Consider the following 115,343-nt stretch of genomic DNA (forward strand, 5'->3'; position numbering starts at 1 on the left):
ACCCGTCCGCCGCTAACCAACAGGAGCAAGCTCCTATTGATTCGCTCGACTTGCATGTATTAGGCACGCCGCCAGCGTTCGTCCTGAGCCAGGATCAAACTCTCCAAGAAAGTTGATTAGCTCATTTTGTTACGTTGGCTTAGCTTCTTAATTGAAGCTAAATTTTATTGTTTGTTTGCACGATTTTGTTTGTTTAGTTTTCAAAGAACAATTTCTCTGTCCCTCGTAAGCGACTTAATAAATATATCATCTGTATAAATGAAAGTCAACCATTTTTCTGCTTTTTTTTACTATGCCGATTATAAAAATATTTTATTCCTATAACATTCGTACTAACAGCGATTAGGAGTGAACAGAAAAGGGAACACACCACGTGTGCTCCCCCCATTATTTATTCTTCATCCTCAGCAGAAATCACATCAGAATCATGATCTTCTAAAGCATTTTCCTCCACATCGGATGAATGATTGTCGAGGTTTTCTTCTTCCTCTTCTTTTTCAACCTTAGCTACAGTAGCTACAAATTCATCTTCGCTTTCCTTCATGCTTATGAGTTTCACACCTTGTGTGTTTCGGCCCATTTTAGAAATACCGCCTACATCCATCCGAATTAGGACACCGCCCGTAGTAATAAGCATGAGATCTTCATTGCCTGTAACAGCACGCATCGAAACAAGTTTTCCATTTTTCTCAGTTACATGGCAGGTTTTGATCCCTTTTCCGCCTCTTCCTTGGATACGGTATTCAGATGCAGTTGTCCGTTTTCCATAACCATTTTTAGTAACAATGAGGACATCATTGTCCTCCTCTAAAACTTCCATTCCAACCACTTCATCATCACTATCTAACGAAATCCCTTTGACACCTGTGGCTGTTCGTCCCATTGATCGAACATCTGTTTCCGGGAAACGAATGAGCATACCTTTTTTGGTACCAATAATAATATCTTTGCTGCCATCCGTTAAGCGAGCAGAGATTAGTTCATCTCCCTCCCGCAAACTTAAAGCGATTAAACCATTGTTGCGGATATGGGCAAACGATGTTAATGGAGATCGTTTTGAGACTCCCTCTTTAGTTGTAAAGAACAAGAACCAGTCATCCACAAATTCCTCAACTGGAATAATGGCGTTGACCCATTCTCCTTTTTCAATACCAAGAAGGTTAATAATTGGAATCCCTTTCGCCGTCCGGCTGAATTCTGGAATTTCATATCCCTTTGAACGATAAACCTTACCTTTGTTGGTAAAGAATAGGATGGTATCGTGAGTTGAAGTCGTTATTAAGTGTTCAACAAAATCATCCTCATTTGTTCCCATTCCTTGGATTCCACGACCACCACGTCGTTGCGCACGATAAGTGGAAACTGGAAGTCTCTTAACATACCCATTGTGTGTCAAGGAAATGACAATATTTTCACGTGGGATTAGATCTTCATCTTCAATGTTTTCAATTCCGCCTGTCACAATTTCTGTCCGGCGTGTATCATTGAAGCGCTCTTTAATCTCCGTCAATTCTTCACGGATAATTTCAAGAACCTTTTCCTCATCAGCTAAAATGGCCTTTAATTCAGCAATCAACTTCACTAGATTTTGATATTCTTCTTCAATTTTTTCTCTTTCCAAACCTGTTAAACGCTGTAAACGCATATCGAGAATGGCTTGAGCTTGCTTTTCAGAAAGGCTAAAGGTAGTCATCAAGCCTTCACGGGCGATGTCAGTCGTTTGTGAACTACGAATTAAATTAATCACTTCATCCAGGTGGTCTAAAGCAATTCTTAAACCCTCTAAGATATGCGCACGAGCTTCTGCTTTACGGAGTTCAAACTCTGTTCTGCGGCGGATAACCACTTTTTGATGATCCAAGTAATGGACTAAACATTGTTTAAGGGTCAATACCTTTGGATGTCCATTAACTAGTGCAAGCGTGTTAATCCCGAAACTTGTTTGTAGCGCTGTATGTTTATATAAATTATTCAAAAGGACGTTGGCATTTGCATCTTTACGAACTTCAATAACAACCCGCATTCCTTTACGGTCGGATTCATCTCTTAAGTCGGTAATGCCTTCAACTTTTTTATCGCGAGCTAATTCAGCAATTTTTTCAACTAATTTTGCTTTATTTACTTGGTATGGTAATTCTTTAACAATGATCGTTTCTTTTCCATTGGCTTTTTGTTCTATTTTAACTTTCGCACGGACAGTGATTGATCCTCTGCCTGTTTCATATGCTTTACGAATACCGCTCCGGCCCAAGATGATTCCGCCGGTGGGGAAGTCTGGCCCAGGGATAATTTCCATGAGCTCTTGGGTAGAAATCTCAGGGTCACGACTTAGTGCTAACACTCCGTCAATGACTTCTCCCAATTGGTGGGGTGGGATATTCGTCGCCATTCCTACAGCAATTCCCGTTGTACCGTTTACTAAAAGGTTAGGGAATCGTGCCGGTAGAACGACTGGTTCCTTTTCCTCACCATCATAGTTATCTTGATAATCAATCGTATCTTTGTTTATATCTCGCAATAACTCCATCGAGATTTTCGACATTCGCGATTCTGTATAACGCATGGCAGCAGCTCCGTCACCATCGACAGAACCGAAATTCCCATGACCATCAACGAGCATATAACGATAATTAAAATCCTGCGCCATCCGTACCATTGTTTCATAAACAGCAGAATCCCCGTGCGGGTGATATTTACCGATTACATCTCCAACGATACGGGCTGATTTTTTATAGGGTTTGTCTGAATGCATTCCAAGATCATGCATAGCATATAGAATACGACGATGTACCGGTTTTAATCCATCTCGAACATCTGGAAGGGCACGAGAAACGATAACGCTCATCGCATAGTCAAGAAAGGAAGTTTTCATTTCCTTACTAATATTAATCTCTGTTATTTGAGAATTTGGGGTATCAGCCATACTTATTTCCTCCTTTCACCTTTTCTCTATATATCTAAATTCTTCACGTATTGAGCATTCGCCTCAATGAAATTACGGCGAGGTTCGACCTTTTCACCCATTAGCATTTCAAAGGTTTCATCTGCTTCGATAGCATCTTCAAGATTCACCTGAAGCATACTTCTATTCGCAGGGTCCATTGTTGTTTCCCATAACTGTTCAGGATTCATCTCTCCCAAACCTTTATAACGCTGAATATTCGGCTTAGGTGTACTTGGCAGTTCAGCAAAGATTCGGTCAAGTTCTTTGTCATCATAAGCATACTCCACTCGTTTGCCCTGCTGGACTTTATATAACGGCGGCTGAGCAATATAAATATAGCCCGCTTCTAATAGCTGCCTCATATAACGATAAAAGAACGTTAAAATAAGTGTTCGAATATGTGCACCATCGACGTCGGCATCTGTCATGATGACAACCTTATGATAACGAGCCTTAGATATATCAAATTCTTCGCCGATTCCAGTTCCAATTGCTGTAATCATTGCTCTAACTTCATTGTTAGAAAGAATTTTATCAAGACGGGCTTTCTCAACGTTTAGGATTTTCCCTTTTAACGGCAGAATTGCTTGGAAATGACGGTCGCGTCCTTGCTTCGCAGAACCGCCGGCAGAGTCACCCTCAACGATATAAATTTCACTTTCAGAAGGATCTTTAGAAGAACAGTCCGCTAATTTACCAGGTAAACTAGAAACCTCTAACGCACTTTTACGGCGTGTTAATTCCCTTGCTTTCTTAGCAGCCAGCCTTGCTCGTGCTGCCATCAAACCTTTATCGACTATTTTTCTAGCCACAGTCGGGTTTTCTAATAAAAACTTATCAAATGTACTGGCAAAAACGGTATCCGTGATCGCTCTGACTTCGGAATTTCCCAACTTTGTCTTCGTTTGCCCTTCAAATTGCGGATCAGGGTGTTTGATGGAGACGATTGCCGTGATACCTTCACGTACATCCTCACCAGATAGATTGGTATCATTCTCTTTAATTAGGCCATTTTTTCTAGCATAATCATTTATGACTCTTGTTAAAGCTGTTTTAAAGCCTGATTCGTGCGTTCCACCTTCATAGGTGTGGATATTATTTGCGAAAGAGTAAATGTTATCTGTATACCCTTCGTTATATTGGAGGGCAACTTCGACACTAATCCCGTCACGTTCACCCTCCATATAGATCGGTTCATCATGAATAACTTCTTTAGTGCGGTTTAAATGTTCGACATAAGATTTAATTCCGCCCTCGTAGTAGTATTCATTACGTTTATTTTCAACCCGCATATCTTCAATCGTGATTTTTATTCCTCTATTTAGGAAGGCGAGTTCCCGAAGACGAGTAGCCAGAATGTCAAATTCATAAACCAATGTTTCCGTGAAAATTTCACCATCGGGTTTAAAGTGTGTAACGGTACCCGTAACATCAGTTGTTCCAATGACCTCTAATTCTTGAACTACTGCACCACGTTCAAATTTAATCGAGTGAATTTTACCATCACGGTGGACATAGACCTCAAGTTCTGTGGACAGGGCATTTACGACTGATGCACCAACACCATGTAGTCCTCCAGAAACTTTATAGCCTCCGCCGCCGAATTTACCGCCGGCATGAAGAACTGTCATTATAACTTCAACAGCTGGTCTACCCATCTTTTCTTGAATATCAACCGGAATTCCACGTCCATTATCCTTAACGGTAATACTATTGTCTTCTTCAATAATGACATTGATTTCATTACAGAAACCTGCCAACGCCTCATCAATACTGTTATCAACTATCTCCCAAACAAGATGATGAAGCCCTTTACCACTAGTTGACCCAATATACATACCAGGTCTTTTTCGAACAGCTTCAAGTCCTTCTAGAACCTGTATTTGATCCGCGCCATATGTTTGTTCCACTGCTTTTTGTTCCAAAGTCATGCTTGTTCACCTGCACCTTCTGACAAAAATATATCTATAATCAATAAAACATGTAGTACTTTAAAATTCATGTATACTCATTTGATTTGAACGTTTCTTTAAAGTTCCAGAAGAAATCGGGGATAAGTAAACATTGTCATATGTAACAATGACTGATTTAAAGGGGTTTTTGGATAGATTAATTACTTTTTCCTTACGTGCCTCGAGGAATTCTTTGACTAGCGGCGAGTTTTTTACACTCTCCTTATCCAAGATAGAAATAATGTCTCTAGCTCTAATATTGATATCTTCCCCGATATGGATATACATGGGTTCACCTCAATTAACTTTCTTTATCCTTCCTGCTTCAACGATAAATGTTGAGGCTTCCCTTAATGTTTGATGATCAATACCTTCGACACTTGTGGTTGTCACAAAAGTCTGGACCTTCCCCTGGATTGTATTAAGCAAGTGAGACTGCCGGTAATCGTCTAATTCCGATAAAACATCGTCTAATAGTAAAATTGGATATTCTCCAATCTCAGCATAAATTAATTCAATTTCAGCAAGTTTCAAGGATAATGCGGTGGTCCGCTGCTGGCCTTGTGAACCAAATGTTTGCACATCTCGACCGTTGACAGTAAAAATGAGATCATCTCGATGGGGACCGAATAACGTAGTTCCTCGTTCAATTTCCCTCGTTCTAACCTTGCTGAACTTTTCTTCAAAGCATGCTATCATCTTCGACAAATCTTGCTCTTCTAATACCTCTACCGACGGTTTATAGGTAATTTCGAGTGTTTCCAAACCTCTAGAAATTCCTTGATGAATGGGTTTTGCCCAATTTTGAAGGAGACGCAGAAACTCAAATCGTTTTGTGACAATTTTCACAGCCATGGCTATAAATTGTTCTGTTAAAATCTCCAGCATCGTTTGATCGGTTTGTTTTTTTATCTGCAACATTTTTAAATAATGATTGCGCTGCTGTAGTATTTTTTGATATTGACTCATATCATGTAAATAAATTGGTGAAACCTGTCCAATCTCCATATCTATAAATCGTCTGCGGACTTGCGGGCTGCCTTTTACTAAATTAAGGTCCTCAGGAGCAAACATCACCACATTCATATTGCCTACATATTGACTTAGTTTTTGCTGCTCAATATGATTGCATTTCGCCTTTTTACCTTTTTTCGAAATAATTAATTGCAACGGAAGCGAACTGTGTTGTTTTTTTACCCTACCCTCTATTTTAGCATATTCTTGGTCCCAGCGAATAAGTTCTTTGTCACTAGAAGTACGATGTGATTTAGCCATTGCTAAAACATAGATGGATTCCATCACATTTGTTTTCCCTTGAGCATTTTCTCCCAAGATCACATTTACTTTATTTTCAAATTCTACGAACAATTCTTCGTAATTTCGATAATCGGTGAGCGCTAATTTTTCGATATACATAGGAAACGCATCCTTTAGCCTTGCTATTCGGTAATAACAAACTCTCCAAAGCCAGGAATTCTGATTTGGTCACCGGAGCGCAGCTTTCTTCCTCTTCTTTGATCTTGTTCGCCGTTAATAAATATCTCATGTTCACTCAAAAACCATTTCGCCATGCCGCCAGTTTGAATTACATCAGCTAGTTTTAGGAATTGGCCTAATGTAATAAATTCTGTATCAAGCTTAATTTTTTCAGGCAAATCGTCACCCTCGTTTCTAAAATGGTCTCAATACTTTATTTTACTAAATAATCGCCAGAGTTACAAAGGAAACTAAAAGAAAGCCACCTTTAGTTGGTGGCATTGAGTTTTTACTTGTATGAAATTAGTATGTTCGAACTGGTAAGATTAATTGCAAGATCGTTTCATCATGAAGCGGACGGATGACGAAAGGACGCATTGCCCCAGTAAAACTTACCCTGATATCTGTCCCTTCTAGTGCTTTTAGGGCATCCATCATAAATTTCGCACTAAAGGAAATCTTTAATTCTTCCCCTTCAATCGCTTCGCTTTGAATCTCTTCGACTACTTTCCCAACCTCTGGTGTATTAGAAGAAATTTCAATCAGCCCGCCTTCAATCGTTGAAAGCTTAACTACATTATTTCTCCCTTCTCTTGCTAATAGCGAGGCACGATCAATCGCATGTAAAAATTCCTTGGTATTAACGGTCACATCCGTCTTACTTTCACTTGGGATTAATCTCGATGTATCTGGATAATTTCCTTCTAACAATCTTGAGAAAAATAATAAGTGCTTCGCTTTAAATAAAATTTGATTTTCAGTGATAACAATATCAATGAGTTCATTGCTGTCATCTATAATTTTACTAAGCTCATTTAAGCTTTTTCCGGGAATGACCACATTATAATTTTCGTTATTAGTCGTTTCGATTTTCGCCTTTCTTAATGCAAGACGATGACTATCTGTTGCAATACAGTTTAATTCCCCATTTTCAACACGCCAGTTTACACCTGTCAAGATGGGGCGTGTTTCTGAGGTGGACACTGCAAAATGCGTTTGTCTAATCATCGCTTTTAATAAATCCGTGGCGATATGGAATTTATTATTTTCTTCTATCTGTGGCAGGTGAGGATATTCTTCTGCATCAAGACCGATTAAGTTAAATTCAGATTTTCCTGAGCGAATGACAGTTTGAAGTGAGCCTAATACTTCAATTTCTACTGAATCTGTCGGCAGTTTTTTGACAATTTCACTAAAGACTTTTGCTTGAAGGACAATGGATCCAGCTTGTTTGATTTCAATAATTTCATCCCCAGCATCCTCATTTGGAATAAACGATTCAATGGAAATATCTGAATCACTTCCCGTTAAGGTAACTCCTTCTGCTGTAGCTGTAATTTTGATTCCCGTTAAGATTGGAATGGTGGTTCTGCTTGTAACAGCCTTCATAACATCTTGAACACTCTGGACTAATCGATCTCGTTGGATGATAAATTTCATCGCATGTAATCCTCCGTTTTAAGCATATTTTTTATTGCAATAACATAATATATTTTTTTAAAAAAAATAGAAGAAGTACTAGTAGGGCCTGTTAGTATGTGGATAACTCATTTTTTCAACGGAAACACAGCCTATCCACATGTGGACAGACTGTGTGTAAATACAGAGAAGTTATTCACATAATTCATTTATGGTTAGACTTTCAAAAGTTCGTGTAGTTCTTTCATTTGTCTTTGCAGCTGGGCATCGGATTGAAGAAGTTTAGAAATCTTTTCATGGGCATGAATCACGGTCGTATGATCGCGGCCCCCAAACTCTTCTCCTATTTTTGGCAAAGAATAATCGGTTAATTCCCGTGATAAGTACATAGCAATTTGTCTAGGAAAGGCAAGTGACTTTGTCCGCTTTTTTGCCTTAAAATCCTCAAGTTTTATACTAAAGAGTTCCCCAACTGTCTTCTGAATATCCAAGATGGTGATCACCTTAGGCTTTGAACTAGGGATAATATCCTTTAATGCTTCAGCAGCCAAATCGGCATTAATATCTTTATTAATTAAAGAAGAGTAAGCAACCACGCGGATTAGCGCACCTTCGAGTTCACGGATGTTGGAGTCAATTTGATTGGCAATATAGAGCATGACTTCGTTAGGAATATCAAGACCTTCTGCCTTTGCCTTCTTTCTAAGGATGGCAATCCTTGTTTCTAAATCAGGTGGAGTAATATCAGTAATTAATCCCCATTCAAACCGCGAACGAAGCCTGTCCTCCAGCGTTGGAATTTCACGTGGCGGCCGGTCGCTCGAGATAATGATTTGTTTACTTTCCTCATGCAGTGCATTAAACGTATGAAAAAATTCTTCCTGGGTTGATTCTTTTCCAGCTAAGAACTGAATATCATCTATAAGTAAAATGTCGACATTTCGATATTTATTTCGGAAATTCTCTGCTTTATTGTCACGAATCGAATTAATGAATTCGTTTGTAAATTTTTCAGACGATAAATAAACGACCTTCGCCGCAGGATTATGATCTAAAACATAATGGCCAATCGCATGCATTAAGTGCGTTTTTCCTAATCCTACTCCTCCATAGATAAAGAGGGGATTGTATGCTTTTGCAGGTGCTTCAGCTACAGCGAGTGATGCTGCATGGGCAAACCGGTTGCCTGAGCCAATAACAAAGGTATCAAAGGTATATTTTTGATTTAAAATTCCTTGAGGAAATTCCCCATGGTCATCATCTTTTTTTACCTTTTTGGGAGGTAATTGCACTTCGTTTTCTGCATCTTTTTGATTTTGCGGAATAATAAACTTAACAGAAAGCTCTTCCCCGGTAATCTCATAAAGAATGCCGGAGATTAACTGCGAATACCGTTCTTCAAGCCAATCACGAGCAAACTCATTGGGAGCCGTTATGATCAGCAAATCACCTTGAAGGGAATGGGCCTTGGTTGACTTAAGCCATGTGTCAAAGCTTGGTTTGCTAATCTTTTTCTCTATATTGGCTAGTGCAGCATGCCAAAGATCCGCAATATTTTCCAAATAATATCCCTCCTTTTTTGCGTTAATAAAAACCATGTATGAAAACTAGCACACGTGCAGTAATACCTGTCTTACTCCAATAAATAGTTTAGGACGGAGTAATCCCATCCGACTGGGTCATTTTCCGTTGTGAAATGATGTTTATACTTGCAGTACAACCTATTAATTTATAAATATACGAATTAGTGAATGTGGATAATAAATAATAAGGAAGTAAAGTGGAGTTTCGACAATATCCACTTCTTGTGGACAACTTTTTACAACACCCTAGGATAAGCTATCCACATGATATCCACAATTTGTGGATAACGTATTTGTGTGGATAAAGTTATTCAGAGTGAAAACACAAATATAATATCAAATAATTGCTTGAGGCGCAATGCCTTTTCGTAGTTTATCCACAACGACAACAATATGTGCACAATATTTGTCCACAAGTAGATGTTTTGTGCAAAACCTGTCAATATCTTGTGTGGATAGCAAAAAAAATGTCGAAAAAATATCCACAACCAGGTGGCTGACGAGCTGTCCGCGTAAAGGGAGTGGATTTTGCAAAAATCACGACTGTCGATTTACAGTGCCTAGGGTAAAAAAATGAATTCTTTTCCTTTGCTATTGGAGCTGTTCCTATAAGAATAGAATTTCTGGAAATTAGCTAATTCATGTTCAATAAAAATTGGAAATGGGGACAATATCGAAGAACAGTTGACAATTTTATGGTGAGGTTATTATAATGAGTAAGACTGTCATTTAAACTTGATAGCATCCTTTAGGGAGGTGTCATATATGAAAAGAACATATCAACCAAATAAGCGTAAACACAGTAAAGTCCACGGTTTCCGTAGTCGTATGGCCTCAGCTAATGGCCGTAAGGTTCTAGCTCGTCGTCGTTTAAAGGGAAGAAAAGTATTATCAGCATAGACCACTGAAAAGTCAGTGGTCTTTTTTCTAATCCGACTGAGGGTGTTTTTTTATGAAAAAAGAGCTACGCATTAAAAAAAATAAAGAATTCCAAGCAGCATTTCAAAAAGGTCAGTCCTTTGCCAATCGGCAGTTTGTCGTCTATTCCTTAGCAAAAGAGGGACAAGATTATTTTCGGATCGGCCTGTCTGTTAGTAAGAAGATCGGAAATGCTGTCACAAGGAATAGGATCAAACGTTATGTAAGACAATCTATTTTTGAGCTGAACGAACAATTGGCGAAAGGGAATGACTATGTCATCATTGCCAGGAAACCTGCATCGGAAATGGATGTCTTTGAGGTGAAAAAAAGTTTGACCCATGTCTTTAAAGTCGGGAAAGTTTTAAAAAAGTGACGGTAAGGACATAAATGCGAAGGAATTCGCCTGAAAATTTCATCATATTGCAGACAATTCCTTTGCGTAAGTGTTAAAATACTTTTGAAATCTTATAAAAAGGCTCTTTTCGTAAACTTTGTTAATTTTGGAGTAATTTTACTAAGTTACAAGGGCATATTTGCCAATGTTCTATACGAAAAAATGCTGCGATGCATTTAGGAATACGGGTTGATGAACCTGTTCGAAAAACAACAATCTATACGAAAACAGTCTACAAAAAAATAATACATAGAGTGGTTTCACTATCTTTATTGTAGGGAGGAAATTTTGGTTGAAAAGACGAATATTACTAGTAGTTGGCTTACTTTCTGTCTTTATCCTGCTGACAGGATGTAGTGAAATAAAAAAACCAATTACTTCGGAGAGTACGGGCTTTTGGAATGAGTACATTGTTTATCCATTATCCTGGTTGATTAAAGAAGGGGCGCATATCCTTGGGGGCAGCTTTGGGTTATCGATTATTGTCGTAACCATTCTCATTCGCCTTGCGATTTTGCCGCTGATGATCAAGCAGACAAGAAGTTCGAAAGCGATGCAAGCCTTGCAGCCAGAAATGAAGGCACTTCGTGAAAAATATAGTTCGAAAGATCAAAAAACTCAGCAAAAATTGCAACAGGAAACAATGGCATTGTTTTCAAAGCATGGCGTCAATCCAATGGCTGGTTGTTTTCCGTTAATCGTGCAAATGCCAATTTTAATTGGTTTTTACCATGCAATCTCACGAACAAGGGAAATTGCATCAGATAATTTCCTCTGGTTTGACCTAGGAGATAAAGATCCATATTATATTTTGCCAATTATTGCTGGTATCACCACCTTTATTCAGCAAAAATTGATGATGGCTGGTCAAGAGCAGAACCCGCAAATGGCGATGATGCTTTGGATGATGCCAATCATGATCGTTGTGTTCGCCTTTAATTTCCCTGCTGCTCTTTCCTTGTATTGGGTAGTCGGAAATATTTTTATGATTGTGCAAACGTATTTTATTAAAGGACCGGATCTGAAAACGGCAAAATCATCCGGTAATGCGGGAGGAGCAAAAAAGTGAAACAGGTAACTGCTACAGGACAAACTGTCGAAGAAGCAGTAAAATCAGCTTTAGCTCAATTACAAATCAGCAAAGACCGCACAGATATTGATATTATTGATGAAGGTAAAAAAGGGATTTTCGGTATTTTTGGTTCCCGTCCCGCAGTGGTCAAAGTAACTGTCATCATTGACCCAATTGAGGAAGCAAAGAAATTTCTTACTCAGGTAAGTGAACAAATGGGTGCTCCAGCGGAAATAGAAATCAAACGTGAGGGGAAACATGTTCACTTCATTATGACCGGAGAAAAGATCGCCTTATTGATTGGAAAAAGAGGGCAAACGTTAAATTCACTCCAATATTTGACCCAATTAGTCGTTAATCGTTTTTCGAATCAGTATTTAACCGTGATTTTAGACGCTGAAGATTACCGGAAAAGAAGAAATGAAACGCTTGTTCAATTAGCACATCGACTTGCCCAAAAGGCGGTTAAGTCTGGAAAAGATGTAACGCTAGAACCAATGCCTTCTTATGAGCGTAAAGTTATTCATGCTGCTTTATCCGATAATAAACGTGTTAAGACATTTTCTGATGGATCGGAACCACATCGCTATATTGTGATTTCTCCAGCGAAAAGATAATGAGATCTGTATAAAAGACATCCTATCGAATGGTAGGATGTCTTTTTTTGTGCTCTCTCGCAAAAAATGTCGAAAAAAGAAGTTGTTGATAACATAAATCTTTTCTCGTTTTTCGTTTTATTGTTATTCACATGTGGATAAGTTAAAATAATAATGAGATAAAAGTGAACTGTGGATAGTTCGGTAGGAAGATGGTTTGCTTTTTAACAAGAACATGTTGTGGTATTCTAGTGTTTTGGAGAAAAAATCATTTTTTATATAGATGAACAGTTTTTAGTGTGAGGTGAAGGAAATGGAATATGATACGATTGCGGCCATATCGACTCCGATGGGAGAGGGTGCGATTGCGATTGTCCGATTGAGTGGTGATGAGGCAATTCCGATTGCAGACAAGCTATTTAGAAGTATCGGGGGGAAGAAGCTGACGGAAGCAGCAACCCATACGATTCACTATGGACATTTGCTTGATCCGAAATCACAGCAAGTGGTCGAAGAAGTAATGCTATCCGTGATGAAGGGGCCGAAAACTTTTACAAAAGAAGATGTTGTTGAAATAAACTGCCATGGCGGGATTGTTTCTGTAAATCGAGTGCTCCAGTTGGTACTGACGAATGGAGCGAGACTGGCGGAGCCAGGAGAATTTACAAAAAGAGCATTTTTAAATGGACGGATTGATTTATCGCAAGCGGAAGCGGTAATGGATTTAATCAGAGCAAAAACAGATCGTGCTATGAATGTAGCGTTAGGGCAAATGGAAGGGCGTTTATCAAAGTTGATTCAAAGACTTAGGCAGGAAATTTTAGAAATCCTTGCCCATGTCGAGGTCAATATTGATTATCCTGAATATGACGATGTCGAAGAAATGACGCATAAAATGTTGTCAGAAAAAGCCCATTTTGTTCGGGAAGAGATCAAAAAACTGTTACAAACGTCGGAACAAGGGAAAATTTTACGAGAAGGATTGTCGACAGCTATTGTTGGCCGCCCAAATGTAGGGAAATCTTCGCTTTTAAACAGCCTTGTTCATGAAAATAAAGCGATCGTAACCGATATTCCTGGCACAACAAGGGATGTTATTGAAGAATACGTGAATGTTCGCGGCGTGCCGCTTCGGCTCTTGGACACAGCGGGGATCCGAGAAACTGAGGATATTGTCGAACGAATTGGGGTTGAACGCTCCCGTCAAGTGTTACAAGAGGCAGATCTGATTTTGCTGGTTTTAAATTATGCAGAACATCTGAGCGCAGAAGATGAAAAGCTGTTTGAAGTGGTTAAAGACATGGATGTTATCGTTATCGTTAATAAAACAGACTTGGAGCAAAAAATTGAGTTTGACAAGGTAAAAGCGTTAGCGAAAGAGCATAAGGTTGTCACCACCTCCCTGCTTGAAGATCGTGGTGTCGATGAGTTAGAGGAAGCTATCGCCTCGTTATTTTTTGCAGGTTCGATTGATGCTGGTGATATGACGTATGTTTCAAACAGCCGCCATATCGGCTTATTGAGCCAAAGTCTACATTCGATTGAAGAAGCGATTGAGGGAGTAGAAATGGGTACTCCCATTGATATTATTCAAATCGATTTAACTCGAACGTGGGAATTACTTGGCGAAATCATTGGCGAAAGTGTCCATGAAAGCCTGATCGATCAATTATTCTCACAATTTTGTTTAGGGAAATAAATAGAAAAGCTAAAAGCGCCTTCGGAACCAGCACTGCTTGTTCCTGTGACGATTATTCGCTGGAGCTATCCAAAGCGCACAGGGGCTTATGCCCCCGAGCCCTTAAGCGCAGAAGCTAGACATTAATTAAAGTAAAACGCAATGTTTCCGTAGCATACGGAAAAGGAGGAACAACATGCAATACGAAGCAGGAAATTATGACGTTATTGTCATTGGGGCAGGACATGCCGGCTGTGAAGCAGGCCTTGCTGCCGCGAGAATTGGCGCAAAAACATTAATGATTACCATTAACCTCGATATGGTTGCCTTTATGCCATGTAATCCATCAGTTGGAGGTCCGGCTAAGGGAATTGTTGTCCGGGAAATAGATGCACTTGGCGGCGAAATGGGTCGAAATATTGATAAAACCTATATCCAGATGAGAATGCTGAACACCGGTAAAGGGCCGGCGGTGCGGGCGTTACGGGCACAGGCAGATAAATTTGCCTATCAGCATGAAATGAAAAAAACGATTGAAGAAGAAGAAAATATGACCTTAATCCAAGGGATGGTTGAACAATTAATCGTTGAGGATGGCGTATGTACGGGCGTTGTTACCAAAACGGGAGCGGTTTATCGTTCAAAAACCGTCGTTATTACTACGGGTACTTTCTTACGTGGTGAAATTATTATTGGTGACTTGAAGTATTCGAGTGGTCCGAATAATCAACAGCCATCCATCAAATTATCCGAACATCTTGAAGCACTAGGCTTTGACCTGGTTCGCTTTAAAACGGGAACACCGCCGCGTGTCAATAGTAATACGATTGATTACAGTAAAACAGAAATTCAACCTGGTGACGATACTCCGAGGGCGTTTTCTTATGAAACAACGAAATATATTACTGATCAGCTCCCATGCTGGTTAACTTATACAAACGAAGCAACCCATCAAATCATTGATGAAAACCTTCACCGCTCTCCGATGTTTTCTGGAATGATCAAAGGGACAGGTCCGCGTTATTGCCCTTCGATTGAGGATAAAGTGGTCCGCTTTAATGACAAGCCGCGTCATCAAATTTTCCTTGAGCCTGAAGGCAGGCATACGCAGGAAGTTTATGTGCAGGGGCTGTCAACCAGCTTACCAGAAGATGTGCAGCAGCGGATTCTAAAGTCTATTTCGGGACTAGAAAATGCTCAAATGATGCGTTCGGGCTATGCGATTGAATATGATGCAATTGTGCCTACACAGCTATGGCCTACACTTGAAACAAAGGTTGTTAAAAATTTATATACTGCCGGGCAAATTAATGGAACATCGGGCTATGAAGAAGCTGCAGGTCAAGGCTTAATGGCCGGGATTAATGCGGGTTTAAATGCACTTGGGCGTGACCAGTTAGTCTTAAGTCGTTCCGATGCCTATATTGGAGTGTTAATTGACGATTTGATTACAAAAGGGACGAATGAACCTTATCGTTTATTAACATCACGGGCAGAGTATCGTTTGCTATTACGTCATGATAATGCCGATTTACGCTTAACTGAAATTGGTCATCAAATCGGGTTGATTCGTGACGACCGTTATGCAAAGTTCTTGACTAAAAAAGAAGCGATTGAATCTGAAAAGCATCGCTTAGAGTCTACGTTCCTGAAACCGACGGAAGAGGTTCAAGAAATGATTAGAAGCATCGGCGGCAGTGAATTAAAGGATGGAATCCGTGCCTCCGATTTATTAAAAAGACCAGAGATGTCGTATCATCAGCTGGAAACCATTTTCCCTAGTGAGGTTGCTTTAGACGAAGAAGTGAAAGAACAGGTGGAAATTCAATTAAAATATGAGGGATATATTACAAAGTCCCTGCAGCAGGTCGAACGATTAAAGAAAATGGAAGATAAGAAAATCCCTGAGAATATTGATTATGATGCCGTCTCAGGACTGGCGACAGAAGCTAGACAGAAATTGAAGCTTGTTAAACCACTGTCCATTGCCCAGGCATCCAGGATATCGGGTGTAAATCCAGCCGATATTTCCATCTTGCTTGTGTACCTTGAACAGGGGAAAATCGCAAGGGTTTCGAATGAATAATTATGTGAGGAAGATTACGAAATGATCATCGAACAATTTGAAGCAAATTTACGGGAGAAAGGAATTTCCCTTTCAAGTGAACAGCTCGATCAATTTGAAAAGTATTTTGAGACATTGGTGGAGTGGAACGAAAAAATGAATCTGACAGCCATAACGGATAAGGCTGAAGTATATTTAAAACATTTTTATGATTCGATTACCGCTGCGTTCTATTTTGATTTTACAAAGCCTTTTCATCTTTGTGATGTCGGAGCGGGTGCAGGGTTTCCAAGTATCCCATTAAAAATTGTTTACCCTCATATTGAGGTGACGATTGTTGATTCATTAAACAAGCGCATTTCCTTTTTAAATCATCTTGCTAAGGTTTTAAAATTAGAAAATGTTCATTTTATTCATGATCGTGCGGAAACCTTTGGGGTAAATCCGCAGTATCGAGAGAACTTCGACGTCGTTACGGCAAGGGCAGTAGCAAGAATGTCTGTGTTAAGTGAGTTTTGTTTACCACTCGTGAAAGTGGGCGGTCACTTTATTGCCATGAAAGCTGCCCATGCAAAGGATGAGTTAGGGATGGGACAAAAGGCTATTACCACTCTTGGCGGAAAGGTAGAGGAAATGTTTACTTTTACGCTGCCAATGGAAGAAAGCGAACGAAGTATTCTCATCATTAAAAAGGAAAAACAAACACCAAAGAAATATCCGCGTAAGCCTGGGACACCAGGAAAGACACCGATTGAATAAGAAGGCTTTTTCATAAAGTTGATTGTTTTGGAGCATAATAATGGTCATTTATATAGGTAACTAGGACATTTTTGACCATGTACTTACGATAAGATGCCATGAAGCTTATAGGAATACGGAATGATGGACTATAACGAAAAACAACAATCTATGCGAAAACAGCCATAACAAAAACAGTTTAGGGAAACTAACAATTTTTCAACAAACATGTTATTCTAGGCAGGAAGAATTTATCTATGTAGAGAATTAGTAATAGGGAGTTTCGTAAAGGTGGTGTTGGGGATGAAACAATCATTTACACGCTTTTTTGGCCTCGGCGATAAGGGAGAACAAGAGGTTGCACTGGAAAAAGAGATAATTACGGAAAAAAACGAGGAAATTAATAAAATACCAATTGATCATATAGTTCCAAACCGCTTTCAGCCTCGGACAGTTTTTGATGATGAGAAAATCGAAGAATTAGCGCGAACGATTCACATACATGGTATTATTCAACCGATCGTTGTACGAGAATTTGCGACTGGACAATTTGAAATTATTGCAGGGGAACGCCGTTTTCGGGCGATGAAAAAGCTCGGTTGGACGGAAGCGCCGGCGATTATTAAAAATTTATCGGATACAGAAACGGCCTCTGTTGCTTTGATTGAGAATTTACAACGGGAAGAGCTGTCCCCAATTGAAGAAGCGATGGCCTATGGAAAATTGTTGGAATTGCATAACTTGACCCAAGAAGCACTAGCACAACGCCTTGGGAAAGGGCAGTCAACTGTGGCCAACAAACTTCGCCTTCTTAAATTACCGCAGCCGATTCAAGAGGCATTATTAACGAAAATTATTACAGAGCGCCATGCACGTGCACTTATCCCTCTAAAGGATCCGGAAAAACAAGTGGCCCTGTTAGCGGAGATTATTGAAAAGAACTTTAACGTCAAGCAAACCGAGGAACGTGTCGTCAAACTGCTTGAACAAAAAAATGAAAAGCCTAAACCGAAACGGAAAGCTTTCAGTAAAGATATGAGAATCGCAGTAAATACGATTCGCCAATCATTAACGATGGTAACGGATAGCGGAATTAATCTCGATGCTGAAGAAGAAGAATTTGACGAATTCTACCAATTTACAATCCGCATACCAAAGAAAAAGTAACAGATCAATAGACCAATAGATAAAAGAACCAAACATGTTGAATGTTTGGTTCTTTTTATTTGTGCTCTGTTAAAGCCTGTTGTTGATAGTGCCACTATATTGATTGGAGTGGAAACCAACAGTCACGTTCAAATGAACCTTTAGTTGATAAAGGTCAGATTAAAATGGTAATGTTTGGATAAGGTGTGCTTCTCTTGGCTTATTTAGAGACATTTCAGGAATAAGACAGTTGAATATTTTAAGAAAAAATCCAAAAACAGATCTGTTTCATGATAAAATAAAGGAATGGAAATTTTCATTCCCATCATTCAGATTAAATTAGCCAAATGAACATTATTTTTATAAAATTTAATAGAATAACAGAATAATACTTTGAGAGAATAAAAGGGTAGGTGACATCGTGGGCAAAATTCTTGCAATCGCGAATCAAAAAGGCGGAGTCGGTAAAACGACTACCTCTGTCAACCTAGGTGCCTGCTTAGCATATATTGGAAAACGTGTCCTGCTTGTAGACACGGATCCTCAGGGAAACGCAACCAGCGGGATTGGTATTGAAAAGGCAGAAGTTGACCAATGTATATATGATGTTTTAGTAGATGATGTGGAAGCAAAGAATGTGATTAAACCTACATCGGTGGAAAATTTGTATGCAATCCCGGCAACAATTCAGCTGGCTGGTGCAGAAATTGAATTGGTACCGACTATTTCAAGGGAAGTTCGTTTGAAACGAGCGCTCGAAGAAGTAAGAGAGCAATTTGATTATATTATTATTGATTGTCCGCCGTCATTAGGTTTATTAACCCTTAATGCCTTAACAGCTTCTGATTCTGTCTTAATCCCTGTTCAATGCGAATACTATGCGTTGGAAGGTTTAAGTCAACTACTAAGTACGGTCAGACTTGTCCAAAAGCATTTGAATCAGGATTTGAAAATTGAAGGCGTTTTATTAACCATGCTGGACGCACGAACCAATCTTGGTATTCAAGTAATTGAAGAAGTGAAAAAATATTTTCAAGATAAAGTTTATAAAACCATTATTCCAAGGAATGTGCGTCTTAGCGAAGCTCCAAGCCATGGAGAACCGATTATTACTTATGATGCAAAATCCCGTGGCGCTGAGGTGTATTTAGATTTAGCGAAGGAAGTGGTCTCGAATGGCTAAAGGTTTAGGAAAAGGCCTTAATGCATTTTTTGCGGATGCTAGTAAAGAGGAATTAGTTCAGGAAATCAAATTGAACCAATTGCGTCCCAATCCGTACCAGCCTCGTAAAACCTTCCAACAAGAGACAATCGATGAATTGAAAGAGTCCATCATCGAGCATGGCATCTTACAGCCGCTCGTGGTTAGACAAAGTATTCGTGGCTATGAAATTGTTGTAGGTGAACGGAGGTTCCGTGCGGCGAAAGCGGCAAAACTTGAAACAGTTCCCGCTGTAGTCCGTACACTATCAGAACAGCAAATGATGGAATTAGCAGTCCTTGAAAACCTGCAAAGGGAAGATTTAAATCCGATTGAAGAGGGACAAGCCTATCAATTGTTAATGGAAAAGTTAAAGCTGACCCAAGAAGAGGTTGCGAAGCGTCTTGGCAAAAGCCGGCCGCATATCGCAAACCATATCCGTCTGCTTTCCCTCCCTTCAAAAATTCAGGAATTAATTTCTGGCGGAAAAATATCGATGGGACATGGACGTGCCTTATTAGGTCTTCGTCAAAAAGAAAGTCTGCCAAGTTTAGTTGAGAAAGTAACCAAAGAAGGACTAAATGTTCGTCAATTAGAAAAACTGATTCAACAATTAAATGAAAGTGTTCCACGTGAAACAAAAAAGCTGGAACAGAAGAAAGATGTCTTTATCAAGGAACGGGAACATTTCTTGCGCGAACGGTTTGGGACAACGGTCAATATTAAACAGAACAAGAATAAAGGGAAAATTGAAATTGAGTTCTTCTCCAAAGAGGATCTAGAACGGATTTTGGAAATGCTCCATGAAGAAGATCCATCCTTATAAACCATCAAACGATGGTTTATTTTTTTATACTAATATGATAGTTTAAAAGGTATATATTTCGAAGGTCGTAAAAAAGGTGGATGTAAAATGTTTTTATTAGGAACACTTGTAAATGGGCTGTTAATTGTGGTCGGTACGCTTCTTGGAAAATGGTTAAACCGGATCCCAGAAGGAATGAAAGTCACCGTCATGTATGCCATTGGCCTGTCCGTCATGGTGTTAGGCTTACAAATGGGCTTGAAGAGTGAAAATTTCCTGATTGTGATTATAAGTCTGGTCGTTGGGGCTGTCGCTGGTGAGGCGCTGAAATTAGAGGATAAATTAAATGATCTAGGATTATGGCTGGAGAAGAAAGTCGGCTCTACGAATGGGAAAGGCAGTATCTCAGAAGGGTTTGTCACGGCTACCTTAATCTTTGTGATTGGAGCGATGGCGATTATTGGGGCTCTCGATAGCGGCATCCGCGGTGACCATGATGTGCTATATACCAAATCGTTAATCGATGGATTTACCGCGTTAATTTTAACGACAACCTTAGGGATTGGCGTTATCTTTTCGGCGATTCCGGTTGTCCTTTATGAAGGGGGCATTGCCCTATTTGCGACCCAGATTGACCGGTTTGTTCCACAAGCCTTAATGGATCAGTTTATTGTCGAAATGACAGCAACGGGTGGGATCATGATTTTTGCGATTGGCTTAAATTTAACTGGAATGGTGAAAATTAAAGTAGCCAATCTGCTCCCTGGTATTGTCATCACCGGATTAATCGTCACAATCCTCTATAATTACCATCTGAATATCCAATAAGGCTCTTTTCGTAAACTTCGTTGCCTTTGGAGCTTAATAAGGCTCATTTACTAAGTTTCTAGGCAATTTCCGCAAATGTTCTTACGAAAAGAAGCTAGTGATACGGATTGATGAACTTATACGAAAAAACACAATCTATGCGAAAATAGCCTTCAATCAAGACAGCAAAAAAAGAGCATCCGGTCTCATCCCGTTTGCTCTTTTAATTTGTCTTTTCTTCTTCCAGCCAATTTAAATTTAATTCTGTCCAATTTTGCTTAGGATAGAGCAGGCTTGCCTGGTAGATTCCATTGGCAATGGTTTTGGCCATTCTCATCACAAGATTTAAGCGGGTGTTTTGTAAAACAAAAAACTCCATAAACCCGCTGACATTGACAATGCCAGTGATATGTAAATCTCCGACTGCTGGCAGCTCCTTGTTTACGCCTGCCCCAGGTTTAACAGGACCATTCCCAACTTGAATGACTCCGACATTTTTAACCCTTCCCAAGCAGGCGTCGATGCCAATGATATAGGGGTCATCATGTTTTGCTTGGATTTCCTTTAATTTATCCGCAAGATTAACAGCATGAATCGGTTCATCTAGTGTCCCGTAGACATAGAACGACCGCAGGCCCTTTTCTTCCAGCAGTGTCCCGACAAGCGGCCCTAATGAATCTCCTGTGGAGCGATCGGTACCAATACATACAAAGACAATCGGGCGGCTTGTTACCTGTGGAATACTAGTCAGTAACTCTTCAGCAAGATGTTCAGCTGCATGTAATTCATCATGGCTGATCCGTGTCTTAGCCCTCCTGTCAAAAAAACTGCTCTTCAGATTCATTAAGTCACTCCCTAACACTAATAGTCTTACTAGTATACGGAAAATTCAGTAAATCTATACATGGAGCGGGTAAAAAAGGAAAATTCATTATGCTATTCACTGCGTAGAATAATTGCTAAAATAGAAATGGCAAAAGGTTTTAGAGGATGGTGTCTGGAATGACTCTTACACAAAAGGGAATGCAAAAATTACTTGATAAATTTCAAAATGAAGATACGTGGTTGAATTTGGGCGAAGCCCTCTTAAAAATTATTGCGATCTTAATCATTACCAATATCCTGATCCGAATTGGGAAATTGATGATCCATAACATTTTTAAAATTCGAAACCTCTCTCCGCTTAGTACGTCAGAACGGCGAGAAGAAACACTTTCGAAGCTACTTGATAATATCCTTTCATATGTGGTGTATTTTATTGCCTTTATGATGATTCTTTCTGTATTAGGAATTGATGTAAAAGCTCTAATCGCCGGCGCAGGGGTTGTTGGTTTAGCCGTTGGTTTTGGAGCGCAAAGTTTAGTGAAAGATGTAATTAGCGGCTTTTTTATCATTTTTGAAGATCAATTTTCCGTTGGGGACCATGTCCGCATAGGACAATTTGAAGGGAATGTCGAAGCAATAGGGTTAAGAACGACAAAAATTAAAAGCTGGACCGGGGAACTGCATATTTTACCAAATGGCAGTATCATCGAGATCACTAACTTCTCCCTTAATAATAGTATCGCTGTTGTCGATATTGCCATCGCCTATGGTGAAGACATTGCGAAGGCCGAAAAGGTAATTGAGGATGCGATTCAGTTTATGCCGGCTCAGTATGAAGATTTAGTGAAGCCACCTGAGTTATTGGGGATTCAAACCATGGGCGCGACAGAGATCGTTCTACGGGTTGTCGCAGAAACACAACCTATGAAGCAGGCGGGCGTTTCGCGGATGATTCGCAGGGATATTAAGCTTCAGTTAGACGAAAATGGCATTAAGGCTCCTGATCCAAAAGTGGTCATGTATGGCTCTAGTCAACCTAAATAAGGGGAGGATTTTGCATGGAAGAAAAGGAATTTGCTTTAAATGATGTGGTTGAGATGAAGAAGCAGCATCCATGCGGAACGAATCGCTGGAAAGTCATCCGCATGGGGATGGACGTTCGCATCAAGTGTGAGGGCTGCGGCCACAGTGTCCTCATTCCAAGGAGAGAATTTTCAAGGAAAATGAAGAAAATTTTGGTGAAGCATGAGGAATAACCTTATGCTTTTTTTAAAGGCTCTTTTTGTCAACCTTTATTGCGTTTAATACTAATTATCGAAACTAAATACGAATTAGCTATTAAATACACTGGAATTTTACGAAAAGATGCCCCGATATTTAGATACGTACGGGATTGGACATTAATACGAAAAACCACAATCCGTGCGAAAATAGATTTTTTTAATGGCAAACTATATTATTCTTAGTAAAAAAGTAGAAATAGAGTTTTACGCTAGGGGGTGGGAATATTGGCACTGAAACAAATACGTCAAGCAGCATGTCCGTTAAATTGTTGGGATAGCTGCGGGTTTCATGTAACTGTCGAGAATGATCGTGTCACAAAAGTGGAAGGAGATCCCTCCCATCCAATCACACAAGGGAAAATTTGTGGGCGGGGACGGATGCTTGAGACAAGAACAAACTCGACGCAGCGTTTGTTGCATCCTTTAAAAAAAATCAACGGCCAATTCGAGGAAATATCCTGGGAACAGGCATTGAATGAGATTGCCGATAAGCTCAAAACGATAAAAGAAACATACGGATCGACAGCTGTTTTACACAGCCATGACTATGCAAATAATGGGTTATTAAAAAACCTCGACCAGCGTTTTTTCAATTGTTATGGCGGGGTTACGGAACTTTATGGTTCGCTATGTTGGGGTGCTGGGATTGAAGCACAAAAGTGGGATTTTGGAGATGCTTATAGCCATGCACCTAATGATCTTTATAACAGCAAAAACATTATTATTTGGGGACGAAATGTTGCCCGCACCAACATGCACTTTTATGAGAAACTGTTAGAGGCAAAAAAACGCGGCGCGAAATTGTTCGTAATTGATCCAATCTTTAATGCCACGGCAAAAATTGCCGATGAATATATTTCGATAAAACCTGGAATGGATGGATTATTGGCAGCGGGAATAATCAAAGAGCTGCTGCGCTTAGGGTTAGAGGACCGAGTGTTTATTGAGCAATTTACCGTGGGCTTTGCGGATGTCGTCGAACTACTTACCAGCATTTCTTTACAAGAAATAGGTGAGATGACGGAGGTCCCTTGTGAAGTGATTACCCATTTAGCGCAAATGTATGCGGACAAACCAACATCAACGTTTATGGGGCTGGGCTTACAACGGTATAAAAATGGCGGCAATACGATTCGCCTGATCGATGCCCTTGTCGCATGCAGCGGAAATATCGGCATCGCGGGCGGCGGCGCTAATTATGCCAATCTTCAAGTGGGGCAAAGCTTTGTTTTTGACGAGTTAACCCTGCCACAGCGCCGGCAGAAACAGCGCCAGTTTTCGATTATGAAACAAGCTGAAGAAGTGTTAACCGCCAAAAATCCAGAAATTCAAATGATAGTGGTCACATGCGGGAACCCACTGACACAGGTGCCTGACACTCAAGTGGTTGAAAAGGCCTTCTCTTCTGTAGAAACACTAGTGGTCATTGATCAATTCATGACCGACACTGCTTTGCTTGCCGATTATGTTCTGCCGACAACTACTGCCTTTGAGGAAGAGGATCTTTATTATTCGTCAATGTATCATCATTATGTGAATTATGGTCCGAAGCTTGTCTCAGCACCTGGTGAAGCAAAGTCTGATTTATGGATCTGGGCGGAATTAGCGAAACGGCTTGGTTTTGGTGCTGATTTTGATTTTACAAGAAAGCAATTCCTGCAAATGGCCTTTCATGCATTGGAAAAAAAGGGTGTCTCCCTGGAAACGTTAATGGAAAAGCATACCCTTGAATTGCCGGTCGAAGCCATTCCTTGGGAGGACCGGAAGTTTACAACCCCTAGCGGTAAGTATGAATTTACAGCAAGGTTTGGCGAGGAACCGTTAACCTTAGCAGTACCAGAGGAGTCGAAATGGGCCAATCCACAGCTGGCTGAAAAATATCCGTACAGTCTGCTGACAATTCATCCGATGCGTTCCAATCACTCGCAGAACTATCATCTGTTAGGTGGGAATGTGAAACTTAAGGTTGAAGCGGCCCAAAATATTGCGGCACAGCTCGGTTTAGAAAAAGGGGATTATGTCAGAGTCTGGAATGGCCGCGGCGAAGTAAAAGGCTATCTTTCCATTTTGCCATCCGCCCATCCGAACACGATTAATATCGATGAAGGAATATGGAAGCAATTTGGCGGGTCTGTCAATAACCTAACGTCAAGCAGTGCATCCGATAACGGTTTAGGCAGCACATTATATGATTGTCTAGTCAATATCGAAAAAATAAACTAACTGCCGCTATGAAGCGGCAGTTGTCTTTTTTTCTATTAATGCCTATAATTGTGAAAGACTTGTCTTTTTATATATCCGAAACTATTTCTTAGTTCAAAATAGATCATAATTTCTTGAGGAGTGAAATAAATGGCATTAACAGCTGGTATCGTAGGATTGCCGAACGTTGGTAAGTCTACTTTATTTAACGCAATTACCCAGGCAGGGGCCGAATCAGCCAATTACCCTTTCTGTACGATTGACCCAAATGTCGGCATCGTTGAAGTACCTGACCACCGTCTCCAAAAATTAACCGAACTTGTCCAACCAAAAAAGACAGTTCCAACTGCTTTTGAATTTACCGATATTGCTGGGATTGTTAAAGGCGCAAGTAAAGGTGAAGGCCTTGGAAACAAGTTCCTTTCACACATCCGTCAAGTGGACGCGATTTGCCAAGTAGTCCGCTGTTTTGCAGACGATAATATTACGCATGTATCGGGTAAAGTGGATCCGATTGATGATATTGAAGTCATTAACCTAGAGCTAATCCTTGCCGACATGGAATCAGTCGAAAAGCGGATTAGCCGTGTCGAAAAATTAGCCAAGCAAAAAGATAAAGAAGCTGCGGCTGAATTCGAAGTCCTCTCTATGCTGCGTGATGCCTTTGAAGCAGAAAAACCTGCTCGTACGGTTGATTTTACAGAAGAGCAAATGAAACTTGTCAAAGGACTGCATCTTTTAACAATTAAACCTGTCCTTTATGTGGCCAATGTAAGTGAAGATGATATTGCCGATCCATCAGACAATGAATATGTTCAAAAAGTACGCGAATTTGCTGCTGCCGATAACGCAGAAGTAATCGTAATTTGTGCGAAAATTGAAGAGGAAATTGCTGAACTCGAAGGCGAAGAAAAGCAAATGTTCTTGTCGGAGTTAGGGATTGAAGAATCCGGTCTTGATCAATTAATCCGTGCTGCGTATCATTTGCTTGGACTAGCTACGTACTTTACCGCCGGTGTTCAAGAGGTTCGGGCTTGGACATTCAGAAAAGGAATGAAAGCTCCGCAATGTGCCGGGGTTATTCACTCTGATTTTGAACGAGGCTTTATCCGTGCCGAGACAGTTTCCTACGATGATCTATTAGCTGCCGGCAGTCATACAGCTGCCAAAGAAGCTGGCAAAGTCCGCCTAGAAGGAAAAGAATACGAAGTCAAAGACGGCGATGTCATCCATTTCCGTTTTAACGTCTAAAAGAGAGAGCTCTGCACATATTGCAGAGCTTTTTTAATTGGAAGGCTTTGTTTAAGATTGTATTGGCGCTATGTTGATTGGAGCGGAAGGCGCTCGACTCCTGCGGGAAAAGCGGGTCAAGGGAGACCCCGCAGGTGCTGAGTGTCTGGAGCGGAAATCAACATCCCCATTTTAACGCGGGCCAATTGGAAAAAATCTCAATCCTGTGAATGAGATTGCATTTGTTAAATAACTATGCTATAATTTCAACTTGTGAGTAATGAATAATTGCTCCTTGCCCAAACGGGCCGTTTAGACCAAAAGGAGGTGACTGTGATGAATAAGTACGAAATCATGTACATCATCCGCCCAAATATTGAAGATGAAGCTAAAAAAGCTCTTGTTGAGCGTTTTAATTCTATTCTTCTTGAAAATGGAGCGGAGACTGCGGAAACAAAGGATTGGGGTAAGCGTCGTTTAGCTTACGAAATCAATGACTTCCGTGACGGTTATTACGAAATCGTAAAAACTACTTCTTCAGCTGCTGCAGTTCAAGAATTTTCTCGTCTTGCAAAAATCAGCGAAGATATCATTCGCCACTTAGTAATTAGAGAAGACGCTTAATATATATTAGAAATTTATTGGTAAAAACGTTTCACGTGGAACATTTTTCCAAACAAAAAGGAGTTGATTCTGATGATGAATCGTGTCGTACTTGTTGGCCGTTTAACAAAAGATCCTGATTTGCGTTATACACCAAACGGGGTCCCTGTTGCTACCTTTACTTTAGCAGTTAACCGACCATTTTCTAGTCAGTCAGGTGATCGTGAAGCAGACTTTATTAACTGTGTTGTTTGGCGTAAACCTGCTGAAAATGTGGCGAACTTCTTAAAAAAAGGCAGCCTTGCAGGTGTTGATGGCCGCATTCAAACCCGCAACTATGAAGGACAAGATGGTAAACGTGTCTATGTTACCGAAGTCCAAGCAGAGAGTGTTCAGTTCTTAGAACCTAGAAACGCATCTGGTGGTGGCGGTGGTAGAAACGATAATGATTACTTCGGTGCTCCACCTAGGGAACCACAAAGTGCTCCTTATGGCGGCGGCAATCAGAATCAACGTCCAAACCAAAACGCAAATAAAGGTTATACAAGAATGGACGAGGATCCGTTTGCTGGCAATGGTCAAATTGACATTTCCGATGACGACCTTCCATTCTAAACAACCTTAAATGAACGATAATTTGAATAAGAAAAAAGGAGGGAATTTTCATGGCAGGAGGACGTAAAGGCGGTCGCGCGAAACGCCGTAAAGTATGTTACTTCACTTCAAATGCAATCACAAAGATTGACTATAAAGATGTGGATTTACTTAAAAAGTTTATCTCTGAGCGTGGAAAGATTTTACCACGTCGTGTAACTGGTACTAGCGCTAAATACCAACGTAAATTAACAGTTGCAATCAAACGTTCACGTCAAATGGCATTACTTCCATTTGTTGCAGGTGAATAATAAATAGATTTAAAAGGCAGTAAGGGTGCTCCCTGCTGCCTTTTTCTTATACTCATGAACTTGTGTCGAATCGATTTTCTCGGGTAAAATAAAGAATAACTTAGTAATAAATAGGGGTGAAGTAGTGAAAGATGTACGCAAGCTGACAGAGGGTGCTGTTTATTTGGCCGCCTTTGCTGCGCTATTATTATTAACGATTTATGTCCCCATCCTTGGGTCATTTCTAAATCTGGTCCTGCCGTTGCCATTTATTTTGTTTTCTTTTAAAAATAATCTGAAATTGATTGCCGCATACTTTTTAGCCGCCATTTTTATCTCGTTTATTGCAGGCTCATTAATGGGTGTTGGGCTTATGCTTGTTTACGGTTCCGTCGGTGTGGTTATTGGATATATGCTCCAAAAAGGCAAAAGCCGAACATTCATATTAATTGCAAGTTCGCTTACATTTATGGTGGGACTAGTTATTACCTACGCAGTCATGGTAGCCTTTTTAAATATGAATATAATCCATGAACTTACGGTGGCATTAAATGAATCCGTTAAAAATTCCGTGGAAATCCTAAGAACAATGGGCAAAGAAGACCAAATCAGTCAATTAAAAGAGCAGAATGCCAATGTGCTTAAGATGATCAAGACGCTGGCACCAAGTATTCTGATCCTGGCATCCATCCTTTCTGCCTTTGTTACGCAATGGCTTTGTTTTCCGATTGCCAAACGATTTGGTGTAAAAGTACAGCCATGGGGCAGTCTTAAGAATATATCCCTGCCGAAGAGTCTTTTATGGTACTATTTAATTGCAATAGGTGCGAACATCCTTATCCACCCGGATGAAGGAACCTACTTATATACTGTGCTAATTAACGCGAGATACATATTAGAAATGTTTTTGGTTTTGCAGGGCCTTTCCTTTTTATTTTATTTTTTCGATCAAAGGTCTGTTGCGAAAGCGATTCGTGTGCTTGTGGTAATTCTTGCTTTCATGATACCAATTTTTCATTATATAATAATGATATTAGGAATTACTGATATTGGGTTTGATTTTAGAAAGCGGTTCGAAAAGCAAGAGTAGACTTCCGTTTAGGAGCTGAAAATTTTGCCTGCATTTTTAGAAAAGCGGTCCATTCGTTACCCTTTTTATGGGTTAATTGCTGTCACAGTGGTACTGCTCATTGTCCTGTATCTATATAATAGGATATTAAGTGTAGCAGGGCTGTTATTAATGTTTTTCCCAATTTACTATATGTTTGTGGTCGATCGCCGCCAAAGAAAAGAAATGGAAGAGTATATCTCGACTCTTTCCTACCGAGTTAAACGAGTAGGCGAAGAGGCACTGATGGAAATGCCAATTGGGATTATGCTCATTAATGAGGAGTATTATATTGAATGGACAAATCCATTTCTTGCCTCTTGTTTTGATCAGGATACCTTGGTGGGAAGATCGCTTTATGATGTCGCAGATACCCTGATTCCGTTAATTAAACAGGAAGTTGAAACAGAGATTATTACCCTTCATCAACGAAAATTTCGCGTGATCCATAAACGTGAGGAACGTCTTTTATACTTTTTCGATGTAACCGAACAAAAAGAGATCGAGAAAATGTATCAAAATGACCGGACTGTTATTTCGATTATCTTTTTAGATAATTATGATGACCTTACCCAGGGAATGGATGACCAAATGCGTGGCAGCATTAATAATTTGGTGACGTCTATCCTAAATAAATGGGCACAGGATAATGGTATTTTTTTAAAAAGAATTTCCTCCGAACGATTTATGGCTGTGTTCAGTGAAGGCATACTTCAAAAGTTGGAAAATGGTAAATTTACGATTCTTGATGAAGTAAGAGAAATGACTTCCAAGCATAATGTGTCGTTTACCTTAAGTATTGGTGTTGGAACAGGAGTGACTTCCCTGCCAGAATTGGGAGTTTTAGCCCAATCAAGCTTGGACTTAGCCTTAGGCAGAGGCGGCGACCAAGTGGCAATAAAATTGCCAAGTGGCAAGGTGAAGTTCTATGGCGGCAAAACGAATCCAATCGAAAAGCGCACGAGGGTTAGAGCGCGAGTGATTTCACATGCACTAAGGGATTTAATCATGGCAAGTGATAAAGTGATCATCATGGGACATAAAAATCCGGACATGGATTCTATTGGTGCTAGCATTGGAATTTATAAAGTCGCACAAATGAATCAGAAGGATGCCTATATTGTTGTCAACTTGCAGGAAATCGACAATGCTGTTAAGCGGCTAATGACGGAAATTCGCCAGCAAGAACAATTGTCTTCCCGCTTTATTGGACCAGAAGAGGCGCTTGAAATCGCTACGGATAAAACCTTGCTTGTTGTGGTTGATACGCATAAACCATCCCTTGTCATCGAAGAACGGCTTCTTAATAAAATTGACAATAAGGTTGTCATTGATCATCATCGCCGCGGTGAAGATTTTATTGCCAATCCGCTCCTTGTTTACATGGAGCCTTATGCGTCGTCGACCTCAGAACTGGTGACTGAGTTTCTTGAATATCAGCCAAAACGAGGTAAAATTGAAATGATTGAAGCGACTGCCCTCTTAGCGGGAATCATCGTTGATACCAAAAGCTTTACACTAAGAACAGGCTCAAGGACGTTTGATGCCGCCTCCTATCTCAGAGCACATGGGGCAGATACCATCCTCGTTCAAAAGTTTTTGAAGGAAGATGTGGATACATATATTAAGAGGTCCAAGTTAATTGAGTCTGTTACCTTTTATCGCGATGGGATTGCTATTGCAAAAGGGTCGGAAAATGATTTTAATGATCAAGTCATTATTGCCCAAGCAGCTGATACCTTGTTAACGATGGACGGTGTGATGGCCTCCTTTGTAATCTCAGCGCGCAGCGAAGGGGTCATTGGCATCAGTGCAAGGTCGCTCGGAAACATCAATGTCCAAGTCATCATGGAGGCCTTAAAAGGCGGAGGGCACCTGACGAACGCCGCCACACAGCTAACTGGTTTATCGATCGCAGAAACGGAAAGTAAATTAAAGCTAGCAATTGATGAATATTTTGAAGGAGTGAAAAAAGAATGAAAGTAATTTTCTTAAAAGATGTGAAAGGTAAAGGGAAAAAGGGTGAAGTCAAGAATGTAGCTGACGGTTATGCCCATAATTTTTTACTTAAACAAGGTTTAGCGAAGGAAGCGAATAACGCTAATATCAGTACACTCGATGCCCAAAAAAAGAAGGAAGAAAAGGCAGCTGCGGAAGAATTAGCTGAAGCAAAAAAATTAAAAGAAGTATTGGATCAAATCACGGTCCAACTATCCGCTAAAGCTGGTGAAGGCGGCCGCTTATTTGGTTCCATTACGACCAAGCAAATTGCGGAAGAATTACAAAAGAAGCACGGCATCAAAATCGATAAACGTAAGATGGAATTAGCAGACGCAATTCGCACGCTTGGCCACACAAAAGTCCCAGTTAAACTCCATCACGATGTGGTTGCGACGTTAACTGTTTCTGTTGCTGAAGTAAAATAAACGGGTTTGTGATGGTAAGTACTTCTGTTACAGAAGTAAAATAAAAATTTGCCAGTGCGAAATGGTTCTGGAACATGATAGAATATAAAAAGTAATCAACGCCATGTGATCGGTCTAAAGCTGGTCACTTTTTTCTTTTGGATTTCATGATATGATAGTTTAGAACTTTGATAATAGATCATCCTCTTCATGATAGGAGGTTTTTTGATAGATGAATGACTTATTTGCAGATCGCATGCCACCACAAAATATTGAGGCCGAACAGGCTGTTTTAGGGGCTATTTTCTTAGAGCCTTCTTCCCTAGTATTAGCTTCAGAGATTTTAATCCCTGAGGATTTTTATCGTGCCGCCCACCAAAAAATATTTAACGTCATGCTTACTCTCAATGACCAAGGGAAAGCAGTTGACCTCGTTACGGTAACAGAGGAACTATCAGCAGCCAAATTGATCGAAGATACCGGCGGCGTTAGTTATTTAGGGGAATTAGCTGCCTCTGTTCCGACGGCTGCCAATATTGAGTATTATGCGAGAATAGTAGAAGAAAAGTCTTTACTTAGAAGATTAATACGCACCGCAACAAGCATTGCTTCCGATGGCTATTCCCGTGAAGATGAAGTAGAGGCTCTGTTAAGTGAAGCCGAGAAAAATATTATGGCGGTGGCCCAGCGCAAGAATGCTGGTGCCTTCCATAATATTAAAGACGTGCTTGTTCGTACGTATGACAATATTGAGGAAATGCATAACCGTGTCGGTGACATTACCGGGATTTCAACTGGATTTGCTGAACTAGACCGAATGACAGCTGGATTCCAGCGCAATGATTTAATCATTGTGGGTGCCCGTCCTTCCGTGGGTAAAACCGCGTTCGCCTTAAATATCGCTGCCAATGTAGCGACAAAAACGGGTGAAAATGTAGCGATTTTCAGTCTCGAGATGGGTGCCGAACAGTTGGTCATGCGTATGCTTTGTTCGGAAGGAAACATCGATGCCCAGCGGCTTCGTACTGGTTCCCTTACCGATGAGGACTGGGGCAAACTGACCATGGCAATGGGCAGTCTCTCCAGTTCCGGAATTTTTATCGACGATACTCCAGGGGTGCGCATCAGTGATATCCGCTCCAAATGCCGTCGTTTGCAGCAAGAGCATGGTTTAGGAATGATCCTCATTGATTACTTGCAGCTGATCTTAGGGAGCGGCCGTTCCGGCGAGAACCGTCAACAGGAAGTTTCAGAAATCTCACGTTCCCTAAAGCAATTAGCCCGTGAGCTGAAAGTCCCTGTTATTGCCCTTTCCCAGCTTTCCCGTGGAGTGGAACAACGTCAAGACAAGCGACCAATGATGTCTGATATCCGTGAATCAGGAAGTATCGAGCAGGATGCCGATATCGTAGCCTTCTTGTACCGTGATGACTACTACGACAAGGAATCCGAGAATAAGAATATTATCGAAATCATCATCGCCAAGCAGCGTAACGGTCCAACAGGAACGGTTTCGTTAGCCTTTGTAAAAGAATACAATAAATTCGTCAACCTCGAGACACGGTATAACGATGCTCCTGGGGCGTAGATTTTAAAGGTTAGCCAAATTTTATTTGGCTGGCCTTTTTTTGGTAGGTTTGAGAACTAATGAAGCGGTTGATGATACCTATAGAGGCAGAATAAAGCAGGCCAACGGTAACCATAGGAGTTGTATGATGCCCGTTAAGGTAGAAAAGCAGCCTAACGGTAACCAAAGGGGTCGTATGATGCCCATAGAGGCAGAAAAAAGCAGGCCAACGGTAACCATAGGAGTTGTATGATGCCCGTTAAGGTAGAAAAAGCAGCCTAACGGTAACCATAGATATTACAAAAGGGTAATTAAATGAACTTAATCATTTGGTATAACATAATTTGCAGACTTTCCGTGACCGATTTGTTTATAGTACTTTGAAAGAATCCTCCTAATAGTTTTCTCCGATTTAACAATCTTACACCAGTCCTGAACAACCTTTGTGGTAATTTTTTGCTCGGGAAAAAGAAGTATCAATTCAGCGACACTCCTTACCACAGCTGACTCCACTTCCTCTGTGCAGCCGCAATGGCCACACTTCAATTTCGATCCCTGAATCTCAGAATAGAAGAAGTAGCACTGTGGACAAAGAATTCCTTTTTCTAGTTTTTCATAATGGTACCCTGGTAAGTACGGATAAGGTGACTCTACTTTATGCAGAGCAACTAATTGTTCCGCCAACTTGTAGTGTTTTTTATTTAGATTAACTGGCCTCGCATTTAACTTTTTCAAAAAACGGTTCATTTGTGAGTGAAAGACGAGTGATGGATTGATGGAGGTTATATATAGGTGAAACTCGGGGTTAACGAAGATTAGATACGATTCAAGCGGATAATGATAGCCAAGGTCGCGGAGCAATGCTCGAAGTAAGGTCTCACAGCGTTCTAGTTGGTGGACCGGATTCTTTACATCTTTTCTAGCACTCGAATACCATTTATCACCTTCCACATAGTAGTCACCTTCGAAATTTTTGACGTCCAAAAGGTAAATCTTATCTTGGGATATAAGTAACGTATCAATTTGGAATTTAGAATTATTATACTCCAGTAATAAATCATGGATGATTAGCCATCCCTCTGAAAGTCCTTCTAACCATAGATCACTCTTTTTCTCCCCTTCATAGCCTTTTATAAGGACAGTATAATTACTTACTTCCTTATCTGACAAATGCATGCGCGCATTTAAAGATCTCAACAGGATAATTTTCAGTGGTTCCAAACGAGGCTTAATGAGCATAGTCCACATCCTATTCATTATTTTAAGAAACTATAATTCTATTTTATGGAAAAAGATCCAAACTTACAAGAGAGAGTCATAAATTAATATTTTACGAACATAATATAATGTTAATAAATAAACGTTCGTGTTTTGTTTGCTTTTAACTACAAAAGTTGGTAAACTTGTCTATGGAAAATAGAAAAACGTATATAATTTGGAGGTGCCTTATATGTCATCAGTAGTAGTTGTTGGGACGCAATGGGGAGACGAAGGTAAGGGGAAAATTACAGATTTCCTTTCTGAAAATGCCGAGACAATTGCCCGTTATCAGGGAGGAAATAATGCAGGCCACACCATACAGTTCAACGGAGAAACGTACAAATTGCACCTAATTCCATCTGGAATTTTTTATAAAGAAAAAATCTGTGTCATTGGAAACGGAATGGTTGTTGATCCAAAGGCACTTGTTACAGAACTTGCTTATTTACATGAAAAGGGCATTACAACGGATAATCTTCGCATTAGTAACCGTGCTCATGTGATTCTTCCGTATCACTTAAAACTTGATGCGGTCGAAGAAGAAAGTAAAGGCGCAAATAAAATCGGGACAACCAAAAAAGGAATTGGACCAGCTTACATGGATAAAGCAGCGCGTGTCGGGATTCGAATTTCTGATCTGCTTGAACGCGATGTGTTTGAAGAAAAGCTTGAACGTAATTTGGAAGAGAAAAACCGTTTGTTTGAACGTATTTATGAAACAACTGGATTTACGAAAGAAGAAATCCTCGACGAGTATTATGAATATGGTCAACAATTTAAGAAGTATGTTTGTGATACATCCGTTGTCTTAAATGATGCCTTAGATGAGGGCAAACGCGTTCTGTTTGAAGGGGCACAAGGGGTTATGCTTGATATTGACCAGGGTACCTATCCATTTGTAACTTCATCTAATCCAGTAGCTGGCGGCGTGACAATTGGTTCCGGGGTTGGACCATCAAAAATCACTCATGTGGTTGGAGTATGCAAGGCGTACACCTCTCGTGTTGGTGACGGGCCATTCCCAACAGAATTAAATGATGAAATTGGCAATCGCATCCGTGAAGTTGGCCGTGAATATGGCACAACCACAGGTCGTCCGCGTCGGGTTGGCTGGTTTGACAGTGTCGTTGTCCGCCATGCCCGTCGTGTCAGCGGTTTAACCGACCTGTCGCTCAATTCAATTGACGTTTTAACAGGGATTGAAACCTTAAAGATCTGTACAGCTTATAGTTACAAAGGTGAGCTAATTACGGAATATCCTGCAAGCTTGAAGGTATTAGCACAATGCGAACCTGTTTATGAAGAGCTTCCAGGCTGGACAGAAGATATTACGGGAGTGAAAACATTAGACGAATTGCCTGTCAATGCCCGCCATTATGTGGAACGTGTGACCCAGCTAACTGGTATTCCATTAACCACATTCTCAGTGGGGCCAGATCGCAATCAAACAAATGTTGTCCGCAGCCCGTGGAGACAAATTTAAAAGCGGTACCTCTTTGACGCATAATTAGTTAGACGTAATGAATGAAATGAAGCCCTCATTTTTGAGGGCTTCAAACTTTTTAAAAAGTTTTTTTAAAAAAGTATTGCGTTTAATAGATAATCCGTGCTATTATAAAAAGCGTCGTCACGATACGACAGAAGAAAAAACAAGTACGAGCCATTAGCTCAGTTGGTAGAGCATCTGACTTTTAATCAGAGGGTCGAAGGTTCGAGTCCTTCATGGCTCACCATAGTTTTTTGCGACAGCAAAATAACTTTCAATAATATGGCCCCTTGGTCAAGTGGTTAAGACACCTCCCTTTCACGGAGGTAACACGGGTTCGAATCCCGTAGGGGTCATGGCTTTTGGTTGTCAGGAAGAGACTGGCAAGGACGGTTTCCTTGCTGACAATCAATTAATTTTGGTCTGGTAGTTCAGTTGGTTAGAATGCCTGCCTGTCACGCAGGAGGTCGCGGGTTCGAGTCCCGTCCAGACCGCCATATAGTGGCTCAGTAGCTCAGTCGGTAGAGCAAAGGACTGAAAATCCTTGTGTCGGCGGTTCGATTCCGTCCTGAGCCATAAAAAAAGAAGCTTGCAAATGCAGGCTTCTTTTTTTGTTGTAATCTTATTGTAATAAACAAATCTATTTTTAGAAAAAAACGATCCGTTCCTGTCGAAATTTGTAATAATTGCTCCTCCTTCTTCGGAACTAGAAAAACCCTGATTTAATAGGATTTCCCCCCTATTCTTTAAAAAGATAAAGTAGCCGAATGTCAGTAATTATTCATTTTTGTTACATTATGTTGACTATTAATCTATTTACAAAAAATTATGGTAAAGTAAATTAGGTCTAAAATTCTGGAAAATTCATTAATGCTAGAAAACAATAGATTAATAGGGTTTTACCGTGGTTTAGGGAGGAAAAATGTTATTTTTAGATAAGTTATCTCATGCTAAAAAGTTATTACTCAAAACGACAATTGTGACCACCATGGCAACATCGCTGATTGCCTTTAGCAATGGTCCTGTCGCGTTTGCTGATGAATCGCAATCATCGAAGGATTATCATGTATATCTTGAAGGTACATATATAGGCAATGTAACGGATAAGAATGTGGTGAATAAAATCGTTGCTGAAAAAGTTAGTGAAACTGATCTTGCTCAGCAGGTGAAAAACATTCCGTATCAAGTATTCCCAAATGCTGAAAAAGAGTCTGAATCGGTTCCTACCATTCGAAATATCTTTCAGCTTCAAACAGAGGCTGCTGCCATCATGATTGATGGAAAACCTGTTGTTTATGTTGAAGATCAACCAACAGCGGAAGAAGTCATGAAGAAGCTGATCCATCAGTATGTGCCAGCAGATCAATTAGCAGAACTCCAAGCGAGAAAAGCTTCAGGCAATACGACATTACCGGCCTTAAAAGAAAATGAGTCTCGTTTATTAGACGTACGACTATCTAAAAATGTTTCATTTTCAAATGAAAATACGGCTCCAGAGAAAATTATCTCAGCCGACGAAGCAGTTACCTTTTTACAAAAAGGGACGCTAGAAGAAAAGAAATATGTGATTAAAGAAGGCGATGTACTTGAAATCATTGCTGATGATCACAACATGAAGCTGGCGGACATTTTAGACGTGAATCCTGGATTATCAAAAGATTCACTTTTGAAGATTGGCTCGCAAATTAATTTGACTGTTCCAAAACCGTTTATTGAAGTAATTGTTGAGAAAGAAGTAAACAAAAAGGAAGAAATTCCCTATAAACATACAGTGGTTGAGGACAAGTCGCTGTTAAAAGGGAAAAAGAAGGTTAAACAAGAAGGTAAAAGCGGCTCGCGCTCCGTTACCTATAAAATTTCTGAACAAAGTGGTGTAACCGTAAACAAGGCTGAGGTTAAGGAAACGATCCTGAAACAGCCTGTTGATGAGATTGTCATCAAAGGAACCAAAGTGATTCCATCACGCGGTGACGGTACCTTTGCCTGGCCAACAGTAGGTGGGTACATCTCCAGTAAGCAGGGTCCTAGATGGGGCAGAATGCATAAAGGGATTGATATTGCCAGACCAAGCAACAGAACCATCAAGGCAGCGGACAATGGCGTGGTTGTTTCTGCAGGCTGGGGCGGCGGTTATGGCAATAAAATTGTGATTGACCATCGTAATGGGTTCCGCACGCTATATGGCCATATGTCATCTCTTAAGGTAAGAGTAGGTCAAACGGTTTCCAAGGGTTCCGCCATTGGAATAATGGGGGCTACCGGAGATGCTACAGGTGTACACTTGCATTTTGAAGTATATAAAAACGGCAGCTTAGTAAATCCACTTTCTTATTTAAGATAAAAGGTGAGTCTCTAGTAAATGCTAGAGACTCTTCTTATTTTTAGGCTATGGTAAAGTCTATTGTTGATTTTGGCACTCTGTTGATTGGAGAGGAAGGCACGAAGACTCCTGCGGGAGAACGGGGCATGGGAGACCCCACAGGAGCGCAGCGACAAGGAGGCTCCCCGGATCGCCCGCGGAAAGCGAAGCGCCTGGAGCGGAAATCAACAGAAAGGTTTAACAGAGCTTATTTTTAAATAAGGCTTTATTAATGCAATAATTGCTACTATCGATTAATGCCATTCTTACCAAATGGTTATAGGTGAATTTATGCCAATAACATGATACAGTAAAATAGTATAGTTATGACTTCTAGTAAAATTTGATTAAATAGATTAAAACGACTAATTGAAAAGGAGCAATGGTATGGAAAAGAAAATTCTTGTGGTCGATGATGAAAAACCTATTGCTGATATTCTTCAGTTTAACTTAAAAAAAGAAGGATACATCGTTTATTGTGCTTATGATGGGAATGAAGCGCTTGAGTTGGTTGACGAAATACAACCGGACTTAATCCTTTTAGATATAATGCTTCCTTTACGGGACGGGATGGAAGTGTGCCGTGAAGTCCGTAAGAAATATGAAATGCCGATTATCATGCTGACGGCGAAGGATTCTGAAATTGATAAGGTTTTAGGACTTGAGCTCGGTGCAGATGATTATGTGACGAAACCGTTTAGTACGAGAGAACTAATTGCCCGCGTTAAGGCGAATTTGCGTCGTCACCAGCAAGTACTGTCACAGACCGATGCTGAAACTGAAACGAATGAAATTGAAATTGGCTCTCTGACGATTCATCCAGATGCCTATATCGTTTCAAAACGTGGTGAGTCAATTGAATTGACACATCGTGAATTTGAATTGCTTTACTATTTAGCCAAGCATATCGGCCAAGTGATGACAAGGGAACACCTCTTGCAAACCGTTTGGGGGTACGATTACTACGGTGATGTGCGGACAGTGGATGTAACGGTTAGAAGATTGCGGGAAAAAATTGAGGACAGTCCTAGCCATCCAACCTGGATTGTTACACGGCGCGGGGTAGGATACTATTTACGCAATCCTGAACAGGAGTAACAAAGAATGAAAAAGGTTGGTTTCTTTCGCTCTATACACGTAAAATTCGTTATCATCTATGTCCTCCTTATATTAGTGGCCATGCAAATTATTGGTGTTTATTTTGTCAAACAGCTCGAAGAAACATTACGGACAAACTTCCAAACATCGTTAAAACAACGGGTTGATTTGCTTGCCTATAATATTGTCGAGGAAATGGAGAAAGAAAGAACACCTGAAGATCCAACACTCGAAGAAGATATCAAGAAAATCCTACGAGACTTTGATGCAGGTGATATATCAGAAGTTCAGGTAATTGAAAACAGGTCCCTTAAAATTCTTGGTACCTCCCATCCTAGTAACCAAGGGGTGGTTGGCCAGCGGACCACTAAACTTCAAGTGAAGCAATCGATGGTTTTAGAAGAGGATCAAAGTGCAATTAATATAGATAAACCAACCGGACATCGGATTTGGGTCCTCTCTACCCCAATAAAGTCCGGAAAAAAGGTCATCGGTGCGATTTACTTGGTAGCCAAAATTGAGAATGTCTTTGAACAAATGAAAACAATCAATAAGATTTTTGCCACCGGTACAGCGATTGCCTTATCGATTACAGCGGTGTTGGGTATTTTGTTAGCTCAAACGATTACCAGGCCGATTGCCGATATGAAAAAGCAGGCTTTGGCAATGACCAAGGGTAATTTTTCACGGAAAGTTAAGGTCTATGGCAATGATGAAATTGGAACACTGGCGGTTACCTTTAATAATTTAACAAAGAAACTGCAGGAAGCGCAGGCGATGACCGAAGGGGAACGAAGGAAACTTTCCTCTGTTTTGTCTTATATGACAGATGGAGTGATTGCCACCGATCGGAAAGGCCGCGTCATATTGATCAATGAACCCGCGGCTGAAATGCTGAATGTTTCACGTGAAACAGTGCTGACACAGCCTATCGTGTCGTTACTTGATTTAGATGATACTAATTCCTTTGAAGACTTATTGGAAGAAAAGGATTCCATTATTTTAGATTATAGTACCAAGAAAGAGCGTTATTTCTTGCGTGCGAATTTCTCTGTTATTCAAAAAGAGACGGGATTTGTCAATGGATTAATTGCGGTCCTCCATGATATTACCGACCAAGAAAAAATTGATGCGGAACGGAGAGAGTTTGTCGCCAATGTATCCCATGAACTGCGGACACCACTGACAACGATGAGGAGTTACTTAGAGGCCCTTGCAGATGGAGCATGGCGAGATGAGGAGATTGCTCCGAACTTTTTAGAAGTGACGCGGACTGAAACGGAACGAATGATTCGTCTAGTGAATGACCTGCTCCAGCTTTCAAAAATGGATAGTACGGATTATCGGCTGACGATTGAGTGGGTTAACTTTGTTGATTTCTTTGACCGCATCATCGACAGGTTTGAAATGTCCAAGGAACAAAATGTTACGTTTAAACGAAAGCTTCCAAAGCATGCCATCTTTGTTGAAGTGGATGAAGATAAAATGACACAGGTTTTATACAATATTATTTCCAATGCCTTAAAGTACTCACCAGAAGGCGGCCAAGTCACTTTTTCGATTAAAGAAATGGACGATAAAATTATTGTGAGCATTTCAGACCAAGGGGTTGGAATTCCAAAAGAGAATATTAAAAATATTTTTGACCGTTTTTATCGTGTTGATAAAGCGAGAACGCGGAAATTAGGCGGTACAGGCCTAGGTTTGGCGATTGCAAAGGAAATGGTTAATGCTCATGGCGGGGCAATCTGGGCAACAAGTGAGGAAGGAAAGGGAACAAAAATCTCCTTTTCACTCCCATATGAACGTTCTGAAGAGGATGATTGGTCATGAGATACGAAAATATTAAATCAGGGATTCTAACTGTACTAGTTTTGGTCAGTATCTTGTTAACTTGGAACCTTTGGACGTACCAACCGAACTATGAAACGATGGAAAGCAGCGAAAATGTAAAAGAGGTCTCGTTAAGTGAAAAACAAGAGGTTCAAAAAATTGTTCGTCCTGATCAGCTGTTGTATCATGTGAAAGGCCAGCATTACGGGACGAACAACACAACCGAGATTGAAAAGGTCATTAAGGAAATGAGCGGTTGGGCCTTCTTTGATGTTAAAAAATATACGAATGAAGACAAAAACTTCAAAGAATTAATTCATGGCAGCGGCAATACAGAAATTAAATTCCCAGGGGAAGTTCCAATTGAATTATACCGGAGTGTATTAAACATCGAAGGGAAAAAAATCCCTTCTTTTAACTTCAATAGGATGATCATCAATGTGGAGAATTCAGTCAAGGAAAATGGGATTGTTTACTTTGTTTCCACCGTGAATCAGCAAGTTTATATTAGTCATATTTCAACGGCTAATTTAAATGAGTTTAAACATGATTTTTATCAGAAGGCGGCAAAGTTCCCAAAACATTTGGCATTTCAAGCATCTGATAAACGGACTATTTTCCTGCCAGAAACAGTCACGGAGATGACGACCTATAAATATTTGCCGGTTACGCTTGATTCTGAAGAGTTCAAAGAAGCCCTTTTTAGCGACCCTAGTTTTGTCCAAAAGAGTTTTGTCCCTACAGGAGAAGAGTACACGAGCGATTCTAGTAAAATGACCGTGAATTTTGAAAGTAATCTTCTACGTTATGTCAATCCGACCGTAGAGGAGAATTATATCAATACTTCCTATGATTTAGTGAAACGGAGCATTGATTTTGTCAATGAACATGGAGGGTGGACCGATCCTTATCGTTATGTTTATAAAAATGAATATACCCACTCTGTAACCTTTCGCTTGTATAGCAGGGACGGTTATCCTGTCTTCAGTGGAAATGGGATTTCGGAAATTAGTGAAGTGTGGGGCCGCGATGAGATCAATAAATATATTCGGCCTAACATTGCCTTAGAACTCCCATTAACAACGGAGATGGTAAAGGTGACCCGTCCTTCAGGACATGACGCCTTGAAATTTTTACAAAACAAAAAGAATTTTAAACCAGGGCTCCTAGAAGATATGGTCTTGGGCTATCGCATGGATCGGGATTCAAAGGAGAATAAGCTAATCGTCTTAGAACCTGCCTGGTTCTATCTCTATGATAAATCATGGGGAGAGATTACGATGGAAGAGCTAGGAGGAATGCAGCATGGATTGGAGTAAGATAAAAACTATTTTTATTATTACTTTCTTAATCTTAGATGTGTATCTCTTATACCAATTCATGAAAATCCGAGACGCTAATAAATATGAGGTGATAACCGAGGCCTCGTTTGAAGAAAAGCTAAAAGCGGATGAGATTAAGTATGTCGACCTTCCCAAGGACCCCATTCAGGCCCAGTATCTCAGTGCAAAGCCAAAGGTCTTTAGTCAGGTGGATGTTGATAAGCTGAAGGAAAAACCTGTGGCCATTAGGGGAACAGGAACGACAACGCTCCATGTTACATTAGAGAAGCCAATCAAGATTACGGCAAAGTTTGAACCTGCTGAATTATCTACTTTTATAAACGATAATGTCCTTTTTGGTGAAGATTATCAATTTGGAGAGAAAAGTGACAAGGAGCAATCAGTCACTTACTTTCAGACCTCTGGGAATGTCCCTTTATTTAAAAACATTAATGGGATGATTACTTTTAAAATTGGTAAAGGGAATCAAATTGTCTCCTACGATCAGACCTACCTGGTGGAGATGGAAAAGTTAACGGCCAAGGAAGAAATTTTGCCGCCGTTGAAGGCGATTGAAACCTTGCACCAGAAGGGGATGCTGAAGTCAAAGAGCAATATAACCGCAATTGAACTTGGTTATTCCACGCTGATTCAGCTGGCGGCGTCCCAAGTATTAGCGCCCACATGGCGCTTTGAAGTCGATGGCAAGGAGAGCCTATTTGTGAACGCATTTGAAGGCCAGATAATTCAATTTAGCAGCGATGAAAAAAGTAAAGTGGAGTGAAATCGTATGTCTTTAAGTTATAGCATTCTCGCAAGCGGGAGTACAGGAAACGCGCTATATGTGGAGTCTGATGAACATTCGTTTCTTGTAGATGCGGGGTTTAGCGGCAAGCAAATGGAAGCTCTGTTTGGACAAATTGATCGTGATATTAGTAAGCTTTCCGGAATATTTGTGACGCATGAGCACAGTGATCATATTAAAGGAATTGGTATTCTCGCGCGTAAATACAATCTGCCTGTGTATGCGAATGAAAAAACGTGGCGGGCAATGGAAGGTTCAGTGGGTGCCATTCCGACTGAGCAAAAGTTTGTCTTCAATATGGAAACCGTGAAGAGTTTTGGTTCGGTGGATATTGAGTCATTCGGGGTCTCCCATGATGCGGCCGAGCCAATGTTCTACGTGTTTCATCATGGTGGGAAAAAACTCGTCCTGATCACAGATACAGGCTATGTTAGTGACAGAATGAAGGGAACCATCTCGAATGCCGACGTGTATATTTTTGAATCCAACCATGATGTTCAAATGCTGCGGATGGGCCGATATCCTTGGAATATTAAGCGAAGAATTTTAAGTGACCTAGGCCATGTTTCCAATGAGGATGCGGCACTAGCGATGAGTGATGTAATTGGTGATCAGACCAAGCGAATCTATCTTGCACATTTAAGCATGGACAATAACATGAAGGACTTAGCAAAAATGGCGGTCACCCAAACCTTGCAGGAACGTGGCCTGATAGTGGGTGAACAATTCGGACTCTATGATACAGACCCAAAAATACCAACAGCCTTAACAGCTGTATAGCATTTTAAAAGAACGAAGAGCCTTTTTATAGGCACTTTGTTCTTTTTTTATTTATTAGGCTGTGTTTAATGTAACTCTGGATACTTAAACCGTTGATCTACGTTCCAGGCGCGAGATTCCTGTGGGAGTACGGGGGTAGGGAGACCTCGCACAGGCGCTATGCGCCGAGGAGGCTCCCCGCGCAACTCCCGCGAACCGCACGCGCCTAGAGCGTAAATCAACATTCCAACATAACACAGCCAGCCATTTATTAAAAATCTATGAACAAAGTGGTAAGTTTTTATTAACACAAGGTAATTATTTAGTAATTTACAGAATAGCGAGTATAATTGTAATTATAAGCCAAAATAAACGGTAGCAATCTTTTCGGAAAGTGAGGAATGTTGTAAGTGGGTTATTATGATGATCATTCACAAAACCGCTTCAGGGAACAGAAAGGAAATAGAGGTGGGGTGTTCCTTGCTAGCATCGTTGGTGCAATCATTGGGGCTATCTTAGTTTTCATTGCCATTCCTACCCTATCAAGCCGGGGGATTCTTCCCTATCAAATTGAAACAAATGAAAACAATGCAGTAGAATCCAATACCAATAATAATAATCAGAATTTCACCCAAAAGCAGATTTCTTATGATGTGAATACAAATACAACGAAAGCAGTTGAAAAGGCTGCAGATGCGGTGGTTGGAATTAATAATATCCAGTCATCCAACTTTTGGACCGACGAAGAAGGCGGGTCAGAAGAAGCAGCTGGAACGGGCTCAGGAGTCGTCTATAAAAAAGCAGGCGGCAAAGCCTATGTTGTCACGAATCACCATGTCGTTGAAGGAGCAACAAAGCTAGAGGTAAGTTTTAGTGATGGCACTAAGATACCAGCTAAGCTGCTCGGCAGTGATGTCTGGACTGATTTGGCTGTACTTGAAGTTGATGCGGCCAAGATTAAAAAGGTAGCAGAATTCGGTGATTCTGACAGCTTAAAAATGGGCGAACCAGTAATCGCCATCGGGAACCCACTGGGCGCAACCTTCTCAGGGTCTGTCACACAAGGTATTATCTCTGGACTGAAGCGAACAATTCCCGTGGATATTAATCAGGATGGGCTGATCGACTGGAATGCGGAAGTACTGCAAACCGATGCCGCGATCAATCCTGGTAACAGCGGCGGGGCGTTGATTAATATTGCTGGTCAGCTTATTGGTATAAACTCGATGAAGATTGCGGAAAATGCTGTAGAAGGAATTGGTTTATCGATTCCTATTAACTCTGCACGACCAATCATTGACGACCTTGAAAAGTTTGGCACGGTTAAGCGTCCATATATGGGTGTTGATTTAAAATCAGTCTCTGAAATTCCTGCCTACTATCAAGAAGAAGCACTTAAATTACCTCGTAGTATCAATTATGGGGTAGCCTTACGACAAGTCGTACCGAATTCGCCAGCAGCTCAAGCAGGATTACAAGAGTTGGATGTAATCGTAGAGATGGATGGAGAAAAAATTAATGATGTCATCGATCTTAGGAAGCATTTGTACCAGAAAAAGAAAATTGGCGAGCAATTGAAGATTAAATTTTACCGTGATGGGAAGCTAAAGCAAACGACTTTAACATTATCAGCAGATACAACCCAATAATGCTGCGAAAAAACAGGAAAGTGAACAAGTCACTTTCTTGTTTTTTTTATGTTATTATGTATAAGTTATTGAGGGATCTCGGATGATAGTGAGTTAAAACGTAAACAATAACGATAAAGTAGAAATGTAGGAAAGGTTGACGGTAAAAATGATTTATAGCTGTGAGGAACATGTGGATATTGCCTTAGATGAGATTGTGGATGAATTTGAGACATTTCCGGTTTTATCAAAAATAGATGGGGATAACTTATCAACACACTGTGAATATTGTCAAAATCCAGCTACATATGTTGTGGCGAACAAGTGATTCCATACAAGATGTGGATAAAAAATGTGAATATGTGGATAACTTCTGTGGATATCTTGTTTGTAAACTGTTTGTAATCAAGTTGTAAAGGGCTGTGGATTGTGAATATCTCCATTATTACGGTTGGCAAATTAAAAGAGAAATATTTAAAGCAAGGAATTGAGGAATATTTAAAACGACTAACTGCTTACGCGAAGGTCGATGTCATTGAAGTTGCCGATGAAAAGGCACCTGAGGAATTAAGTGAGTTAGAAATGGTGCAAGTGAAGCAAAAAGAAGGCGAACGAATTTTAGCAAAGATTAGCCAAGATACATATGTCATTGCCTTAGCTATCCAAGGAAAATTAGGATCCTCTGAAAATCTTGCAGAATCATTAGATAAACTTGCAACCTATGGAAAAAGTAAAATCGCCTTTGTGATAGGCGGATCGTTGGGTTTAAGTGAGGAAGTCATCAAAAGATCGAATGAGCAGCTGTCATTTTCGCGGATGACCTTCCCCCACCAGTTGATGAGGCTCATCCTGGTCGAGCAGATTTATCGGGCGTTTCGGATTAATCGGAATGAACCGTACCATAAGTAAATGAGATTTTTTTATTAAACAAAGGGCAAAAGCTCTTTGTTTTTTTATTGCTAATCTTAATTCAGCTCTATTATCACGATAGAAACTTTATTTAAAGAAATGAAGATAGTAGCTGCAAATAATTAAAGTTCATATTTTATTCAAATGTTATGTGAAAATAATCACAAACTAGATGATATACTACCGTTGTTACCGTGAGATTATTAAAAACTAATATTTTTAGTGAAAGTAAAATTATTGGTTTTTAATTTTATATAGTTCACAGTATGAATCAATGTTTTTTTATAATTGGTCAATAATAAAAGATGTACATCTAACAGGGGGTTGAACAGCATGAATGTATGGGAGCAAGTATATAATCCATTGAGTAACATTTGGTTGTCTGCTAGTATAGCTGCCATTCCTATATTCTTATTTATTGTAATGCTCACAGTTTTTAAATTAAAAGGGTATATGGCAGGACTCTACAGTATAATTGTTGCCGGAATTGTTGCAGTCTTTATCTATAAAATGCCTGCGATCTTAGTTTTAATGTCTGCAATATATGGAATATTAGCTGGTATATGGCCGGTGGCTTCTATTGTCTTTGCTGCTATTTTCCTTTATAAAATAACCGTAAAAACAGGCAAATTTACTATTATCGAAAATAGTATCTCTTTTATTACAGCCGATCAAAGATTACAAGTTTTAATTGTAGCATTCTCATTTGGAGCATTTTTGGAAGGAGCTGCAGGATTTGGAGCACCTGTTGCGATAACAGCGGCCATTTTAGTAGGACTTGGATTTAGTCCTATATATGCAGCAAGTCTTTGTTTGATTGCAAACATTGCAGGTGGTGCTTATGGAGCGATGGGTATCCCAGTAACTGTTCCTTCCCTGCTTACAGGGTTAGATGGTCTTGTTGTTGGAAGATATACGGCATTTGTCCTTCCAATCTTAAGTATAGTAGTAGCATTCTTACTAATTTTTATCATTGATGGGTTGAAAGGGATTAGACAAACCTTCCCAGCAGTACTAGTCAGCGGTGTTTCATTTGCACTTACACAGGCAATGGTTCTAACTTTCTTAGGTGCTGAACTTGCAGATATCTTTGCTGCCATTGTGAGCTTAGTGGCACTAGCATTGTTTTTGCAAGTATGGAAACCGAAAGAAATTTTCCGCATTAATAAAGAAAAGATGGTAGATAGACAGATTAAATACCCTTTTGGAAAAATTGCTTATGCTTGGCTGCCATTTATATTTTTAACCTTATGTGTTACTTTGTTTAACTTATCTTTTTTCAAAAATTTATTTATTCCAGGTGGTCCTTTAGAAAAGTTGGTATTATTACTGCCAATTCCAGGATTAAATAATTTAGTCATTAAGCATGCACCAATAGTTCCGCAAGATACACCATATGCGGCAGTATTTAAATTAGATTTATTTTCATCTACTACAACAGCAATTATCATTACAATCATTGTCGCAAGCATTCTCTTTCGCTGCAGCAGTAAGTTACTGTTGGACACTACAAAAGAAACGGCAAAAGAATTATTCTCACCAGTCCTAACAATTTGCAGTGTACTTGCTTTTGCATATATTTGTACTTACTCTGGTATGTCGTCAACACTCGGTTTAGCTTTTGCTTCAACCGGTGCGGTATTTCCGTTATTCTCACCCGTACTAGGATGGTTAGGAGTATTTTTAACAGGCAGTGTTGTAAACAGCGGTTCCTTATTTGCGCCACTTCAATCTGTCACTGCTTCACAAATTGGCATAGCACCTGAAACAATGGTTGCTGTCAATGTAATGGGGGGGACAATGGCCAAAATGATTTCACCTCAATCTATCGCTGTTGCAGCCGCAGCAGTTGGAATAGCAGGAAAAGAAAGTGAATTATTTAAAGTGACAATTAAATATAGTTTAGGCTTACTTGTTGTAATTGGAATAATTAGTTGGTTAATATTTTAAATTTTTTCATTCGAAGGGAGATTAATGATCATGAATAAAGAAAAAGTAAATCGCATTGTTCTAGTTGGAACAGGTGCTGTAGGTTGCAGTTATGCGTATTCATTGATTAACCAGGGAGTTGCTGAGGAATTAGTCCTCATTGATGTAAATGAAGCAAAATCTGAAGGAGAGGCGATGGATCTTAACCACGGAATGCCGTTTGCACCTTCACCAATAAACGTTTGGAGCGGTTCTTATCAAGATTGCAGCAGTGCGGACTTAGTTGTTATTACTGCTGGATTGGCACAAAAGCCAGGTGAAACCCGATTAGAATTAGTTGAAAAAAATACGAAAATATTTAAACAAATTGTAAAAAGCATTATGGAAAGTGGATTCAATGGAATCTTCTTAGTGGCAACAAATCCAGTAGATATCTTAACGTATGTAACCTGGAAAGAATCAGGACTACCAAAAGAACGTGTAATCGGTTCAGGGACGGTATTAGACTCTGCACGGCTAAGGTTTGCACTAGGGAAGTACTTCAATGTTGATACAAGAAATGTTCATGCAGCTATTATTGGTGAACATGGAGATACAGAGCTTCCTGTTTGGAGCCATTCCATGATAGGAATTGAGCATGTCGATAAGGTTCTGGAACGGAAGGGAGATTTAAAAAAAGAATGTCTAGATAACATTTTCGTTAACGTCCGTGATGCTGCTTATCAGATTATTGAACGTAAAGGGGCAACGTATTATGGAATAGGAATGTCCCTTGTTCGGATTACGAAAGCAATCCTTAATAATGAAAACAGTATCCTGACAGTATCTGCATATCTAAACGGAGAATATGGACAAAATGATGTATATATCGGAGTTCCAGCAAAAATTAATCGTGCTGGCATTCAAGAAATAGTTGAAATTGAGCTCAATGATAAGGAAAAAGAACAATTCAATCATTCTGTTTTAGTACTAAAAGAAACGATGAAACCGGTAATTTAAGAATTAGTACTGGCTACTTTAATCAATTTAATATAAATACAAATGATGTTAAAAATAACCTCATATAGATTGATCACGGTGAAACTTACCATAAATGGAGGCGGTGTATTAAGGAAACACTTTTTAATTATTACTAGTTTTTTAAATTTGAAAATAAAAAACGCACTGATTATTAGTGCGTTTTTTACGGTTTTGGTGTGCTATTTATAATTTTGTACTCCAAAACTATACGAATTATCGTTAAGAGTGCCCTGCTTCTTTTCAAAGGATCTGCTATAGTACATAATTACTCAGCTTGCCGATCTTTTCTACTTCCACAGATACGATGTCACCAGACTTCATTGGACAACTTCCAGCAGGTGAACCAGTAGCCAAAATATCACCCGGCTCCAATGTCATAATTTGTGAAACCCAGCTGATAAGGAAAGGGATCGACAACGACATCTGGTTAGTATTGCCATCCTGTACGACTTCTCCATTTAAAGTAGTAACGATTCGTAAATTAGTTGGATCAATACCTGTCACGATACACGGACCCAACGGCCCAAAAGTGTCAAATCCTTTGCCGCGGGTAAATTGGGGATCTTTTTTTGTAAGATCTCTTGCCGTTACATCGTTAAATATTGTACAGCCAAATACATAATCAAACGCTTCTTCTTCTTTTATATTCTTGCCTCTTTTCCCAATAACGAGTGCTACTTCCCCTTCTAGCTCGACCTGCTGGGTTAAATGATTTGGCGGAAGAGTAATTTCACCACGATCTGGAATCAAGGAAGTGGTAGGCTTTAAAAATAGAAAGGGTTCTTTGAGGTTGGCTGTTCCACCCGTTTCTTTTGCGTGTCCGGCATAGGTCCAGCCGAAATTAATTATTTTTGAGGGTATTACAGGCTCTACTATTTTCACATCATCATATTTAACTCGTACTCCATCAAATTTTAGTTCATTGTTTACAATTTCAGTAAAATTACTGGTCAATTGTAAAATTTCGTTATCCTCAACGATCCCGTAATATATTTCACCGTTACGATTCTGATAACGAACTATCGTTTGTGTTCGCTTCAGCAATTGTAATCCCATTTATGATCACTCCATCGAAATAATTGTTGTTCTTTCAGTCTAGATGTTTATCGTTACTAATGAGGAACTTGGTTCAAGGTAAACCATCTCATTCAGAATCTTATAACCTTGTCTATTCTTAAAAGCATCTTTAGCTTCATTTTCCATGTCTAATTCATACATTAGGGAATTCATTCAGAAAAATTTCAGTCCCGGGGTATCAGCTGATCTTCTGCAGTAACCATTATGTATGATCTTCTCTCCAAGCAGGCATAGCAGGAACTAGATGATAGTTCCTGCTTTTATCGTTCATAGAGAGTGTCATTTGATTTCTCTTTGCTTAATTATGTTCTCTAGAAAATTAGTTAATTGGCAACCTGGGATTTCAACCTTCTAACCTTCATTAGAATGCAAATATCTTAAGCTGCTTCCTGCTGATAACAAGGATCATTGAAGTATACAACTTCAGAAAGAATTTTACAGCCATTCATGTATTTGAGAGCCTCTCTTGCTTCTTCTTCAGTTTCAAATTCAAACATGGAAATATTTGAATCTAAGTAACGAGTGATAATCCACATAAAAATTCCTCCTATTTTAAAATCATTTCTGTCCTACAGACAGACTTCTATAATTTGGCTAAAGATAACTTAAGCTATGTTTAACCTCAAGGATGATTTAGCATGATGAAATCCGCACTCTAGGATTTAACGAAGTAACTATTTATTTCTTCATACCAATGATAATGCAAGAATGGAAATAAATAAAATGCTATAAAGTTATAGTAACAAATAAAAAAAATTTATATGGTAAATTTTAGGGGAATAAAGTGGATTGCCGTGATTGGGAAATACTGCAGGTATAATCGTTTATGCGAGCCGTATCACTTGTTAAAGAAAACAAAAAAGGAATGGAGAAAACCATTCCCTTCTTGACTACATGCTAAGTCCTGCTTGAAGTATTTATTACTTAGAGAATTTAAGTTTAATATCACCATCATAAGGTATATGCTCAACCGTTATGGTTATGTCTTTACCATCCTTATCTTTACCTTTTCTTTTATAGGTGAATTTATTTTCATTAAGCTCTGTTAGTTCAAGAACGGCACCATACTTCATCCCTAGGGAAACATGGGCTCTTATCTTATTTCCATGTACGACATCGAAATAGCCGTAATCACCGCGGCTTTCACCAGTCTTAGCATCAAAAAATTCATATTTATTTGTCTTATCATCATATTTGGCAAGACCTAAATAATTAGAATTATAACTGGATACATCGTTGCCATTTTCATCTAATGCCACGGTTCCTTGCCATAGGGTGCCTGCTAAAATTTTATCCCCATCAATGTTTGTCACAACTTCTCCTGTGGTTGTTTCCAACTTTTTGTCCGGATCAGTAAAGGAAAGTTCTGTTTCTTTATAAGGAATATGATCAACAAATACCTCTACATCGTTACCATTAGCATCTTTACCCATTCTTTTATAGGTAAACATATCTTTATTTAGCTCTGTTATTTTGACAACAGCTTGGTAACCCATCGATTCTGATATTAATACTCTAACCTTCCCATCGTTGGTGATAAAGAAAGTTCCTTTATCGCCACGACTTTCTTTGGTGGTTTTATCAAAAAATTCATATCTCGATGTTTCATCGTCATATTTCGCGAGACCAATAAAGTTTGCATTATATTTTGTTAAGTCATTATTATCTTTATCATATACTTTTGTTCCTTGCCAGTTTGTATTGCTTAGTATACTAGCCAATTCCTGCCCTTTGGTTACCTTATTATCTTTTTTACTGTCTTTAGCTTTTTGTTCTTGCTTCTGTTCACTTTGATTGGCTTGTGCAATGGTGTTACAACCTGTTAGTAATAATGTGAACCCGAGTAGTATTGATGATAATGTTTTTACTTTTTTGTTCATTTTGTAGTCTCCTTATTTCATTATTGTAGTGTAATTTATAGTAGTATCTACGATTTATAGTAGAAATACGGTTTGTTTTTACTTATTGAAGTTTATTCGATCTTGTTATTTCGCTCGTGCTTTTAACAAAATTTGTTCAATCTCTTTAAATCCTCTCTTGCGTGCGTGTTGTAAAGGTGTCACATTCTTATTATCAGGAATGTTGACATCTGCCCCATGATTTATTAGTAATTGCACTGTTTGCTGCTGTTTTTTGTCACCATTACCCAAAATAACCGCTTCTAGTAAAGCTGTCCAACCTAGATCATTTACATGATTAATATCAATATCTGTACTGGTAAGAAGTTCTTTAATAACATCCACATACCCATGTTCAGAAGCTGGGATTAAAGCCGTTCCTCCGTACCGGTTAGTTACAGATGGGTCGGCACCTGCTGAACTTGTGATGTGGAGGTGGCTGACAGTATTCATTGGATGTATTTTCATTCTTCAGGGATGTGCCTCTGAAAACGCTGGAGATCCGAATAAACAGCAAAATGAGAGAAAAGGAGAGATAGATGTGAATCAACAACTATTTCAAGCTGTAGAACACAAAGAAACGGACACCATAAGAAGATTAATTGAGGAAGGTATTGATATTAATTCACAGGACTCACAAGGGCGAACTGCCACGATGATTGCGACTTATAACAATGATGTAGAGATTGCAAAAATCCTAATTGACGCGGGGGCAGATGTCAACATCCAGGACAACATGGAAAATAGCCCCTTCCTGTATGCTGGTGCAGAAGGATATTTAGATATTCTTAAACTTACGATTGAAGCCAGCCAATCGTTAATTGTTACTTAAATTATGTTAATACTTAATCTTAAACTCCCTCTAAATAATTTCTTAAAAAAAAATAAACTTTTTAATAAAATTTCTTTATATCCATAAAAAATACCGCCACCTTTGTGACGGTTACTAAAACAGATTATTTAATTTACACATTAAATCGATACCCAGCTCCCCAAACAGTTTCCAAGAATTTCGGATGTGCAGGATCCCTTTCGATTTTCCCTCGTATTTTCCTGATATGAACGGTGACAGTTGAAACATCTGCTGCTGATTCTAACCTCCATATATTTTCATATAGCTGTTCTTTGCTTAATACTTGATTCGGATGCATCACAAGAAACACAAATAAATCGAATTCTTTTGTTGTAAACGGAATTTCTTCTCCGTTCATATGAACTTTGCGCGCTGACTTATCAATGGATATTCCATGAACGAAAATGGTATTTTTTTTAGCCTCATTTCCTGCTAAACGTTCAAAACGCTCTAAATGTGCTTTCACCCTAGCTACCAGTTCACTTGGACTAAAAGGTTTGGTAATATAATCGTCTGCCCCTAAACCGAGACCTCGAATTTTATCGATCTCGTCCTTTTTAGCGGATACAAACAAAATAGGAATATTTTTAACAGCGCGTATTTGTTTACATATCTCAAATCCATTTACACCTGGGAGCATGACATCCAAAATAATTAAATCATAATGATTTTGAAGAGCTAGTAGGAGCCCTGCATCACCATTATGTTGAATTTCGACATTAAAATGATTAATTTCTAGATAGTCTCTTTGTAGTTCTGAAATACTAACATCGTCTTCAATAAGCAATATCTTTTTCACAATACATTTCCTTTCTTCTTTAAGGAAAAGAAGATACTTGTACCTTTTCCTATCTTGCTTTTAGCCCACATTTCCCCTCCATGCTCTTGAATGATATGTTTTGTGATTGCAAGTCCTAAGCCACTTCCGCCTGTCTGAGAATTTCTAGATTGTTCTGCCCGGTAAAAACGATCAAAAATGTAAGGTAAAGCAGCCGGCTCTATCCCTTGTCCATTATCTTTTACTTGAACAGTTACATCATAAATTCCTTCATATAGAGAAATGGTAATGTTCTTTTGGTCCTTATTCATATATTTTACACAATTGCTAATTAGGTTGGCCATTACGCGTTTTAATTTCTCCCTATCTGCTAGTACACTTATCGGTTTGTCCATAAGATGAAGGTCAATTTGGATCCCTTGTTGGAGTAAATCAAGATGAAGGTCTTCTACGTAGTCGCTCATATATTTATCCAGTTCGACGGTTTCAAAAGTAAAGGGCTCTTTTTTTAAATCCAGCTTGGAAAATAAGAACAGTTCATCTATCAATGAATCCATATATCTTGCTTTTTGGTACACAGTTGATAAGTACTTGTCCATCTTCTGTGGAGTATTAGCTACACCGTCTTTTATCCCCTCAACATATCCAATAATTGAAGTAATAGGAGTCTTCAAATCATGCGAAATATTGGACAATAGTTCTTTTCGATTTTCCTCATACTGAATCTGGAGATTCACGGATTCTTTTAACTTTATTCTCATATCCTCAAACGCTTTATTTAATTGTCCGATTTCATCATTCGAAGAAGCTTTGATTTCAAAATTTAGATCTCCTGATTTTATTCTCTCAGCACCTTCTCTAAGAATTGAAATAGGCTTGATGATGCTTCGTGAAACTAGATAGTTCAAAAGTCCAATAATTATTATAAATAGAACTAGCAATAGACCGAATAAAATTGGAAACAACTCCCGAGTCAATTCAGCAAAGGAGCTTGCCTTTCTCAATACAAAAATACTTCCTTTACTTTTATCTGGAAAATAGAAGTCAAACTTCACATAAGTGAAAAAATAATCTTCAATTTTAATCGTATCTCGTGTATTAATGTTCGTTTCTTCAAACCCGGGAAGGGACTTAATCAATGTTTGCTTATTAAGAGTGGGAGAAGCGTACTCAATGTTTCTATTCTTTCTTACGACAATCTTAATATCTTGCCGTTCAATCTTTTTTAGTTCCTCTTGGTTAAGAAGTTGCTTAGGATTATGTTTAGCCAACAGCTTTAAGTCTAGAAACGCACTTTCCTCTACGGGTGTTAATGGTTTTTGAACATAAGATTTTTTGTAAAAATACTCGATAGAATTTACATCACCAGTTATCGCAAAAATAAGTAAGAAACCAGCTGCTAAAAATAAAATGATAGAAATAAGGATTACCCCAACGTAGGACAACAGAAACCTCATTTTAATTGACATTATATTCACTCCAGTGTCTATCTCTTGCTCATTCTTTAATGAAAGTTCACCATTTTCGGCTTATTCTTGAATGGGAGATACTGTTTGCAAATGTACCATATCACATAATCCTTAAAACTTTCTAAAATATATATGAAATGTTCATAAACATCTAACAATAAACGGCTTAAATAGTAATAGCGTAGAATAAGGAAGATTTGTTGTTATCTAGTTAGGAATATATAAATGAGCTTATTTTTAAATTTACCAAGAACATAAATTCTTATAAAAGAAAACTGCTTCTACATAGAAAAAGCTATCAATTCCTAAAATAAATAGGAACGATAGCTTTTTCTTAAATCAAATGAAGGTTTTATGGTTGTTGGCGAACCGTTAATTGTTGAGGTTCTGTTGTCGCTTTAAGGCCGCTTTTTGTAACTAGATCAGCCGACATGTAATACGTCCCATCTGGAAGATCAGATTTAGGTGCCCATTGGGTTCGAAGTGTGTGTTCATTTTTCACTTCAAAAGAATCGACTATCTTACCATTTCCATCTTTAATATTAATTGTCCAGTCTATTCTGTTTGAAGCGTAACTAATAATTTGTGCTGGATTATTTTTGTTAACATTTTCCGTCGGACTTACATAGAAAAAAGAAATGATCATGTCTTGATTAACATAGCTTGGATCTCCCCAAACTGCGTACGATTGATTATAGGCATAGTCGGCCGCTAAGACGACAACACTTTTTGGTTCATTATTTACAATTAAAGAAGTTTCCCCTGGAGCTATATCCTTATATTGTCCATCAACCCAAAGGACAGCTCCTAAAAAGTCACTTCCATTTTCATTATCCTTTGCCTTAAAGGAAATTTCATATTTTCCATCCTTTGGCGTTACTTGGATATCAGAAATCATTGGAGCAGTAGAGTCGACTTTAATGGGCATTTTCACTATCTGTGGTTTTGCATTTGTATAATCTAATGTCGTTTTAATCACATATTGATAAACACCATCCGGTACAAATTCTCCTGACTTATCTTTCATATCCCATAGATATCCGCCAATTCCAAAATCACCATATGCCATAATATTTTTTCCGAATTTCCATGATTTTCCTGTATACTCGCTAAAGTCACCTAAATATTGAATGATATTTCCTGATGGATCTTCGACATACATTTCGGTTTTTTGTAAATTACGTAAAGCTGTAAAGGTTGAATAGACACCATTAGCAAAGAAGTTTGGCGAGAAAGCAATATGATTAGGATTAAATCTTCCCGTAGCTGGGTCATATCCCATTGGATAACTTTCTGATATATCATCCCAAAGAGCGGTATAGCCTAAAAATGCATCTTTCTCCCATGCTGCAGGGTCAATATTTTGTGGCTCATCCCATTTTCCATAGAAGCCCATATAAGGAATGGATAAAGGTACGGCTTTATCTTGATCCTTTGCTACTGGAACTAGACGGACAAACCCTTCTACAAAACTATTTTTCTTTAATGAATCTGGTAAAGATACATTAACTGTTAGCATTTTTGTTTGACCAGGTTTTATTTTAATAGAGGCTCCGTCTGTTTGTGTTACTTTTTTATCATTCACAGTGACGCTTGCACCATTAATACGTTCACTTGTTAAGGTTAGATACTCTTTGGAGTCTAAAGTACCATCATTGTCTAAATCAAATTCTTTCATTTCAGTCTTATCTTTTAGCACATCAACATAAACCTGGTATTCAATATCATCTTTATTACCTTTAGGAGCATCAAATGCTTCAACATTTAATTTAAAACTTGTTTTTTGACCCATTTCTTTTAGAGCAACGAATCCCGCTTGTTTTAAAGGTGTATCTTTGCTTGTGATAATGACTGGTGTATGAATGGCATTTTGAATTTGCATTAATCCAGATCCTTGTACTCTTGGTGAATACGGTACAGCACCATTTGTTCGTGGATCCATAACAACCTTTGCAGTATTCATTAATGCTAGTTTTGCTTTTAAAACCGTACTTTCTGAATGTGGCAATCCTTTTTCATAAAGTGCCTGCAATAACAATGCTGAACCGCCTGCAACATGAGGCGTTGCCATGGATGTTCCGCTCATTACTTCATAGTCATTTCCTGGTACAGTGGAATAGATATTTCCACCAGGAGCAGAAATCTCTGGCTTAAAATCTAACGTATGCGGGGATCCAATGGATGAAAAATCGGACATCGAGTCTTTCTTTGTGTTTTCTAGCCAAGTACCGCCTGATAATTTCATCTGAACCGCTTGACCACTTGTCAGTTTATTGATCAATTCTTGACCAGCCGCTTTGCCGGTTGTAGCGGCGGGAATGGAATAAGAACTTAAGCCTAAGTATGGGTAGTCAGCCATATTATCTGGTGGAATAATAATAACGGCTATAGCTTCTCCATAACGTTCTGCATCAAATTGAAAATTAGAATAGAAAGAATATTGATCCTGTAGTTTTACCACAGCAATCTTACCTTTTACTTTTGGTTGACCACTTTGATCTAAATAATCAGCTTTTTTAAGTCCGTTACCTACATATACCAGGTCATAACTTTGATTTGGTGATAAAGATTTAGATAGTTTAAAGTTATATTGCGTTTGATCTTGGTAAGGAAGCTGATACCCATTTGCATCAACTAGAGTATTAAAATGAATTTTTGAATTTTCATATGAAGCAACAGATATAGCATATGGACTTACAGATGGTGAACCTACTACTCCAATATCGGGATTTTCTGCATATGGTTTTAAAGAAGAGAACAATAGATTATTTTTTGTACTGTATGATGCATTACCCGCTGCTGCGACAACAAGGGTGCCATTTTCTGTTGCCACCCGAACGGCTTTTTGAATAGGATCGTCTTCTTCACTTACAAAGCCTGCATCAACACCTAAACTCATGTTGATAACATCTGCACCCATTATAATGGCATGTTCGATTCCTGCGATAATATCATCCTCATAAGCTCCGCCGCCATTATCTGAAAATACCTTCTCAGCTAGCAATTGAACGCCTGGTGCAATTCCTTCTACACCACCTTTTGTTTCATCGCCGCTTGCGCCAACTGTACCAGCAACGTGCGTACCATGAGAACTTCCATCTGGACCAGGAATGACATTTGTATCGTTGTCTGCCCAATCATAACCAGTTGGTACTTTATCGCTATACCAAACTTCGTTTACATCTGTCTCTTGAAATTTAGTATTGATGCTTGCTTGAGTCCATTTCTCTTTTTCTTTTGCTTTATCAGGTAGTTTCATATCTTTGTGCATATAATCAATACCGGAATCAACTACCGCTACTAGTAAGCCTTCACCTTTATAACCATATTGGTTCCATACTTTTTGGGCTTGTACTAGTTCCTTACTTGCTCCCATAGTTGGCTGGAATGTGTTTGCAATATGTACATTCGTAACTCCTGGAATGGACTGGATATCTTTAATATTCTGAAACTCTGTTTGTAAACTAAATCCATTAAACCCTTCAAAAAAACGATGTTTCACTTTTGTAGGAGATTTTGATTTAGATTTATTTTTCTTTGAGATTTCATCAATTACTTTGTCTTGCTTTTGCCTATATAAAGTTTTTTTATTTTTGGAGTTTTTATCAACTTCTGTTGGTTGTTCGACTTCTACGATTAAACGAACCATATCATTTGGGTTATATGGTTTAGCCAGACCTTCCTTTTTAATGTCTTTAGAATACAAATCATCTTTACTGGTTTCTTCTATATCTTTATTAAAAAATAAAGGCCTTCCTTGCTCCACCATTTTTCCACCCGTTTGAGATGGGGGTGATGTATCATTGCTTTCTGCAAAAACAGTAAATGATGAAAAAATTAATGAGGTTAAAGCGGCAGTGGACATTACCTTAAATACCTTATTTTTACTTTTATTCATAAGCGTAGCCCCTTTTTTATATATTTAAATATAAAACTTGTGATCCTAGAATCTATAAGTTTTATATTTCTTTACTAAAATGATTAAGAGATTAGTGGTTTATAATTTTGGTTTAAATATAAACTGTTAGGTAGGATAATTGTCATTGATGTTAGTGGGTATTAGGGATGGAAGTCACAAATTCTATAAAATAGTGAGCTAATTTATGACTAATTCAAATAATAAAGCGGCTTAATAATAATGTAAATTGGGGGAATATTGAAGGAAGCGTTCGTTCAAATGACTTAATTTTTATTAAATAAAATGTCGTAAAAGCTAGATTAAAGTAGAACTATCACTTATTTGTTCGAAGGGTATTGTCGAAGATATTATTTTTAGAATTGAATGTAACAGTAAACTGGGGGAAAATAGTAAAAATGCATTCCATTTTTATGACTTTAGTAAAAAATAGAAAATATTACAGTTTTATTTCTGCCCAATTATCGTAACGGTGAACCGTATCATAAGTAAATGAGGTTTATTCTATACAAAGAAATAAATGACACCTAGACTGCACTATGTCTAGGTGTCATTTATTTTGTCATGAGATGTATCCAAGGCCTAAAGAAACGGTGTTAGGAAATTTTGTCCTTGCAAAGAGCTTCACTCAAGTTAGTTTCATTGTTTTGGTCACTTGATTCGGATTTATAAAAATCTTGTTTATCCAAGAATGCGGTGGCTAAGGTACCCCCAACCAGACCCCAGAATGGCGCTCCAATATGGAGAATAGAGATCCCAGAGATTGTGATTATAAAGGAAAAGAGGGCGCCTGATTTGAATGGACCAGAGAAACTCATTTTCAAAGAGTCAACCAGTACACTAATCATGGCGACGCCACCTAGTAATTGAATTAATGAGGCAGGAATGACATATGGAATTTGCGAAGCTATTGGAGAGAATAGAGCTAATAGACAGGATAATACTCCTAATACAATAGCAGCGACATACCTATGTTCAAGTTTGCCTGATTCTTTATTAACAAGTAAGCCCGTCATGGGACCTGCAATACAGGCTGGGTGGCCCCCAAAAAAAGCATTTATAATGGTACCGATTCCGCTCCAATTGGTCATGGCATTGATCGGTGGACGATAGCCATGGGTCTCTAACATAGCAATCCCTTGGGCATTTTGAATGGCAATAACCGTTAAGAGTAATGGAATGACAAGTTCCCCTACAACGGAAAAACTAAATGATGGAATGATAAAATGGGGAATGCCCATTGTTATATGGAGAGGCTGTACAGAAACGTTCGGCAAAAATTTAAGACAAAGAATTGCTGCAATGATCGCCCCTAATATAGGCGGAAACTTTTTTGAAAATCGTAAGAAAAAAGAAAGAGCAAGAAAGACAAGTAAAGGGATTCCGTTGAGTAAAGGATTTTTTACAACCGAGCCGATCATTTCAGTTCCGAAAGGGAGTAAGACGCCTGACACCATCCCCATCATAACTGGCATAGGCAAAACCTTCATCAATTTTGTAACAAGGCCAGATAATCCTAAAAGAAAAATAAGGATCCCGGTTATAATATAGGCACCAACCACTTGGTTGAAAGAATAATGGGTTAAGCTTGAGCCGACAAGAATGGCTCCAGGTATTGAAAAGGCATAGCCTATGGGTTGCCCATAATATAAGGAGACGATGAGCGTTAGGAGTCCACCCATTCCATAAATGGCGAAAATCCATGAGCTGGTTATGCTACCAGACAAATGACCTTTTGCAGCAGCTTGTAAAACAATTAATAATGGTCCTGCTGAACCAAAAAGCCAGGCCACAAATCCATTCGATATATTCCCAACCGATAAAAGCTTTGGAAATTGTATGGTATTTTTTTTGAACAACAAAGTCACTCTCCTTCAACTTATGAATTACACTACATCTTAGTGTATACTTAATTTATCAATACTTAAAATATCTGTTTTATCTTTTTACTATATCTTTTGGGTATGATGGAGGTTTCATCTTGGATATTCGACAGTTAAAATACTTTGTCACTATAGCAGAAGAAGGTAAGATCACGACAGCTGCAAAGAAATTAAATATTGCTCAACCTCCTTTGAGCAGACAACTCAAACAAATGGAAGAAGAGCTAGGCGTCATTTTATTTGATCGAGATAACAAAAGTCTTAATTTAACCTTGGAGGGGGAAAGATTACTTCTTCGAGCAAAAGAACTTTTAAATAAACTTGATGAAACAATGGTAGAAGTTCAAGAATTGAGGAAAGACGCCAGTGGGATTTTATCTGTTGGATCCAATCTTTATTGTGCATCTTTAATTCTTTCTAAGGTGGTAGATATTCGTGAGAAAAATCCTGGTCTTACTTTCAAAGTATGGGAAGGTGAAACGATTCATCTCATAAAAATGTTATCTAAACGTCAGATTGAGATTGCGATAACAAATAGTCCAATAACAGAAAAAAGTATCTCTCAAATGACATTGGAAGGTGACCCATATGTGCTTGTTTTGCCTGAAAAATGGACGTGGAGTGGATCAGAACAATGCAGGTTAGAGGAAATCATCGATTTGCCATTGATTCTTCTGCGACCAAACTATGGTTTAGGTGCGTATGGACAAATTGTCAATGAATTTCAACGGTTAGATTTAGAACCAAATATACTGTGCGAATGTCAGGATTTAATTATGTTACTTGGTCTCGTTTCATCGGGGTTTGGTGCAACGATCTTACCGCTCTCGTTATTATCCCTCCATTCATTGGGAGGATTGAGAGTCATTCAGCTAAAGGATCAGACCTTAATATCTGAACCCAAAGTAATTTGGAGGAAGAATAGTTATTTATCAAAAGCAGCAAAAGAATTTTTAAAACTTTTTTAGACACCAAAATTATTTACTCAAAAGTAAAAGACTTCAACGTTGAAAAATGGCAAATAAAATGAAACAGGTATTAGTTTTGACTGTGGTAAAGTAGATCTTTAAATGAAAAATAAAATATATTCATGGTTTTATAACCTCATTTAGATTCGTTACGGAGAACCGTATCATAAGTAAATGAGGTTTATTAAAACTATTTCTATTCAATATCGATAGAGTGGACTGTAGGAGTTGCTGAGGGAGCAAAACCTATGGCCACTCTTATTTAGTTTATTTAAAGTACTTTTACATTTCTTTAAACTTATTTACCTAATTCCTACATAAATTCCATTAATGCTTAATGTTTGCCATTTAAACTATCAATAGATAGAAAAACATAAATGAGGAGGAATATTTACTTTATGGAAAATCAAGTATCTAAAAATGGCATGAATCGACGAGATTTCTTAAAAGCGGGAGGAATGAGCACGCTTGCACTTACCCTTGGATCAACTGGAGTGTTAGCGCTCGGTTCAAAAGCATTTGCGGATACTACTAGTAATCCAACCAGCGGTTTTGGCGGGTATGGTCCTTTGGTTCCAGATCCTAAAGGAATTCTCGATCTTCCACAAGGTTTCCATTACAAAATTATCTCCGAAGAGGGCGGTCAGCTGACAAACGGCGGAAAAATCCCTGGCGCCTTTGATGGAATGGCAGCTTTTGAAGGACCCAATAATACGACCATTCTTGTTCGTAATCATGAATTAAGCAATGGTGCAGCAAATCCGGTGATTGGCACCAAGCCATATGATGCCGCATCTGCAGGGGGTACAACTGCTCTAGTTATTGGCCCAAATCGAAACGTCATCAAAGAATATGTAACCTCTTCAGGTACAATTCGAAATTGTGCAGGAGGAGCGACACCTTGGTGTACCTGGCTGACTTGTGAAGAAACACGTACTGCGACACACGGATATGTATTCGAAGTGGATCCGCAGCAACCGGAGAATGAAATGTCCAGAACCCCAATTAAGGATATGGGACGCTTTTCTCATGAAGCCTGTGCGATTGATCCGGCGACAGGATATGTTTACTTGACTGAGGATGCATCCCCAAGTTATTTCTACCGTTTTATCCCAAATGACACCACCCAACAGCCGGGTGCCCTGCAAAAAGGCGGCAAGCTTTATGCGGCGGCGATTGAAGAGGTAGCTGGCCCATCAGCAAGCACATTTAAAACAGGACAAACATTTAAGATTGTCTGGAAGGATTTAGATCCTCATTTATGCCGCGAGGATGCCAAGGCAAAAGGCTGTATTGAATTCAAAAAATTAGAGGGAGCGTTCTTCCAGGCGGGCGTCTTTTGGTTTGATGATAGCTCTGCCGGAGAAAAAAATCTTGGACGCATTTACCGCTATATTCCACACACTAATACCTTGGAGCTTTTCTATGAGGCAACTGATGCAAAAGACATGGAATCTCCGGATAATATCGCCATGACTCCCTGGGGCGACCTTTGGTTCGTAGAAGATGGAGCAGGCGACGACCGACTTATGGGGATTACACCTGAAGGCAAAACCTATCCTTTTGCACACAATCGTCTAAATGGATCTGAAATGACAGGCCCTACCTTCTCGCCTGACGGAAACACGCTTTTTGTCAATATTCAAAGCCCTGGCAAAACCTTTGCCATCTGGGGGCCATTCCACCGCAGTAACGCAGCCCGTGCAAGGGAAATGTCTTACGCAGCTCCTTCAAAGGATTTTGCACCACAGGTATCGGACAAACTAGTTAAGTTTGCCGAGAGCCAAGGAATGTCTGTTCTTGAGGCGGCAGCGTTTGAGCGCCACGGATTGAAGATTTAGTTTTAAATGAATCCAAAAAAAGATGTAAGCCATACATGTCTGGTTTACATCTTTTCCTTTTCACTTATGTTGTATAGATCGTTTGCTTGATTGTTTCATAAAAAAGAAGTCTTACCATGGACTAAGACTTCTTTTTTAATTTACACAGCTAGATTCATTTTTTGCTTTCGCCGATAAACCACCTTAGATAATAGAACACTGCATTCATATAGGAATATCAGAGGAATGACTACCAATATGTCTGATAGAAAATCCGGCGGGGTGATGAAAATAGCGATTAATATTAAAACAAAATAAGCGTATTTTCGAATCTTTTGCAATCGATATGGGTTCAGAACTCCGACACTGGTTAGGAACATGATAATCACTGGAAGTTCGAATAAAAATCCAAATGGCAGTGTCATATGAATTAAAAACATAAAGTACTTTTCTGTTGTAAAAAAGGTCATAAACATATCCTCTGACATGGATAGGAGGAATTGAAATACCGTAGGGAAAATGACAAAGTAGCCGAAGCAAATCCCGATAATAAATAGAAGGAATAAAGTTGGAATATATGCCAGTGTTACTTTACGTTCCGTTTCTCTCAATGCGGGACGGACAAACAGCCAAGTTTGATAGGCGGCCATTGGGATGGTTCCTGCAATGGCTGCGACACTTGATAGGATCATATAGACCCATAAAATATCGCTCGGTCCTAATATGGCCAGCTTCACTGCTAGGTCCTTCACCAGCCAGTGATAAATGTCTTGTACATAGATAAAGGACACAATGAAGAGCAGGATAAAGGTTCCTAATACGAAAATGAGACGTTTGCGTAATTCTTCAAAATGACCAATAAGGTCCATATCGTGGTTTTTCATGGGTCCTCCTTATAAAAAAGAAGATGCAAGCCTCTCACATCTTCCTAAAAAATGATATGAATTAAATTGCTTTTTCCTCTTTTGGGGGCTGTGTTTTTGCCGGCTCTTCATCGGAAACTAAATCTCTTGTTGATTTTTTGAACTCTTTTAATGTTGAGCCTACAGCTCTGCCTAATTCTGGTAATTTTGAAGGACCAAAAATGATTAAGGCGATTACAAGAATAAGAATCAAACCCGGAATCCCAATATTTTGTAGCATTTTAAATTCCTCCTCAAATAAAACTTCTTTTTGCTTTTTCTGTTGTTGGCTGTAATTAAAAAACCTGTATTAGCATTGCAATTGCATAAAAGACAACTCGAAGCTGCTACTTTCTTCCCCCTTTGAGTGGTTTCATTATCCTTAACTATTATTATAGGTAACCACCTTCACTATGTTAATTAAGGGAGTGTAAAGAATTGTTAATAAACTATTAATTTGTTTTAAGGCAAAATCAGCCCATATGTCAGGGAAATTGATAAAAGACTGGCTTGTGGCGTAAATCATAGTTTTGGCAATCAGTTAGTCCTAGTTTTAGCTCCTGGTCCGAAGGTGAGTCACCTAAGGAACCATTTACTATTACTAAAGAAAAATTTTCCAAAAAATTATTGACAGTAATTAACAACTGTATTATTATCATTATCAATAATGATAATAATACAGTTAATGGGATAAAAAAGGGGAGATTCGAATGGTAAGTACAGCAACGATTATTTCGATGTTTGTTCCGATTGTAGTTTCATTTGTTTTATTTGCGGGGTTGATTTTGGTTTATAGAAAGAAAACAGGTATTGCTGTTAAGCCGGTGGTAATTGGCGCTATTGGATTTGTCGTAACAACACAGGTTTTAGAAAAAGCATTGCACGTAGTTGTCGTAACAAACTTTCCGAATTATGCGGATCACCCATGGTTATTTGGTTTATACGGAGGCATGGCAGCAGGCTTATTTGAAGAGTTAGGCCGGTTTCTATTATTCACTTGGCTCCTGAAAAAATTCCATGATTACAAAGGTGGAATCTCCTTTGGAATCGGCTGGGGTGGTATTGAAGCTGTTGTGTTAGTGCTTATGACTGTTGTGCCAAACATCATCTTCGCTTTTATGATTAATTCCGGTACCTTTGAGTCATCCCTGGCGGCAAAACTTCCAGCGGATCAGTTGTCCGCGATGAAAGACTCGTTATTAAATCAAGGGGTTTCCTTTTATTTATTAGGATGTTTGGAACGACTCTTTGCGGTATTCATGCAAATCGCTTTTAGTTTATTTGTTTTAATAGGGGTAGTTAAAAAGAAATTTTCCTATGTCATCTATGTAATTCTCATTCACGCAGCAATTGATTTCCCACTCGTATTCTTCCAAACAGGCCATCTTAAAAACCTATTGGTCATTGAATTATACGTAGCAATTGTCGGGCTATTATCGTTTGTCTTCATTAAAAAGGCGAGGAATATGCTGCCTAATGCTACAAGATAATTTGATAGCATTATTTATTTAATAAATAGAAAAAATGCCCTGTAGCTTATAAAAGCTCAGGAAATGCGATAGCATTTTCGAGGATCTCGCGTCTGGAACGTAGATCAACAGGGTGCCAAAATCAACAATAAGTCTTACCATGGCCTAGATATAAAAAAAAGCCACGTACTACCTAACTGGTAGTACGTGACTTTAGTCATTAATTTCGGATTAGATAATCAAATGCACCTAATGCTGCTGTTGCACCTGAACCCATCGAAATAATGATTTGCTTATATGGGCTATTTGTGCAGTCTCCCGCCGCAAACACTCCTGGTATGTTGGTTGCTCCGTGGTTATCTACAATGATCTCACCGAATCGAGTACGCTCAATGGTTTCGCCTAACCAATCGGTATTTGGTACAAGACCAATCTGGACAAACACACCTTGTAATTCAACGTGATGCTCTTCTTTTGTATCGCGATCGATGTAAGAAATGCCGTTTACCTTGTCAGTACCGGTAATTTCTTTGGTTTGAGCGTTCTTTATAACCGTTACGTTAGGCAAGCTGTAAAGACGGTCCTGAAGGACAGAATCAGCTTTAAGCTCTGGCGCAAACTCAAGAACTGTAACATGGTTCACAATGCCTGCGAGATCAATGGCTGCTTCAATACCTGAATTACCTCCGCCAATAACGGCTACGTCTTTTCCTGCAAACAATGGACCGTCACAATGTGGGCAGTACGCTACACCTTTGTTTTTAAACTCTGCTTCGCCAGGAACACCAATATTACGCCAGCGGGCACCTGTTGAAAGAATAACAGTTTTACTTCGCAAAATAGCACCGTTTTCAAGTTCGATTGCAATAAGATCCTTCTTCACTAAACGCTTAGCACGCTGTAAATTCATAACATCAACATTGTACTCTTTGACATGTTCTTCAAGACTTGCTGCGAGTTTAGGACCTTCTGTATATTTTGTGCCGATAAAGTTCTCGATGCCCATTGTGTCCATAACCTGGCCGCCAAAGCGTTCAGCCACAATCCCCGTACGAATACCTTTGCGTGCCGCATAAATGGCTGCACTTGCACCGGCAGGGCCGCCTCCAACAACAAGCACATCAAATGGTTCCTTATCAGAAAGCTCTGATGCATCAGAACCACTGCCCATCTTGGCGAGGATTTCATCAAGTGTCATACGGCCGCTGCCGAAGGATTCACCATTTAGGAATACCGTTGGTACGGCCATGATGTTTTTGTTTTCAACCTCTTCTTTAAACGCTGCACCATCAATCATGGTATGCGTAATGCCAGGGTTAAGAGTGCTCATGATGTTTAGTGCTTGTACCACATCAGGACAGTTGTGGCAGGTTAGGCTGATGTAAGATTCAAAATGAAATTCACCTTTAATGTTTTTAACTTGATCAATAAGCTTTTGATCAACCTTAGGAGCTCTTCCGCTGACCTGCAGCAGAGCTAATACTAATGAAGTGAATTCGTGTCCAAGAGGAACACCTGCAAAAGTCACTCCAGTGTCTTCACCGATACGATTTACACTAAAGCTTGGAGTTCTTTCTAACTCGATTTTCTCAACTTTAATGTGAGAAGACATGTTGGCCAATTCATCTACTAATGCCAGCATGTCGCGAGAAACGTCATTGGATCCTGCACTTACTTTAAGAAGGACATCGCCCTCCATTAATTGTAGATACTGGGCTAACTGTGATTTTATATCTTTATCTAGCATTAATCTCACTCCTTAAATTTTTCCTGCGAGTCAGTTGATAATTCTGCAAACAATAATAATTCTAATTCAATAATTATTATCATATAAACTTCATTATCAGTCAAGTGAAAAATCCCACTATTATTAGGCTTTAAAAAAGTGATGCTGTAATATATAAAATAGCAGTTTTAATTATGTACTGAAAAAGGGAATTGGAAGCTTCCAATTCCCTTAGTATTTTAAACGTACCTCTTAGATTTTACCTACAAGGTCAAGGCTTGGCTTAAGTGTTTCTCCACCTTCTTGCCATTTAGCTGGGCAAACTTCACCTGGATTGTTACGAACGTATTGTGCCGCCTTAATCTTGTTCAAAATCGTGCTTGCGTCACGGCCAATGCCATCTGCATTGATTTCCATAGCTTGAACTTTACCGTCTGGATCGATGATGAAAGTACCGCGTTGTGCAAGACCTTCTTCTTCGTCTAGTACATCAAAGATACGAGAAATCTTTTGAGAAGGATCACCAACCATAATGTATTCAATTTTGCCAATAGCAGGTGAGTGATCGTGCCATGCCTTATGAGTAAAGTGAGTATCAGTTGATACAGAGTAAACTTCTACACCAAGATCTTTCAATGTTGCGTATTGGTTTTGCAGGTCTTCTAGTTCAGTTGGGCATACGAATGTAAAGTCTGCTGGGTAAAAGCAAACTACGCTCCATTTTCCTTTAAGATTTGCTTCAGAAACGGTAATAAAATCACCGTTATGGTAGGCTTGGGCTGTGAATGCTTGTACTTCTTTTCCGATTAAAGACATAATTTATTTCCTCCTAGAATGTTTTTTGAGATTTATTGTTAACTAGTTTTTGACATAAAGTCAAAACTATAAATAACCAATAACAATGATAACCTTTTAATTATTATTAGTTAAATAGAATAATTCTAATTACAAAGTTATTATCATATAAATCTTATTGGTTTGTCAAGCATGAAATCCGGATTTAGTATAAATGCAATAGAATCTATCTGATTCGTTATGATCTAGTAACTCTAAAAATTAATTTTCAATTACTATAAAAATTTCTCAATTACCACTTATGGTTACAGTTTTACTTAATAAAAAAAATCAGGAAATCGTTATCGATTTCCTGATTCATTGGTTAATAGATGACCACCGGCTCATATGTTTCGAGATTATTATAAACAGATTTCATAATACTAGATTGAGTGTTGACACAGCCACCTGATCCTGCATTAAGGTAGGCAGTGCTTGACCAGTTTGACCGCCAGCTGGCATCGTGGAACCCTTGCCCGCTGTTCGTAAATGGTGCCCAATAATTGACTTTCACTTCATAAGAACCACTGCCTACATGTGAGCCCTTGAGTACGGATGGTGTTCGCTTGAATAGGATATACCAGACTCCTTTTGATGTATCCTCACCGGTGCTGTGTTTGCCGGTCACGACATTTGTTGTGAGGACTAATTTCCCATTTTTATAAAGCCAAACACGCTGTTGTGCAATCGACACTTCGGCATACGTATGGCCTATGCCATTGTTCGTAGTCGTTTCATAACCGTAGCCCTCATTACTCCAGCCATGTCCGATAATATGAGAAGCAGTAATGGATTTCTCACCTTTTTCAAAAGCCGTCTTAATCTGTTTTGTTTCCTTTTTCACATCTAATGCCCAGCCATAGCCTTGTCCCTTAACCTTAATGACTTTACCTGAATGGGTCTTAAAGGTGAAATCTTTATCTAATGTAGCTTGAGAACTATTAATTTCATCAATTTTCTTGTCAATATCGCTTTGATCTATTTTAATCTTCATGTCAACTGACACAGAAGCAGTTTTAATTAACTCGCTGCCTTTTAAGGAATAAACTTTATCCTGGACCTTATAATCAACGGTTTGTTGAAGGAGTTCCTGCAGCTTTTTCCCTTCATTTTTTACAATCTGACTGTCTTCTTTGATTGGCTGTATGTATACAGGATTAAGACGAATTTCACTAGTATACTCCTGCTTTTCGTAGTCCTTTAATAAATTAGCGACATCAAATTGCTGGCCATTATTACTTTTTGAAATGATAATTTTACCCTGCTCCAAACGGGCCTGTGCATCTTTTGGCGCAGTTAAACTTTTATTCATGGATACAAGCTTGTCTTCCACTTGTTTTTTCAACTCTTGGCTGCGATAGTGATCGAGATTACTTGGAACTAATGAATAATTTTTAGCTTTGGAAGAAGGAAAAAGTGTATGCTGGTTTTTTAATAATTTTTTCACACCTGATAGATCTTGCTCCGTAAATCCCATTGTTGTATCTTTACCATCTATAATTTGCTGTTCTCCGACATAGACTTCGTTTTTTAAGACAGATGTTTTTAACGCTTTAAGTGCCTGTTCAGCATTCAGTCCCCCGACTGTTGTGCCGTTGATCTTGATATGAGAATTAAAGTGATTTGCCTGATAATAGCTGATTCCCGCAGTTATGAGTGCAATAATAATGATGATACTTGTTGTGATAAACTTCCAGCTTTTAAACCATTTAGCTGGTTTCGCTGATTTCCCCTGTTGTTTGGCCCTTCCCTCAACGGATTCTGATAAAGCATTTTCCATAAATAATCCCCCCGTACCTATACATCCAATTATCGACGTTCTTCGACTTAAACCATTTGGTTTTACATCCTTAAACAATCATCTTATTAGATTTTACTACTATTCTACTAAAAGTATAGTGTGAACTTTGTCACATTTTGTATCTGTGTGAAATTTTTATATTTATCACTTTTAATAGCAGCGAATCATTTTATAATAAATGTTTGCAATACTCAATATGATTTTGTTATTTCAGAGAAATTTATGGTTATGAATAGAGTTAATAGGCCATTTCTCATGCGATATCAGATCTTTTATAAGAAAAAGGTAGTGTTTTTGTTTGTTTTACAGAAGATCCATACTCTATCAATAGCGGATTTACAATTCTCCAATATTTTTTAGATAAATTAATAGGAGATGAATTGGAAGAAGGGAATTACTTCAACTTCGGTGACTTTAAGGTAGGTCCTGCAAATAAGCGGGCAACAGTGGAAATCCAGGATGAAAACGGAAAAACCATTTCACTTATACTTTCCAAATAGAAGATTAATTTAATAAAAGGGGGCAGTCTAAGGCTACAGGGTTCCGATATGGGGCGCAAAAAGGTAAATCACATTATATTTAAGGCATTAATTAACATAGGAATTTACGCCCTAATTTTTATTATTGTTACAACGATTTTTCTATTTCTGTTATGAAGGACAAAACCAATTAAGATTTCTGAAGAACTGTCCTTCATTACACTGATGAAGGACAAAACCAATTAAAAATTCTGAAGAACTGTCCTTCATAGCATCAATGAAGGACAAAACCAATTAAGATTTATGAAGAACTGTCCTTCATAACACTAATGAAGGACAAAACCAAATAAGATTTATGAAGAACTGTCCTTCATAACACCAATGAAGGACAAAACCAAATAAGATTTCTGAAGAACTGTCCTTCATAACACCAATGAAGGACAAAACCAAATAAGATTTTTGAAGAACTGTCCTTCATAACACTGATGAAGGACAAAACCAATTAAGATTTATGAAGAACTGTCCTTCATAGCATCAATGAAGGACAAAACCAATTAAGATTTTTGGAGAACTGTCCTTCATAACACCAATGAAGGACAAAACCAATTAAGATTTTTGGAGAACTGTCCTTCATTACACTGATGAAGGACAAAACCAATTAAGATTTATGAAGAACTGTCCTTCATAACACCAATGAAGGACAAAACCAAATAAGATTTATGAAGAACTGTCCTTCATTACACCAATGAAGGACAAAACCGATTAAGATCCCTGAAGAACTGTCCTTCATAACAATGATACATTCTTCGCCTTCTCATAGGTGGGTTTTCGGAATTATTTAAGTTAACATTAAAATATTGAGCAACAGCACTTGGTGAGATTAATCATAGGCCCAAAAAGCTTGCTGTTGTCGGAATGCGGGTCTGATTTGGACAACTAATCCAGGCCCCATTCAGACAAGAAAAACCCGTACGCTCAAAGGCACCGTACGGATTTTTACGTTAAGTGAAATTATTATCCCTAGTATTGGGGCATCTTAATTTAAAATGGTTACCTTTAATTGCTTCACACCAAAGTTAACGGCATCTTGCTCCTCAGGAATAAAGACATCAATTCGATTTCCTTTAATAGCTCCACCAGTATCTCCGGCGGTTGCTTCACCATAGCCTTCTACATAAACTTTACTGCCAAGCGGTATAACATTTGGGTCAACTGCGATGACTTTTGCATTTGGATTTGCTTTAAGGTTAATTCCAGTAGCAGTAGTACCAGAACATCCCTCGCAAGATGCCGTATAAGCTGTAGCCTTCACAGTAATTTCCCTTGAACTTGTATTACTAGTTGATGCAGCTTCTACCTTTGGTTCACTTTCCTTTGGTGCCTGCGCTACAGGCTTTGCAGATGCTGCTTGTGCAGCCTGCTTGATTGGTTTGTCTGTTACAACCTTAGTAGTAGTAGTATTTAAACCTTCATAGATTAATAGATTTAATCCAGGATGGATAAGATCGGTAGTTAGTTTGTTCCATTCTTTAAGTTGCGAAACAGTTACATGATAATCCATGGAAATGTTCCATAGTGTGTCACCTTTTTTAACAGTATAATGTTTTTCCGGTGCAATCGTTAGTACATCACCCGGGTGAATAAGGTCCGTAGTAAGATGATTCAATTTTTGAATATTTTCTAAAGAAGTATTATTTGCACGTGATAGATCCCAAAGGGTATCACCTTTTTGTACAGTAATAGTTGCAGCTTGTACATTAGCACTTACAGTTACTGAGAGTACAGCAACTGCTAAAATTGATAGAATTCTTTTAAGCATTCTTTTACCCTCCATGTTCTTTGGTTGCTAAGTTTTCTAAATAGTAACATAGAATTTTCTGAAACAAAGAACAGGGAGATGTTAAATCGTTTACATCCGTGGCATTTATATTGCAATAATATTTCTACAATTCTTTTGACTTTCGTTTTTGGGGCAGGATCAGTCTTTCCGTTTTTTCGAAAATAGCTAACAAATTATCTATAAAACGTAACGTAGGTACGACTCGGTAAACGATTAGGGCAGAAGAAATACTAATAGCGGCTCCCACAATCACATCTCCTGGATAGTGTACACCAACCCAAATCCGAGACAGACCAACAAGGCATGCTAATAAAATCCATAAAATACCTATTTTTCTTTTAAAAAGAAAGAAAACCATACAAAATGAGAAGAACAACATGGTGTGATCACTTGGAAAAGAATTATCCACTTCATGTCCGATGAGTTTATTCACGTGAGTCAGTTCAGAGAATGGCTGATTATTCGAATGGATGAGTCCGGCCATTTCTCCCATGATTTCCGCCACTAAAAAGGTAATCAATCCGCAAATAATCATCATTCTATTGGTTTTACGTCTTGTAAACCAAAAGATCAGGATACTTAAGGCTAAAAACAGCACCATATATTCAGCAATGAAAATCATTGCTGGGTTTAAATAAGTGAAATCCTTACCACTATCATTAATGATTCTAAACAATTCAATATTAAGTTCCGATATCCTCATCATCATTTTCCCCCTTATCCTTTTCTGAAGAAAATTATAATAAATTGGTCAAAAGTGGAAAATTTGTTTTTCTTACATCCGCCTTACACTTTTGTAAGTTATACTAGCCAATTAAAGCGCAACAAAAAACACTGCATCCACTTTATAAATAAAGGGAGTTGCAGTGTTTAGTCTGAATATAGTGATACATGTTTCTCCATCTTAGTTTAAGATGGTAACCTTTAATTTTTTCACACCAAAATCGATAGCATCCTGTTTAGATGGAATAAAGATATCAATTCGATTTCCTTTAATCGCTCCGCCTGTATCGGCAGCAATCGCTTCACCAAAACCTTCTACATAAACCTTACTTCCAAGCGGGATCACCGATGGGTCAACAGCGATTACCTTTTTATTGGGATTATCTTTGATATTAATCCCCGTTTTAGTAATACCTGAACACCCTTCACAGGAAGCTGTATAGGCGGTGGCTTTCACGGTAATTTCCTTGACGCTTGTACTTGTACTGCTTGCTAATTTCATCACGGGTGCACTTTTCTTTTTTGCTTCTGCAATAACGGGCTTTGCAGACACCGGAAATGGTTCAGTAACTGCAGGAGCCGCTGGATTCACAGGATTGTCTGTTTTAAGTGTATTCGATTCCTTTTGGATATTTTCTAGAGTTTGATTATATTGATCCCAACGGGTATTGTCTTGTTTTTCAGTAATAGTAGCAGCTTGTACATTCGCACTAACAGTTCCTGAGAGTATAGCAACTGCTATGAATGTTTTAAGTTTTTTTAGCATTCTTTTTACCCTCCCTGTTGTGTGACTGCTCATTGTTCCATATCGTAACATGGATTTTTCTGAGACAAATAACAGGGATATGTTAAATCTTTTACATCTATGGCAAGTATATTGCGATAGTATTTCTAAGTTAATTTAATAATCTGAAAAAGCGACTTTGCTCATGCTCATCTAGGTAAAAAGTCTAGTCGTGTCAACTGCTGAGCTCCATTTCGTTTTATTACAATTATGTTACAGAAAATCAAATAAAACATGTATTTACGATAGTAAGTGGAAATATTTACCCATTACTAACTAGTTGCTATAATTTAACTGTTTATTTCATATTTAGGGGGAGAGTATGTGAAATTCAGGAAGATAGCAAATATTTTTGTCTTACTAGTTTTGGTGATTAGTAGTTTGTTAATTTCAAATAATAATAGAGCCGAAGCTTCAGTATCTACATATGACTTAATGAAGAAATTTTCTAGTTTAGCTTATTTAGATGCTCGTTTAGAAGGTACGAAATTAAAAAAGGGAGTTCCAGCGGGTTGGGTATTTGTAGAACAAGTAGATGATAATTATAATCCATTACATCCTGCCTTTAAGCCATGGGGGGCGATTTCATCAAGCTTCCAAGCGACTGTTTTTGTCAATAATAAGGAAAAAAAGCTGGTGGTTGCCTTTAGAGGTTCTCAAACAGATTTAAAAGATCTTGCCTGGAAAGATTGGCAGAATAATTTTAGAGCGGTGACGAGTGACGATAATGTTCAGGCCAAGAATGGTCACCTATATTTAAACTATCTATACAACATGAAAAATAAAAAATATAAAAATTACAAGTGGTATTTCACTGGGCACTCATTAGGCGGCTGGTTATCCCAGAAACTTTATTTTGATGCAAAAACCGGTAAAGTATACAACAATGATAAAAAGAAATATAAGTATTATGGGAAAATTACAAAGAAAGATATCACAGCGATTGTAACATTTAATTCGTTACCATTAACGAAATATAATGTTAGTAAGTCAACGTGGGATACCATGAAAAAAGATACCAAAGTGACCAATTACGTAGTAAAAAATGAAGTACTGAATGAGTTAACGCTAATAAAGCCAAAGGATTTTAAGTACAGCGGAAAAGTAGTGTATAAAGATAAGAAAATTAGAAATTTATATGAAATGGGCTATAGCCGCCGTCAATTACAAGCTATGAAACCAAGTGAAACACTAAAATTTTTCTATACAAATCGCAAAAAAATTTCCTCCATTTTTAACGGTCATAAACTTTCAAATTTTTAACATAGTATATCATGAAGCTGACTCAATAGTTGTTAAGAGTCGGCTTTTTATTTTGTATAGGGGCTGGAATGGAGAAATGGTAATAATTAATATAAAATTTTGTTCAAACGTAACTTAACATTTGTTCATGGGCTATGCTATATTTATGGAGTTAAAAAACGTTTTTTTTATTGAAGGAGGGGATGTTGTGAAAAAGTACTTTTCACAACTATCTATATGAGTTTTGTTGGGTTATTTTTATCGGGAGCAGTATTATTTCTTAACAGTCTTATGCTGTTAGGAAAGGCTGAAGCAAAAAGTGTTGGGTTCTTTAATATATTTATCGGTATTATTCAAATCATCATCCCATCATACCTAATGGTTGCAGCAGGTCAAAATAATTGGGATCTTTATAATGTTGCAGCGATATTTTTATTTGGCTTGACGTATCTATATGTTGGTGTCACCTTATTGAAAGGACTTGATGGCAGCGGTCTTGGTTGGTTTAGCTTATGGGTCGCGATTATTGCAGTCGTTTATACAATTACCTCCATTATTCATTTCCATGATATCGTCAATGCATTAACATGGGGAATGTGGGCCTACCTTTGGTTTCTATTCTTTTTATCAAATAGCCTTAAAAAGAAAATTGATACTTACATTGGTCTAGTTGCATTCGTACAGTCCTGGGTAACCCTAACCATTCCAGCTTTACTTTATTTTTTAGGGGTCTCAAATACGCCAATCGTTTTGAAAGTCTGGACCTTCGTTTTGATGCTCGCGATTGTCTATTTTGTAGTAAGTCTTTTCAAAATGAAAATTTCCTTTAAAAAAGAAAACAGCGGTCAGGAAATACAAGTGATATAGGAAAAAAAGAGTATGGAATCATAACGATTCCATACTCTTTTTTTGTGAATACACAATTTGTTATGCCTTCTTTTTTTGGAGAGTAGATCAAAATAACAGTTACGGAAGAATATTCCCGGCAGCGCGATAAATGCGATACCATTCCTCACGTGTCAAATGAACGTCACTCGCCTGGCAGCAGTCCTTTAATCGGTCGATATTCATGGTTCCGATCACTGGCTGCATATGGGCTGGATGACGTAAAAGCCAGGCAACCGCAATGGTCGTATTGCTGACTGCATATTTAGCGGCAAGTTCATCAATCTGCTGATTCAGCTCTGGGAACTTGTCGCTGCCAAGGAATACCCCTTCAAAGAACCCGTATTGGAATGGTGACCATGGTTGGATGGTGATATCGTTCAAACGGCAATAATCAAGGATACTGCCATCCCGGTTTATGGCTGAATCATTCTCCATGTTGACATTCATTCCATTTGAAATCATGTTGGCGTTGGTGATACTTAACTGCAGTTGGTTAGCGACAAGCGGCTGCTTCACAAATTTTTTTAACAACTGGATCTGCATGGGATTCTGGTTAGAAACACCAAAATGGCGCACTTTTCCTGAACTCTCAAGGATATCAAAGGCTTCTGCAACCTCTTCGGGCTCGACAAGCGCATCAGGGCGGTGCAAAAGCAGCACATCGAGATATTCGGTTTTCAATCTCTTCAAAATTCCGTCAACCGATTCTAAAATATGTTCTTTTGAAAAATCAAACATTCCCTTACGAATTCCGCATTTAGATTGCAGAATGATTTTTTCACGGACGCTCGAATTCATATGGATGGCATCCGCAAAAATTTCTTCACAGGTGCCGCCGCCATAAATGTCAGCATGGTCGAAGAAGTTTGCTCCTTCTTCTAATGCCGATTGAACAAAGCGGTCCGCCTCTGTCTTTTCAAGTGAATTAATACGCATACAGCCCACTGCTACAACTGGCACATCTAATGAACTGCTTCCAAGTTTAATGGTTCTCATTGATTTAGTGTCCTCCAAGTTTTGAAATGGGATGATTTCATGAAAGGATAGCAGCTATAAAATTGATCCGATTGAATCCAACCTACTGATCCCTAGCACAAGCACATATACTTTAATAATCCTACCTATTTTCACATACAATCAGAATTTTGTAAAATATTAGTCAAACAAGATCATAGTAGTTCATTTTGTTTGTGAGATATAGGTCAAATCTAGTAAGTTAGCTAAAGTTTAAGGGTATTATCTAGACTGAAAAGTCGATTTTGAAGTATAACGTCGGTGATGTAATTAAATTACATGAGGCAGAATTTGTTCAACTTTCCGAGGCTTTTTTACTGAAATGGACAGAAAATTTGTAGAGGTATAAAAAATAAATCGAGGAACCGGCTTCTTGTCCCAAGCAAATTTATACACCATGCATATTTTATTGATAATCACTATCCAAGGATAGTTAATCAGTAATGTAGCATGGTTTTATTTTTGCATAAAGGGGCTGGTTTTTCTTGGCACGAACACCATTAGCAAGTATCCTGCTGAAATCCTATATGTCGGCAGGTACTGAAATGGAGAAACAATTAAATACCGGACAAGCAATTACACTAGATCTTCATCATATGCAAAATGTGGATTACACACCACAAAAGTCTTTAATCGGGAGTGGGCAACCTGCTCCAAGAATCGTCATTGTAGGAGCAGGTTTAGCGGGGCTTACGTGTGCTTATCGGCTTAGGCAGGCAGGAATCCTATCCACCATTTACGAAGCGTCGGATCGGGTCGGAGGACGTTGTTGGACGAGGAGAGGTTACTTCAAAGAAAATCAAATGGTCGAGCGGGGCGGGGAATTAATTGATACTTGCCATAAGGAGATTCAGAATCTTGCAAAAGAGCTGGGTTTAGAATTAGATAATTTAATCATGGCAGAGCCCGTCGAGACCAAACCATTTTATTTTTTTGGTCAACAGCCTTATACCTTTGATGAGGTAACCAATGATTTTATAAAAATCCTCCCTAAATTACAAAAGGATCTCGAAGAGGTAGGTGAAACTACTCTATATAATCGTTTTACTGAGCGAGGATTGGAGCTCGATCAAATGTCTATCGTCGATTATATCAATGAAACCATACCAGATGGCATCCATTCTCGATTTGGCAAATTATTAGCACTTGCCTATACTGTTGAATATGGTGCTGATGCTAACGAGCAAAGTGCATTAAATCTACTTTATATGTTGGTGTATGCTCAACAGGAATCTTTTCGAGTGTACGGTGATTCAGATGAATGCTTTCATATAAAGGGTGGGAATGACCAACTCCCAGCTTTATTAGCCAATAAACTTCAGGGACAAATAGAATTCAATTCCGAGTTGATAAAGATTGAACAAGTGGCTCAAAAACAGATAAGGCTCGTTTTTCGAAAAAAAGAAGAGGAATGGGAAGTTTTAGCCGACAAATTGATTCTAGCTCTCCCTTTTAGTATTTTAAGAACAATAGATTATGAGAATGCTGGATTTTGTCTGTTAAAACAAACAGCGATTGAAGAACTCGGAATGGGTGTTAACACAAAAATGCATGCTCAATTTGTTAACCGGTTCTGGAATGAGCTTGGCAATAATGGTGAATCATTTGCAGATACAGGATATCAGCAGACTTTCGAATCAACACGAGCACAACCCGGACATTCAGGGATTCTTGTTAATTTTACTGGTGGTGAAACAGCAGCCAACCAGTTTGCTTTTACTGACCATAAATTAGAAGAGACCACTAAGGAATTTTTGGACAAACTAGAGCCTGTATTGCCAGGAAGCATGAACAATTGGAATGGTTTAGCTACCGTAGACCACTGGCTTAGTAACCAATGGACCAAAGGGGCCTATTCGTATTGGAAGGTAGGTCAATATACGAAATTTGCTGGCATTTTAGGAGAGCGGGAAGGCAAAATATTTTTTGCTGGTGAACACACTTCTATCAAGTATCAAGGTTATTTAAATGGAGCTGTCGAGACTGGCGAGAGGGCTGCACAGGAAGTAATCAATGATATGATCATAAATTAGGAACAAATGAAAAGGCTGACATTAAGGGATCATACTGGTCCTGTTTGACAGCCTTTTTGATTGTTTACTATTTTGTTCATTCTTGCAAGGGGCTCTTGAGAGGTGAAGCCTAATAGTTAGGAGAAAAATTAGAAAATGTCTCTTAGTTCACTATTGGAATAAATTGAAATGAGTACCACGGCTTTACCCTCACCGATATTTTTAACAAAATGTGGTACACTCGCGTTCCAGCTGAACGAATCTCCTGCTTCAATAATCATTGAGTCTTCTCCCTGTTCGGCAAGGACTTTTCCCTCCAACACTAAATGGCACTCTTCACCTTCATGGGCATTTAATTCACCCATCGAAGCACCCATAGGAAATTCGACAAGCATCATTCGTAATCCCCCTTTAGAGGTTAAGTGTTCTATTTTCAAGTTGTTAAAAGTCGAATAAGTCCGTTCATTTTTTCTAACGACCCGCATGTGCTCCTTTTTTTCTAATAACAAATAGGGTAGCGGAACCCCGAGAAAGGTTGCGATGGTTTGCAACGTGCTAATCGAGGGAGAGGTGTTATTGTTTTCGACATTGCTGATAAACCCTTTTGATAGTCCAGTCCCCTCACACATTTGGGCAATGGTGATTTTTTTTCGGTTTCGTATTGCACGAATTTTTGATCCTATATCCAAATTAGCCACCTCTAATGTTTCCGAATAAAAAATATTTTCCTTACCATTCTTTAGGCTGATAGTTTAAGTCAGCAAATAATTGATTACGCTCTTTCTTTGATAAGTCACGCCATTGTCCAAGCGGCAGGTTGCCTAAGTGAATGTTCATGATTCTAGTCCGCTGCAAGCGGACCACCCCATAGCCAAGCGCTGAGCACATCCTGCGGATTTGGCGATTTAAACCCTGCGTTAAGATGATTTGGAAGACGTATTTAGATAGCTGCGTTACTTTACAGGGAAGCGTCTTTGTACCAAGAATCTCCACACCGGCTGCCATCTTCTTTAAAAATTCAGGGGTAATCGGTTTGTCGACTGTAACGATATATTCCTTTTCGTGCTTGTTTTCGGCACGCAAGATTTCATTCACAATATCGCCATCATTCGTTAAGAGGATGAGACCGTCTGAATCCTTATCTAATCGTCCAATATGAAAGATGCGTAAGGGATGGTTAACTAAATCGATGATATTTCCTTTTATATGGCGTTCTGTGGTGCTCGTAATCCCAACAGGTTTATTTAAAGCGATATAGACATAATTTTGGGCCACTCTAACCTGGCTGCCGTTTATCCTTACATCATCTCCGGGCTCCACCTGGCTGCCCATTACCGCCACTTTCCCATTAATCGTAACTTTTCCTTCACTAACTAATTTATCTGCGCCTCTTCGAGATGACTGTCCAGACTCACTTATAAATTTATTAATACGCATGATACACACCCTAAATGGAGAATTGTATTTTTACCATACCCAACTGCTCCCCTTTTTTCAAGTCCTTCAGTGCCTGATACCTGATAGGAGAAGCTCAATTTGGAACAAGGTTAGAAATATGTCGAAATGATAGAGATTTTCAAAGTAAATTTCTTTAAAAACAGGGAAGTATGCTTACTTTCTAACCTAATTTTTGACAAAATATTCTGATTTTATATGTTATTTTTAGTAATAACTATTAAATGAGGGGATTATTATGAAAAAACTATCAATCACTTTCGTTTTGCTATTCAGTCTATTCTTATTTACGAGCCAAGCTGATGCAAGCGGCGGTTTCCAGTTAATTATTATTAACAAGAAGACCAATACCCTTGCCTTTTATGACAGCGGGAAACTAGTTAAAAAATTTAGCGTGGCCACAGGGAGGACAAGATCGCTAACACCAGAAGGAACGTTTAGGATTGTTAGTAAAATCGTTAATCGGCCCTATTATAAATTGAAGATCCCAGGCGGAGATCCACGGAATCCATTAGGTAGCCGTTGGATGGGATTAGAAGCAAGAGGAACCTATGGGACAACCTATGCGATTCATGGGAATGCGAATGAAAATTCGATTGGAACCTATGCAAGTTCAGGATGTATCAGGATGCACAATTCAGAAGTACGCTGGCTATATAGCCACGTTAAAAAGTATACATTAGTTATCATCACCCATACGGATAGCAGCTTTAATTCAATTGCCAAAGCGAACGGATATGGCAGCGGCTGGGTCGAACTAAGCGGTAACACTTATTATTATGTTGATGGTGAAGTAAAAACAGGCTGGCAATCAATCAATGGAAAACGATATTTCTTTGATGACGCCGGAGTTATGCAGACCGGATGGCTTACCGAGAATGGTCAGAAATATTATCTCGATAAAAAAGGGGTAATGAGAACAGGGTGGCTAGAAAAAGGCGGCCAGAAATACTACTTTGATAATAGCGGTGCGATGAAGACGGGGTGGATCGCTGACAGTGGAAAGAAATACTATTTGGACAATAAAGGGGTACTGAAAACCGGATGGTTAGCGGTAGATGCAAAACGTTATTATCTTGATAACAGCGGTGCAATGAAAACAGGCTGGCTTGCTGATAGGGGAGAATGGTACTATTTTGATGATTTGGGCGTGATGAAAACCGGTTGGATCAACTCTGAAGGCAGATGGTATTTCCTTAATGACCGTGGTGTCATGAAAAATACCCAGGAGCTCGTCAACAATAGTCAGTGGGATTATCTCGACAAAGGTGAAGACACAAAGTCAGAGCCGGCGAATTTATTAGCGGATAAATACAAACTAAGCACTCATGAGTCGGTCGTGACAGGCTGGTTAAATTACAAGGAGAAATGGTATTACCTCTATGTTAGTGAAGATATGGTTGCCAGCTCTATGAATGAAGGGTAGGGGACTCGATTCAGCTCCTTTTTTAAGATCAGGAATAGTGAAAGCGCACCTTCAATAGGTGTGTTTTTTTTGTGCAAAGAAAGGGGGGATGAAATGGAATTTGTTGTAGCACATCAAGGAGGAAAATGGGGTTGTTTACATTTATGCATACATGTTTACATTTATGTGTACTTGTTTGCAAAAATGTATACTTGGTGTTTACAAATATGTTTGCATGTATACAAACTTGTGCACATAGCTTAATGACGCAATGTATACATGTTTGTTATTGTTGTTTGCAAAAATGTATACATTACGGTGTCATAAAAACAGGCAGGCCAGACGAACGATATGAATGGTATGATCTCGATACTTTGGTGTCATGAAAACTTGGTCAGAAGGTAGATGATACCTTCTTGTTGATAAGGGGGTCATGAAAAATACTCTAGCTCTAGCAACAACACAGTCAGTGGGGTTATTTCGACAAAGACGAGGCTGCCGATTCAAATAGTTCCAATTTGGTTAGAGGGAAAATACAAACTTAATAGGAAAGTGAAGAAGTGATAGGCTGACTAAATTACATGGAGAAATGGTATTACTTTTATGTAGAAATGAAGAGTTGTAAAAGATGAAGGACATAACCCGCCGCAAAAACAATAGATTAAGTCCATAATATGCTCGATGAAGAACATAACATCTGTCCTTATAAACGCCCTATCGAGGACAAATTTATCAAATTCAAATGAGTGAAGCATGGGGAGTATATCCTTCTTCCTTCCTTTTAATAACTTATTAGTTAATGAGCACCTTAGATGGCGTGCTTTTTTGCTAAGAATAGTTATTGTCAAAGTCGGTGGGATAGAAAAGGCAGGATTAGTCGAAAGTATACATTTTTGCATACATGTTTACGTTTTATGTATACTTGTTTGCAAAATTGTATACATCGTGTTTACGAAAATGTTTACATGTAAACAAACCCGTATACGTGTTATGATATCGGCATGTATACAGGTTTGTCATTGTTGTTTACAAAAAGTGTTTACAATTAACTGAAGTTTACATATTGTTTACATCTTTACAGTTATATTTTTTTTGTTTGGAAATCATTGAAGAATCTATTAATCTTCTATACCCTTAAAGAAGGAGCTAGAATTACATACTACTTTCAAAAATAAATCTATTAAATGAAAAGGAATGATGTTAATGAATAAATCCAGAGTTGCAGCAATTGATGTTGGGAACGACTCCATTAAGGCCATTTTCGGAGAATTAGAGTATGAATTAAATATTCCTAACATTATTGCTCGGGATACAGAAGACCGGCCTGTTATTGGGATTGAAGAACTTGATAATAAGAATCCATTAGATGGAATTCACATCAAAGTCCACTCCCCTGCTTTAAAAGAGAACAACGGAATTTATCGTATTGGTAATTTAGCTACTAAAAGTATTAATGCCACTGAGCTAGACCCTGGCAGCAGCAAGTCAGAGGAAGATCAAACGTTAATTATGCTTTTTGCAACATTAGCTTTAGATGCAGTAAAGGAAAATAACTCAAATGCTTTTCCGCGCACTAAAAATATAATTGATGCCAATTATACTTTAGGAACTGGTCTTCCCCTTCGCGAAGTAAAAGAAGGAAAAGATGCTGGCTACCGCTCTAAATTAGTTGGTTCCGTCCATCAAGTTGAATTCCTTGTCACTCCAAAGTACCAAGGGTTGAAAGTTAATATTAAATTTGATGAAGTAAAAGTATATCCTGAAGGATTCGCCGCATTTATTAATCTAGTTTTGGATAACAGCGGAAAAATCATTAATAAGGATCTTATTGATAAGCGCATCTTAATTCAAGATATCGGCGGATTATCAACGGATATTGCTGTCATCAAAAATCGTAATGTTGATGATGATAAAGCACAAGGGTTTAATCTAGGGGTTTCTGAATCATTAGAAGCCATTCGTGAAGAGATTAGAACAAAGCATGGAGTTGAACTCGATAGCCGTCGTGATGTGGTTGAGATTATCACTAAGAAAAGTGATCGTAATCATATTATGGTTAAAGGAAGCCGGACAAGTGTTCATGATATTACCGACCGAATCATGCTTGATTTAGCTAAAAAGCAATATCGTTTATTACGTAACGTTTGGCAGAGAAACTCGCAAACGGAAATTTGCTACTTTGTGGGTGGCGGAGCCAATGTCTTAAAGGAATATCTTAAGACGTTAAATAACAATTTAGACGGTTATAATATTGATTTCTTTGAAGATGAGAAAGAAAGTATTTGGATGATGGCCAATGCTTATTATAAACTCATCATCGACTTTGTTCGAAAGGCTGAGAGACAAACGGCGCCTAAAGTTGAACCTGTAAAAGCTAAATAAGGTGATTATATATGAAAAAACCAGCCTCAAATGAGGTTCAGCGGGGCCAGGCCATATCTTTTCGTATCCCCTCTGATACACCTGACCATATCTTAAAGCATTTACAAAAGTTGAAAGATACAGAAAGAAGGAATTTTTCCAGTAAAATTGCCGAGTTTGTCATGCAAGGTGTGAGTAGTTCTGTTTCGAGGGAAAAGGAGACCATTACGATCCCCCTCCCTCAGAAGTTAACGAAAGCCCAGAGAAACTGGTTAAAGCATGAGCATTCAGAAGCATTGCTGGGAAGTATTCTTTATCAACTGATTTCTGACCCAGTTCGTTCGACTTCACTACTTGCTTCTTTAAACAGTCATTCAATCGATATCGACGAAGCTTTGTACCTTCAGGAAGAAGTATTTCCCGAGGAACTTCTTAAAGATGACAGTTATCAGCAAATGGCTGCAGCTAAGGAAGATTCGCCCTCCCCTCTCGACATAAATGAGATGGAAGACGACCTCAGTGAGTTTGATTGGGAAAGTGCTAAAGAAAAGCAACCGGTCATGGAGGAAGATGAAATCGAAGAAGATATTGACGACTTACTTGGTGGTTTTCTTGCAAATATGAATAAGTAAAAGGGCCTGACCTCAGGTGCCGCAAGTTGCGGCTAAGAGGTTTGGCCCTTTTCGTAGTGTGTTAATGTTGATTATTCGGTAACCTTTGGCTTTTTTGACTATTAGCTTGACGTTCTTTATTTTTCTTGTCCTTTTCTTGCTTTTCATGCAGCTGTTCTACAAATTCGTGTGTGTTTCTGTTATCCATTCCACCTAACCTCCTTGAAAAATCGAACCAATGTTAGTTTGACCTCACGTACTTAAAATATTCCGGTAATGGGAGTTAAACTTCTCAATTGAACATAAGTATAGATAAGAAGTACTATGAAACTATGAATATGGAATAGGTGGTGAACCGATGCAACTGCCTAACAAAATTGTTCAGGCCAATGGTACATTGAATGATTCTGTCATCCTGAAAAGAGAAATTCTCTATAAAGGGATGAATGGAAGATTTGTTGAAAGGTTTTATTTGAATCCTGACACGAGCTATATTTTTAAACCTCTTACAAATAATGGTCAATTAGGCAAAGAAGTCTGGGTGTATGAACATATTCTCCCCCATTTTCCAGTCATTTTTCCAAAAATGATTTCTTACTCCATTCATGACTGTACCGAATGTAATTGGATGATTTTCGAGGACCTTGGTCCACTCTCTCATGACTTTAATGAGGAAATAGTGATGAGGGTCATTAAGTGGATGGCTTGGTGGCATTCTCTACCGGTAGAGAACCTGGGAAATGTGCCCCTGACAGGACTGAAACCAAAAATAGAGGACGTAATATCAGAAGTTTCCATAAAGAAAGATGGTGTATATCGATTATTGTCTTCGTTAAACATGGAACGCAAGTTGATTGATCGCATTTTCTCAGAACTTAGTCTATGGCAGTTTTCAGAAAGAAAAGTGTTATCTCATGGCGATTTACATACCGGAAATTTTGCGATGGTTGGCAATGAGTTGAAGATTTTGGATTGGGAGCACACTCATTTGAATTCGCCGTACTGGGATCTTTATCACTTGATTGATATGTCCCACCCCCTTTTTCCAAAAAAAATAACGAGTTCAATGCGGGAGAGAATTTTGGAAACGTATCTTAATCTGGTTACGTTTGAAGAGGACCGGTCTCGTTTTTTTAAAGAGTATTATTTAGTTGCGTCTGTGTTCTCGATTTGGATGATCTTACTTATTCAAAAAGACTTAGTGGAAAACGGCGGAAAATGGTCGACCGTGCAGCTGAATACACAACTAGCCGAAACGGCCGCAAGTCTTCAACAGTGTGCAGCAGCTCTTTGAAAACAGCCCTTATGAAAAAAAGCTCACTTCGAATTAGTCAAAGCGAGCTTTTTTAGTTAGGCCTTTTGTTCGGTTAATTTGATGATTTCAATGACGGTGTTCGTGGCTTTGATCATATTATCTACAGAAATAAACTCAAATTTGCCGTGGAAATTTTCCCCGCCGGTAAAAATATTTGGTGTCGGCAGACCCATATAGGAAAGCTGTGAACCATCGGTACCGCCGCGGATTGGTTTAACAATTGGCGTAATGTCTAGGCTTACCATGGCTTCATGGGCGATGTCAACGATTTCCATCACCGGCTTAATTTTTTCACCCATATTGTAATATTGATCGTTCAATTCTAGTTGGATGGTGTCGTTGCCGTATTTGGACTTGAGTTCATTGACGATGGTTTCGATCAACGCTTTGCGCGCCTTGAAGCTGTCCATGTCATGGTCTCTGATAATATAGTGGAGCTTAGTCAGTTCAACATCTCCGTTGAATGCAAGCAGATGGAAGAAGCCTTCGTATCCTTCAGTATGTTCTGGTGCTTCCTGTGCAGGCAGCTTGCTATGTAATTCCATCCCAATTTTCATCGAGTTGACCATTTTGTTTTTGGCTGAGCCAGGGTGAATGTTATTTCCTTTAATCGTGACCTTCGCTGCAGCGGCGTTGAAACTTTCGTACTCTAATTCCCCGAGTGGACCGCCATCCACAGTATAGGCATGCTTGGCATTGAAGGCCGCAACGTCAAACTTATGTGGTCCTCTGCCGATTTCTTCATCAGGAGTGAACGCAACGCGGACCTTACCGTGTTTAATTTCTGGATGGTTAAGCAAGTAAGCCATTGCAGTCATGATTTCCGTGATCCCGGCTTTGTTGTCAGCACCCAGCAGTGTCGTGCCATCGGTTGTGATTAACGTATGGCCTTTATATTCAGGAAGACTTGGGAAATCTTTCGGTGACATCACTACTTTAAGGGCCTCGTTTAAAACAATGTCATTGCCATCATAATTTTCCACAATTTGCGGATTCACATTTTTCCCAGTAAAGTCAGTAGCTGTATCCACATGGGCAAGGAAGCCGATAGTTGGGACTTCTTTATCAGTATTCGCAGGTAAGGTCGCCATCACGTAGCCATTTTCGTCAATCGTGACTTCCTGCATCCCGATCGATTCTAATTCTTGAACAAGCATCCGGGCTAATGTCCATTGCCCCTCAGTGGACGGACAAGTCTCGCTATTTTCATTGGACTGGGTATCCACTTTAACATAAGAAGTAAACCTTTCAATCAGTTCATTTTTCAATTCCACTACACTCCCCTTTTTGAGTTGAATTCATGAATATCATATCACTATGAGAGAGCGGTTACACGTTTTTCATAATTGGGTGTTGGATGGGATGGGTTACTGGCGGATAGGCTGGGTTACTGGCGGATAGGCTGACATAACTGGCGGATAGGTCCGCATAACTGGTTGATGGGCTGACATAACTGGCGGATAGGTCCGCATAACTGGCGGATAGGCCCGCATAACTGGCGGATAGGCATGCTTTACTGACGGATACCCTGACATTACTGGCGGATAAGCCCGCATAACTGGCGACAGCCCTTATCCTTTAACGAATAATAATGGTTTCACGGTTCTTAGCTTGGTTAATACAACTTAAATCCATAGAATAACACCGATTTCGAAAAGTCCCTTCGCTTTTCAAGTCCATGCTTACTAAAATGCGTTTTACTGTATGGATATCGTCAACCCCCAAAAACTCCCTGCACTCCCGATTTGTAATGCTCCGCTTAAATATTAAAAACCACTCGCGTATAGCCCTTTGTTGGGCAAGGTGATCATGGCCCCCGCATTGTGGGCAACACCACGTCCGGGGGAGTTTAATCATCCCGAACTCACCGCATGCCTCACACCTGATCCTAAATCGAAAATCACTGAACGGGATACCATAGGTCTCACATATTGTTTTTGGAATAAAGGGTTGATGACTTTTTAGGAGCTCAGCGGACAACCGCTGAAAGGTTTCATGATCCAACTTTTTGGCTTGGTGTGGGAGACTTTTTATGAAAGATGGAATCAATCTGGGGAATAAGATTTTTGTGTTCTTAGGGGGAACGGCTACAATTTGTTTAGGATACGCCAATACAACTGCACCGAATATCGGGAGATCTATATCTCGACTCCGTAGCCAATCACTAATTAGTTCGCGATTGCGTTCCAATTGGACAACTGGGCTTTCATATCCGTCCTGGTGCCGGTCCTCTCTTGTTCGAATTAACTGGGGTGGCTGGTCCCTGAACTCCAAGACTCCGCCAATATTCTTAACTTCTAAAACTGTACCAAACCAAGGAGTCAGTACAAATGAATCCATTTGAAATTGTTCACGCCAAGCAGGAGATAGATCGTGGAAAATATGATGGTCAGCTGAAAATGGATGCTTGCGGAACACCTCAACCACCCGCTCCTCTCCACCAATCCCTGCCTCAACGGATCCACGTTTCGCAGCCAAAACCGGCTGGAATTCATGGTTAGCTGATAACCGCTGCTCTGCGGCAATTAATCCTTCCAACGTCAACGACACATCTCTATTTTTTATTAAAATCGAAAATCACCTCCAAAAAAAATGTTTCATTTCTGTCCTTTATCAAAATTGTCCACAACCTCCATAAATAATCCATCTCTGGGCTTCGCCAATCACCCCCAAATTCCTACCTTCACCCTGCATCGTAGCACATCCTCAAAGACCATACTATACATCAACTGACCATTTCATATTTTTGTAAAAAATATAGCTTGACCACTATTGACCGGTTCGGTCAACGGGAGTACAATGTGATTGACTGATGTGGTCAACAACGAAAAAGGAGGGCCGCAACCATGTTTTCGAAGTTTCTCAACCTAGATAAGGAAAAACAAGATCGAATAATAAATGCAGCCATTAAGGAATTTGCTGAGAAAGGATATGACCGGGCATCGACCAATGAAATTGTCAAAGAAGCAGGTATTTCAAAGGGGTTGCTGTTTCATTACTTTCAGAACAAAAAGCAATTGTTCTTATTTGTCTTTGATTACTGCTACGAACTTGTAGTGGACGAATTTTACAAAAAAATTAATTTACAAGAGACCGACTTTTTTAAACGAATGCGTCAAGCCGTCATAGTCAAAATGGAGATGCTCACAACCTATCCAGAAATCTTTAAGTTCATCCAAGAGGTATTTATGGAGGAATCGGCTGAAATAAAGGTTGAATTTGATAAAAAGAAATCAGAACTGACACATATCAATATCGAAAAAGCGTATGAGGGAATTGATTTTTCGAAATTTAGGGAGGATGTAGACCTTACCAAAATCATAAAAATTATCAGTTGGACGTTTGAAAAAATGAGTGATGAAGCGATAGAAAAAGCAAAGTTGTCACCCACCCACGAGATCGATTATCAAAAGATTCAAGCCGAAGCAGAAGAGTATTTTGAGGTCATGATTAAGTGTTTTTATAAATAAAGACTTGAGGATAAGACCATTCAGGTATAACAACGAACATTAGGAGGCTGTCAAGATGAATGTAATTGAAATTAACAATCTGACCAAGACATATGGGAAGTCAAGAGGGATTACAGACATTAGCTTTCATGTGGAAGAAGGCGAGATTTTTGGTTTTATTGGGCCCAATGGTGCGGGTAAATCAACTACAATCCGGACCCTGTTGTCGCTGATTTACCCAACAAGCGGCAGTGCTACCATCTTTGGCAAAGATTCCGTTCAATTTGCGTCTGAAATTAAAAAGGAAATCGGTTATTTGCCTTCTGAAGTTTTTTACTATGACAATATGAAGGTTAAGGACCTTTTAAAATATTCAGCTAGTTTTTATAAAAAAGATTGCAGTAAGAGAATCAAAGAATTGGCCACGATTATGGACCTAGATCTCAATAAAAAAATTGATGACCTCTCTTTGGGGAACAAAAAGAAGGTTGGAATTGTTCAAGGGCTGCTCCATGAACCGAAGTTGATTATCCTGGACGAACCGACCAGCGGCCTTGATCCGCTCATGCAGCAGAAATTCTTTGAGCTTTTAGAAGAAGAGAATAAAAAAGGAGCAACCATTCTCTTTTCATCGCACATCCTCAGCGAAGTGCAGCGATTATGTAACAGGGTTGCCATTATTAAAGAAGGTAAAATTGTTACTGTTGAAAAGATTAGTACCTTACAAGAAAACAACTATAAGAAGTTCAAAATGGAAACGAAAGCACCACTGGATCCGACCTATTTTAACATTAGCGGCGTCAATAATTTAGAGGTTAAGGGTGCTCAGGCAAGCTTTTTGTTTAGAGGAAATATAAATGAAATCACGAAAAAAATCGCAGATATTGAGCTTGTGAATCTCTGGATAGAAGAGCCAGACCTTGAGGAGATCTTTATGCATTACTATGAAAAGGAGGCCTAAGAAGCTATGAATATATTTGTTCATGAGTTAAGGGCTTATCGGAAATCAACGATCATTTGGACAGTATCGTTAGTACTGATTATTGCGCTCTTTATGTCGTTTTATCCTGCCTTTGCAAAGGATGCAGATGGTTTTAAAAAGATCATGGAAGGATATCCAGAGGCGATCAGAAATGCAATCGGCTTTAACCTTGGCAACTTCTTTACGATTCTCGGCTTCTATTGCTTTCCGTTATCGTTCATTACTTTGTGCGGTGCCATTCAGGGGATGAATCTTGGCACAAGTATTATCAGCAAAGAAGTTCGAGAAAAAACAGCTGATTTTCTGTTAACAAAGCCAGTTACCAGGACAACGATCATGACTTCGAAACTGCTGGCCGCATTTGTCTCAATCGTGATGACCAATATCATTTACCTGATTGTAACGTTAATTTTGACCTTTCAAGTCAAGACAGATGATTTCAGCGTGAAAATATTAGTGCTGCTTTCACTCACGATGTTCTTTATTCAGCTGATTTTCCTTGCGATTGGAGTCATGATTTCGGTGATAGTCCCTAAGATTAAGTCCGTCCTATCGGTGTCACTTACTACCGTATTTGCGTTTTACTTTTTAGGGATGTTTAGCAGCTCGACCGGTGAAGAAGCAAAACGTTATATATCGCCATTTAAATATTTTGACACCGCCTATATCATTAAACATTCGGGCTATGAAGCATCCTTTCTAATTGTTAGTGCCGCGATTATTATTCTGGCCATCACAGCAAGTTATTTCGTGTATATAAAAAAGGATATCCATTCTGTGTAGCTGCGAAAAGGAGGGTTAAGTCGTGAACATATTTTTAAAAGAAATGAAGTCGTATCGAAAATCGCTGATTTTTTGGAGTATCGGTGTCTTCCTCATGGTCGCGTCAGGAATGGCGAAATATGCTGCCTATTCCTCATCGGGCCAATCCATCAATGATCTGATTGCGGATTTGCCCAAATCGTTAAAAGCAGTAATGGGTTTTGGTGTGGTCGATTTGTCAAAGATTAGCGGTTATTATTCATTACTGTATATATATTTGTTATTAATGGCAACGATCCACGCAGCGATGCTCGGAGCTTCCATTATTGCCAAAGAAGAGCGGGACAAAACAGCGGAATTTTTATTCACCAAACCCGTTTCTAGAACAGCCATTATTACCGCAAAACTAGTGGCAGCATGCATGAATATCGTCATTTTTAATCTCGTCACATTGGCATCAGTCGTAACTCTCATTGAGAAATACAACAATACTGGGGAAGCAGTAAATGGTGAGATTGTCCTCACTCAGGTGGGGATGTTTATTTTACAAGTCCTGTTCTTGGTCATTGGCAGTTCGCTAGCCGCCGTGAAAAAGAAACCGAAAACAGCTCCATCGCTGGCAACGGGCATCCTGTTGGTAACCTATATGTTATCGATTGCGATTGATTTGAACGAGAAGATGGAAGGCATGAAATATTTAACCCCTTTTAAATACTTTGAAGCGAAAAATGTGATGCTGGGAAGAGGGCTTGAACCGTTATATATTGTTATATCATTAATAGTAATCGCCCTATTGTTAGTGGTTACGTTCACCTTTTATAAAAGGAGAGATTTGAGTGCATAGTGGGAAAAGACCGATTTATTTCGGTCTTTTTTCGTGTGTCGAAAAAAAATGTAAAATTTTTAGAAAATATTATTTTATTTTGAATATTTTAATGATAAAATAAATTCCTGCAACTATTAATCTACAAATTTTTACAAAAAAGTAGATTAATAGTCAGAAAGTATTAATCTCTGAGGAGGGATTGACGGAAGAACGCTGGCTATCTACATAAACAAAAAAATTAGGAGGAAAAAACGATGGTAAATTGGAAGAATGTCCTTGGGACATCACTATTATCGACTGGACTTGTATTTAGTTCCTTCGCACCTGCAACATTTGCGAAGTCTACTAATGTTGCAAAAGTTCCATACTCAAATGTTTTACAAACTCCAGAAGGATCAACACTGCCATTCCTTGGCAAGCATACGGGTGGTCCTTTTGATATTGGTCTAGTAAATGAAGATAAAGTTCTTAAACTATTAATCGATCAAGGTATCGTGAACAAAGATGCCTCTCCTCAAGAGCAGCAAAAACAAATGAATGCTTACTTTGCAAAACGTGCGGCTAAAGCCAACGTTGCCGGGACAAACCAACAAGAAGTAAAGCAAATTCGTACTCAATTGCAAGAAAAGGCAAAATTAAAAATAAAAGATGCAGGAGTTCCAAAAGCGAACAAAGCTTCAAAAACAAATGTATCTAAGCCTGTTACTTCTTCTAAGGTAGATCCTATTCAAAAGGAAACATGGGCTGGTCCAGAAAGAAAAGATAAGGTACTTGTTTTATTAGTTGATTATCCAGATGCACCTCATAGTACGATTAAAGATGGTGACGGAGCCGTTCTTCAATATGAAGATTATACACAACAACATTACAAAGATATGATTTTTGGTGATGATGGATATGAAGGTCCAAATGGTGAGAACCTAGTATCTGTGAAACAATATTATGAAGAGCAGTCAGGTGGCAGTTATACCATCGATGGACAAGTTTCTAAATGGTATACAGCCAGCCAGCCTGCAGCTTATTATGGCGGTAACGTCCCAGCACCAGATGGAAATGATGCACATCCACGATCATTAGTTAAAGAAGCTTTAGCACAAGCGGCGCAAGATCCAGATATTAATCTACAAGATTATGATATTCAGGATGAATTCGACTTAGATGGCGATGGCAACTACTTTGAGCCAGATGGAATTATCGACCATTTGATGGTTGTTCACTCTGGAATCGGTGAAGAAGCTGGTGGCGGTCAACTTGGCGGCGATGCTATTTGGTCTCACAGCTCTGCGCTTACTGACTTACAAGGAATTCCTAACTCACAATCAACTGTTCCATATTGGAAAGGTCAGATGATTGCTTATGGATATACAATTGAACCTGAAGACGGTGCGGCTGGTGTATTTGCACACGAATTTGGCCATGACTTAGGTCTGCCTGATGAATACGATACAATGTACACACATAACTCTGTTGGTGCTCCTACTGAATATTGGACAATCATGTCAGCCGGTAGCTGGGCAGGTAAAATCAACGGAACAGAACCAACTGGTTTTAGTCCATACGATAAAGAATATTTGCAATCCACTATGCCAGGATCAAACTGGTTCAAAAATGAAGAATACGACCTTGCTGACCTAGCAAGTGGCAAAACGGTTAAATTAGACCAAGCAAGCGAAAAAGGTACAAACGCTGACGCTGTGAAAATTAACCTGCCAGACAAATCAACAACCATTAACACTCCTTCAAGCGGCCAATTTGAATACTTTAGCGGCAGTGAGGATGAATTAAATAACGCAATGACAGTGGATGTTGATTTAACAGGTAAAACGTCTGCAGAGTTATCATTTAAGACATGGTATAAAATTGAAGACGGTTTTGACTATGCATATGTTGAAGTAAAAGAAGAAGGCGCAGAAAAATACGTTTCTATTCCAGGGAATATCACAACAAATGATAATCCATATCAAGCTAATGCAGGCAATGGAATTACAGGCGACTCTAATGGCTGGAAAGATGCTTCCTTCGACCTTTCTACATTTGCAGGAAAAAAAGTGTCTCTAAAATTCCATTATGTGCAAGATGCTGGGGTTTCTCTTCCTGGTCTCTATGTTGACGATGTTAAGGTAACTGCCGATGGCGCTGATGTTTTAACAGACGATGCTGAAGGTGCAACTTCACCATTTTTATTCGATGGTTTTGAGAAAAATAATGGTATTAAATTATCAACTCAATACTATTTAGCTGAGTGGCGCTCTCATGCTGGGTCTGATAAAGGACTTGCAACTACTACTCGTGGAAAATCTCAATTAACTTATGATCCGGGTCTTGTTCTTTGGTATGTTGATAACAAATATACTGATAACTGGGTAGGCGATCATCCAGGCGATGGATTCTTAGGGGTTGTTGATGCCCACCAAGAAACTGCAATCTGGAAAGACAGTAACTTTAATGATGGTAGAGATGTTACGGGTCCAGTTGCGACAAGATACCAAATTCAAGATGCAGCTTTCTCTTTAAATAAAACAGATAAGTTGTTCTTGGATTATGGTTACGGATTTATGTCTTTAGGTGCACAACCAGCAGTAACCGCATTTGACGATTCAAGAGATTATAGCAATCCTGGTCAAATCTATTCAGGACGCAATGTACCGAAATATGGCTTAAAGATTCACGTAGTGGGCCAAGCTGATGATATGTCTGTTGGAGCAATTGAAATTCACACAGGAAGCGTTCACTCAGTAGATGTAAATCCATTAAGCAAAGCTGCTTATTCAAACCAAGCTGGACATAAAGAATTAACTGTTTCAGGTAAAGTTCATCATGACGGTTCTGGTGAGAGCGTAGCTCTTAAATATGAACTAGTTGATAAGAATGGCAAAGTTGTATTAACTGAGTCTGAAACATTAACTGGTACTGACAAATCGTTCGAGCGTACATTAACATTACCAACCAGTGCAACTGGTAATTATGTTGTGAAAGTAACGGCTACGGATGAAGATGGCAATGCTGTTTCTGGTCAAACTTCATTTGGAGTGGACAATGATGCACCAACAGCTTCTGTTGCTCCTAATGGCAGCACAACACCTGCTAAAGAAGTTGCTGCTAAGGTAACTGTGAAGGATGCTGAAGCTAGCTCATTAGAATATGTATGGTCACAAAGTGCAACTGTCCCTGCTACTGGCTGGAGCAAGTTCACAAATGGCAGCACATTAAAACTTTCAGGTAAAAATGGTCTATGGTACTTACATGTCCGTGGTTTAGATGCAGTTGGCAATGCTTTAAAATGGACTTCAAAATCCTTCGCATTGGATAATTTAGCCCCTTCTACACCAACGGTTTATGAAGTGAAAGACTATGATAAGAAAGTAACGGGTAAAGCTGAAGTTGGATCCAAAGTAACAGTTAAAGTTGGCTCTACTACTGTAGGTACTGCTTATGCTGATAAATACGGTAAATTCAGCGTTACATTAAAGAAAGCACTAAGTGCAAAAACAGTTGTGAGCGTAACGGCAACTGACAAAGCTGGAAATGTTAGCAAATCAGCAACTACAACAGTAAAAGACAAAACAAAGCCTGGCAAACCTTCTGTTAAGAAAGTTGACAGCAATGATTTGAAAGTTACTGGTAAAGCTGAAGCAGGTGCAACTGTAACCGTTAAAGCTGGTTCAAAAACAGTTGGAACGGCTGTATCGAATTCTAAAGGCGAATACAGTGTTAAGCTGAAAAAGGCTCTTAAAACAGGAACTGTTTTAACAGTAACTGCAAAGGACAAAGCAGGTAACACTAGCTCCGCTACTACAGTAAAAGTTGTGAAGAAATAAATAATCATGAAGGTACCCCTGAATAACTTTCAGGGGTATTTTTTTGTCTGTTTTCTAAAATTAGGATTCGACAAACTGCGAAAAAGGCCGATATTTCGGTGTTTTTGTTTATTGACTATTCAATCAATTCTGAATAGACTTAATTGTGCACGAGAATAGGACAAATAGGGGGGATTATTGTTTTGTTTAGCACTTTATTTTAGTAGAGTGATAAAATGCTAGAAATAAAAAAAGGGGGAAAAGTGGTTGAAAATCAGAAGAATATTACCGTTACTTTTGGTCTTTTTAATGGTCTTTTCTAGCTTTGCATCGGCAGCAGCTCCTTCACTGCCAAAAACGAGCAAGGCGAACAAGACAACAGCACTTGCTAAAGCAAACACCTCGAAAAAACTATCAAAATCAATAAAAGTAAAAAATACAGAGAAAAATTATAAAAAATCAGATAAAGTTCGTGTAATTGTTGAAGTTGATGGTGACCCTGCGATTACATATGCAACAAAGCAAGGGAAAAAATATAGCGAGCTATCAAAATCAGTCAAAGCACAACTACAAAATAAATTACTAGACGCCCAGCAGACTGTAAAAAGCCAGTTTGCCAAAAAGGCAATTAAAATGCAATTCAAACAAAACTTTACGACTACCGTTAATGGATTCAGCGGTATTGTTGAATATGGACAAATCGCTGCTATTAAAACGGTTGATGGAGTAGCAAAAGTATCGATTGCAACTGAATATCAACGTCCTGAAATTGAGCCAAATATGAAATATAGTAAAGAAATCGTTGAGGCTCAAAAAGCATGGGAAGCTTTTGGGAAAAAAGGTGAAGGAATGGTTGTTGGTATTATCGATACCGGCATTGATCCAAGCCACAAAGACTTTATTTTAACAGATGGTACCAAAGCTGCACTTACAAAAGCGGAAGTGGACGCAGCTGTAGCCGAAAAAGGACTGCCTGGTAAGTTCTACACTGAGAAGGTTCCTTACGGTTATAACTATTACGATGAAAATGCACAAATTCTTGATCTAGGTCCTGACGCTTCCATGCACGGAATGCACGTTGCTGGTACGGTTGCAGCAAACGGGGACGAAAACAATGGCGGTATTAAAGGAGTTGCACCAGAAGCCCAATTACTTGCTCTGAAAATATTCGGGAATGACCCAGAAATGCCTTCTACATGGGGCGACATCGAAATCAAAGCGATTGACGATGCGATCAAATTAGGCGCAGATGTCATCAACATGAGCTTAGGTTCAACTGCTGGCTTCGTTATGCCTGACGCTCCAGAGCAAGAAGCCGTTCAAAGAGCTGTGGATAATGGTGTGTTAATGTCGATCTCCGCTGGGAACTCTAACCACCTTGGGGATGGCTATTCGAATCCACTCGCACAAAATCCTGATTATGGTGTAGTCGGTACACCTGGTAGTGCAAACAGCTCAATACAAGTTGCCTCACTTGAAAATAACTATCTTGATCTATATGCAGCTACGTACTCATTTGATGGGACGGAAGCTGGGAAGGCTCCATATCTTTCTTCAAGCAGTGTAGACCCGAATAAATTAGAAGAAAAGAAATTTGATATTCTTGATGCTGGAATCGGACAGCCTTCTGATTTTGAAGGAAAAGATTTCACAGGGAAATACGCGTTAGTAAAACGTGGAACCCTTACATTTGTTGATAAAACGATGAATGCACAGGCTGCAGGCGCTGCAGGTATTATCGTGTATAACAACACAAGTGGATTACTTAGCATGGCTACATCTCCAGAAATTAAGATTCCGCAGCTATTTGCTTTAAAGTCTGATGGAGATACGATGAAGGCTGCATTAGATGCGGGTAAGACAGTATCGATTGAATTCCAAGGCGATAAGAAAACAACCCAAAATCCATCTGCAGGACAGATGTCTACGTTCACTTCTTGGGGTGTTACAAATAATTTAGATTTCAAACCAGAAATCACTGCACCAGGTGGAAATATCTATTCCACATTAAATAACAACTCATATGGTGTGATGAGTGGTACATCAATGGCAGCACCACACGTATCCGGTGGGTCTGCACTAGTCCTTGAGCGTGTGAAAGAAGATTTTGCTGATCTTACAGGTGGCGCAAAAGTCGGTATGGCGAAAAACATTTTAATGAATACAAGTAAAGTAATTGATGATAAGGGCACATATAATGCCGCTTATACTCATAATCCATACTCACCGCGTCGTCAAGGTGCTGGTGTCATGCAGTTACATGCAGCATTAAGTACACCAATCGTGGTTACAAACGCTGCAACAAATGAAGCAAAAGTGGCTTTAAAAGAAATCAAAGATAATAAAGCAACATTTACCCTAAAAGCACAAAACTTCTCTGATCAAGCAGTAACTTATAAAGTGGACGGAAGTGTGCTTACTGATTTGGTCCTTGAAGATGATAATGGCTTCCTAATAGACCAACTTGAGTCTCAAGGTATCTATAAAGATGGTACAGTAGCAGCTGCGGCTCCATGGAAGGGAGAATTCCCGATTTCATTCAGCCAAGATGAACTGACCATTCCTGCAAAAGACAGCGTGAAATTAAATGTTACCGTTGACTTAACAGATACCGTTGATTGGGCTTATAACGTTCCATTAGATGTCCTATTTAAAAATGGTTACTTCGTTGAAGGATACGTAACATTAACCGATGTAAACGATGTGAATCCAACAGTTTCAGTACCATATGTAGGCTTCAATGGTGATTGGAATAAGTCACCAATTTTAGACTCAATGATTTATGATGACAAATTTGCTGATTCCTTCTATGGATGGACAGGAATGCTTACAGCTGCCGGTACTGACGAGGAAGGTAACCAGAACTTTGACTACTTAGGGGTAAATCCAGCGGACGAAACTGCTCAGGCTGCTCATATTGCGATCTCGCCAAATGGAGACGGTCAAAGCGATAATGCGATTCCAATTCTTTCCTTCTTGCGCAATGCTAAATCAGTAGAGTACAAGATTGTTGATAAAGATGGAAATGTCCTTCGTAAAATTAAATCTGATACACTTGTTTCTAAAAACTTCAATGATGGCGGCAGAGGTGCTCAATATTACTTAAATCCTGCCAATGCTTGGGACGGAAAAGTAAAAAACAAGGTCGTAGCAGATGGTCAATACTTCTATGAAGTAGATGCAACGATTGATTATGCTGGTAAAGATGCACAAAAAGTAACATTCCCTGTTCTTGTTGATACAGCTGCACCTGCAGTAACAGCAAGCGTAAGCGGCGATAAATTAACTCTTGCATCAACGGACGGAACGGGTTCAGGCGTTGCTTATTATGATATTTCTGTGAATGGTAAATCTGTATACGGTGAAAAAGATAAACCATTAGCAGGCGACAAAACAGAGTATACCTTCAAGGAAGCGCCAGCAGTAGATTCGACAGTAGAAGTCGTTGCACATGACTTTGCTGGTAACTCTAGTAAGGTAGTATTAGAAGGTGCTAATGACAAGACGATTCCATTTATCCATGTTACTTCAATCGGGGCAACAAAAATCTACCATTCTCACGAGCTGCCTGTTGAAGGCTATCTAACAGATGAGTCCAAAATCCGTGAATTAACAGTGGACGGAAAACCTGTCACATTAACATTTAATGCTGAAAAAGCACGTTATGAATTCAGCACAAAAGTAACGGTACCAGGAGATGGCGTCCACGAAATTCGAATTTCCGGTTCAGATGTTGCCGGTAATGTGATTTCTTACCTAGTACGCGATCTAATTGTGGATACAACGGCTCCGAAAATCAATGTTGACGTTCCATCCAAAGTGAAATCGGATGTAAGCTCGGTTAACCTAAAAGCTACCATTTCAGATAACTTTGATAAGATTCGCTACTTTGTAGATGGCAGTGAAGAATTTTTTAAAGATACCAATACCGATCATTTTGAAATGATAAGCTTTAGCAAAGAAGTCTCTACTAAGCTTGATCTTGAGCCTGGTAACAATACCTTTACACTTGAGCTTGTCGATATCGCAGGTAACAAGACAACCAAAGAAGTTAATATCTTTAGAGGTTATCAAGTGAAGTTCTACAACGGCAGTACTCTTGTGAAGCAAGCTGATGTAGTTAAAGATTCAAAGGTGGCAGCTCCAGCAGCTCCAACTAAATCAGGTTATACCTTCTTCGGTTGGTATAAAGATGCAAGCTTCAAAATCAAGTTTGACTTTAACGCGCCGATTGTGGCAGACACAAACGTATATGCACGTTTTGTTAAAAATCCTTCCACACCAACATCTGTAAAAGTTGCTTCTTCTGACTACAATAAATTAACAGTTAGTTGGACAAAAGTAACAGGTGCAAGCGGTTATGAAGTATACCGTGCAACTTCTAAATCAGGTGCTTACAGCAAAGTAGCCACTGTTAGCGGAAGCACAGCAAGCTATGCAAATAGTGGCCTGATTACTGGTAAAACTTACTACTATAAAGTGGTAGCTTATACAACAGTAGAAGGTAAAAAACTTGTAAGCCCTAATTCAAGTATTGTAAGTGCGAAGCCAGGCCTTAAAACACCTACAAGTGTAAAGGCTGATAAGGCAAGCAGCACCTCTATTAAAGTTTCTTGGAGTAAAGTAAGTGGAGCAAGTGGCTATGAAGTGTATCGTGCCACTTCAAAATCTGGAAGCTATACGAAGGTAACTACAACTACTTCTGGAAGCTATACAAATTCGAAATTAACCAAGGGCAAAACGTACTACTATAAGGTAAGAGCTTACCGTACAGTAAGCGGTTCAAAGGTTTATAGTTCCTATTCAAGTGTTGTATCGAAGGGATTAAGCAAGTAATACGAACAAAAAGGAACGCTCGGATTTTTATGAATCCGAGCGTTCTTTATTTTTTACTTTTCATTTGCCATTTTCACTAAGGTAATAATATCGCTTGAAAGCTTGCCGTAAGATGGATTTGCCGACTTGATATTGGCTTTTATGCCATCAATAAGCGGCAATGCCTTTGGGTTTGTAATCGTCAAAATTTGAACATGACCATTAAAAGCTTTATCCATCAGTTCTTTCGCCCGATCCAAATTATCGTCCGTATTCACCTTTTGGGCGTCCACTCCGTCAAGATTTCCCTTTCCTGAAAGACCTGCAGTGCTTTTCAACACCTTATTTTGAAGCTCATCGTAACGGGTTGAGGTAGTTTCCTGTTTGGCGCGTGCTAAAATGACGGTGTCATCAAGCACAAATACCTTTATCCCAGGGATCCCTTCTCCTGATAAACGTGATTCCAAATGAGAGGAAATGCCGCCGTCATGAAGGCTGGAACTGCCAATCAGACTATAAACATTCGTACCTACCCCTTCGGTTGTTTGTCCATTTCGGTTGGTTGTCTTTTTCTTTGCTCTGTCCACACTTGGAATGACATTGACACTATCCTTGTTATGGACATGTCCATTTCCTTTGTTGTTAACCGACTGATCATGATAGTTGGTATTTTCTGCAGCCCCCACTTCCCGCTCTTTCATTCCGTTTTGGCCGGCACAGGCACTTAACATCAATACAGCACCAAAGAAAGGTATACCCCAGATTTTCCATTTTCGTTTCAACATAGAAATGCCTCCTTATTTTTTATAATTATTTTCTCCTTTGCTATTTCTAAGTATGAATGGATTATATTGGGAACATATTAAAACTAGAAAAATTACTATTATTGGAGAATCATGTCGAAAAATCATGGAGGTTCAAAATGGCTGAAGAGAACAAAGAGAATCCTGAATCCTTATCAAGAAGAAAGTTTTTACGTAATACGGGTTTTACTGTTGGCGGGCTCGCTGTTGGTGGTGTTTTAGGCAGTCTCATCCCTCGAAATCGTGATAAAGAAGAAAAAGTAACACAGACAAAGGCAGAAAATTTTAATCAGGCGTTGATGTATTTCACACCTGAACAATTTCAGCTGACCGATGCAGCAACAGAAAGAATTTTCCCGGAGGATGAGTCAGGACCGGGTGCAAAGGCGCTTGGCGTAGCATTTTATATTGACCATCAGTTAGCTGGTGATTGGGGCTTTAATGCGCGGGAATACATGCAGGCACCCTTTTACAAAGGAGAAAAGGTTCAAGGCTATCAAGGTCGGTTAAGGCGAAGAGATATTTTTGATATTGGTCTAAGGGAACTTCAAAATCACAGTATGACCGTCTATAAGAAAAAATTCACAGAATTAAAAGAAGAAGAACAGGATGCCATTCTGAGTGATTTTGAACAAGATAAGGTGAATTTAACGACCATTTCTCCGAGTGGATTTTTCCTTTTGCTGAGAAGCGCTACGCTAGAAGGAGCTTACAGTGATCCATTATATGGAGGAAACAAAAATATGGACGGCTGGAAAATGCGGAATTATCCAGGCAGTCAAATGGCTTACACAGATATTATTGATAAAGACTTTAAGAAAATAAATCCGCAAAGTTTAAAAAATCATTTGAATCACTAAGTAAAGTGCGAAGGACACTAGCCGCTGGGGCGCTGGAACTAGACACTAGGAAAAGCTAAAAGCAAGATTCATTTCTAACTACGAAGAAGCAGGTGGGAACGATGGCAAGAAAATTACCGAAAGTGGATGTAGTGATTGTTGGTGTGGGTTGGGCAGGTGGAATCATTGCCTCTGAACTGGTTAAAAAGGGACTGAAAGTGGTTGGTTTGGAACGGGGCAAGGAACGCAAAACGGAAGATTACTTTATGGTCCATGATGAACTAGCTATGCATTACGCTATGGAATGATGCAAGATTTGTCTAAAGAAACGATTACTTTCCGAGGAAATGAAAAAATCCGTGCCTTGCCGATGCGGCAGTATGGTTCGTTTTTGCTCGGTGATGGTTTAGGCGGTTCGGGTGTTCACTGGAATGGCCAGACCTTCCGTTTTTTACCCTACGATTTTGAAATCTATAGCAAAACGGTGGAAAGATATGGAAAAAATAAAATTCCGGCCGGAATGACGCTTCAGGATTGGGGAATTACCTATGATGAACTGGAACCTTATTATGATAAATTTGAAAAACTGACCGGCATTTCTGGAGAGGAGAATCCGCTAGCTGGGAAACGCTCCAGCAAGTACCCTACTCCGCCGATGAAAAAGTCACCGCCATTGAAGATGTTTGAAGATGCGGCGAAAAAGTTGAAATTGCACCCGTATATGATGCCATCTGCGAACCTTTCAGAATCCTACACAAATCCGGATGGAATCTCGCGGTCAGCCTGTCAATATTGCGGATACTGCGAACGCTTTGGGTGTGAATATGGAGCAAAGGCAGACCCTGTAGTCACTGTTATTCCTGTTGCCAACAAAACAGGCAATTTTGAAATTAGAACCCATTCCAATGTAAGAAGAATCATAAAAAAGGGCAATAAAGCAACGGGCGTTTTGTACACCGATGTGACGACCGGTGAAGAAATTGAGCAACCGGCCGATATTGTCGTCCTAACGAGCTATGTGTTTAATAATATCCGGCTATTATTAATGTCGGACGTCGGCAGAGCTTATGATCCGCAAACTGGTAGAGGTGTGATTGGGAAAAATTATGCCTATCAGGTTATCAAGGGCAATGCGGTGGGCTTTTTTGAAAATAAAGAATTTAATACCTTTGCAGGAGCTGGTTCGCTTGGAATGGTCTTGGACGACTATAATGGTGATAATTTTGACCACTCAAAGGTGAATTTTATCCATGGCGGCATGGTTTCGCTCAGTCAAACAGGCTTGCGGCCAATTCAGAATAACCCTGTTCCTGGAGGCAAACCAACCTGGGGCAAGGAATTCAAGGAAAAGTCTGTTAAATATGCGAATCGCTTTTTATCTGTAGGGGCGCAAGGTTCTTCGATGCCATTTCAACACCACTTTCTAGACCTTGACCCGACCTATAAAGATGCCTATGGAGACCCATTAATCCGGATTACGTTTGACTTTGAAGAGCAAGATCGTAATCTGGCAAAATTCCTTGCTTCGAAATGTGAAGCGGTTTTAAAAGAAATGGGTGCGGATCATATCGATACGATGAAAGAATTAGGGCCGTATGATATCACTACCTACCAATCCACTCACAATACAGGCGGTGTTATCATGGGGGCGGACTCTGCAACCTCTGCAGTCAATAACTATTTGCAAATGTGGGATTACGATAACTTGTTTGTCGTGGGGGCAACTGCATTTCCGCACAACTCTGGTTATAATCCAACCGATACAGTTGGGGCTCTAGCCTACCGTGCCGCAGAAGGCATCCTAAAATACCATGATAAGGGCGGCCAAGTGGTATAATTTAATTTGAAATGGATTAAATCATATTGATAGTGTTAATATAGATAAATGAATTGGAAATTGGAGGAGAAATACATGACAATGACAAATGAAAACAATACCCTGCCGCCAAAAACGTGTTCGATCGAACGCTTAGTAACCATGGAAGCGGATGTGAAGAAAGTTCTTGCGGGTGAAAAAACGGCAACACGCCGTAATGGCCGTTATGCTGACCCTGGTGAAATCATGACACTGGAAGGCCAAGACTTTGTCGTGGATCGTGTTTATTCCCAGTCGTTAGGTGAATTAACAGATGATGATGCGCGCCGCGAGGGCTTTGCTACTGTAGAGGAGTATAAACAGTCGATTCTAAGCTATCATCCTGGAATGCCTTGGCTGCCGCAAATGCGGGTCTGGGTTCATGAGTTCAGCCCAGTTCAAAAGTAGGTTAATGATGAAAGCGGTCCATTTATCAATGGGCCGCTTTTTTTATGGCCAAACCAAGCAAAATGCAAGTCAAATATTTGGTTAATCATTGGAAAAAAATTATAATATTCCTAAACAAGGATTTTCGACAGGCGGGGTGAGTGGATGAAATTTTTATCAAAATACATAAAGAAATATTGGAAATCTTTTAGCATCGCGGTACTTTTTCTAACCTTTGAGGCCCTAAGTGATTTGATGCAACCCACCATTATGGCGAAGATAATTGATGAAGGTGTGGCCAATAAGGATATCCATTATGTGTTGAAGATGGGCGGGCTGATGCTGCTGATTACCGCCTGTGGAGCAGTCGCAGCGTCCACGAGAAGTGTGGTTGCGAGTATTGTGTCGCAAAACTTTGGGACGGAGTTAAGGTCTGACTTATTTAAAAAAATTCAAACGCTCTCGTTTAAAAACATCGATAAATTCGACCGCGCCTCGTTAGTGACGAGACTGACGAATGATGTTACCCAAGTTCAGGTGTTTGTAAATGGGTTAATGAGGATTTTCGTTAAAGCCCCGTTACTGGCGATTGGCGGGTTAATCATGGCGACGCGGTTAAACCTGCAGCTGTCTGTTGTATTAGCGGTGGTGGTCCCGATTGTGGCACTGTTAATTATCATTAATTTGCGCTTAGGCTTTCCCCGCTTTTCTCGTGTCCAAAAAGCTTTGGATCGTGTGAACAGTGTGATGCGTGAGTACTTATCCGGAGTCAGGGTGGTTAAGGCGTTTAATCGTTTTGATGTGGAAGTGGGCAAGTTTGCAGCGGTGAACGATGATTATAAACAGCAATCCATCGGGGCGAACCGCCTCATGGCCACCTTTAGCCCTGCGATTATGCTGACGGTGAATCTTGGGATTGTCGCCGTCCTTTGGATTGGCGGGAACGGTGTGCATAGCGGCGGCATCAAGGTTGGCCATATCATTGCCTTTATCAACTATATGACGCAAATCTTATTTTCGCTGATGATGATCTCGATGGTCTTTAATATGTTTGTCAGAGCAAAGGCCTCAGCGGGAAGGATCGATGAAGTATTTTTACAAGAGGATACCCTTACATGGCCACAAGGACGGAACGAATCCTTCAAGGAACAGGGCCGAATCGATTTTGAAAATGTCTCGTTTTCCTATGAACAAGCAGCGGGGGAACCGATTTTAAAAAATATTAATCTCACAATCTTGCCAGGAGAAACGGTTGGAATCATCGGTTCTACTGGGTCAGGAAAGAGCACGCTTGTCGGACTGATTCCCCGCTTCTATGATACCGTGAGCGGTACGATTAAGGTCGACGGTGTGGATAGTAAGTTGGTTGATCCAAAGATCCTGCGTGAAAAAATTGCGATGGTTCCTCAGAAGAATATACTGTTCACAGGTAGTGTCGCCGAAAATATCCGCTGGGGAAAGGAAGAGGCAACCGATGCGGAAGTAGTGACTGCTGCGACCATTGCGGGTGCGCATGAATTTATCGAGCGGTCACCGGAAGGCTACCATACGCGAATCGGTCAGGGCGGCGTTAATTTTTCCGGGGGGCAAAAACAGAGGCTTGCTATTGCCCGGGCATTAGTGAAACAACCAGAAATTTTAATATTAGATGATAGTACTAGTGCGGTCGACGTCGCAACGGAGGCAAGAATCAAGGAGGGCCTGAAGAAATATGCAAAGGGACTTACCTGTTTATTAATCGCCCAGCGCGTCACCTCGATTATCGATGCCGATAAAATCGTCGTCCTTGACCACGGTGAACTTGTTGGGATGGGAACCCATCAGGAACTAATGAAGGATTGCTGTGTCTACCAGGAAATCTACCAATCTCAAATAGGCAAGGAGGTCCAGCATTAATGTCAAAGGAAAACGTACAGACACAAAGCACACCCCCTACCCCGCCGCCAATGCGTCCCGGAGGCTTTGGTGCTGCCCAGCGCCGCGGGCCTGTTGTGAAGCCTAAGAACTTTAAAGGGACACTGCAAAGACTGTGGGAATACTTCGGCAAAGAACGAAAAATGCTTGCGGTTATATTTATCTTTATTGTCGTCGACGCGGCCTTGATGCTCCTCGCCCCCTTCCTGATTGGAAAAGCGATTGATGCGATGCGAGACAATAGCGGCAAAGTCGATTTTGGCTTTCTTGAGGTGATGATCGTTATTTTGATAGCTGCCTATGTGATGGACAGCCTGCTTACCTTTATGCAAGGCTGGCTGATGGCAGGCGTATCGCAGCGAATTGTTAAAAGCTTACGCGATTCCTTGTTTAAAAAATTACAAAAGCTGCCGGTGTCGTTTTTTGATTCGCGCTCACACGGTGAATTAATGAGCCGACTTTCGAACGATGTCGATAACGTCAGTAATACCATTTCGCAATCGACGACGCAATTAATGTCGGGGGTGGTCATTATTACCGGATCGTTAATTTTGATGTTAGTATTAAGCCCTTTATTAACGCTGGCAAGTTTAATAACGGTACCACTAGTCTTTTTATTAACAAGAACGATTGCGAAGCGGACGAGTGTCTTTTTTAAAAACCAGCAAGTCCAGTTGGGAAAATTGAATGGACATATCGAGGAAACAATTTCTGGAATTGAGATTGTGAAAGCCTTTAATCATGAGGAAAAGGTCATTGAAGAGTTTGAAGCAGTCAATACGAACCTGCGCGAGGTCGGCTTGAAGGCGCAAATTTGGTCGGGGTTTTTGATGCCAATCATGAACGTGATCAATAATCTGGGCTTTGCGGTTGTGGCCGTGGTTGGCGGGATTCTTGCGGTGAAAAGTATCATCACGGTTGGAGCAATTGCCAGCTTCATTACCTACTCAAGGCAATTTGTCCGGCCGCTTAACGATTTAGCCAATATTTTCAACATCCTTCAGTCAGGAGTGGCAGGGGCGGAGCGCGTCTTTGAAGTCATCGATGAACAAGAGGAACCAGTCGACTCACCGACCGCTATTTCCTTGGAAAATCCCAAAGGCCATGTCGTTTTTGAAAAGGTTAGTTTTGGGTATCGCCCAGATGTTCCGATTCTAAAAAATGTCAGTTTCGAAGCCAAGATTGGCAGCAGTACCGCCCTTGTCGGACCAACCGGCGCAGGAAAAACAACAATTGTTAACCTGCTGACGCGATTTTATGACGTGACGAGCGGGCGTATTCTCCTCGATGGCCATGATATCCGTGAATACACACGGGACAGTTTACGAAGATGCTTCGGATTTGTCCTCCAGGATACGTATTTATTCTCAGGGACGATCAAAGAAAACATCAAGTATGGGAATGCGGCAGCAACCGATGATGAGGTCGAGCGTGCGGCCAAAATGGCCAATGCCGACACATTTATCAAACGGCTGCCCAACCAATATGAAACAGTCTTAACAGAGAATGGCGGCAACCTAAGTCAAGGACAACGGCAGCTCTTAGCGATAGCAAGGGTCATCCTAGCGAAGCCTGCTTTGCTTATCTTAGATGAAGCCACAAGCAGCATCGACACCCGAACCGAGCTTCATATTCAAGCAGCCTTGCTAACCTTAATGGAGAACCGGACCAGCTTTATCATCGCCCACCGCCTCAACACAATTCGCGATGCCGACACCATCATGGTCATCGACCATGGCGAAATCATCGAGAATGGAAACCACGAGACATTAATGGCCCAGAAAGGCAAATATTACAGTATGTTTTTTAACCAATTCAAAAACGTCGAAACGGCTTTGGATTGATAGTGTATGGGGACTGGAGAGCCAGTCTCTTTTTTTGTACCTTGTGGTTAATGGAGGAGGATCTTTCATAAACCGAAGGGTAGTTTTTTTGAGGTTCAAGGTAAATGGAACCCTCTCTCCCTTCTAAATCCCATCCCTCTCTCTCAAAAAATGACATTTAATAATGACAAGTGTAAAGACACCTGATAGAATACTAATGGTTAATAGAATTATTCGTGTACCTAAACAAGTGAGATTTAGGGAATAATATAAAAAATAGTTACAAGCTTAGGGGGATCCACATGAATAACAAAAAGGAAATTTCAGGCCGGAGGTTGCTTGGCATAGCCGGGATGGGCTGGATGTTCGACGCCATGGATGTCGGCATGCTTTCATTCATCATTGCAGCCTTAAAAGTAGAATGGGATCTGACTCCTGGTCAGATGGGCTGGATTGGGAGTATCAATTCGATTGGGATGGCCGTTGGGGCACTTATTTTTGGTTTAATGGCCGACAAAATTGGCCGTAAAAATGTATTTATCATTACCTTATTATTATTTTCGATCGGAAGCGGTCTATCCGCTCTTACCACCACACTAGGAGCCTTTTTAGTACTAAGATTCTTCATCGGTGCGGGGCTGGGCGGTGAACTTCCTGTCGCCTCAACCCTTGTATCAGAAAGTGTCCCAGCTGAAAAACGCGGCCGGGTGGTTGTACTGCTCGAAAGCTTTTGGGCAGGCGGATGGTTGGTATCCGCCCTTATTTCCTATTTTGTCATCCCAAAATACGGCTGGCAGATAGCCTTGATCATTAGCGCCATCCCTGCTCTGTATGCATTATATTTACGAATTGGTTTACCTGACTCTCCACGCTTTACAGCATTAAAAAAGACAGAAAGAATCTCTGCTTTTCAAAGTTTTGCCCGATTATGGTCGAAGGAGTATCGCCGACAAACCGCCATGCTCTGGATTGTCTGGTTTTGCGTCGTTTTCTCCTATTATGGCATGTTCCTTTGGCTGCCAAGCGTAATGGGCATGAAAGGCTTCAGCTTAGTCAAAAGCTTTGAATATGTGTTAATTATGACCGTGGCACAATTACCAGGCTATTTCACGGCTGCTTGGTTCATCGAAAAGTTCGGGCGGAAATTTGTCCTCGTCGTTTATTTACTGGGAACAGCTGTCAGTGCCTATTTCTTTGGAACCGCAGATTCCACTGCTCAATTGCTGACTGCAGGAATTCTATTATCATTCTTTAATCTCGGAGCTTGGGGCGGCCTCTATGCATACTCACCAGAACAGTACCCAACGATTATCCGTGGAACAGGTACCGGGATGGCCGCTTCATTTGGACGCATCGGCGGTGTCCTTGGACCATTATTGGTAGGATCGCTTGTTACAAAGAACGTATCCATCTCAACTATTTTTACTATTTTCTGTATAGCTGTGCTCGTCGGCGCTTTTACCGTCTTATTTTTAGGAAAAGAAACGAAACGAAAAGAATTAGTATAATAAATTTAATAAAGAGATTCCTTAATTTGGAGTCTCTTTTTTCTATTGTAAACTGGGAAACATATTTAACCAAAATATTTAAAAACCAACTTTCTTTATGAAATAAAAGTAAATCCTTTTGGACTTTAGTTGAATAAAGACTTTGAAATAATTAAACTGTATTTTTGATATATTGCAAATTATTTTAAAATAATATACAATAGTACTAGACGAACCCCTAATTATTTTGTATGATGTTTTCAGAATATTATCTTTTTTTAAACAGTTAGACAAAGAAAGTTGGGAAATTTTTTAAAAAAATAGGGGGTTTAACATGAGGAAGAAAAGATTAGCTGGAGTTTTTATGTCTTTTATGGTAGCAGCAGGGGTGTTGGCAGGATGTAATTCTAGTGCTAGTGGTGATGGGGAAAAAGACGGCACGATAAAAATTGGTGCAAACCTCGAACTATCTGGCGGTGTAGCTTCTTATGGTCAATCAGCAAAAGAAGGTATTGAGTTAGCGATTGAGGAAATCAACAAAGAAGGTATTGATGGTAAAAAATTAAAACTAGTCACAGTAGACAATAAATCTGATGCAGCAGAGGCCACAAACGGCGCACTTAAACTTGCTACACAAGATAAGGTTGTTGCAATGATCGGTTCTGCCACAAGTACAAATACACTTGCACAAGTACAGATTGCTCAAGATAATAAAATTCCATTAATTACACCAACTGCAACAAACGCTACGATAACAAATAAAGATGGAAAGTTAAATGACTTTGTCTTCCGTACATGTTTTATTGACCCATTCCAAGGTACAGTTGCTGCTAACTTCGCTACCAATGACTTAAAAGTTAAGAGTGCAGCTGTTCTGATTGATAGCTCAAGTGACTACTCTAAAGGTCTTGCGGCTTCTTTTAAAAAGAATTTTGAGGCAAATGGCGGAAAAATTGTTAAAGAAGAAGCATATGTGGCAAAAGATACAGATTTCCGTGCAACTTTAACCAATATTAAAGCAGCAAATCCAGAATATATTTTCGTTCCAGGTTTCTATGAAGAAGTAGGTTTAATTATCAAACAAGCTCGTGAGCTTGGCTTAAATGTACCAATCATGGGTGGTGACGGTTGGGACTCTCCTAAACTAGTAGAAATCGCAGGAGCTGCGACACTTAATAACACATTTATTACAAACCACTATTCATCAGGTGATAGTGATAAGAAGGTTCAAGACTTTGTTGCAGCGTTCAAAGCAAAATACGATGGTAAATCTCCGGATGCCTTTACAGCTCTAGGTTATGACACAGTGTACTTCCTTGCAGATGCGATTAAGCGTGCAGGAAGCAGCGATCCTAAGAAAATTCAAAAGGCACTTGCAGAAACAGATGGATTAGAACTTGTTTCTGGAAAAGTGAAACTTGATAAAAATCATGATCCAATCAAAGCCGCTGTTATCCTTGAGTACAAAAACGGTGAACAACAATTTAAGACAAAAATTAATCCGTAACATTAGAAGCGGAAGCGCCTTGGCGCTGCAATAGAAAATCTTAATCATCTAGGAACCGCCCGCATAAAAAGCAGAAGATCTGCTAGACAAATTTGATAGTTTGCCAAGGGATAGGGAGCTGATGTCTCCCTATTCCCAGTTTATTCGAGAAAAGCACGTTTCCCAACATGCCAACATTGTTTATTCATATTTAAAAAGGAACGTTGAAGTCGGTCCAAAGGAGTGTAAGACGTATGGAATTAATACAGCAGCTTGTCAATGGAATTTCCTTGGGCAGTATTTACGCATTAATCGCCCTAGGCTACACAATGGTATACGGTATTGTAAAACTCATTAACTTTGCCCATGGGGATGTCTTCATGGTTGGTGCATTTATCGGCTTTTATTCGATTACTATTCTAGATTTAGGATTTTTCCCAGCATTACTTATTTCGATGGTTGCGTGTGCCATCTTTGGTGTATTAATTGAGAGGATTGCCTATAAACCTCTGAGAAATGCAACCAGAATCGCAGCACTTATTACAGCGATTGGGGTTTCCTTGTTTATCGAGTATGGAACCATTTATATTCGTGGCGCCCAGCCGGAAGCTTATCCAGACGGGATCGTTCCACTAAAAACGCTAGAAATTTTTGGGGTGAAAATTAGTGGTCAGTCCATCCTTATTTTAGGAACCTCTGTATTTTTAATGATCTTACTACAATTTATCGTTCATAAAACAAAAATTGGTAAAGCGATGCGGGCCGTATCACATGACATGGATGCCGCAAGATTAATGGGAATCAATGTAAATAACACCATTTCAGCAACGTTTGCAATTGGCTCTGCCCTTGCTGGAGCAGCAGGCGTGATATTTGGGGTCTACTATACAAAAATTGAGCCATTGATGGGAATTATCCCAGGGCTTAAAGCATTCGTTGCAGCTGTTTTAGGCGGAATTGGAATTATTCCTGGCGCGATGACTGGTGGTTTGGTATTGGGTGTCATTGAGTCACTCGTTAGTGCTGCAGGTTACTCTCTATGGCGAGACGGTGTAGCATTCGTGGTTCTTATCTTAATTTTAATCTTCCGTCCAGCTGGTTTATTTGGTAAAAATATCAGGGAAAAGGTGTAAGGAGGTCTTTTAGCAATGAATATTTTAAAACAAGCAAAATTTTTCTGGACCTCGATCGTTTTAGCCGTTATATTTTCGGTCGTCATGCAATTTTTAATTACTGGTGGTTCACTAAATCAGTTTTATGTTAATACGCTATTTTTTATCGGAATTAATATTATTCTAGCTGTAAGTCTTCACTTAATAATTGGAATCACGGGCCAGTTTTCGATTGGACATGCTGGATTTCTGGCTGTTGGCGCTTATGCCTCAGCAATTATGACCATGAAACTTAGTTTGCCCTTTCCAGTTGCCCTCCTTGTTGGCGGATTAGCCGCAGCAGTAGCCGGGCTAATTATTGGGATTCCCTCCCTTCGCCTAAAAGGTGATTATCTCGCGATTGCTACGCTAGGATTCGGAGAGATTGTGAGAATTGTCTTCTTAAATATTGATTATGTCGGCGGAGCAAGCGGAATGACCGTCTCCCACTTTACCACGTGGCCATGGCTGATCGGTTGTGTCATTTTAACGATAATAGTCATTGCAAACTTTACGAATTCGACTCATGGTCGAGCTTGTATTTCGATTAGAGAAAATGAAATTGCTGCCGATGCGATGGGGATCAATACAACCTACTATAAGGTAACAGCCTTTGCGATCGGTGCTTTTTTTGCCGGAATTGCCGGTGCATTATATGCGCATAACTTTTATATTATCCAACCAACAAACTTTGGATTTTTGAAATCATTTGATATTTTAATCTTTGTTGTTCTAGGCGGGTTAGGAAGTATGTCAGGAGCAGTGATTGCTGCGATCCTGTTAACAATCATTTCAACCTACCTATCTAGCTATCCAGAGGTTCGGATGGTTATTTACAGCCTTGTCCTTATCGTGATGATGCTTTTCCGTCCGCAAGGCCTGCTCGGCACAAAAGAAATTACCTCATTCTTTAAAGTTGGTAAAGCGGCTAAAGGAGGAGTACAGCATGACAACAAAAAGACAGTTGCTTAAAGTAGAAAATGCCGGAATCCGTTTTGGCGGTTTAAAGGCTGTTTCAGATGTAAACCTGGAATTAAAACAGGGTGAACTTGTCGGTTTAATTGGCCCCAATGGTGCAGGTAAAACTACATTTTTCAACCTGCTGACAGGCGTCTATGTTCCGACAGAGGGGACCATCTCGTTAACAGGAGAAAAACTTAATGGCTTAGCACCTTATAAAATCACCAAAAAGGGAATCAGCCGGACCTTCCAAAACATTCGCTTGTTTAGTGAACTGTCCGTTCTTGATAATGTAAAGGTAGCTTATCATTCGCTGGCTAAGCATTCGATGTTAAGTTCGATCTTCCGCCTTCCAACCCACTTCTCTGGTGAAAAGGAAATGGAAGAAAAAGCAATTGACTTCTTGAAAATCTTCAAGTTGGAAAATGTGATGCATGAAAAGGCTAAAAACTTGCCGTATGGGCAGCAGCGTCGCCTTGAAATTGCCCGGGCATTAGCTGCCGGTCCAAAATTATTGCTGCTTGATGAACCGGCTGCCGGAATGAATCCGCAGGAAACAGAAGAACTGATGAATTTAATTGCGTTAATCCGTGAGAAGTTTTCATTAACAATCCTCTTAATTGAACATGACATGGGTCTTGTTATGGGTGTGTGTGAGCGAATCTATGTGCTTGACCACGGTCAATTAATTGCGGATGGGACACCAGAACAAATCAGAAATAATCCAAAAGTCATCGAAGCCTATCTTGGAGAGGAGGTCTCCTAATGCTAAAAGTGAATGATATAAATGTTTATTATGGTAATATCCATGCATTGAAGGGGGTTTCCCTCGAAATCAATCAAGGAGAAATTGTAACACTGATTGGTGCCAATGGTGCGGGGAAAAGTACGCTTTTACAAACCATTTCCGGACTGCTAAAACCGAAAAATGGTGAAGTTTTGTTTGAAGGCGAACATGTAGCTGGGAAAGTCCCGCAATTAATTGTGAAACGGGGAATTTCACAAGTACCAGAAGGTCGCCGCGTGTTCTCCAACATGTCCGTGGAAGAAAATCTTGAATTAGGTGCCTACTTAAGGAAAGATAAAAAAGGAATTCAAGAAGATTTTGAAAAGGTTTATCAGCTTTTCCCACGCTTACTGGAACGCCGTAAACAGCAATCCGGGACACTTTC

General features: G+C 39.4%; 92 protein-coding genes, 4 tRNA genes, 1 rRNA gene and 3 pseudogenes (1 of these 100 running past the window's edge). 66 read left to right on the forward strand and 34 right to left on the reverse strand.

What is annotated here, in order from left to right; all coding sequences use genetic code 11:
* The 8 genes from KW850_RS07050 to dnaA form a co-directional block, all read right to left on the reverse strand.
* Nucleotides 1-110: ribosomal RNA gene (locus KW850_RS07050) — 16S ribosomal RNA — on the reverse strand; the annotation flags it as partial.
* Between the two features lie 281 nt (nucleotides 111-391).
* Nucleotides 392-2,923 carry a DNA gyrase subunit A gene (gene gyrA / locus KW850_RS07055; protein ID WP_218346867.1) on the reverse strand — a complete coding sequence of 844 codons (2,532 nt, stop codon included), beginning with the start codon at nucleotides 2,921-2,923 and terminating at the stop codon, nucleotides 392-394.
* Between the two features lie 26 nt (nucleotides 2,924-2,949).
* Nucleotides 2,950-4,875, reverse strand: a complete 1,926-nt coding sequence (gyrB, locus tag KW850_RS07060) for a DNA topoisomerase (ATP-hydrolyzing) subunit B (protein ID WP_374226283.1) — start codon at nucleotides 4,873-4,875, stop codon at nucleotides 2,950-2,952.
* A gap of 60 nt (nucleotides 4,876-4,935) precedes the next feature.
* Complete coding sequence (gene remB / locus KW850_RS07065) at nucleotides 4,936-5,184, reverse strand: extracellular matrix regulator RemB (RefSeq protein WP_218346868.1); 249 nt, start codon at nucleotides 5,182-5,184, stop codon at nucleotides 4,936-4,938.
* A 9-nt stretch (nucleotides 5,185-5,193) separates the two neighbouring features.
* Nucleotides 5,194-6,312, reverse strand: a complete 1,119-nt coding sequence (gene recF, locus KW850_RS07070) for a DNA replication/repair protein RecF (RefSeq protein WP_218346869.1) — start codon at nucleotides 6,310-6,312, stop codon at nucleotides 5,194-5,196.
* A gap of 23 nt (nucleotides 6,313-6,335) precedes the next feature.
* Nucleotides 6,336-6,551: a S4 domain-containing protein YaaA gene (yaaA, locus tag KW850_RS07075; RefSeq protein WP_218346870.1), complete on the reverse strand. Its 216-nt coding sequence runs from the start codon at nucleotides 6,549-6,551 to the stop codon at nucleotides 6,336-6,338.
* 124 nt (nucleotides 6,552-6,675) lie between these two features.
* The gene (gene dnaN / locus KW850_RS07080; protein WP_218346871.1) at nucleotides 6,676-7,812 is read right to left on the reverse strand and encodes a DNA polymerase III subunit beta; all 1,137 of its coding nucleotides are present in this window, start codon (nucleotides 7,810-7,812) and stop codon (nucleotides 6,676-6,678) included.
* Nucleotides 7,813-8,006: 194 nt separating this feature from the next.
* Entirely contained in the window at nucleotides 8,007-9,353 is a 1,347-nt protein-coding gene (dnaA, locus tag KW850_RS07085) for a chromosomal replication initiator protein DnaA (protein WP_218346872.1), read from the reverse strand.
* 786 nt (nucleotides 9,354-10,139) lie between these two features.
* Between dnaA and rpmH the strand changes: the two genes are divergently transcribed.
* From rpmH to KW850_RS07140, 11 genes are all read left to right on the forward strand, one after another.
* Nucleotides 10,140-10,274, forward strand: a complete 135-nt coding sequence (gene rpmH / locus KW850_RS07090; RefSeq protein WP_218346873.1) for a 50S ribosomal protein L34 — start codon at nucleotides 10,140-10,142, stop codon at nucleotides 10,272-10,274.
* 52 nt (nucleotides 10,275-10,326) lie between these two features.
* Entirely contained in the window at nucleotides 10,327-10,668 is a 342-nt protein-coding gene (rnpA, locus tag KW850_RS07095; protein WP_218346874.1) for a ribonuclease P protein component, read from the forward strand.
* A 313-nt stretch (nucleotides 10,669-10,981) separates the two neighbouring features.
* On the forward strand, nucleotides 10,982-11,758 hold the full coding sequence (spoIIIJ, locus tag KW850_RS07100) for a YidC family membrane integrase SpoIIIJ (protein WP_218346875.1): 777 nt from the start codon (nucleotides 10,982-10,984) through the stop codon (nucleotides 11,756-11,758).
* Nucleotides 11,755-12,378, forward strand: a complete 624-nt coding sequence (gene jag / locus KW850_RS07105) for an RNA-binding cell elongation regulator Jag/EloR (RefSeq protein ID WP_218346876.1) — start codon at nucleotides 11,755-11,757, stop codon at nucleotides 12,376-12,378. Before spoIIIJ ends, jag begins: the two co-directional genes overlap by 4 nt.
* Nucleotides 12,379-12,670: 292 nt before the next feature.
* On the forward strand, nucleotides 12,671-14,056 hold the full coding sequence (mnmE, locus tag KW850_RS07110) for a tRNA uridine-5-carboxymethylaminomethyl(34) synthesis GTPase MnmE (RefSeq protein WP_218346877.1): 1,386 nt from the start codon (nucleotides 12,671-12,673) through the stop codon (nucleotides 14,054-14,056).
* Nucleotides 14,057-14,231: 175 nt separating this feature from the next.
* Nucleotides 14,232-16,121 (forward strand): tRNA uridine-5-carboxymethylaminomethyl(34) synthesis enzyme MnmG, encoded by a 1,890-nt coding sequence (gene mnmG, locus KW850_RS07115; protein WP_218346878.1) that lies wholly within the window; start codon nucleotides 14,232-14,234, stop codon nucleotides 16,119-16,121.
* A gap of 21 nt (nucleotides 16,122-16,142) precedes the next feature.
* A complete protein-coding gene (rsmG, locus tag KW850_RS07120; protein WP_218346879.1) occupies nucleotides 16,143-16,859 on the forward strand; it encodes a 16S rRNA (guanine(527)-N(7))-methyltransferase RsmG in 717 nt (238 codons plus the stop codon).
* Between the two features lie 282 nt (nucleotides 16,860-17,141).
* Entirely contained in the window at nucleotides 17,142-18,005 is an 864-nt protein-coding gene (gene noc, locus KW850_RS07125) for a nucleoid occlusion protein (protein WP_218346880.1), read from the forward strand.
* A gap of 400 nt (nucleotides 18,006-18,405) precedes the next feature.
* Nucleotides 18,406-19,167 carry a ParA family protein gene (locus tag KW850_RS07130; protein WP_218346881.1) on the forward strand — a complete coding sequence of 254 codons (762 nt, stop codon included), beginning with the start codon at nucleotides 18,406-18,408 and terminating at the stop codon, nucleotides 19,165-19,167.
* Nucleotides 19,160-20,011, forward strand: a complete 852-nt coding sequence (locus tag KW850_RS07135) for a ParB/RepB/Spo0J family partition protein (protein WP_218346882.1) — start codon at nucleotides 19,160-19,162, stop codon at nucleotides 20,009-20,011. Before KW850_RS07130 ends, KW850_RS07135 begins: the two co-directional genes overlap by 8 nt.
* A gap of 87 nt (nucleotides 20,012-20,098) precedes the next feature.
* Entirely contained in the window at nucleotides 20,099-20,818 is a 720-nt protein-coding gene (locus tag KW850_RS07140; RefSeq protein WP_218346883.1) for a DUF554 domain-containing protein, read from the forward strand.
* A gap of 202 nt (nucleotides 20,819-21,020) precedes the next feature.
* On the opposite strand, the gene yyaC is transcribed toward KW850_RS07140, so the two are convergent.
* The gene (yyaC, locus tag KW850_RS07145; protein ID WP_218346884.1) at nucleotides 21,021-21,641 is read right to left on the reverse strand and encodes a spore protease YyaC; all 621 of its coding nucleotides are present in this window, start codon (nucleotides 21,639-21,641) and stop codon (nucleotides 21,021-21,023) included.
* A 158-nt stretch (nucleotides 21,642-21,799) separates the two neighbouring features.
* On the opposite strand from yyaC, the gene KW850_RS07150 reads away from it, so the two are divergent.
* The 11 genes from KW850_RS07150 to dnaB all read left to right on the forward strand — a co-directional run bounded on the left by KW850_RS07150 (nucleotide 21,800) and on the right by dnaB (nucleotide 32,925).
* Complete coding sequence (locus KW850_RS07150) at nucleotides 21,800-22,666, forward strand: mechanosensitive ion channel family protein (RefSeq protein WP_218346885.1); 867 nt, start codon at nucleotides 21,800-21,802, stop codon at nucleotides 22,664-22,666.
* Between the two features lie 14 nt (nucleotides 22,667-22,680).
* A complete protein-coding gene (locus KW850_RS07155) occupies nucleotides 22,681-22,878 on the forward strand; it encodes a DUF951 domain-containing protein (RefSeq protein WP_026568062.1) in 198 nt (65 codons plus the stop codon).
* A gap of 258 nt (nucleotides 22,879-23,136) precedes the next feature.
* Nucleotides 23,137-25,128 (forward strand): molybdopterin-dependent oxidoreductase, encoded by a 1,992-nt coding sequence (locus KW850_RS07160; protein ID WP_218347095.1) that lies wholly within the window; start codon nucleotides 23,137-23,139, stop codon nucleotides 25,126-25,128.
* 129 nt (nucleotides 25,129-25,257) lie between these two features.
* Nucleotides 25,258-26,358, forward strand: coding sequence for a redox-regulated ATPase YchF (gene ychF, locus KW850_RS07165; protein ID WP_218346886.1), 1,101 nt, complete (start codon nucleotides 25,258-25,260; stop codon nucleotides 26,356-26,358).
* A 315-nt stretch (nucleotides 26,359-26,673) separates the two neighbouring features.
* A complete protein-coding gene (gene rpsF, locus KW850_RS07170; protein ID WP_218346887.1) occupies nucleotides 26,674-26,961 on the forward strand; it encodes a 30S ribosomal protein S6 in 288 nt (95 codons plus the stop codon).
* Between the two features lie 72 nt (nucleotides 26,962-27,033).
* Nucleotides 27,034-27,555 (forward strand): single-stranded DNA-binding protein, encoded by a 522-nt coding sequence (gene ssb, locus KW850_RS07175; protein WP_218346888.1) that lies wholly within the window; start codon nucleotides 27,034-27,036, stop codon nucleotides 27,553-27,555.
* A gap of 50 nt (nucleotides 27,556-27,605) precedes the next feature.
* Nucleotides 27,606-27,845, forward strand: coding sequence for a 30S ribosomal protein S18 (gene rpsR, locus KW850_RS07180; protein WP_218346889.1), 240 nt, complete (start codon nucleotides 27,606-27,608; stop codon nucleotides 27,843-27,845).
* 124 nt (nucleotides 27,846-27,969) lie between these two features.
* Nucleotides 27,970-28,914 (forward strand): YybS family protein, encoded by a 945-nt coding sequence (locus KW850_RS07185; RefSeq protein WP_218346890.1) that lies wholly within the window; start codon nucleotides 27,970-27,972, stop codon nucleotides 28,912-28,914.
* A 24-nt stretch (nucleotides 28,915-28,938) separates the two neighbouring features.
* Nucleotides 28,939-30,912: a DHH family phosphoesterase gene (locus tag KW850_RS07190; protein ID WP_218346891.1), complete on the forward strand. Its 1,974-nt coding sequence runs from the start codon at nucleotides 28,939-28,941 to the stop codon at nucleotides 30,910-30,912.
* Nucleotides 30,909-31,358, forward strand: a complete 450-nt coding sequence (rplI, locus tag KW850_RS07195) for a 50S ribosomal protein L9 (RefSeq protein WP_218346892.1) — start codon at nucleotides 30,909-30,911, stop codon at nucleotides 31,356-31,358. The genes KW850_RS07190 and rplI overlap by 4 nt, the downstream gene beginning before the upstream one ends.
* A 211-nt stretch (nucleotides 31,359-31,569) precedes the next feature.
* Entirely contained in the window at nucleotides 31,570-32,925 is a 1,356-nt protein-coding gene (gene dnaB, locus KW850_RS07200) for a replicative DNA helicase (RefSeq protein WP_218346893.1), read from the forward strand.
* 300 nt (nucleotides 32,926-33,225) lie between these two features.
* Here dnaB and KW850_RS07205 read toward each other — a convergent pair whose 3' ends face one another.
* The gene (locus KW850_RS07205) at nucleotides 33,226-34,143 is read right to left on the reverse strand and encodes a nuclease-related domain-containing protein (RefSeq protein ID WP_218346894.1); all 918 of its coding nucleotides are present in this window, start codon (nucleotides 34,141-34,143) and stop codon (nucleotides 33,226-33,228) included.
* A gap of 211 nt (nucleotides 34,144-34,354) precedes the next feature.
* Here KW850_RS07205 and KW850_RS07210 point away from each other — a divergent pair, with 211 nt between their 5' ends.
* From KW850_RS07210 to KW850_RS07285, 16 genes are all read left to right on the forward strand, one after another.
* Nucleotides 34,355-35,647: an adenylosuccinate synthase gene (locus tag KW850_RS07210; protein ID WP_218346895.1), complete on the forward strand. Its 1,293-nt coding sequence runs from the start codon at nucleotides 34,355-34,357 to the stop codon at nucleotides 35,645-35,647.
* A gap of 174 nt (nucleotides 35,648-35,821) precedes the next feature.
* Nucleotides 35,822-35,897, forward strand: a tRNA-Lys gene (locus KW850_RS07215).
* Between the two features lie 37 nt (nucleotides 35,898-35,934).
* Nucleotides 35,935-36,006: transfer RNA gene (locus KW850_RS07220), tRNA-Glu, on the forward strand.
* Between the two features lie 64 nt (nucleotides 36,007-36,070).
* A tRNA-Asp gene (locus KW850_RS07225) sits at nucleotides 36,071-36,147 on the forward strand.
* A 6-nt stretch (nucleotides 36,148-36,153) separates the two neighbouring features.
* A tRNA-Phe gene (locus KW850_RS07230) sits at nucleotides 36,154-36,226 on the forward strand.
* Nucleotides 36,227-36,572: 346 nt separating this feature from the next.
* Entirely contained in the window at nucleotides 36,573-37,991 is a 1,419-nt protein-coding gene (locus tag KW850_RS07235) for a peptidoglycan DD-metalloendopeptidase family protein (protein ID WP_218346896.1), read from the forward strand.
* A gap of 405 nt (nucleotides 37,992-38,396) precedes the next feature.
* Nucleotides 38,397-39,107, forward strand: coding sequence for a response regulator YycF (gene yycF / locus KW850_RS07240; protein ID WP_218346897.1), 711 nt, complete (start codon nucleotides 38,397-38,399; stop codon nucleotides 39,105-39,107).
* Between the two features lie 6 nt (nucleotides 39,108-39,113).
* Complete coding sequence (gene walK / locus KW850_RS07245; RefSeq protein WP_218346898.1) at nucleotides 39,114-40,940, forward strand: cell wall metabolism sensor histidine kinase WalK; 1,827 nt, start codon at nucleotides 39,114-39,116, stop codon at nucleotides 40,938-40,940.
* Nucleotides 40,937-42,259, forward strand: coding sequence for a YycH family regulatory protein (locus KW850_RS07250; RefSeq protein ID WP_218346899.1), 1,323 nt, complete (start codon nucleotides 40,937-40,939; stop codon nucleotides 42,257-42,259). The genes walK and KW850_RS07250 overlap by 4 nt, the downstream gene beginning before the upstream one ends.
* Nucleotides 42,246-43,046, forward strand: coding sequence for a two-component system regulatory protein YycI (locus tag KW850_RS07255; RefSeq protein WP_218346900.1), 801 nt, complete (start codon nucleotides 42,246-42,248; stop codon nucleotides 43,044-43,046). Before KW850_RS07250 ends, KW850_RS07255 begins: the two co-directional genes overlap by 14 nt.
* A gap of 6 nt (nucleotides 43,047-43,052) precedes the next feature.
* Complete coding sequence (locus KW850_RS07260) at nucleotides 43,053-43,847, forward strand: MBL fold metallo-hydrolase (RefSeq protein ID WP_218346901.1); 795 nt, start codon at nucleotides 43,053-43,055, stop codon at nucleotides 43,845-43,847.
* Nucleotides 43,848-44,236: 389 nt separating this feature from the next.
* A complete protein-coding gene (locus KW850_RS07265; protein WP_218346902.1) occupies nucleotides 44,237-45,475 on the forward strand; it encodes a S1C family serine protease in 1,239 nt (412 codons plus the stop codon).
* A gap of 148 nt (nucleotides 45,476-45,623) precedes the next feature.
* On the forward strand, nucleotides 45,624-45,782 hold the full coding sequence (locus tag KW850_RS07270; protein ID WP_218346903.1) for a CxxH/CxxC protein: 159 nt from the start codon (nucleotides 45,624-45,626) through the stop codon (nucleotides 45,780-45,782).
* A gap of 101 nt (nucleotides 45,783-45,883) precedes the next feature.
* Nucleotides 45,884-46,363, forward strand: coding sequence for a 23S rRNA (pseudouridine(1915)-N(3))-methyltransferase RlmH (gene rlmH, locus KW850_RS07275; protein WP_218346904.1), 480 nt, complete (start codon nucleotides 45,884-45,886; stop codon nucleotides 46,361-46,363).
* 333 nt (nucleotides 46,364-46,696) lie between these two features.
* Nucleotides 46,697-48,313 (forward strand): lactate permease LctP family transporter, encoded by a 1,617-nt coding sequence (locus KW850_RS07280; RefSeq protein WP_218346905.1) that lies wholly within the window; start codon nucleotides 46,697-46,699, stop codon nucleotides 48,311-48,313.
* 30 nt (nucleotides 48,314-48,343) lie between these two features.
* On the forward strand, nucleotides 48,344-49,291 hold the full coding sequence (locus tag KW850_RS07285) for an L-lactate dehydrogenase (RefSeq protein ID WP_218346906.1): 948 nt from the start codon (nucleotides 48,344-48,346) through the stop codon (nucleotides 49,289-49,291).
* Between the two features lie 273 nt (nucleotides 49,292-49,564).
* Here KW850_RS07285 and KW850_RS07290 read toward each other — a convergent pair whose 3' ends face one another.
* From KW850_RS07290 to KW850_RS07305, 4 genes and pseudogenes are all read right to left on the reverse strand, one after another.
* Nucleotides 49,565-50,368, reverse strand: a complete 804-nt coding sequence (locus tag KW850_RS07290; protein ID WP_218346907.1) for a fumarylacetoacetate hydrolase family protein — start codon at nucleotides 50,366-50,368, stop codon at nucleotides 49,565-49,567.
* A 398-nt stretch (nucleotides 50,369-50,766) separates the two neighbouring features.
* On the reverse strand, nucleotides 50,767-50,925 hold the full coding sequence (locus KW850_RS07295) for a hypothetical protein (protein WP_218346908.1): 159 nt from the start codon (nucleotides 50,923-50,925) through the stop codon (nucleotides 50,767-50,769).
* Between the two features lie 384 nt (nucleotides 50,926-51,309).
* A complete protein-coding gene (locus KW850_RS07300; protein ID WP_218346909.1) occupies nucleotides 51,310-52,269 on the reverse strand; it encodes a DUF4822 domain-containing protein in 960 nt (319 codons plus the stop codon).
* A 105-nt stretch (nucleotides 52,270-52,374) separates the two neighbouring features.
* Nucleotides 52,375-52,722 (reverse strand): annotated as a pseudogene (locus tag KW850_RS07305) (ankyrin repeat domain-containing protein); the annotation flags it as partial.
* Nucleotides 52,723-52,828: 106 nt separating this feature from the next.
* On the opposite strand from KW850_RS07305, the gene KW850_RS07310 reads away from it, so the two are divergent.
* On the forward strand, nucleotides 52,829-53,119 hold the full coding sequence (locus KW850_RS07310; protein ID WP_308128765.1) for an ankyrin repeat domain-containing protein: 291 nt from the start codon (nucleotides 52,829-52,831) through the stop codon (nucleotides 53,117-53,119).
* Nucleotides 53,120-53,252: 133 nt separating this feature from the next.
* Here the strand turns inward: KW850_RS07310 and KW850_RS07315 are convergent, their stop codons facing one another.
* The 4 genes from KW850_RS07315 to KW850_RS07330 all read right to left on the reverse strand — a co-directional run bounded on the left by KW850_RS07315 (nucleotide 53,253) and on the right by KW850_RS07330 (nucleotide 61,162).
* On the reverse strand, nucleotides 53,253-53,939 hold the full coding sequence (locus tag KW850_RS07315) for a response regulator transcription factor (RefSeq protein WP_218346911.1): 687 nt from the start codon (nucleotides 53,937-53,939) through the stop codon (nucleotides 53,253-53,255).
* Nucleotides 53,936-55,387, reverse strand: a complete 1,452-nt coding sequence (locus tag KW850_RS07320; RefSeq protein ID WP_218346912.1) for a sensor histidine kinase — start codon at nucleotides 55,385-55,387, stop codon at nucleotides 53,936-53,938. Before KW850_RS07320 ends, KW850_RS07315 begins: the two co-directional genes overlap by 4 nt.
* Nucleotides 55,388-55,739: 352 nt before the next feature.
* Nucleotides 55,740-59,285, reverse strand: coding sequence for a S8 family serine peptidase (locus KW850_RS07325; protein WP_218346913.1), 3,546 nt, complete (start codon nucleotides 59,283-59,285; stop codon nucleotides 55,740-55,742).
* Nucleotides 59,286-59,899: 614 nt separating this feature from the next.
* Complete coding sequence (locus tag KW850_RS07330; RefSeq protein ID WP_218346914.1) at nucleotides 59,900-61,162, reverse strand: benzoate/H(+) symporter BenE family transporter; 1,263 nt, start codon at nucleotides 61,160-61,162, stop codon at nucleotides 59,900-59,902.
* Between the two features lie 122 nt (nucleotides 61,163-61,284).
* Between KW850_RS07330 and KW850_RS07335 the strand changes: the two genes are divergently transcribed.
* A complete protein-coding gene (locus KW850_RS07335) occupies nucleotides 61,285-62,154 on the forward strand; it encodes a LysR family transcriptional regulator (protein ID WP_218346915.1) in 870 nt (289 codons plus the stop codon).
* Between the two features lie 398 nt (nucleotides 62,155-62,552).
* Entirely contained in the window at nucleotides 62,553-63,995 is a 1,443-nt protein-coding gene (locus KW850_RS07340; protein WP_218346916.1) for an alkaline phosphatase PhoX, read from the forward strand.
* Between the two features lie 140 nt (nucleotides 63,996-64,135).
* Here the strand turns inward: KW850_RS07340 and tatC are convergent, their stop codons facing one another.
* Together tatC and tatA are read right to left on the reverse strand one after the other, a co-directional pair.
* Complete coding sequence (tatC, locus tag KW850_RS07345; protein ID WP_218346917.1) at nucleotides 64,136-64,858, reverse strand: twin-arginine translocase subunit TatC; 723 nt, start codon at nucleotides 64,856-64,858, stop codon at nucleotides 64,136-64,138.
* Between the two features lie 61 nt (nucleotides 64,859-64,919).
* Nucleotides 64,920-65,117, reverse strand: a complete 198-nt coding sequence (tatA, locus tag KW850_RS07350) for a twin-arginine translocase TatA/TatE family subunit (protein ID WP_218346918.1) — start codon at nucleotides 65,115-65,117, stop codon at nucleotides 64,920-64,922.
* A 469-nt stretch (nucleotides 65,118-65,586) separates the two neighbouring features.
* On the opposite strand from tatA, the gene KW850_RS07355 reads away from it, so the two are divergent.
* Nucleotides 65,587-66,366: a YhfC family intramembrane metalloprotease gene (locus KW850_RS07355; protein ID WP_218346919.1), complete on the forward strand. Its 780-nt coding sequence runs from the start codon at nucleotides 65,587-65,589 to the stop codon at nucleotides 66,364-66,366.
* 199 nt (nucleotides 66,367-66,565) lie between these two features.
* Here KW850_RS07355 and ahpF read toward each other — a convergent pair whose 3' ends face one another.
* From ahpF to KW850_RS34575, 6 genes and pseudogenes are all read right to left on the reverse strand, one after another.
* Nucleotides 66,566-68,092, reverse strand: coding sequence for an alkyl hydroperoxide reductase subunit F (ahpF, locus tag KW850_RS07360; protein WP_218347096.1), 1,527 nt, complete (start codon nucleotides 68,090-68,092; stop codon nucleotides 66,566-66,568).
* Nucleotides 68,093-68,323: 231 nt separating this feature from the next.
* Nucleotides 68,324-68,887, reverse strand: a complete 564-nt coding sequence (gene ahpC, locus KW850_RS07365) for an alkyl hydroperoxide reductase subunit C (protein ID WP_218346920.1) — start codon at nucleotides 68,885-68,887, stop codon at nucleotides 68,324-68,326.
* 343 nt (nucleotides 68,888-69,230) lie between these two features.
* Nucleotides 69,231-70,685 carry a L,D-transpeptidase family protein gene (locus KW850_RS07370; protein WP_218346921.1) on the reverse strand — a complete coding sequence of 485 codons (1,455 nt, stop codon included), beginning with the start codon at nucleotides 70,683-70,685 and terminating at the stop codon, nucleotides 69,231-69,233.
* A 1,536-nt stretch (nucleotides 70,686-72,221) separates the two neighbouring features.
* Nucleotides 72,222-73,004, reverse strand: coding sequence for a 3D domain-containing protein (locus tag KW850_RS07375; protein WP_218346922.1), 783 nt, complete (start codon nucleotides 73,002-73,004; stop codon nucleotides 72,222-72,224).
* A 124-nt stretch (nucleotides 73,005-73,128) separates the two neighbouring features.
* Nucleotides 73,129-73,728 (reverse strand): undecaprenyl-diphosphatase, encoded by a 600-nt coding sequence (locus KW850_RS07380; RefSeq protein WP_218347097.1) that lies wholly within the window; start codon nucleotides 73,726-73,728, stop codon nucleotides 73,129-73,131.
* Nucleotides 73,729-73,929: 201 nt separating this feature from the next.
* Nucleotides 73,930-74,217 (reverse strand): annotated as a pseudogene (locus KW850_RS34575) (3D domain-containing protein); the annotation flags it as partial.
* Nucleotides 74,218-74,856: 639 nt separating this feature from the next.
* On the opposite strand from KW850_RS34575, the gene KW850_RS07390 reads away from it, so the two are divergent.
* Nucleotides 74,857-75,795, forward strand: a complete 939-nt coding sequence (locus KW850_RS07390; RefSeq protein ID WP_218346924.1) for a Tle-like phospholipase domain-containing protein — start codon at nucleotides 74,857-74,859, stop codon at nucleotides 75,793-75,795.
* A gap of 216 nt (nucleotides 75,796-76,011) precedes the next feature.
* A complete protein-coding gene (locus KW850_RS07395) occupies nucleotides 76,012-76,641 on the forward strand; it encodes an AmiS/UreI family transporter (protein ID WP_218346925.1) in 630 nt (209 codons plus the stop codon).
* A 99-nt stretch (nucleotides 76,642-76,740) separates the two neighbouring features.
* Here KW850_RS07395 and KW850_RS07400 read toward each other — a convergent pair whose 3' ends face one another.
* On the reverse strand, nucleotides 76,741-77,658 hold the full coding sequence (locus KW850_RS07400) for an aldo/keto reductase (protein ID WP_218346926.1): 918 nt from the start codon (nucleotides 77,656-77,658) through the stop codon (nucleotides 76,741-76,743).
* Nucleotides 77,659-78,161: 503 nt separating this feature from the next.
* Between KW850_RS07400 and KW850_RS07405 the strand changes: the two genes are divergently transcribed.
* A complete protein-coding gene (locus KW850_RS07405; RefSeq protein WP_218346927.1) occupies nucleotides 78,162-79,709 on the forward strand; it encodes a flavin monoamine oxidase family protein in 1,548 nt (515 codons plus the stop codon).
* Nucleotides 79,710-79,837: 128 nt separating this feature from the next.
* Here KW850_RS07405 and KW850_RS07410 read toward each other — a convergent pair whose 3' ends face one another.
* Together KW850_RS07410 and rluF are read right to left on the reverse strand one after the other, a co-directional pair.
* Nucleotides 79,838-80,377 carry a helix-turn-helix domain-containing protein gene (locus KW850_RS07410; protein ID WP_218346928.1) on the reverse strand — a complete coding sequence of 180 codons (540 nt, stop codon included), beginning with the start codon at nucleotides 80,375-80,377 and terminating at the stop codon, nucleotides 79,838-79,840.
* 40 nt (nucleotides 80,378-80,417) lie between these two features.
* Entirely contained in the window at nucleotides 80,418-81,125 is a 708-nt protein-coding gene (gene rluF, locus KW850_RS07415) for a 23S rRNA pseudouridine(2604) synthase RluF (protein WP_256358131.1), read from the reverse strand.
* Between the two features lie 256 nt (nucleotides 81,126-81,381).
* Between rluF and KW850_RS07420 the strand changes: the two genes are divergently transcribed.
* The 3 genes from KW850_RS07420 to KW850_RS07430 all read left to right on the forward strand — a co-directional run bounded on the left by KW850_RS07420 (nucleotide 81,382) and on the right by KW850_RS07430 (nucleotide 85,541).
* Complete coding sequence (locus KW850_RS07420) at nucleotides 81,382-82,569, forward strand: L,D-transpeptidase family protein (protein WP_218346930.1); 1,188 nt, start codon at nucleotides 81,382-81,384, stop codon at nucleotides 82,567-82,569.
* A gap of 1,182 nt (nucleotides 82,570-83,751) precedes the next feature.
* Entirely contained in the window at nucleotides 83,752-84,930 is a 1,179-nt protein-coding gene (locus KW850_RS07425; RefSeq protein ID WP_218346931.1) for a ParM/StbA family protein, read from the forward strand.
* A gap of 11 nt (nucleotides 84,931-84,941) precedes the next feature.
* On the forward strand, nucleotides 84,942-85,541 hold the full coding sequence (locus KW850_RS07430; RefSeq protein WP_218346932.1) for a hypothetical protein: 600 nt from the start codon (nucleotides 84,942-84,944) through the stop codon (nucleotides 85,539-85,541).
* A 61-nt stretch (nucleotides 85,542-85,602) separates the two neighbouring features.
* On the opposite strand, the gene KW850_RS07435 is transcribed toward KW850_RS07430, so the two are convergent.
* Entirely contained in the window at nucleotides 85,603-85,728 is a 126-nt protein-coding gene (locus tag KW850_RS07435; protein ID WP_218346933.1) for a DUF4023 domain-containing protein, read from the reverse strand.
* Nucleotides 85,729-85,878: 150 nt separating this feature from the next.
* Between KW850_RS07435 and KW850_RS07440 the strand changes: the two genes are divergently transcribed.
* Nucleotides 85,879-86,814: a phosphotransferase gene (locus KW850_RS07440; protein ID WP_218346934.1), complete on the forward strand. Its 936-nt coding sequence runs from the start codon at nucleotides 85,879-85,881 to the stop codon at nucleotides 86,812-86,814.
* Nucleotides 86,815-86,870: 56 nt separating this feature from the next.
* Here KW850_RS07440 and pepT read toward each other — a convergent pair whose 3' ends face one another.
* From pepT to KW850_RS07455, 3 genes are all read right to left on the reverse strand, one after another.
* Nucleotides 86,871-88,103, reverse strand: coding sequence for a peptidase T (pepT, locus tag KW850_RS07445; RefSeq protein WP_218346935.1), 1,233 nt, complete (start codon nucleotides 88,101-88,103; stop codon nucleotides 86,871-86,873).
* Between the two features lie 99 nt (nucleotides 88,104-88,202).
* Complete coding sequence (locus tag KW850_RS07450; protein WP_218346936.1) at nucleotides 88,203-88,391, reverse strand: hypothetical protein; 189 nt, start codon at nucleotides 88,389-88,391, stop codon at nucleotides 88,203-88,205.
* Between the two features lie 22 nt (nucleotides 88,392-88,413).
* Nucleotides 88,414-89,379, reverse strand: coding sequence for a nuclease-related domain-containing protein (locus KW850_RS07455; protein WP_256358132.1), 966 nt, complete (start codon nucleotides 89,377-89,379; stop codon nucleotides 88,414-88,416).
* A gap of 302 nt (nucleotides 89,380-89,681) precedes the next feature.
* Here KW850_RS07455 and KW850_RS07460 point away from each other — a divergent pair, with 302 nt between their 5' ends.
* The 6 genes from KW850_RS07460 to KW850_RS07485 all read left to right on the forward strand — a co-directional run bounded on the left by KW850_RS07460 (nucleotide 89,682) and on the right by KW850_RS07485 (nucleotide 101,487).
* Complete coding sequence (locus KW850_RS07460) at nucleotides 89,682-90,305, forward strand: TetR/AcrR family transcriptional regulator (protein ID WP_218346937.1); 624 nt, start codon at nucleotides 89,682-89,684, stop codon at nucleotides 90,303-90,305.
* Between the two features lie 55 nt (nucleotides 90,306-90,360).
* Nucleotides 90,361-91,245 carry an ABC transporter ATP-binding protein gene (locus KW850_RS07465; RefSeq protein WP_218346938.1) on the forward strand — a complete coding sequence of 295 codons (885 nt, stop codon included), beginning with the start codon at nucleotides 90,361-90,363 and terminating at the stop codon, nucleotides 91,243-91,245.
* A gap of 6 nt (nucleotides 91,246-91,251) precedes the next feature.
* On the forward strand, nucleotides 91,252-92,049 hold the full coding sequence (locus KW850_RS07470; RefSeq protein WP_218346939.1) for an ABC transporter permease subunit: 798 nt from the start codon (nucleotides 91,252-91,254) through the stop codon (nucleotides 92,047-92,049).
* A 22-nt stretch (nucleotides 92,050-92,071) separates the two neighbouring features.
* Complete coding sequence (locus KW850_RS07475; RefSeq protein ID WP_218346940.1) at nucleotides 92,072-92,872, forward strand: ABC transporter permease subunit; 801 nt, start codon at nucleotides 92,072-92,074, stop codon at nucleotides 92,870-92,872.
* 236 nt (nucleotides 92,873-93,108) lie between these two features.
* Nucleotides 93,109-96,672: an immune inhibitor A domain-containing protein gene (locus KW850_RS07480; RefSeq protein WP_218346941.1), complete on the forward strand. Its 3,564-nt coding sequence runs from the start codon at nucleotides 93,109-93,111 to the stop codon at nucleotides 96,670-96,672.
* 246 nt (nucleotides 96,673-96,918) lie between these two features.
* Nucleotides 96,919-101,487, forward strand: coding sequence for a S8 family serine peptidase (locus tag KW850_RS07485; RefSeq protein ID WP_218346942.1), 4,569 nt, complete (start codon nucleotides 96,919-96,921; stop codon nucleotides 101,485-101,487).
* A 53-nt stretch (nucleotides 101,488-101,540) separates the two neighbouring features.
* On the opposite strand, the gene KW850_RS07490 is transcribed toward KW850_RS07485, so the two are convergent.
* Entirely contained in the window at nucleotides 101,541-102,251 is a 711-nt protein-coding gene (locus tag KW850_RS07490; RefSeq protein ID WP_218346943.1) for a hypothetical protein, read from the reverse strand.
* 137 nt (nucleotides 102,252-102,388) lie between these two features.
* Between KW850_RS07490 and KW850_RS07495 the strand changes: the two genes are divergently transcribed.
* From KW850_RS07495 to KW850_RS07545, 11 genes and pseudogenes are all read left to right on the forward strand, one after another.
* On the forward strand, nucleotides 102,389-103,129 hold the full coding sequence (locus tag KW850_RS07495) for a gluconate 2-dehydrogenase subunit 3 family protein (protein WP_218346944.1): 741 nt from the start codon (nucleotides 102,389-102,391) through the stop codon (nucleotides 103,127-103,129).
* 101 nt (nucleotides 103,130-103,230) lie between these two features.
* Nucleotides 103,231-104,945: pseudogene (locus tag KW850_RS07500) on the forward strand (GMC family oxidoreductase).
* Nucleotides 104,946-105,020: 75 nt separating this feature from the next.
* Nucleotides 105,021-105,371 (forward strand): ASCH domain-containing protein, encoded by a 351-nt coding sequence (locus KW850_RS07505; RefSeq protein ID WP_218346945.1) that lies wholly within the window; start codon nucleotides 105,021-105,023, stop codon nucleotides 105,369-105,371.
* Between the two features lie 144 nt (nucleotides 105,372-105,515).
* On the forward strand, nucleotides 105,516-107,246 hold the full coding sequence (locus KW850_RS07510; protein ID WP_218346946.1) for an ABC transporter ATP-binding protein: 1,731 nt from the start codon (nucleotides 105,516-105,518) through the stop codon (nucleotides 107,244-107,246).
* Nucleotides 107,246-109,108: an ABC transporter ATP-binding protein gene (locus KW850_RS07515; RefSeq protein ID WP_218347099.1), complete on the forward strand. Its 1,863-nt coding sequence runs from the start codon at nucleotides 107,246-107,248 to the stop codon at nucleotides 109,106-109,108. The genes KW850_RS07510 and KW850_RS07515 overlap by 1 nt, the downstream gene beginning before the upstream one ends.
* A gap of 281 nt (nucleotides 109,109-109,389) precedes the next feature.
* Nucleotides 109,390-110,595, forward strand: coding sequence for an MFS transporter (locus KW850_RS07520; RefSeq protein ID WP_218346947.1), 1,206 nt, complete (start codon nucleotides 109,390-109,392; stop codon nucleotides 110,593-110,595).
* Between the two features lie 313 nt (nucleotides 110,596-110,908).
* On the forward strand, nucleotides 110,909-112,081 hold the full coding sequence (locus KW850_RS07525) for an ABC transporter substrate-binding protein (protein WP_218346948.1): 1,173 nt from the start codon (nucleotides 110,909-110,911) through the stop codon (nucleotides 112,079-112,081).
* A gap of 233 nt (nucleotides 112,082-112,314) precedes the next feature.
* Nucleotides 112,315-113,193: a branched-chain amino acid ABC transporter permease gene (locus tag KW850_RS07530; RefSeq protein WP_218346949.1), complete on the forward strand. Its 879-nt coding sequence runs from the start codon at nucleotides 112,315-112,317 to the stop codon at nucleotides 113,191-113,193.
* A gap of 15 nt (nucleotides 113,194-113,208) precedes the next feature.
* The gene (locus KW850_RS07535; RefSeq protein ID WP_218346950.1) at nucleotides 113,209-114,183 is read left to right on the forward strand and encodes a branched-chain amino acid ABC transporter permease; all 975 of its coding nucleotides are present in this window, start codon (nucleotides 113,209-113,211) and stop codon (nucleotides 114,181-114,183) included.
* A complete protein-coding gene (locus tag KW850_RS07540; RefSeq protein ID WP_218346951.1) occupies nucleotides 114,158-114,937 on the forward strand; it encodes an ABC transporter ATP-binding protein in 780 nt (259 codons plus the stop codon). Before KW850_RS07535 ends, KW850_RS07540 begins: the two co-directional genes overlap by 26 nt.
* On the forward strand, nucleotides 114,937-115,343 hold the 5' portion of the coding sequence (locus tag KW850_RS07545) for an ABC transporter ATP-binding protein (protein ID WP_218346952.1). It continues 301 nt past the right edge of the window; only the first 407 of its 708 coding nucleotides appear in the window; the start codon lies at nucleotides 114,937-114,939; its stop codon lies beyond the right edge, outside the window. The genes KW850_RS07540 and KW850_RS07545 overlap by 1 nt, the downstream gene beginning before the upstream one ends.

Source organism: Bacillus sp. sid0103 (assembly GCF_019219025.1).

Coding starts and splice junctions, on each gene's coding strand:
- gyrA (WP_218346867.1), bottom strand. CDS start 2,923: ATGGCTGATACCCCAAATTCTCAAATAACAGAGATTAATATTAGTAAG.
- gyrB (WP_374226283.1), bottom strand. CDS start 4,875: ATGACTTTGGAACAAAAAGCAGTGGAACAAACATATGGCGCGGATCAA.
- remB (WP_218346868.1), bottom strand. CDS start 5,184: ATGTATATCCATATCGGGGAAGATATCAATATTAGAGCTAGAGACATT.
- recF (WP_218346869.1), bottom strand. CDS start 6,312: ATGTATATCGAAAAATTAGCGCTCACCGATTATCGAAATTACGAAGAA.
- dnaN (WP_218346871.1), bottom strand. CDS start 7,812: ATGAAATTTATCATCCAACGAGATCGATTAGTCCAGAGTGTTCAAGAT.
- rpmH (WP_218346873.1), top strand. CDS start 10,140: ATGAAAAGAACATATCAACCAAATAAGCGTAAACACAGTAAAGTCCAC.
- rnpA (WP_218346874.1), top strand. CDS start 10,327: ATGAAAAAAGAGCTACGCATTAAAAAAAATAAAGAATTCCAAGCAGCA.
- mnmE (WP_218346877.1), top strand. CDS start 12,671: ATGGAATATGATACGATTGCGGCCATATCGACTCCGATGGGAGAGGGT.
- mnmG (WP_218346878.1), top strand. CDS start 14,232: ATGCAATACGAAGCAGGAAATTATGACGTTATTGTCATTGGGGCAGGA.
- rsmG (WP_218346879.1), top strand. CDS start 16,143: ATGATCATCGAACAATTTGAAGCAAATTTACGGGAGAAAGGAATTTCC.
- noc (WP_218346880.1), top strand. CDS start 17,142: ATGAAACAATCATTTACACGCTTTTTTGGCCTCGGCGATAAGGGAGAA.
- KW850_RS07135 (WP_218346882.1), top strand. CDS start 19,160: ATGGCTAAAGGTTTAGGAAAAGGCCTTAATGCATTTTTTGCGGATGCT.
- KW850_RS07140 (WP_218346883.1), top strand. CDS start 20,099: ATGTTTTTATTAGGAACACTTGTAAATGGGCTGTTAATTGTGGTCGGT.
- yyaC (WP_218346884.1), bottom strand. CDS start 21,641: ATGAATCTGAAGAGCAGTTTTTTTGACAGGAGGGCTAAGACACGGATC.
- KW850_RS07150 (WP_218346885.1), top strand. CDS start 21,800: ATGACTCTTACACAAAAGGGAATGCAAAAATTACTTGATAAATTTCAA.
- KW850_RS07155 (WP_026568062.1), top strand. CDS start 22,681: ATGGAAGAAAAGGAATTTGCTTTAAATGATGTGGTTGAGATGAAGAAG.
- ychF (WP_218346886.1), top strand. CDS start 25,258: ATGGCATTAACAGCTGGTATCGTAGGATTGCCGAACGTTGGTAAGTCT.
- rpsF (WP_218346887.1), top strand. CDS start 26,674: ATGAATAAGTACGAAATCATGTACATCATCCGCCCAAATATTGAAGAT.
- ssb (WP_218346888.1), top strand. CDS start 27,034: ATGATGAATCGTGTCGTACTTGTTGGCCGTTTAACAAAAGATCCTGAT.
- rpsR (WP_218346889.1), top strand. CDS start 27,606: ATGGCAGGAGGACGTAAAGGCGGTCGCGCGAAACGCCGTAAAGTATGT.
- rplI (WP_218346892.1), top strand. CDS start 30,909: ATGAAAGTAATTTTCTTAAAAGATGTGAAAGGTAAAGGGAAAAAGGGT.
- dnaB (WP_218346893.1), top strand. CDS start 31,570: ATGAATGACTTATTTGCAGATCGCATGCCACCACAAAATATTGAGGCC.
- KW850_RS07205 (WP_218346894.1), bottom strand. CDS start 34,143: ATGCTCATTAAGCCTCGTTTGGAACCACTGAAAATTATCCTGTTGAGA.
- KW850_RS07210 (WP_218346895.1), top strand. CDS start 34,355: ATGTCATCAGTAGTAGTTGTTGGGACGCAATGGGGAGACGAAGGTAAG.
- KW850_RS07235 (WP_218346896.1), top strand. CDS start 36,573: ATGTTATTTTTAGATAAGTTATCTCATGCTAAAAAGTTATTACTCAAA.
- yycF (WP_218346897.1), top strand. CDS start 38,397: ATGGAAAAGAAAATTCTTGTGGTCGATGATGAAAAACCTATTGCTGAT.
- walK (WP_218346898.1), top strand. CDS start 39,114: ATGAAAAAGGTTGGTTTCTTTCGCTCTATACACGTAAAATTCGTTATC.
- KW850_RS07250 (WP_218346899.1), top strand. CDS start 40,937: ATGAGATACGAAAATATTAAATCAGGGATTCTAACTGTACTAGTTTTG.
- KW850_RS07255 (WP_218346900.1), top strand. CDS start 42,246: ATGGATTGGAGTAAGATAAAAACTATTTTTATTATTACTTTCTTAATC.
- KW850_RS07260 (WP_218346901.1), top strand. CDS start 43,053: ATGTCTTTAAGTTATAGCATTCTCGCAAGCGGGAGTACAGGAAACGCG.
- KW850_RS07270 (WP_218346903.1), top strand. CDS start 45,624: ATGATTTATAGCTGTGAGGAACATGTGGATATTGCCTTAGATGAGATT.
- KW850_RS07280 (WP_218346905.1), top strand. CDS start 46,697: ATGAATGTATGGGAGCAAGTATATAATCCATTGAGTAACATTTGGTTG.
- KW850_RS07285 (WP_218346906.1), top strand. CDS start 48,344: ATGAATAAAGAAAAAGTAAATCGCATTGTTCTAGTTGGAACAGGTGCT.
- KW850_RS07290 (WP_218346907.1), bottom strand. CDS start 50,368: ATGGGATTACAATTGCTGAAGCGAACACAAACGATAGTTCGTTATCAG.
- KW850_RS07295 (WP_218346908.1), bottom strand. CDS start 50,925: ATGTGGATTATCACTCGTTACTTAGATTCAAATATTTCCATGTTTGAA.
- KW850_RS07300 (WP_218346909.1), bottom strand. CDS start 52,269: ATGAACAAAAAAGTAAAAACATTATCATCAATACTACTCGGGTTCACA.
- KW850_RS07320 (WP_218346912.1), bottom strand. CDS start 55,387: ATGTCAATTAAAATGAGGTTTCTGTTGTCCTACGTTGGGGTAATCCTT.
- KW850_RS07325 (WP_218346913.1), bottom strand. CDS start 59,285: ATGAATAAAAGTAAAAATAAGGTATTTAAGGTAATGTCCACTGCCGCT.
- KW850_RS07340 (WP_218346916.1), top strand. CDS start 62,553: ATGGAAAATCAAGTATCTAAAAATGGCATGAATCGACGAGATTTCTTA.
- tatC (WP_218346917.1), bottom strand. CDS start 64,858: ATGAAAAACCACGATATGGACCTTATTGGTCATTTTGAAGAATTACGC.
- tatA (WP_218346918.1), bottom strand. CDS start 65,117: ATGCTACAAAATATTGGGATTCCGGGTTTGATTCTTATTCTTGTAATC.
- KW850_RS07355 (WP_218346919.1), top strand. CDS start 65,587: ATGGTAAGTACAGCAACGATTATTTCGATGTTTGTTCCGATTGTAGTT.
- ahpF (WP_218347096.1), bottom strand. CDS start 68,092: ATGCTAGATAAAGATATAAAATCACAGTTAGCCCAGTATCTACAATTA.
- ahpC (WP_218346920.1), bottom strand. CDS start 68,887: ATGTCTTTAATCGGAAAAGAAGTACAAGCATTCACAGCCCAAGCCTAC.
- KW850_RS07370 (WP_218346921.1), bottom strand. CDS start 70,685: ATGGAAAATGCTTTATCAGAATCCGTTGAGGGAAGGGCCAAACAACAG.
- KW850_RS07375 (WP_218346922.1), bottom strand. CDS start 73,004: ATGCTTAAAAGAATTCTATCAATTTTAGCAGTTGCTGTACTCTCAGTA.
- KW850_RS07380 (WP_218347097.1), bottom strand. CDS start 73,728: ATGAGGATATCGGAACTTAATATTGAATTGTTTAGAATCATTAATGAT.
- KW850_RS07395 (WP_218346925.1), top strand. CDS start 76,012: ATGAGTTTTGTTGGGTTATTTTTATCGGGAGCAGTATTATTTCTTAAC.
- KW850_RS07400 (WP_218346926.1), bottom strand. CDS start 77,658: ATGAGAACCATTAAACTTGGAAGCAGTTCATTAGATGTGCCAGTTGTA.
- rluF (WP_256358131.1), bottom strand. CDS start 81,125: ATGCGTATTAATAAATTTATAAGTGAGTCTGGACAGTCATCTCGAAGA.
- KW850_RS07420 (WP_218346930.1), top strand. CDS start 81,382: ATGAAAAAACTATCAATCACTTTCGTTTTGCTATTCAGTCTATTCTTA.
- KW850_RS07425 (WP_218346931.1), top strand. CDS start 83,752: ATGAATAAATCCAGAGTTGCAGCAATTGATGTTGGGAACGACTCCATT.
- KW850_RS07430 (WP_218346932.1), top strand. CDS start 84,942: ATGAAAAAACCAGCCTCAAATGAGGTTCAGCGGGGCCAGGCCATATCT.
- KW850_RS07435 (WP_218346933.1), bottom strand. CDS start 85,728: ATGGATAACAGAAACACACACGAATTTGTAGAACAGCTGCATGAAAAG.
- KW850_RS07440 (WP_218346934.1), top strand. CDS start 85,879: ATGCAACTGCCTAACAAAATTGTTCAGGCCAATGGTACATTGAATGAT.
- KW850_RS07450 (WP_218346936.1), bottom strand. CDS start 88,391: ATGCGGGCTTATCCGCCAGTAATGTCAGGGTATCCGTCAGTAAAGCAT.
- KW850_RS07460 (WP_218346937.1), top strand. CDS start 89,682: ATGTTTTCGAAGTTTCTCAACCTAGATAAGGAAAAACAAGATCGAATA.
- KW850_RS07465 (WP_218346938.1), top strand. CDS start 90,361: ATGAATGTAATTGAAATTAACAATCTGACCAAGACATATGGGAAGTCA.
- KW850_RS07470 (WP_218346939.1), top strand. CDS start 91,252: ATGAATATATTTGTTCATGAGTTAAGGGCTTATCGGAAATCAACGATC.
- KW850_RS07480 (WP_218346941.1), top strand. CDS start 93,109: ATGGTAAATTGGAAGAATGTCCTTGGGACATCACTATTATCGACTGGA.
- KW850_RS07490 (WP_218346943.1), bottom strand. CDS start 102,251: ATGTTGAAACGAAAATGGAAAATCTGGGGTATACCTTTCTTTGGTGCT.
- KW850_RS07495 (WP_218346944.1), top strand. CDS start 102,389: ATGGCTGAAGAGAACAAAGAGAATCCTGAATCCTTATCAAGAAGAAAG.
- KW850_RS07505 (WP_218346945.1), top strand. CDS start 105,021: ATGACAATGACAAATGAAAACAATACCCTGCCGCCAAAAACGTGTTCG.
- KW850_RS07510 (WP_218346946.1), top strand. CDS start 105,516: ATGAAATTTTTATCAAAATACATAAAGAAATATTGGAAATCTTTTAGC.
- KW850_RS07515 (WP_218347099.1), top strand. CDS start 107,246: ATGTCAAAGGAAAACGTACAGACACAAAGCACACCCCCTACCCCGCCG.
- KW850_RS07520 (WP_218346947.1), top strand. CDS start 109,390: ATGAATAACAAAAAGGAAATTTCAGGCCGGAGGTTGCTTGGCATAGCC.
- KW850_RS07525 (WP_218346948.1), top strand. CDS start 110,909: ATGAGGAAGAAAAGATTAGCTGGAGTTTTTATGTCTTTTATGGTAGCA.
- KW850_RS07530 (WP_218346949.1), top strand. CDS start 112,315: ATGGAATTAATACAGCAGCTTGTCAATGGAATTTCCTTGGGCAGTATT.
- KW850_RS07535 (WP_218346950.1), top strand. CDS start 113,209: ATGAATATTTTAAAACAAGCAAAATTTTTCTGGACCTCGATCGTTTTA.
- KW850_RS07540 (WP_218346951.1), top strand. CDS start 114,158: ATGACAACAAAAAGACAGTTGCTTAAAGTAGAAAATGCCGGAATCCGT.